This window comes from Sulfitobacter mediterraneus, assembly GCF_016801775.1.
Lineage (GTDB): Bacteria > Pseudomonadota > Alphaproteobacteria > Rhodobacterales > Rhodobacteraceae > Sulfitobacter > Sulfitobacter mediterraneus_A.
In genome coordinates this window covers 57,672-173,014 of the sequence record NZ_CP069004.1, presented here as the reverse complement: position 1 = coordinate 173,014, position 115,343 = coordinate 57,672, and the positions used below count along the sequence as shown (strand labels likewise).

General features: G+C 57.8%; 105 protein-coding genes (2 of these 105 cut by a window edge). 57 read left to right on the top strand and 48 right to left on the bottom strand.

The genetic code is table 11. The annotated features are described in order from the left end of the window. The 10 genes from JNX03_RS00740 to JNX03_RS00695 form a co-directional block, all read left to right on the top strand. Positions 1-907 carry the 3' portion of a lytic transglycosylase domain-containing protein gene (locus JNX03_RS00740; RefSeq protein WP_203212080.1) on the top strand. It extends 188 nt beyond the left edge of the window, so only the last 907 of its 1,095 coding nucleotides appear in the window; its start codon lies off the left edge, out of view; the stop codon is at positions 905-907. Then, positions 904-1,683: a type IV secretion system protein gene (locus JNX03_RS00735; RefSeq protein WP_203210591.1), complete on the top strand. Its 780-nt coding sequence runs from the start codon at positions 904-906 to the stop codon at positions 1,681-1,683. The genes JNX03_RS00740 and JNX03_RS00735 overlap by 4 nt, the downstream gene beginning before the upstream one ends. A 3-nt stretch (positions 1,684-1,686) precedes the next feature. Then, positions 1,687-2,337: a virB8 family protein gene (locus JNX03_RS00730; RefSeq protein WP_203210590.1), complete on the top strand. Its 651-nt coding sequence runs from the start codon at positions 1,687-1,689 to the stop codon at positions 2,335-2,337. 3 nt (positions 2,338-2,340) lie between these two features. After that, a complete protein-coding gene (locus tag JNX03_RS00725; protein WP_203210589.1) occupies positions 2,341-3,036 on the top strand; it encodes a TrbG/VirB9 family P-type conjugative transfer protein in 696 nt (231 codons plus the stop codon). Further along, complete coding sequence (locus JNX03_RS00720; protein WP_203210588.1) at positions 3,029-4,345, top strand: TrbI/VirB10 family protein; 1,317 nt, start codon at positions 3,029-3,031, stop codon at positions 4,343-4,345. The genes JNX03_RS00725 and JNX03_RS00720 overlap by 8 nt, the downstream gene beginning before the upstream one ends. A 2-nt stretch (positions 4,346-4,347) precedes the next feature. Continuing rightward, complete coding sequence (locus tag JNX03_RS00715) at positions 4,348-5,343, top strand: ATPase, T2SS/T4P/T4SS family (protein ID WP_203210587.1); 996 nt, start codon at positions 4,348-4,350, stop codon at positions 5,341-5,343. Continuing rightward, positions 5,336-5,512 carry a DUF4177 domain-containing protein gene (locus tag JNX03_RS00710; protein ID WP_165589936.1) on the top strand — a complete coding sequence of 59 codons (177 nt, stop codon included), beginning with the start codon at positions 5,336-5,338 and terminating at the stop codon, positions 5,510-5,512. The genes JNX03_RS00715 and JNX03_RS00710 overlap by 8 nt, the downstream gene beginning before the upstream one ends. A gap of 20 nt (positions 5,513-5,532) precedes the next feature. Continuing rightward, on the top strand, positions 5,533-6,531 hold the full coding sequence (locus JNX03_RS00705) for a type IV secretion system protein (RefSeq protein WP_050673801.1): 999 nt from the start codon (positions 5,533-5,535) through the stop codon (positions 6,529-6,531). A 436-nt stretch (positions 6,532-6,967) separates the two neighbouring features. Beyond that, positions 6,968-7,681, top strand: a complete 714-nt coding sequence (locus JNX03_RS00700) for a hypothetical protein (protein ID WP_131724103.1) — start codon at positions 6,968-6,970, stop codon at positions 7,679-7,681. A gap of 379 nt (positions 7,682-8,060) precedes the next feature. Continuing rightward, the gene (locus tag JNX03_RS00695; protein WP_131724102.1) at positions 8,061-9,215 is read left to right on the top strand and encodes a hypothetical protein; all 1,155 of its coding nucleotides are present in this window, start codon (positions 8,061-8,063) and stop codon (positions 9,213-9,215) included. A gap of 891 nt (positions 9,216-10,106) precedes the next feature. On the opposite strand, the gene JNX03_RS00690 is transcribed toward JNX03_RS00695, so the two are convergent. From JNX03_RS00690 to JNX03_RS00655, 8 genes are all read right to left on the bottom strand, one after another. Continuing rightward, on the bottom strand, positions 10,107-11,999 hold the full coding sequence (locus JNX03_RS00690; protein ID WP_050673798.1) for a type IV secretory system conjugative DNA transfer family protein: 1,893 nt from the start codon (positions 11,997-11,999) through the stop codon (positions 10,107-10,109). After that, positions 11,992-13,800, bottom strand: coding sequence for a relaxase/mobilization nuclease domain-containing protein (locus JNX03_RS00685; RefSeq protein ID WP_050673797.1), 1,809 nt, complete (start codon positions 13,798-13,800; stop codon positions 11,992-11,994). The genes JNX03_RS00690 and JNX03_RS00685 overlap by 8 nt, the downstream gene beginning before the upstream one ends. Further along, positions 13,787-14,377, bottom strand: a complete 591-nt coding sequence (locus JNX03_RS00680) for a hypothetical protein (RefSeq protein ID WP_050673796.1) — start codon at positions 14,375-14,377, stop codon at positions 13,787-13,789. Before JNX03_RS00680 ends, JNX03_RS00685 begins: the two co-directional genes overlap by 14 nt. Before the next feature lie 174 nt (positions 14,378-14,551). Then, positions 14,552-14,833, bottom strand: coding sequence for a hypothetical protein (locus JNX03_RS00675; RefSeq protein WP_203210585.1), 282 nt, complete (start codon positions 14,831-14,833; stop codon positions 14,552-14,554). After that, entirely contained in the window at positions 14,830-15,045 is a 216-nt protein-coding gene (locus tag JNX03_RS00670; protein WP_203210584.1) for a hypothetical protein, read from the bottom strand. Before JNX03_RS00670 ends, JNX03_RS00675 begins: the two co-directional genes overlap by 4 nt. Next, on the bottom strand, positions 15,042-15,245 hold the full coding sequence (locus tag JNX03_RS00665) for a hypothetical protein (protein ID WP_203210583.1): 204 nt from the start codon (positions 15,243-15,245) through the stop codon (positions 15,042-15,044). Before JNX03_RS00665 ends, JNX03_RS00670 begins: the two co-directional genes overlap by 4 nt. Beyond that, entirely contained in the window at positions 15,242-15,550 is a 309-nt protein-coding gene (locus tag JNX03_RS00660; RefSeq protein WP_203210582.1) for a hypothetical protein, read from the bottom strand. The genes JNX03_RS00665 and JNX03_RS00660 overlap by 4 nt, the downstream gene beginning before the upstream one ends. A gap of 623 nt (positions 15,551-16,173) precedes the next feature. Then, positions 16,174-17,052 carry an ArdC family protein gene (locus JNX03_RS00655; RefSeq protein ID WP_203210581.1) on the bottom strand — a complete coding sequence of 293 codons (879 nt, stop codon included), beginning with the start codon at positions 17,050-17,052 and terminating at the stop codon, positions 16,174-16,176. A 570-nt stretch (positions 17,053-17,622) separates the two neighbouring features. Here JNX03_RS00655 and JNX03_RS00650 point away from each other — a divergent pair. From JNX03_RS00650 to JNX03_RS00600, 11 genes are all read left to right on the top strand, one after another. Next, positions 17,623-18,495, top strand: a complete 873-nt coding sequence (locus JNX03_RS00650; RefSeq protein WP_231024104.1) for a WYL domain-containing protein — start codon at positions 17,623-17,625, stop codon at positions 18,493-18,495. Continuing rightward, positions 18,492-19,106 (top strand): DUF1819 family protein, encoded by a 615-nt coding sequence (locus JNX03_RS00645; RefSeq protein WP_203210580.1) that lies wholly within the window; start codon positions 18,492-18,494, stop codon positions 19,104-19,106. The genes JNX03_RS00650 and JNX03_RS00645 overlap by 4 nt, the downstream gene beginning before the upstream one ends. 1 nt (position 19,107) lies before the next feature. After that, positions 19,108-19,710: a DUF1788 domain-containing protein gene (locus JNX03_RS00640; protein ID WP_203210579.1), complete on the top strand. Its 603-nt coding sequence runs from the start codon at positions 19,108-19,110 to the stop codon at positions 19,708-19,710. 4 nt (positions 19,711-19,714) lie between these two features. After that, a complete protein-coding gene (gene brxC, locus JNX03_RS00635) occupies positions 19,715-23,233 on the top strand; it encodes a BREX system P-loop protein BrxC (protein ID WP_203210578.1) in 3,519 nt (1,172 codons plus the stop codon). Further along, complete coding sequence (gene pglX / locus JNX03_RS00630) at positions 23,233-26,670, top strand: BREX-1 system adenine-specific DNA-methyltransferase PglX (RefSeq protein ID WP_203210577.1); 3,438 nt, start codon at positions 23,233-23,235, stop codon at positions 26,668-26,670. Before brxC ends, pglX begins: the two co-directional genes overlap by 1 nt. Continuing rightward, positions 26,667-29,162, top strand: coding sequence for a BREX-1 system phosphatase PglZ type A (pglZ, locus tag JNX03_RS00625; RefSeq protein WP_203210576.1), 2,496 nt, complete (start codon positions 26,667-26,669; stop codon positions 29,160-29,162). Before pglX ends, pglZ begins: the two co-directional genes overlap by 4 nt. Positions 29,163-29,171: 9 nt before the next feature. After that, the gene (gene brxL / locus JNX03_RS00620; RefSeq protein ID WP_203210575.1) at positions 29,172-31,247 is read left to right on the top strand and encodes a BREX system Lon protease-like protein BrxL; all 2,076 of its coding nucleotides are present in this window, start codon (positions 29,172-29,174) and stop codon (positions 31,245-31,247) included. A 69-nt stretch (positions 31,248-31,316) separates the two neighbouring features. Then, positions 31,317-32,564, top strand: a complete 1,248-nt coding sequence (locus JNX03_RS00615) for a metallophosphoesterase family protein (RefSeq protein WP_203210574.1) — start codon at positions 31,317-31,319, stop codon at positions 32,562-32,564. Then, positions 32,561-36,001: an AAA family ATPase gene (locus JNX03_RS00610; protein WP_203210573.1), complete on the top strand. Its 3,441-nt coding sequence runs from the start codon at positions 32,561-32,563 to the stop codon at positions 35,999-36,001. Before JNX03_RS00615 ends, JNX03_RS00610 begins: the two co-directional genes overlap by 4 nt. A 41-nt stretch (positions 36,002-36,042) precedes the next feature. Next, on the top strand, positions 36,043-38,457 hold the full coding sequence (locus tag JNX03_RS00605) for an AAA family ATPase (RefSeq protein ID WP_203210572.1): 2,415 nt from the start codon (positions 36,043-36,045) through the stop codon (positions 38,455-38,457). A gap of 6 nt (positions 38,458-38,463) precedes the next feature. Then, positions 38,464-39,750, top strand: coding sequence for an McrC family protein (locus JNX03_RS00600; protein ID WP_203210571.1), 1,287 nt, complete (start codon positions 38,464-38,466; stop codon positions 39,748-39,750). A gap of 263 nt (positions 39,751-40,013) precedes the next feature. On the opposite strand, the gene JNX03_RS00595 is transcribed toward JNX03_RS00600, so the two are convergent. The 4 genes from JNX03_RS00595 to JNX03_RS00580 all read right to left on the bottom strand — a co-directional run bounded on the left by JNX03_RS00595 (position 40,014) and on the right by JNX03_RS00580 (position 42,575). Then, complete coding sequence (locus JNX03_RS00595; protein ID WP_035262952.1) at positions 40,014-40,211, bottom strand: hypothetical protein; 198 nt, start codon at positions 40,209-40,211, stop codon at positions 40,014-40,016. A 307-nt stretch (positions 40,212-40,518) separates the two neighbouring features. Beyond that, positions 40,519-41,739: a type II toxin-antitoxin system HipA family toxin gene (locus JNX03_RS00590; RefSeq protein ID WP_203210570.1), complete on the bottom strand. Its 1,221-nt coding sequence runs from the start codon at positions 41,737-41,739 to the stop codon at positions 40,519-40,521. Next, positions 41,732-42,034, bottom strand: a complete 303-nt coding sequence (locus tag JNX03_RS00585) for a helix-turn-helix domain-containing protein (RefSeq protein ID WP_058260762.1) — start codon at positions 42,032-42,034, stop codon at positions 41,732-41,734. The genes JNX03_RS00590 and JNX03_RS00585 overlap by 8 nt, the downstream gene beginning before the upstream one ends. A 268-nt stretch (positions 42,035-42,302) precedes the next feature. Further along, complete coding sequence (locus tag JNX03_RS00580; RefSeq protein WP_231024102.1) at positions 42,303-42,575, bottom strand: helix-turn-helix domain-containing protein; 273 nt, start codon at positions 42,573-42,575, stop codon at positions 42,303-42,305. Between the two features lie 228 nt (positions 42,576-42,803). Between JNX03_RS00580 and JNX03_RS00575 the strand changes: the two genes are divergently transcribed. Further along, positions 42,804-43,400, top strand: a complete 597-nt coding sequence (locus tag JNX03_RS00575) for a DUF6088 family protein (RefSeq protein WP_203210569.1) — start codon at positions 42,804-42,806, stop codon at positions 43,398-43,400. A gap of 54 nt (positions 43,401-43,454) precedes the next feature. Here JNX03_RS00575 and JNX03_RS00570 read toward each other — a convergent pair whose 3' ends face one another. The 4 genes from JNX03_RS00570 to JNX03_RS00555 are packed head-to-tail and all read right to left on the bottom strand — an operon-like array spanning position 43,455 to position 45,542. Next, positions 43,455-44,030, bottom strand: a complete 576-nt coding sequence (locus JNX03_RS00570) for a PIN domain-containing protein (protein ID WP_203210568.1) — start codon at positions 44,028-44,030, stop codon at positions 43,455-43,457. After that, entirely contained in the window at positions 44,027-44,491 is a 465-nt protein-coding gene (locus tag JNX03_RS00565) for a helix-turn-helix domain-containing protein (RefSeq protein WP_231024101.1), read from the bottom strand. Before JNX03_RS00565 ends, JNX03_RS00570 begins: the two co-directional genes overlap by 4 nt. Positions 44,492-44,505: 14 nt before the next feature. Beyond that, complete coding sequence (locus JNX03_RS00560; protein WP_203210567.1) at positions 44,506-44,682, bottom strand: hypothetical protein; 177 nt, start codon at positions 44,680-44,682, stop codon at positions 44,506-44,508. Further along, positions 44,679-45,542 (bottom strand): hypothetical protein, encoded by an 864-nt coding sequence (locus JNX03_RS00555; RefSeq protein ID WP_203210566.1) that lies wholly within the window; start codon positions 45,540-45,542, stop codon positions 44,679-44,681. Before JNX03_RS00555 ends, JNX03_RS00560 begins: the two co-directional genes overlap by 4 nt. Positions 45,543-45,992: 450 nt before the next feature. Between JNX03_RS00555 and JNX03_RS00550 the strand changes: the two genes are divergently transcribed. Continuing rightward, complete coding sequence (locus tag JNX03_RS00550; protein WP_231024100.1) at positions 45,993-46,574, top strand: hypothetical protein; 582 nt, start codon at positions 45,993-45,995, stop codon at positions 46,572-46,574. A gap of 3 nt (positions 46,575-46,577) precedes the next feature. Here the strand turns inward: JNX03_RS00550 and JNX03_RS00545 are convergent, their stop codons facing one another. The 5 genes from JNX03_RS00545 to hutI form a co-directional block, all read right to left on the bottom strand. Beyond that, a complete protein-coding gene (locus JNX03_RS00545; protein ID WP_203210565.1) occupies positions 46,578-47,615 on the bottom strand; it encodes an aromatic ring-hydroxylating dioxygenase subunit alpha in 1,038 nt (345 codons plus the stop codon). A 191-nt stretch (positions 47,616-47,806) separates the two neighbouring features. Beyond that, a complete protein-coding gene (gene hutU, locus JNX03_RS00540; protein ID WP_203210564.1) occupies positions 47,807-49,477 on the bottom strand; it encodes a urocanate hydratase in 1,671 nt (556 codons plus the stop codon). Beyond that, the gene (gene hutG / locus JNX03_RS00535; RefSeq protein ID WP_203210563.1) at positions 49,474-50,268 is read right to left on the bottom strand and encodes an N-formylglutamate deformylase; all 795 of its coding nucleotides are present in this window, start codon (positions 50,266-50,268) and stop codon (positions 49,474-49,476) included. The genes hutU and hutG overlap by 4 nt, the downstream gene beginning before the upstream one ends. Next, positions 50,265-51,770, bottom strand: a complete 1,506-nt coding sequence (hutH, locus tag JNX03_RS00530) for a histidine ammonia-lyase (protein WP_203210562.1) — start codon at positions 51,768-51,770, stop codon at positions 50,265-50,267. The genes hutG and hutH overlap by 4 nt, the downstream gene beginning before the upstream one ends. Then, the gene (gene hutI, locus JNX03_RS00525) at positions 51,767-52,954 is read right to left on the bottom strand and encodes an imidazolonepropionase (protein ID WP_203212075.1); all 1,188 of its coding nucleotides are present in this window, start codon (positions 52,952-52,954) and stop codon (positions 51,767-51,769) included. Before hutI ends, hutH begins: the two co-directional genes overlap by 4 nt. A gap of 91 nt (positions 52,955-53,045) precedes the next feature. Between hutI and JNX03_RS00520 the strand changes: the two genes are divergently transcribed. Continuing rightward, positions 53,046-54,395 carry a formimidoylglutamate deiminase gene (locus JNX03_RS00520; protein WP_203210561.1) on the top strand — a complete coding sequence of 450 codons (1,350 nt, stop codon included), beginning with the start codon at positions 53,046-53,048 and terminating at the stop codon, positions 54,393-54,395. After that, positions 54,392-55,036 carry a GntR family transcriptional regulator gene (locus tag JNX03_RS00515; protein WP_203210560.1) on the top strand — a complete coding sequence of 215 codons (645 nt, stop codon included), beginning with the start codon at positions 54,392-54,394 and terminating at the stop codon, positions 55,034-55,036. The genes JNX03_RS00520 and JNX03_RS00515 overlap by 4 nt, the downstream gene beginning before the upstream one ends. On the opposite strand, the gene ptsP is transcribed toward JNX03_RS00515, so the two are convergent. From ptsP to JNX03_RS00490, 5 genes are all read right to left on the bottom strand, one after another. Then, a complete protein-coding gene (gene ptsP / locus JNX03_RS00510; RefSeq protein ID WP_203210559.1) occupies positions 55,037-57,283 on the bottom strand; it encodes a phosphoenolpyruvate--protein phosphotransferase in 2,247 nt (748 codons plus the stop codon). 227 nt (positions 57,284-57,510) lie between these two features. Beyond that, positions 57,511-58,749 (bottom strand): aspartate kinase, encoded by a 1,239-nt coding sequence (locus JNX03_RS00505; protein WP_203210558.1) that lies wholly within the window; start codon positions 58,747-58,749, stop codon positions 57,511-57,513. Positions 58,750-58,940: 191 nt separating this feature from the next. Next, complete coding sequence (locus JNX03_RS00500; RefSeq protein WP_203210557.1) at positions 58,941-59,585, bottom strand: SDR family NAD(P)-dependent oxidoreductase; 645 nt, start codon at positions 59,583-59,585, stop codon at positions 58,941-58,943. Positions 59,586-59,604: 19 nt separating this feature from the next. After that, entirely contained in the window at positions 59,605-60,051 is a 447-nt protein-coding gene (locus JNX03_RS00495) for a DUF1178 family protein (protein ID WP_203210556.1), read from the bottom strand. A gap of 59 nt (positions 60,052-60,110) precedes the next feature. Next, entirely contained in the window at positions 60,111-60,581 is a 471-nt protein-coding gene (locus tag JNX03_RS00490; protein WP_203210555.1) for an NUDIX hydrolase, read from the bottom strand. 118 nt (positions 60,582-60,699) lie between these two features. On the opposite strand from JNX03_RS00490, the gene modA reads away from it, so the two are divergent. Genes modA through modC form a run of 3 tightly spaced genes read left to right on the top strand, consistent with a single transcriptional unit; the run spans position 60,700 to position 63,202 of the window. Next, entirely contained in the window at positions 60,700-61,431 is a 732-nt protein-coding gene (gene modA / locus JNX03_RS00485; protein WP_203210554.1) for a molybdate ABC transporter substrate-binding protein, read from the top strand. Then, positions 61,428-62,117 carry a molybdate ABC transporter permease subunit gene (modB, locus tag JNX03_RS00480; RefSeq protein WP_203210553.1) on the top strand — a complete coding sequence of 230 codons (690 nt, stop codon included), beginning with the start codon at positions 61,428-61,430 and terminating at the stop codon, positions 62,115-62,117. Before modA ends, modB begins: the two co-directional genes overlap by 4 nt. Next, positions 62,114-63,202 carry a molybdenum ABC transporter ATP-binding protein gene (gene modC / locus JNX03_RS00475; protein WP_203210552.1) on the top strand — a complete coding sequence of 363 codons (1,089 nt, stop codon included), beginning with the start codon at positions 62,114-62,116 and terminating at the stop codon, positions 63,200-63,202. Before modB ends, modC begins: the two co-directional genes overlap by 4 nt. A gap of 193 nt (positions 63,203-63,395) precedes the next feature. On the opposite strand, the gene JNX03_RS00470 is transcribed toward modC, so the two are convergent. After that, positions 63,396-64,163: an EcsC family protein gene (locus JNX03_RS00470; RefSeq protein WP_203210551.1), complete on the bottom strand. Its 768-nt coding sequence runs from the start codon at positions 64,161-64,163 to the stop codon at positions 63,396-63,398. 48 nt (positions 64,164-64,211) lie between these two features. Next, the gene (locus JNX03_RS00465) at positions 64,212-64,700 is read right to left on the bottom strand and encodes a GNAT family N-acetyltransferase (RefSeq protein ID WP_231024099.1); all 489 of its coding nucleotides are present in this window, start codon (positions 64,698-64,700) and stop codon (positions 64,212-64,214) included. 85 nt (positions 64,701-64,785) lie between these two features. Between JNX03_RS00465 and JNX03_RS00460 the strand changes: the two genes are divergently transcribed. Further along, a complete protein-coding gene (locus tag JNX03_RS00460; protein ID WP_203210549.1) occupies positions 64,786-65,391 on the top strand; it encodes a flavin reductase family protein in 606 nt (201 codons plus the stop codon). A 34-nt stretch (positions 65,392-65,425) separates the two neighbouring features. Here the strand turns inward: JNX03_RS00460 and JNX03_RS00455 are convergent, their stop codons facing one another. After that, on the bottom strand, positions 65,426-67,096 hold the full coding sequence (locus JNX03_RS00455; RefSeq protein WP_203210548.1) for a SulP family inorganic anion transporter: 1,671 nt from the start codon (positions 67,094-67,096) through the stop codon (positions 65,426-65,428). Positions 67,097-67,348: 252 nt separating this feature from the next. On the opposite strand from JNX03_RS00455, the gene JNX03_RS00450 reads away from it, so the two are divergent. The 3 genes from JNX03_RS00450 to JNX03_RS00440 are packed head-to-tail and all read left to right on the top strand — an operon-like array spanning position 67,349 to position 69,420. Beyond that, complete coding sequence (locus JNX03_RS00450) at positions 67,349-68,221, top strand: S-methyl-5'-thioadenosine phosphorylase (protein ID WP_203210547.1); 873 nt, start codon at positions 67,349-67,351, stop codon at positions 68,219-68,221. A 42-nt stretch (positions 68,222-68,263) separates the two neighbouring features. Continuing rightward, positions 68,264-68,893, top strand: coding sequence for a LysE family translocator (locus JNX03_RS00445; RefSeq protein WP_203210546.1), 630 nt, complete (start codon positions 68,264-68,266; stop codon positions 68,891-68,893). Next, positions 68,890-69,420 (top strand): adenine phosphoribosyltransferase, encoded by a 531-nt coding sequence (locus JNX03_RS00440; protein WP_203210545.1) that lies wholly within the window; start codon positions 68,890-68,892, stop codon positions 69,418-69,420. Before JNX03_RS00445 ends, JNX03_RS00440 begins: the two co-directional genes overlap by 4 nt. On the opposite strand, the gene JNX03_RS00435 is transcribed toward JNX03_RS00440, so the two are convergent. The 10 genes from JNX03_RS00435 to coxB all read right to left on the bottom strand — a co-directional run bounded on the left by JNX03_RS00435 (position 69,421) and on the right by coxB (position 78,514). Then, on the bottom strand, positions 69,421-70,848 hold the full coding sequence (locus JNX03_RS00435) for an FAD-binding oxidoreductase (protein ID WP_203210544.1): 1,428 nt from the start codon (positions 70,846-70,848) through the stop codon (positions 69,421-69,423). Between the two features lie 68 nt (positions 70,849-70,916). Next, entirely contained in the window at positions 70,917-71,501 is a 585-nt protein-coding gene (locus JNX03_RS00430) for a GNAT family N-acetyltransferase (protein ID WP_203210543.1), read from the bottom strand. Continuing rightward, positions 71,501-72,763, bottom strand: coding sequence for a M16 family metallopeptidase (locus tag JNX03_RS00425; protein WP_203210542.1), 1,263 nt, complete (start codon positions 72,761-72,763; stop codon positions 71,501-71,503). Before JNX03_RS00425 ends, JNX03_RS00430 begins: the two co-directional genes overlap by 1 nt. Then, positions 72,760-74,148, bottom strand: a complete 1,389-nt coding sequence (gene thrC, locus JNX03_RS00420) for a threonine synthase (protein WP_203210541.1) — start codon at positions 74,146-74,148, stop codon at positions 72,760-72,762. Before thrC ends, JNX03_RS00425 begins: the two co-directional genes overlap by 4 nt. Before the next feature lie 3 nt (positions 74,149-74,151). Beyond that, positions 74,152-74,829: an SURF1 family protein gene (locus JNX03_RS00415; RefSeq protein WP_203210540.1), complete on the bottom strand. Its 678-nt coding sequence runs from the start codon at positions 74,827-74,829 to the stop codon at positions 74,152-74,154. 102 nt (positions 74,830-74,931) lie between these two features. Further along, entirely contained in the window at positions 74,932-75,741 is an 810-nt protein-coding gene (locus JNX03_RS00410; RefSeq protein WP_203210539.1) for a cytochrome c oxidase subunit 3, read from the bottom strand. A gap of 25 nt (positions 75,742-75,766) precedes the next feature. Further along, positions 75,767-76,342 carry a cytochrome c oxidase assembly protein gene (locus tag JNX03_RS00405; protein WP_203210538.1) on the bottom strand — a complete coding sequence of 192 codons (576 nt, stop codon included), beginning with the start codon at positions 76,340-76,342 and terminating at the stop codon, positions 75,767-75,769. Beyond that, positions 76,342-76,521, bottom strand: a complete 180-nt coding sequence (locus tag JNX03_RS00400; protein WP_037910139.1) for a cytochrome c oxidase assembly protein — start codon at positions 76,519-76,521, stop codon at positions 76,342-76,344. The genes JNX03_RS00405 and JNX03_RS00400 overlap by 1 nt, the downstream gene beginning before the upstream one ends. Beyond that, entirely contained in the window at positions 76,521-77,456 is a 936-nt protein-coding gene (gene cyoE / locus JNX03_RS00395; protein ID WP_203210537.1) for a heme o synthase, read from the bottom strand. Before cyoE ends, JNX03_RS00400 begins: the two co-directional genes overlap by 1 nt. Before the next feature lie 134 nt (positions 77,457-77,590). Next, positions 77,591-78,514, bottom strand: a complete 924-nt coding sequence (gene coxB, locus JNX03_RS00390) for a cytochrome c oxidase subunit II (protein WP_203210536.1) — start codon at positions 78,512-78,514, stop codon at positions 77,591-77,593. Between the two features lie 179 nt (positions 78,515-78,693). Between coxB and tldD the strand changes: the two genes are divergently transcribed. The 6 genes from tldD to JNX03_RS00360 all read left to right on the top strand — a co-directional run bounded on the left by tldD (position 78,694) and on the right by JNX03_RS00360 (position 86,356). Beyond that, complete coding sequence (gene tldD, locus JNX03_RS00385; protein WP_203210535.1) at positions 78,694-80,115, top strand: metalloprotease TldD; 1,422 nt, start codon at positions 78,694-78,696, stop codon at positions 80,113-80,115. A 104-nt stretch (positions 80,116-80,219) separates the two neighbouring features. Continuing rightward, positions 80,220-81,404: a DNA-processing protein DprA gene (dprA, locus tag JNX03_RS00380; protein WP_203210534.1), complete on the top strand. Its 1,185-nt coding sequence runs from the start codon at positions 80,220-80,222 to the stop codon at positions 81,402-81,404. A gap of 228 nt (positions 81,405-81,632) precedes the next feature. Further along, complete coding sequence (topA, locus tag JNX03_RS00375) at positions 81,633-84,254, top strand: type I DNA topoisomerase (RefSeq protein ID WP_203210533.1); 2,622 nt, start codon at positions 81,633-81,635, stop codon at positions 84,252-84,254. 117 nt (positions 84,255-84,371) lie between these two features. Then, a complete protein-coding gene (locus tag JNX03_RS00370; RefSeq protein WP_203210532.1) occupies positions 84,372-84,935 on the top strand; it encodes a L,D-transpeptidase in 564 nt (187 codons plus the stop codon). Between the two features lie 98 nt (positions 84,936-85,033). Next, positions 85,034-85,729, top strand: coding sequence for a CoA transferase subunit A (locus JNX03_RS00365; protein WP_037910123.1), 696 nt, complete (start codon positions 85,034-85,036; stop codon positions 85,727-85,729). 3 nt (positions 85,730-85,732) lie between these two features. Beyond that, positions 85,733-86,356 (top strand): 3-oxoacid CoA-transferase subunit B, encoded by a 624-nt coding sequence (locus JNX03_RS00360; RefSeq protein ID WP_203210531.1) that lies wholly within the window; start codon positions 85,733-85,735, stop codon positions 86,354-86,356. A gap of 144 nt (positions 86,357-86,500) precedes the next feature. On the opposite strand, the gene JNX03_RS00355 is transcribed toward JNX03_RS00360, so the two are convergent. Beyond that, positions 86,501-87,304 carry a lytic transglycosylase domain-containing protein gene (locus JNX03_RS00355; RefSeq protein ID WP_203210530.1) on the bottom strand — a complete coding sequence of 268 codons (804 nt, stop codon included), beginning with the start codon at positions 87,302-87,304 and terminating at the stop codon, positions 86,501-86,503. A gap of 368 nt (positions 87,305-87,672) precedes the next feature. Here JNX03_RS00355 and JNX03_RS00350 point away from each other — a divergent pair, with 368 nt between their 5' ends. From JNX03_RS00350 to JNX03_RS00280, 15 genes are all read left to right on the top strand, one after another. Further along, on the top strand, positions 87,673-87,858 hold the full coding sequence (locus JNX03_RS00350) for a hypothetical protein (protein WP_203210529.1): 186 nt from the start codon (positions 87,673-87,675) through the stop codon (positions 87,856-87,858). 114 nt (positions 87,859-87,972) lie between these two features. Continuing rightward, positions 87,973-88,158: a hypothetical protein gene (locus JNX03_RS00345; protein WP_203210528.1), complete on the top strand. Its 186-nt coding sequence runs from the start codon at positions 87,973-87,975 to the stop codon at positions 88,156-88,158. A 195-nt stretch (positions 88,159-88,353) separates the two neighbouring features. Next, positions 88,354-89,211 carry a Flp pilus assembly protein CpaB gene (cpaB, locus tag JNX03_RS00340; protein ID WP_203210527.1) on the top strand — a complete coding sequence of 286 codons (858 nt, stop codon included), beginning with the start codon at positions 88,354-88,356 and terminating at the stop codon, positions 89,209-89,211. A 206-nt stretch (positions 89,212-89,417) separates the two neighbouring features. Beyond that, on the top strand, positions 89,418-90,854 hold the full coding sequence (locus JNX03_RS00335) for a type II and III secretion system protein family protein (RefSeq protein WP_203210526.1): 1,437 nt from the start codon (positions 89,418-89,420) through the stop codon (positions 90,852-90,854). After that, positions 90,841-91,536: an OmpA family protein gene (locus JNX03_RS00330; RefSeq protein ID WP_203210525.1), complete on the top strand. Its 696-nt coding sequence runs from the start codon at positions 90,841-90,843 to the stop codon at positions 91,534-91,536. The genes JNX03_RS00335 and JNX03_RS00330 overlap by 14 nt, the downstream gene beginning before the upstream one ends. A 280-nt stretch (positions 91,537-91,816) precedes the next feature. Next, the gene (locus JNX03_RS00325) at positions 91,817-93,055 is read left to right on the top strand and encodes an AAA family ATPase (RefSeq protein ID WP_203210524.1); all 1,239 of its coding nucleotides are present in this window, start codon (positions 91,817-91,819) and stop codon (positions 93,053-93,055) included. 22 nt (positions 93,056-93,077) lie between these two features. Next, on the top strand, positions 93,078-94,523 hold the full coding sequence (locus JNX03_RS00320; RefSeq protein WP_203210523.1) for a CpaF family protein: 1,446 nt from the start codon (positions 93,078-93,080) through the stop codon (positions 94,521-94,523). A gap of 11 nt (positions 94,524-94,534) precedes the next feature. Beyond that, a complete protein-coding gene (locus JNX03_RS00315) occupies positions 94,535-95,497 on the top strand; it encodes a type II secretion system F family protein (protein ID WP_203210522.1) in 963 nt (320 codons plus the stop codon). 11 nt (positions 95,498-95,508) lie between these two features. After that, complete coding sequence (locus JNX03_RS00310; protein ID WP_203210521.1) at positions 95,509-96,483, top strand: type II secretion system F family protein; 975 nt, start codon at positions 95,509-95,511, stop codon at positions 96,481-96,483. Then, positions 96,483-97,061 (top strand): tetratricopeptide repeat protein, encoded by a 579-nt coding sequence (locus JNX03_RS00305; protein WP_203210520.1) that lies wholly within the window; start codon positions 96,483-96,485, stop codon positions 97,059-97,061. The genes JNX03_RS00310 and JNX03_RS00305 overlap by 1 nt, the downstream gene beginning before the upstream one ends. Before the next feature lie 42 nt (positions 97,062-97,103). Then, positions 97,104-97,955 carry a tetratricopeptide repeat protein gene (locus JNX03_RS00300; protein ID WP_203210519.1) on the top strand — a complete coding sequence of 284 codons (852 nt, stop codon included), beginning with the start codon at positions 97,104-97,106 and terminating at the stop codon, positions 97,953-97,955. A 4-nt stretch (positions 97,956-97,959) separates the two neighbouring features. Then, positions 97,960-98,454, top strand: a complete 495-nt coding sequence (locus JNX03_RS00295; RefSeq protein WP_203210518.1) for a prepilin peptidase — start codon at positions 97,960-97,962, stop codon at positions 98,452-98,454. A 69-nt stretch (positions 98,455-98,523) separates the two neighbouring features. Beyond that, entirely contained in the window at positions 98,524-99,831 is a 1,308-nt protein-coding gene (locus JNX03_RS00290) for an ATPase (protein ID WP_203210517.1), read from the top strand. Beyond that, on the top strand, positions 99,828-100,613 hold the full coding sequence (locus JNX03_RS00285; protein WP_203210516.1) for an NAD(P)-dependent oxidoreductase: 786 nt from the start codon (positions 99,828-99,830) through the stop codon (positions 100,611-100,613). The genes JNX03_RS00290 and JNX03_RS00285 overlap by 4 nt, the downstream gene beginning before the upstream one ends. 61 nt (positions 100,614-100,674) lie before the next feature. Further along, positions 100,675-103,128, top strand: coding sequence for a ligase-associated DNA damage response DEXH box helicase (locus JNX03_RS00280; protein WP_203210515.1), 2,454 nt, complete (start codon positions 100,675-100,677; stop codon positions 103,126-103,128). Positions 103,129-103,145: 17 nt separating this feature from the next. Here JNX03_RS00280 and JNX03_RS00275 read toward each other — a convergent pair whose 3' ends face one another. Next, on the bottom strand, positions 103,146-104,081 hold the full coding sequence (locus tag JNX03_RS00275; RefSeq protein ID WP_203210514.1) for a LysR family transcriptional regulator: 936 nt from the start codon (positions 104,079-104,081) through the stop codon (positions 103,146-103,148). 131 nt (positions 104,082-104,212) lie between these two features. Here JNX03_RS00275 and JNX03_RS00270 point away from each other — a divergent pair, with 131 nt between their 5' ends. From JNX03_RS00270 to JNX03_RS00260, 3 genes are all read left to right on the top strand, one after another. Beyond that, a complete protein-coding gene (locus JNX03_RS00270; RefSeq protein ID WP_203210513.1) occupies positions 104,213-105,871 on the top strand; it encodes a BCCT family transporter in 1,659 nt (552 codons plus the stop codon). A 117-nt stretch (positions 105,872-105,988) separates the two neighbouring features. After that, on the top strand, positions 105,989-106,651 hold the full coding sequence (gene pdeM, locus JNX03_RS00265; RefSeq protein ID WP_203210512.1) for a ligase-associated DNA damage response endonuclease PdeM: 663 nt from the start codon (positions 105,989-105,991) through the stop codon (positions 106,649-106,651). A 7-nt stretch (positions 106,652-106,658) separates the two neighbouring features. Next, a complete protein-coding gene (locus tag JNX03_RS00260) occupies positions 106,659-107,078 on the top strand; it encodes a PaaI family thioesterase (protein WP_203210511.1) in 420 nt (139 codons plus the stop codon). An 18-nt stretch (positions 107,079-107,096) separates the two neighbouring features. Here the strand turns inward: JNX03_RS00260 and JNX03_RS00255 are convergent, their stop codons facing one another. Next, the gene (locus JNX03_RS00255; protein ID WP_203210510.1) at positions 107,097-107,849 is read right to left on the bottom strand and encodes a LytTR family DNA-binding domain-containing protein; all 753 of its coding nucleotides are present in this window, start codon (positions 107,847-107,849) and stop codon (positions 107,097-107,099) included. 92 nt (positions 107,850-107,941) lie between these two features. Here JNX03_RS00255 and JNX03_RS00250 point away from each other — a divergent pair, with 92 nt between their 5' ends. Then, complete coding sequence (locus tag JNX03_RS00250; RefSeq protein WP_231024098.1) at positions 107,942-108,340, top strand: DUF2306 domain-containing protein; 399 nt, start codon at positions 107,942-107,944, stop codon at positions 108,338-108,340. On the opposite strand, the gene folD is transcribed toward JNX03_RS00250, so the two are convergent. The 6 genes from folD to tilS all read right to left on the bottom strand — a co-directional run. Continuing rightward, positions 108,337-109,239 carry a bifunctional methylenetetrahydrofolate dehydrogenase/methenyltetrahydrofolate cyclohydrolase FolD gene (gene folD / locus JNX03_RS00245; protein WP_203210509.1) on the bottom strand — a complete coding sequence of 301 codons (903 nt, stop codon included), beginning with the start codon at positions 109,237-109,239 and terminating at the stop codon, positions 108,337-108,339. The two genes, JNX03_RS00250 and folD, sit on opposite strands and share 4 nt — an antisense overlap. 12 nt (positions 109,240-109,251) lie before the next feature. Then, on the bottom strand, positions 109,252-110,133 hold the full coding sequence (locus JNX03_RS00240; RefSeq protein ID WP_203210508.1) for a bifunctional 5,10-methylenetetrahydrofolate dehydrogenase/5,10-methenyltetrahydrofolate cyclohydrolase: 882 nt from the start codon (positions 110,131-110,133) through the stop codon (positions 109,252-109,254). Between the two features lie 83 nt (positions 110,134-110,216). Further along, on the bottom strand, positions 110,217-111,893 hold the full coding sequence (locus tag JNX03_RS00235) for a formate--tetrahydrofolate ligase (protein WP_203210507.1): 1,677 nt from the start codon (positions 111,891-111,893) through the stop codon (positions 110,217-110,219). 145 nt (positions 111,894-112,038) lie between these two features. Further along, the gene (locus JNX03_RS00230; RefSeq protein WP_203210506.1) at positions 112,039-112,620 is read right to left on the bottom strand and encodes an MOSC domain-containing protein; all 582 of its coding nucleotides are present in this window, start codon (positions 112,618-112,620) and stop codon (positions 112,039-112,041) included. Between the two features lie 170 nt (positions 112,621-112,790). Next, complete coding sequence (ftsH, locus tag JNX03_RS00225; RefSeq protein WP_275290511.1) at positions 112,791-114,716, bottom strand: ATP-dependent zinc metalloprotease FtsH; 1,926 nt, start codon at positions 114,714-114,716, stop codon at positions 112,791-112,793. A gap of 102 nt (positions 114,717-114,818) precedes the next feature. Further along, a protein-coding gene (gene tilS, locus JNX03_RS00220; protein ID WP_203210504.1) for a tRNA lysidine(34) synthetase TilS crosses the window boundary here: on the bottom strand, positions 114,819-115,343 show its 3' end. The gene runs 732 nt beyond the window's last position; 525 of the gene's 1,257 nt are visible here — the last part of the coding sequence; its start codon lies off the right edge, out of view; the stop codon is at positions 114,819-114,821.

Sequence of the window (115,343 nt, the reverse complement as noted above, 5' to 3'; positions counted from 1 at the left end):
CAGAGGGAATTCCGGCGCACAGGTCGCAAGCCTAGAAGCTGGTTCATCACCTGAAAGCGCCGCAGACACGCTCTATGGTTCGGTCGACCCGAACCCAGGCGCAGCCCAGATGTTCGGCGATGCCTCGGGATCGATTGAAGAGCTGATCATTCGTGCCGCGCAAGAAACGCATCGCATGTCTGGCGTGCGCGCAGCGGGTCTATCACCCAAGCAGTGGCGCTGTCTGTTGCAGGCGCTGATCTGGCAAGAAAGCCGTTTCACCATCGGCGCGCGCTCCCCTGTCGGCGCATTCGGCCTGACCCAGATCATGCCCGGCACCGCACAGGATCTCGGGATTTACCCGGCCTATTACGAAAACCCCTACATCCAGGTCACCGGCGGCGCACGCTATCTGGGGCAGATGCTGGCCATGTTTGATGGCAACATCATCCATGGGCTGGCCGCTTACAACGCCGGTCCCGGAAATGTGCAACGCTATGGCGGCGTGCCGCCATTTGCGGAAACCCAACACTACGTTCAGGTGATCCCAGAGCGCTACAATCTCTACCTTGCCCGCGTTGGCGGCGTCGACGCGCTTGGCACCATTGATCCAGTTTTGCTCGCCAACTCCACCATGAGCCTCACCTCTTTCGGCGCAGGGGTCTATGGCGATTACTCCTTAATCTCCGTGCAAGCGGCTGCGCTTCGGGTGCAGGACATCATCACCCGCATTGGCGAAACCGACGACATTCACGCGGCCATGTCGCTCAATACCTACGCTCGGGCCGAGCTCGCTCGCCTGATCGCGATCCGCACGCGCCTCAAGGCCACCCATACCCGTCCGCTCAGCGCCGAAGCGCTGGCCATGGCAGCCGCGCAGGCACGAGAACAAGACTTCATGCAATTCGATCTGGAGGCCCTCCGATGATCCGCTTTCTTTCTGCCGTAGCCACCTGCGCATTGTTGGTTGCGTCTCCTGCAACTGCTCAAGGCGTGCCGACGGTCGACACACGCAACATCGCGCAGGAAATTCGCCAGCTGCAGCAGATGCTGGAGGATTTCGGGATCCAGACCGACCAGCTCGACACGCTTCTCGAACAGCTCGATCTGGTGCAGCAGCAACTCGACACGCTCAACGAGACCTACGCGGCCCTGACCGGCGCGACGGATATCATTGAGATGGCCATGGGTGGTGATCTTGACGGCCTGCTCGATCAGGAATTCGGCGATCTCCTCGGCACCATCCGGCAAATCCAGAGTGGCGATTTCAGCGGCCTGATCGGCAATGCAGCCCCTCAAATGGAAGGCCGCATGACGCAAGCCCTCGAGGATGCCGGGTTTGATCAAGACAGCCTGTCCGACATGGCTAGCAGCGGCAATCCGGGGGCAGAGCGTATCGCCAGTCAGGCAAGCACCGGCGCGGTGATGTCGGCGGCGGCTGAAAACAGCTATGAAGAGGCCGCGCAATCCCTCGAACGGGTCGAGCAACTGGTCTCGCTTATTCCGGACATGGAAACGCTCAAGGAAGCCGTCGATCACAACACTCGCGTCACGGCCGAGCTGGCGATTGCCATGACGCGCATGTGGGAGCTCGAAGCTATTCAGACCGTCGGTGCGGGCCAATCCGGCGTGGTCGATGCCGCGACGCTGGCTGAAGAACGCCGCTACATGGACTTCACCCTGCCAGACCTGCGCGCGGACTGACCCATGAACAGTGAAGCAGAAATCATCGAAGAAGAGCTCGTGTACGGCGCACGACGACGCGAGCTCTTGTGGCAGAAATTGGGGCTGACAGGCATGGCGTTTGGCATGGCAGGTTGCCTCGCCGCTGCCCTCGTTGCCCTGTTCGACGTGGACCCGTCGCCCATGATCGTGCCCTTTGATAGCGAAACCGGCATGGCCCTCCCCAATGCCATGGTTGAAGCGGTCTCACTCACGGAACGCCCCGCTATCATCGAGGCACAGGTCTACCGCTACGTCATTGATCGAGAGACATACAATCAGCTCGACAATGACGTGCGTGTGCGGCGGGTCCTGGACCAGTCGAACGGCGCAGCCGCCGCAGGGTTGCGTGCATTATGGACCAGCGGCCATGAGGCCTATCCGCCCGACAGTTACGGCACAGATGCCCGGCTTGAAGTCGAGGTTCTGTCGATCACCCATATCAGCGCAAATCGTGCTCAGGTGCGCCTTCGCAAGCGGCTCAACTCGCCGCGCGGCTCTCAAAATGGGCTCTTCACTGCAACGCTGATGTTTGAATTTCAGCCGGAGAATAGCCGGTCGATCGACGATGTCTGGCAAAACCCTTTCGGCTTCACCGTCACCGAATACGCGATCCGCTCGGATCGTTTGGAGTAACCCATGCGCCGCCTGTTCCTTATCCTCGCCCTCATTGCTCCGCTTGCTGGCACCGTCTATGCCGAAACGCAGCCGCGCCAAGGCCCTTATGATGCCCGCGTCCGACTGGCCACCTATCAGGATGGGCAGGTCTACCGCATCCGCACCAGCCTGACTCACGTCACTAGCATCGAATTCGGCCAGGGTGAGACCATCCGCTCGATCATTGCGGGCGACACTGAAGGCTTCCTTTTGGACGGTGTGCCCGGCGGTCAGGCTTTTGCGATCAAGCCCGTCTCGCGCGGCGCTCATACAAACATCACCGTCTATACCAACCGACGCAGCTATTATTTCAACGTCACTGAGGCGAGCTCGCCAACCTTCTACGTCATTCGCTTCACCTATCCCGAGCCCGCTCCCCAGCAATCGCGTGTGGCAGCAAGCCAACCTGCAAACCACGCCTATGGCGTCAGCGCGCGGTCCGAAATCACTCCGCGCGAGATTTGGGACGACGGCACCTTCACTTATTTCCGCTTTGCCGCGAACGCGCCGCTGCCTGCGATTTTTCGCTGGTCAAACGGCAATGAACGCAGCGTGAATGCGCTCGCGCGGCCAGACGGCGTGATCCGTGTATCAGGTGTCAGCGATCGATGGGTTCTGAGGCTCGGCGAGGACGAAATCTGCGTCCAAGAGATGAGCGAGGCAAACCACAATGAGTGAAACTGCTGAGCTTAAGAAACGCCTCGAAGCGCTTGAAGGAAAACCACAAAACCGAAGGGCGCGGCCGTCCGCTGTCACTATTGCCCTGGGTATTGGGGCAATCGCCGCCCTTGGTGGTCTCTTGTTGGTGTTCTCTGGCGGCTCTGAACCCGACAGCCTAGAAACCGCCTCCCCGGATGAATTCCAAGCGGCGGGACCGGGCTTCGGTGCGCTCGAGCCCACGCCTGCGCCAATTGACACTTCTCCGCCGCCAGCGGTGTCAGAACCAGACAGCGAGACAGAAGAGCTCCGCGCGCAAATGGACGCTATGCGGTCCGAGCTTGAAGCACTGCGCAACGCGCCAGCACCTGAGGCCCCTGCCGTCGACACGGAGGCGCTGGATACTCTGGGCGCAGAGATCGATGCCCTGCGCAGCGAGGCAGCAGCAACGCAATCCGCCTTGCGCGAAGAGTTGGAAGAACGGGCCCGTCAAATTCAGCGACTGCAGAACGATCTGGAGCTTGCACGCCTGGAAACCCCAAGTACGCCTGCACCGACCGGTCCCACGGCAGAAGAACTGCGCCTTCAAGAGCTCGAGAGAAGACGGCAAGCCGAACTTGAGGAACTCCAAGCCCGCATCGCCAGTCCTATCATCGCCTTTGGCGGCACCGGAGGCGGCAACAATGAAACCGCCGCGCAACAGCGGCGGCTTGATGGTGACACAGACTTTGTCCGCAACGGCGCTGAACCCGCAGACGTGACGCAAGCCCAGTTGATCGTGAACCCGTCAAACACCGTCGTTCAGGGCACAATGATCCAGGCCGTGCTGGAAACCGCAATCGACAGCTCTCTCGCCGGTCAGGTCCGCGCGATGGTGGCTGAAGATGTCCACGCCTATGACGGCTCACGGGTTCTGATCCCGCGCGGCGCGCGTCTGATCGGGCGGTATCAATCCGGCCTCGACATCGCGCAGCAACGCGTGACCATCGCCTGGGACCGGATCATTCTGCCCAGCAACCAGACCGTCGATATCAGCGCCTTCGGTGGCGATGAATTGGGCCGCTCCGGCACAACCGGCTCTGTCGATAGCCGCTTTGGCACGCGGTTCGGGTCAGCTGCCCTTATATCGCTGATCGGAGCCTTGCCCGCCGTGGCCGCCCAAAACACCGAAGATGAGATCACCTCTGATGTGCTCGAGGGCATTGGCGAAGACCTTCAGGACAGCGCGCAAAGCGTGATTGGCGAATATCTCTCCGTCTCGCCCGTGATCTATGTCGATCAAGGTGCCCGCGTCACCGTGATGGTCCACCGCGATCTGGAGATTTTTTGACCATGACGGCCAGCTATCTGCAAAGCTCGATGGACAAGATCCCCGAGGCGCGTGACCCCAAGCTGATCGAGCTTTGCATCAACCCTGACGGCACGCTGTGGGCCGAGTTTCAGGGGGATCACTTTACGCGGCGCGTCAGTCGACAGCTCTCGCAGAACGAGATCAAGGACTTGGGTAATCAGATTGCGTCCGCCGCGAACACCACGCTCAGCCGGACCAAGCCTATCGTCTCGGTCAGCATCACCTATCGCGACCGCCCGATCCGCGCGCAAGTCATCCAGCCCCCCGCTGTCGATGGCGGTTACGCGATTTCGCTGCGGTTCTTTGCGGACCTGCCATTGGATCAGATCAAGCTGTCCTACCTGTTCGGAAAAGAGCGCAGCAATGAGAGCGCAAGGCGACAACGCAATGCCGAGCTGCGCGATGTCGTGGCCACCGGCGACATCGATGCGGCGCTCAAGTTCTGCGTCACGCACAAGCTCAACATGATCGTCTCCGGCGGGACCTCGACCGGCAAGACCGTCACGGCGCGCAAGATCCTCTCCTTTGTGCCCGCCGACGAGCGCATCATCACCATCGAAGAAGCCGCCGAACTACGTCCAACGCAGCCCAATGTCGTCACACTGATGTCTGACCGCGACGAAGCCACACGCAGCGCTGATGTCCTGCTGACCTCTACCCTGCGGATGCGGCCGGACCGTATCGTCTTGGGCGAAGTACGCGGCAAAGAGGCCATGACCTTCCTTGAGGCCATAAACACCGGCCATGGTGGCTCACTCACCACACTGCACGCTGAAACACCTCAGCTGGCGGTTCAGCGTCTCGCCATCGCCGCCCTGAAAACTGACGTGCCCATGACCTACCAGGACATGAACGACTACATCACACGCTCGATCGATGTGATCATTCAAGCCGGTCGCCATGAAGGTGCGCGCGGCATTACTGAATTCTACCTGCCGATTGATCCGGCCCATTCAAAGGAAACAGCCCATGTTTGAATACAAGATTGAACAGATCAACACCGCCAAAACCAAGCCACCTAAGATCGAAACGCAGCTGACCGCCCTTGGTCAGGATGGCTGGGAGCTGGTCTCGGTCGTGCCGGATTTCGACGGCGAGCATATCCTGAAAGCCTTCTTGAAACGTCGCACCGGCGCGAGCGCCTAAACCTAACTAAGGGGGATCCTATGGGCGTCGTCACCTGGATGGTAGAGACAACCGACAACTTTCTGGACGACGCGGCCCAAACCACATTTGGCAACGTCGCCAGTCAACTTGGCGGCGTCATCGCCGTAGCCTCGACGCTCGCCGTGATCGGCGTTTTTCTCAACACGGTGTTCCAGTATAAGTCCATGGATGGGCGCACCGCCTTCTGGTTCGCACTCAAGCTCATGCTGATCTCCCTCTTTGCGATGAACTGGGTCCAATTCAACGCTGTGGCCAGCGCCCTCATCAACGGTCTCGACCAGCTCGCGGGCGGCATGGTGGCAGGGCTTGGCGGGGGCGGTGCAGGTGCATCCTACTTTGCCGGGGCCTTTGACGACCTCATCGAAGAATTTGGCGATTATCTGAACGCGGCCGGTGACAACATGCATTGGATGGCCGGAGCCCTAATCGGCGCAATCGGCGCGTTCCTCTTGGGCGTCATTGGCGCGCTCTGCGGATTGGTATTGATCTTCGCCAAGATCATGCTGGCCTTCATGATCGGCATCGCTCCAATCATGATTGCGCTGTCGCTGTTTGATGTCAGCAAGGACTATTTCCACCGCTGGCTGTCCAGCACGGTATCCTACGCACTCTACCCCCTGGTAATCGCGGGCGTGTTTTCCACTGTCGTCGGAATGTCGCGCTCGCTCATGACCGAACTCGGAGATCCCTCCGGAGCCAGCAACATCGGCGCGCTGGTCCCCTTCTTCATGATGATGTTTCTCGCAGGCGGCATGATCATCGCCACCCCACTGATCGTCCGCTCAATCTCTGGCAACTTCATGATGGCCGGACCGCCGAGCATTCCCGGTCCCGGCGGGTTCGCAAAGGGCTTGATCGGCACCAAGGGCTCGCGGGCTCGTGCTCGGTTTGGAACGAGGTCGAATGCTGAGATCGCAGGAGCTGGAATACGGCAGGCAGGTGGAGCTACTGTTTCGATGGTTAGTCGGGTGGCGGAACGGGCGAAGCGGTTGGAGTAGAGGCCATGCGCTTTGCTGCAGTTGACCACTGAATTAGTTTCTGCAGTGCGGTCACCCCTAGCTAAAGTTCGCGTCAAACGCCAAAAAGAAAATGTAGACAGGACAAAAGCCTGTTCGCGCAGCTGCTGTATTAATCCATCGTAACCAATGCTGAAACTCCAGAGACGGTGCCCGTCGAAAGGCGATTTAAAGTTTTGCAATCACCTCTGACCCCAATCGTCCGATAGACCGCTAGGCACATGAAAGGAAAGTTTGCCTGTTGATAAATAATTCTGGACTTGGCGCTATTTTTGTTCCGCTTCAAGAGCGTTCGTGCTCGAACCGACCACAAATGAACCTTGAAAAGGCAGACGGAACCAACAGCGGCTCACATGAACTTGAACAACGCCTGGAAAACACCCAAGTCTATTAGGTAACCTTTTGTCGGAGCCGACTCATGCCCCTGCCTTTTCTCGCTATCGCAGTTCCAGTTTTCCACTCCTCAGGTGCATGGATCGCGTCTACAGCAGCTTCCGGCTATATCGCTGGCACGCTATCAAGCACGTGGATCGGTGCCTTCGTTCTAGGAAACAGCTCCCTACTCGGCAGTCTAGGGTTAGTATCGGCGGCAGGTATTTTCGGTGCAACTGGTGGCCTCGCGGCGCTCTCTTCTGGTGCTGCTCTCGGTGTGGGATCTGCATTGACAGCCGTCGGCCTGGGCGGTGTCGCCAGTACGCTCGGAATTGCCCCCACGGTAACCTTTTTGGGTCTGACGCCCATTGGATGGGCGATTGCTGGCACCGCTGCGACTGTCGCCGCCTCGCTTGGATTATATGTAACTCGCAAAACGATGCGTAGGATCAACGAAGAGCGTGCAAAGGGCGGCCTTGAACCGACAACTCTGACGGGGATCATTAGGGAAGTGCGACTTCTCGAAGCAAACTCCCTCGAAACGATCCTCGCGTGGCTCGATGCCGAGTTAGACAATGTTTCGCTTTCGGACGACCATAAGGATGTAACCGTGGATGGTCAGGTGTTCTCACTCCACCGCCTGAAGTATGTGGTTAACAAGGACGGATCCGAAGAACTAGTGTTTGTCACCCGAACAGGTCGAAAGAAAAGAGTACTGCAGGTAAAGCGCGCGCCCGTGCCAGAAGGTTTTCTCGCGTAAGCCATGCTATCCGCATAGATAAGTAGCGTGCTTAATTCTCTTCCGCGTCTATCGTTTCACCCCCAATCGGACTTGGCTTGAGTAATGGTGCGCTCTGTGCGGTCAGGAACCCAATCCTTCGGCACAATTACGAAGTCAGTGTTTGTTTGATCGCCATAGAAGAGCTGAGCGATGTAAATATGCCATTGGGATGATTTGCACCGATGCCCACAATTCCTGGCCGACACAAGCGCCAATCGTGTTGCCTATGCCCCGCGTCCACATATAATGCTTTATGTTTCCTAGACTTGCGAGCGAGCAAATGAACGCGACCAGCCCTCTTGAACCTCTCCAGCGTCGACGCTCTCGCATTAAAAGGCTGACCGAACAGCACCGATCCATGCAGGAGACACAAAGAGCTCTCCGGGGTTCTATCGAGAGCTACAAAGCGTTCGAACCGGAAGTCGAACTAGAAAAAATCAAGCGTCTCGAAAGTTCCTCAGTTGGCCTTTCACGAAAGATAGCGGACGAGGAAGTTAACAAGGCAAACCTTGAGAACCGCCTAAAGGTTAACCGAGCGGCCCAGACCAATCCGCTGGTGATCTGGAAGTTTTTTACAGCGGAACAGAAACGACTACGCTTAGAAGCCAATCGGCTTCGTAAAGAAATATCCGCAGCAAATGAGCACTTGATGAGAGACAATAATGCGCTATCCGAGGTGAGATCAGACTTAAGCTCGGCGCAAAAGCGTATTTCTGAACACGAGTGCTTCAGCCTCAATGAAGCAGAAACGCAACTTGCAGATATTCAACCAAAAATTCGACAGATTGCTAGCGACTTGGCTGCGGCAAAGTCCGAACTCGAAAGGATTGAGGAAAAGATCCGGCCCCATTCGCAGGAGCTTGATCGCCTAGAATCTGAGCTAGAAACTTTCAATTCTGACATCGCAAAGGCAGATCGTCTCGATCGAGACTTGACCGCTGCGGAGAATAGTTACGAGCGGGCAATGATTCACCAGAAATGCGAAGAGAAATTTGGCTCTGGTAGCCCGAGACATGTCATCAATGATCGAAGAGGAAAAATTCGGCGGCTTGAAAACAACATTCCAAAACTCGAGCGCCGTATTCGAGACGAGTTGAAAAGACTTGATCGAACAATTTCGCATCTTGTGATCGATGGGAACAATGCCTGCTATGAGGGCCAATCATTTATTGGTTTACGAGGGATTTCCGCGCTGCTTGAGGCCTTGGGCGATCGCTTCAAGGTAACTGTCGTGTTCGACGCATCAATTCGCGCCATGCTGAAGTCAGACAACCAAGGCATTGAAAAGGCACTCGGCCCCAATACCGCCACACACGTAACTCCAACCAAGACAGCAGCAGACGAATATCTGATGAAACTAGCCGGGAAAAATCAGAGCGTCTTCGTCCTCAGCAATGATCGTTTTGCGGAATATCACGACTATGACGTCGTAAAATCACACCGTGTCCTGAGATTCCTAATAGCTGACGGCAAGTTTATGGCAAATGAGCTCGATATTTCCGTAAGCTTGTAACAAAAAAAGAAATAGAGTTTGTAACGTGCCGATCTCTAGCACCCCAAGCATTAGTACCCACTCTGCTAACGATACGTTTTATTGATAAACTTACCACTGCCGTCGCATTTGTTGCACGTCACCGTACGCATACCGGTGCCGCTACAGCGATTGCAGGGGGCTTTCTTACCGGATGCATAGACACCGCTACCGGAACATCTTCGACATTGATTTTCCCCATAGCAGCCGGTTCCACCACAGGTCCAACACTCGCGCTCTGGGAACGTAAACATTCCCGTGCCGCTGCACGTTCTGCAAGTGATCCGCTTCTGTCCAGTGCCGTCGCATTTGAAGCAAATCCCATTTTCCAGGGTCGAGACATGATCGCGAAATACTCCAGGTGAAAAGTTTCGCTTTACTTCAGTACCGTCTCTCTTCCTTGCGTGTTCGGTGGCCCCGCTCCAAAAAAGGTTCTCGCGGACAGTTCCTTCCTCAATGACCCTACCGTGTTTGACGGTTTTTGTCCGCGTTTTGTTCCCGAAGAAGCCAGTGCCGTGTGTGTATGTCTTGGTCTTCCCGGAATCGTGATGCTTAACGACCTTTTTCTTTCTGCCGAGCCAGTCTGTTTTGTAGTGAACAGTGGTACCGACACCAAAAGCTGATTTGAACAGCGTTTCAAGGAATCCGCTTTGGCGACGTCGCCCCATATCTCCCCCTTCAGGCGCCACCATAACAGTTCACGCCCCTTTGAAAGACTACGTTACATCAAAGGGATAGTCTAGCTGCCAACAAATCATCACTCCCCAAGTAGCTCATTGAGCTTGGTATCCCGAACGGCGTGGCTGAGGAAATGTCAATTCGATTAAGTAACATTCTGGCTTTATTGCCGTTGCAATGATAGCTTTTCCTCGGTCATGTCCTAGCGGCCTTCTCCAAAAAACGCTCGACTCGTTCAGACCCAGCTCGGTAGTCGTTCAAACTAGGCTTATCGCTTGGCGGAACATCTTGCACTCGCGAGGCTACTCCGATGATCTCTTCACGCTGATTGCCACTACCTTCAGAGCCATCACCGGCCCCCCGCCTTGGCATCACAAGCGCCCCAATCTTCGCCTCCAGCGCTTTGATCTGCCCTTGCAGCCCACGCATTTGGTCTCCGGCGGATGGATACGGCAGATCGCCGCTCTGCTTGTCGAAGATCTGCTTAAAGAACCGATCCTCATAGTATTTGATCCGCTTGGCTCGCACAGGCATTTGCGCGTCGACCACCAGAACGATGTCATCAAGATCCATGCGCCGCGCTTCATCCTCGGGCAGCAACGCGGTCTCTTCGGTCCGTTCAGACATACTGCGACCGGCGAAGGGGTTGCGACCGACTGAGCGCGAGCGGGTCACAACGCGCTTGGTGGTTTTCCCTACCGCTTTGCTCAGCTCTTCGATGGTCTTCTCATCTGAGGGAGTCAGATAGAGCTTGATGCCCGCGTTGCCCTGCAAGGCACGCCGGGCATTTTCGCCGTAGATTTCATCTAGCGCCGGGATGGTCTGTGTGACGATCGCGAGGTTGGCCCGGTAAGACCGCAGGGTTTCGATGCTGTCGAGCACGATCGGCATTTTGCCCAGGCGGTTGAACTCATCGAGCATGATCATCACAGGCCAAGGCTCGTCCTTGCCGGGTTCATGGTCCTGCAGCGATGCCAGCAAGTCCGAGAAGAACAATCGGATCAGTGGAGCGAGGGGTTTCACCATCAGCGGCTCGACCACAAGATAGACCGAAAACGGCGTCTTTCGGATGTCGCGGAAATCTAAGTCTGAGGTCGCGGTTGCGCGGTCGATGGCGGGGTTCGACCATTGCTTGAGGCCCGAGGTCATGAGAAGCGACAGGTAAGACGTCAGCGTGTCGTTGTTGGTCGAGGCCATGCGCATGAAAATCAGCTTGGCGGCTGGATTGACCACTTCATCCGCGCGGCGGCGATATTCCTTCTGCTTGTCCCCGCCAGATGCGGTGATGCGGTAAATCTCGCCCAGGGTCGGTCTCTTGCGCTCGAACGCTAAAAGCCCTGCCGCCACGAATAGATCGATACCGCCGTCGAGGAGCCCTTGGACGCGGTCGTTATCTGCTTGCAGAAACAGGGAGGCCAAGAGTTGCAGCTCCATCTGCTGGCGGTCGACGTTTTCCAGCGCCGATATGCGCAGCAAAGGATTGTACCGGTGCGAGCGGCCATCCTTCCAATCAGTGGGCGCAAACCGGAACACCTTGTCGCCCTGCGCAGCCCGGTGGCGCGCTGTTGCCTCGAAATTTTCGCCCTTCACGTCCAGCACCACGGCACTGCCCTGATAGGTCAAAAGGTTCGGGATGACGAACCCCGTTGTCTTGCCACGCCCGGTCGGAGCCACGATCAAGGCATGGGGAAAAACCTTGGACATCACAAAAGGTTTGCGGCTCTTGGGCTTGCCCATTTTGCCGAGGACAAAGCCGTGGCCAGGCTTGCCTAAGAAACCGTTGCGCTTCATCTCGGACATGTGCTGCCAATGGGTTTCCCCAAATTTGGTTAGCGCGTCGTTCATCAAAACCGCGCTGAGCAAAACGCCCGCGCAAGTGCTGATCCCCAAGATCAAGTGAACGATCTGCATATCTTCGGGATGGGTTGTTCGAAGATCCCCATAGCTGCGCGCCAGCATCAGGAAGTCGATATCCGCCCCCCCCCCGAACCAGCGGAACGTCAGAAAGGCTGACGCCAGAACATACCCCAGCACCGCGCCGAGAAGAGCAAAGCTCATGACGCCCAGTGCGATCCGCGCCTTACCCATGCGTCACGCCCTTTTCGCCGTCGGCATCGACATGCCGCTCGCGTTGAACATCAATTTCTTCATTGGCGATTTCGTCGAGGACGTGCTCCATCGCCACGCTGTTCGCCAGAGCGGCATCGCTCTGCAGATAGGCCTTGGCCGCATAGAGCCGGTCCAGGCGGTCTTCGATATGTTCCTCCAGCGCGGTCTCATCGCCAATCGCCAAGTCCGGGGTGCCCTCTTCACCGACCAGTTCCTCCAACTCGGAGCGCAAGGTCTCGCGTTCCAAATCGCTGATGAAAGGGTCTGCGGTTGGGTCTTCCCTCAAACGGCTCAGGATATCAGAGGTGGTCGGCGGAAGCTGGTCGATAATGGCTTCCTGCCGGTCAGACTCCACCGATCCGCTGTCTTTGAGAACCTCAGCATCTGCCAACACACGGCCCAGATCACTGTGCACCTGGTCAAGGCGGTCGATCGCTTTCTCCAGCTCATCGGCGCGTGACAAATCAAAGCCGTCCTTCTCGGCAATCGCCTTCAAATCCTGTCCAAGCCATTGCCGTTCCAGCGCGGCATTGCCCGCGCCGATTTCGACGCGGCGCGTCACCTCTTGCGCGTCAATGCCGGTGCCTTTCAAAGCCTGCTCAAGACGTTCGGTAAGAGCTGTTTCCCGCAATGCGCTTTGGGCCTCGGCCCGTATATTTGTAGCGGAATAGGTCCCACTTTTTGACGCGTCTTCGAGCAAGGTGTGGGACTGCGTTCCCATTGGGCTCAGATGCGACAGTGAACGATAGATGTCGTTAAGCTCATGCTCGAGCGACGCACGCCGCTCAATCGGGGCTTCTGCTACAATGCGTTCAGCTTGGTTGATCTTGGCGTGAAAGGCATCCACGACCTCATCAAACGAGTGCTGTTCTTCGGCCATACCATATACCTTTCCATCTGCTTCAATCGGTTTGCCTTGCGCCAAAAGCGTCGCGGCTTTGTCCAAGGCTGCTGCAATATCATGCTGGTTCTCGCGCGAGGCCTCGGCGGCAAGGCCGCGATAAAGCTGCGCGTTCTGCGCAACCTCACGCAAAGCATGGTCAAGCTCTGTACCAATGCGCTCGCGCTCGACTAACTTCTGGCCAGTGGCTTCTGCGCGACGCTGTTCTACATCGCTAGGCCTCTTCGTCGTGATCCCACGCTCAAGCTTTCGCGTCGCCTCCAAGCGCAGCCCATAGCGGTCCGATACCTCCACCATCGCCTCGCGAAAACTGTCGTAGTTGAAGTGGTGCCCTTCCTTCAGAAAGAAGAACTCCCCGTCCTTGCTGCGACGGTTCAGAACGATGTGCGCGTGCGGGTGATCCCGATCCTCATGCACGGCTGCGATGTAGTCAAAGTGGCTGCCGCTGCCCTGAAAAAAACGCTCGCAGATCTCGCGCGTGATCTCGGCAACATCCTCGCCGCGCGTGCCAATCGGGAAGGCCATCAGCAGATGTGAGGTGTTCCCGAGCTTTGGATGAAACCCCTCATTCCACTGGGCTGAAAACCGGCGTGTGACCTGCTCGATCTCTTTGGCTGACAAAACGCTTTGGCCGTCATAGGTGCCACGGCTGTCAATGATGAAGCTCGACTTGGTGGTCAGGTATTCCAGCTGGTTGCGCAGCTGCGCTTTGTTGTGCGTGCCGCCGTCGCGAATGGCTTTGAAGATCGCAGGGGAATGGCCCATGGCGGCGCGGGCCATCTGCTTGGCACGGGCGCGGGGGACGCTGCCGCGAATGCGGCTCCAGTCGCGATCGAAAAAGGCCTCCTGCGCGGCGGCAACGGCGCTATTCCGGGCCATCGGCAAAGCCTCCCAGTACGCGGGCAACCTCGCCAGACAGCGCGCTTCGGCGGCGCTGCGCCATGTCCTGAACCTGGTCGGCGATATCGAAGATCAGCCCGGCCAAAGCGCGGACCTGAGCATGGGCGGAATTCCCATAAGGCGGCGTCTTACCCTGGCGCTTTGCCTCGTTCAGGCGCTGCGCAATTTGGTTGATGTTGTTGCCGGTGCGATTGAGAGAGGCCGACAATCCCTGCATCTGATTGGCCAGTTCATCATCAGGGACAAAGAGATCGTTCGAGGCATGGATCAGCCGACGCAGCCCTTCCGCCCGGCTGGCGATATCATGCCGCGTCAGCACCGCATCAAAGCCCGCAAGCTCCTTCGGTGTGAGCCGGACATTCACCAGCTCAGAGCGCACGCGCGCATCAAGTTTGCGGCTTTGATCGGCTTTCAACGTGTAGAAGATGCTGCGGGTCGTGACGCCGAATTCGCGGGCCAGATCCTCGATCGGCACCCCCTCGGCACGCTTGCGCACGATGGCAAAACGCTGGTTTTGCGTCAGTCGCTTGTGCCGTGGTACGCGCGGTCGGCCCATGTGAAGTAATCACCCCTATTTCTTGCCAGCATCATACAGGCAGCCCTGTTATGGCATTTCGCCATAATTGATTCAATATTATAATATTGCATCAACTGCCTGTATTCCGTTTGGAGCAGCCATAGGCTGCGACCGCCGGGCAGAGCCCGGCCACTGGCGCAAGGCATGGCACCACTAATCGTGGTTCCATGCCTCAGCATCACCAAGCAATTGCAGTGCTATTGCGCGGGCCGCGCCTTCGGCGCTGGTATAGGTTTGATGATCGGGCAGCTCGTGCAGATCAAAGGGTTGCTGAGGATCGTTCGGTGTCTCAACTCGGACATAGATCGCCCAGCCATCAATCTGTGCTGGAACATCACAATACTCCTGACCGCCGTCGGGCAGATTGCAAAACCCATGTAGGTGCACACTGGCGCGGCCCTCTCGGGCCGCTTGCCTGATATCAGAATATTTCATGCCAAAGCCTCCACGTTCTCCCCGATGAAAAATTCGTCAGGCTCGCCGTTCAGGCGGGTGCTATCCCGATTGGTCAAGCCGATAGCCGACCCGTTCCGCGTGAATGTGATGAGGTATTGCCCGAGGTCATCACGCGTCACCACATACCCGCTGTTGACCCAATGAACGCGGTTGCCCGCGTCCATTGCTGCTTTGATGTCTTCCAAGGTCATCGCAACGCCTCCTCAAGGATTGCGAGAGCCCCAAGACAATCGTCGATATAGGGCTGTTCCTCGCCGTCCAGATCATTCAGTTCCAGCCGGTTCAACACCGCGTAAAGCGTGGCGCGGGCCTCGCGGGCGGCGCTTCGCAAGCTGACGGTATCGTCCAGACGCGCCGTCGCAAAATCATCGCTGTGATAGTCAGGGATCATCGGATTTCTCCCGACTTGTGTTTCCAATGCGGGGCTATGTCCTTGAACGGCACCGTGAAGGGCGGCAGCGCATCAAAGCCGTTCGAGCTCTTGGCAACCTTCACCTTGGCGCAATCATCCTCGACGCTGAGGATCTCGACGCAGAACACGCCGCCCAAACCTGACGGAACAACGATCTCCTTCAGCTCGTGCCGATGCTTCCCGCAATAGACGCAAGTGCTATAGAGCCCGTCGATGACGTGACCGCCGGTCGTGCGATCACAGTCGCAGGTCCAGAATTTCGGGGGCTGATATTTGTGAGCCATTTGTGGCCTCCTTTTGGGTGCTGCGGTCGGGGCTTGGCTCCCCTTCCGCCGATGGGCTGCACACCGGCCAATCTGATCTGACCGAATACGCATGTATTCGGCGGAACAGAGTGGGTAGGGGCACAGCCCGACCCACGGCCCAGGAGCGGCCAGTCAATGGGTCAAAGCCCACAACTGGTGCGGCCCGCAGCGCGCCCCGCGCGAGGACACGGGTTGCAGGCTTTGACGACGCGCCTGCGCGGCGCTTGCCCATTGACGGGACGCGACTGGGATGTTGGGCGGACCAATCAAATTGAAAGAAGCCTGAAGGAGGTGAGCGGGCTGAAAGCCGGTCGATCCTCCGCACAGTCCGTTTCTCAGAGCGGCCCGTGCGCACCAGCACGGGCCACAATTTTGCATCTCGTTGAAAGTGCCTGCGCCCCGCCGCATGAGGCGGGGCGCAGGTGCTCAAAGCTCAACACCAGACTTCAAGTTGCCGTCCGGATCGAGCCACGAACGGGCCTCGGCGCAATCCAAGCAAATACAAGAGCAACTGCCTTTCACGATGACCGGCGCAAGAAAGATCACCGGATTTGACGCGCCGCATTTGCGGCACGTCATCGGGGGTAAGATTGCGGGGCCGCTCATGCTGCGGCCGCTTTCGATTGACCTGCGGCTGCTAGGACAAAATCGGCGGCTTTCTGCGCCTCGGACGCCGCACGAAAAATCGCCCGTTTGTCCTCTTTGAGCGCTTTCAACCAACCTTCGACATAGGCGGCGCTTTGGTCGAATTCCGGCGCCACGCCAATCTGGGCAACAAGGAAACAAGCGCCGATTTCCGCCACCAACTCCTCAAAGGCATAGGCTTCGCGGTTCGCAAATTTCTTGATCCGCTCCAGCCGCTTTTCGCTACCGGTCCAATGGATTGATTCATGGGCAAGGGTCGCAAAATACCCTTTCGCACTATGAAAGGTCGCTACGGGCGGCATATGGATGTGATCTTTGGCCGGGCTGTAATAGGCTCGCGGCTCATCGGTGGTCACGATCTCCGCACCCGTGCGAGCAAAAAACGACTCAAGCTCGGGATCGGCCTCAGTGCCAAGATCGCGCGGGGCCTCGGGCCGGATGTAGTAATCCTCCGGCAAACCTTCGATCTGATCCGCGTTGAAGACGCGGTAAGCGCGCGCATAGGGCAGTTCTTCCTCAATGCCCAATTCGTTCTCTCGGGTGAACGTCCCGTATTTGACCACGGTCGACGACGTTTCGCCTTTGCGGACTTGGCCGCCCAGCTCTTGCGCCTGCTTGTAGGTCATCCAGCGGCTGGACACATAGCCATTCTTGGCGGCCATGACCCAGAGCATCAGGATGTTGATCCCGCGATACTCGTCGCCGTTGTGCCGTGTTGGCAAGGCAATACCGGACGCGCTTCCGGTCCACGGCTTGCGCCACGGCGGCGTGCCTGCCTCGATCTCGGCAATAATGGTGTCGGTGACATGGGCATAAACATCAAACTTCGGTGCCATTTGTGGCCTCCTCGATCAAAGTGACGCGGGTGAGGCTTCGCGCCCCCTTCCGCCGATGGGCTGCGCCTCGGCCACCTGATCTGACCGAATACGCATGTATTCGGCGGAACAGAGTGGGAGAGGGCAAAGCCCGACCCACGGCCCTGAACGGGGCTGTCAATCGGCCACATTTGCGAAGAAAATGTCTGCGCCAAAATCAGACGCCAGTTTGCCCCGCGAGGAATGGCTCGCCCGCGAGACAGGGGAAATTGGTGGCTGATTTTGGGGATGGACTATGGTTGACCGCCACGGTCAGGGATGTTGGGCGGACCAAACAAAAGGAATGATGCCTGGACCGGGGTGAGCGGGCCAACGGCCCGTTGAGCCTCGGTCCAGTCTACTGGGAGATGTTGCCCGCGCGCTTAAGCGCGGGTTCCTCTGAAACCATGCGATACTTCCCAGGCCGCGCGCGATACAAGGCCAAAGCAATCCCTCAACCCGCTGACAGAATTACAAGATATCGCAGACAGTCCGCTGAGTATATGGTTCTTAAATGTAGACCCATCCTTTAGGTTGAACTAGACTTGAGCTATGACAAGCGAATCGAACAGTCTTTCACGATGGCAGCAGGATCGCCGTGCATTCATTGAGCACAGGGTCTTTTGGCGTGGACGTGTCGGCCTTGCGGATCTGATGGATGTTATGGGCCTCAGTCGGGCTCAAGCTTCGAAAGACCTCAATAGCTACATCAATGATCATCCCGAACACATCATCTACGATAAAACGGCCAAGACCTACGTTCTGGGCCCGAAGTTCGAAGAACACTACACTGCGCTTGATCCGTCAGAGTATCTTGATGATCTCCTGTCGATCTCACGGGGCGGTTCAGTCCCCGCTGCAGACTGGATTGTCTATCAGCCGGACATTCTGGCAACCACTGTGCCTGGGCGCGGACTAAGCGCGCTAACACTTCGCAACGTCTTATTAGCCTGTGAACAGGGCAAAGAGCTGCAAATAAGCTATCAGTCGATGTCGTCCCCCGATCCAGAAGATCGCGTTATCATTCCTCATGCCCTCGCCCATGACGGATTTCGTTGGCATGCGAGAGCGCTATGCTCAAAAGACCAGGTCTTCAAAGACTTTGTTCTCGGACGCATACTGAAAAGCGCATTGGGGGAACAATCAGATGTCGACGCCGGTACAGATGAAGACTGGCACCAAACAATAACGCTCAAAATCGCACCGCACCCTGGCCTGTCTGAAAACCAACGCAGGATTGTCGAGCTCGACTATGCAATGAATGACGGGGCGGCAGAACTTTCAGTGCGAAAGTGCTTGTTGTTCTACAATCTAAAGCGGCTTGGCCTTGACGTTGATCCTAGTATCCGCGCCCCACAGGATCAGCACATAGTTTTGATCAATGACGGAGAAGTCCGCGCTGCTCTCGAAAGGGGGCGGCGATGAGTGCTTTCGCGAGACAAGACTACAAGATGTCATTCAGCACCGGCGGGCTCTTCCTGAACGAAAGCCTGGAAGTCGCGCGCTTGCATGAAGACGGTGAAGCTTGGGAAGACACAATTCTCAGAGCCATGGAGGACGGCACAACCAGCCTACCGAAATCAGCATCGAACCGTCGATCGTTGCGCGAAATTTCTAACCGCCTGCTTACTCTTACAGATGAGGAACGCGCTTACCTTGTGGAAGAGGCGGACCGTTCCGAACAGCAGGCGATGTTGTGGATCGCCACATGCCGCGCATATCGGTTCATTCGTGAATTTGCGGTGGAAGTAGTGAGAGAGCGATACCTGTCTTACCAACTCGATCTACCGCTCGAAAGCTTTGACATTCTTTTTGAGGCAAAAGCTGAATGGGATGAAGGACTGGCCGGATTAAGTCGGTCGACCCGCCTGAAACTTCGTCAAATCATGTTTCGCATGATGCGTGAAGCCGGGATCATTTCAGAAGATGATCGCATTCAAACCGCGATTATTTCCACACGTTTGAAACACTTGATTGAAGAACACAACCCCGGCGAACTGGCCATTTTCCCCAGCGTTCCGGTCGAGGGAGCCTAAATTGAAACGAGAACTAAACCGGAAAGAGCGGGCCGAGCACCTCTACCGCGTGATCACCAGCGAACGTTTCCTGACCAAACAAGGCCTAGGGAATGAAGTGCCATTTTTCATCTACCCCTTTCCCGCCGAGGAAGGGCTCACCATGGTTGAGGATCGTGAAAACCTTGTGACCCGCATCGAAAACTCCGGCACTCGAGTGTTGGACCTGAACCTCTACGATCTCGCGCTCGACATACTTTCAGTACGCGGGATCTTAGAACAGGTTCTCGAAGTTGAGGCCGACAGTAGCAAGGGTGAGATCAAGGAACTTCTACAAGGCGTCTTGGACCCACAGGCTCACCTGATCCCGCGTATTGGCCAGGCGATCCAAGCGACCCCACATGACGTCATTTTCTTGTCAGGCGTCGGTGAGGTATACCCTTACATCCGTTCTCACAACGTGCTGAACAACCTCCAAAGCACTGCGAAAGAAGCACCAACCGTTCTCTTCTTCCCTGGAAGCTACACTCATGCTTTGGCGACTGGCGCGTCATTGGATCTCTTTGGTCAGCTTCATGACGACAAGTATTACCGCGCCTTCAACATTCTGAATTACGAGGTCTAAGCCCATGGCCCAGTTGCTAAAAGACATTTTTGAGAAACCCGTTGATCGCGCCATTGACGGCGTCATCAAGGCCGACGACGAGGCAAGCCTTCGTATCGAGCTCGACGAGTACGTCATCACAGGGGAGATCGGCCAACGGCTGGAGCAGTTCCTCGAAGCCTACAACAACTATGACACTTCAAATGGCGTCTGGATCTCTGGCTTCTTTGGCTCTGGTAAGTCGCACTTGCTGAAGATGCTGGCTCTACTGCTTGAAAATCGTGAAGTCGACGGCAAAACCGCTCACGAGATCTTTGCCGAAAAGCTCAAAGGCGAGCCAATGCTGGCAGGCGCACTCAACAAGGCCGTTTCCATCCCGTCGAAGTCGATCTTGTTCAATATCGACCAGAAGGCAGATGTGATCTCGAAAACGGATGTAGATGCGCTTCTGTCTGTCTTCCAAAAGGTCTTTGACGAAGCCTGCGGCTTCTATGGCAAACAGCCACATATCGCGCAATTCGAACGCGATTTGCAGGGGCGTGGGCAATTCGAGGCCTTCAAAGAAGCTTTTCGAAGCGCTGCCGGGAAAGACTGGGAACGCGGTCGAGAACAGGCGCTGCTGGAAGCCAAGAATATTGCGACAGCGTTTGCAGAAGCAACCGGTGGTGATCCTTCAGATGCAAAAGACATCTTGAGCCAATACCGGAAGGACACACGCGTCTCGATTGAGGACTTCGCTGGCACAGTCAAAGCTTGGATCGACGATCAGCCCAAGGGCTTCCGGCTCAACTTCTTCGTTGACGAAGTCGGCCAGTATATTGCGGACAATGTAAAGCTCATGACCAACCTGCAAACCATCGCAGAGAGCCTTAACACCAAATGCAAAGGGCAGGCTTGGATCATAGTAACTGCGCAGCAAGACATGGCGTCGGTTATCGGCGACATGACGCAACAGCAAGAGAATGACTTCTCCAAAATCCAGGCCCGCTTCAGCAACCGCATGCCGCTGAACTCGGCCGATGTCGCCGAAGTGATCCAGCGCCGCCTCCTCGCCAAGACGTCGGAAGGGCAAGTAACGCTTGGCAACCTTCATGACCGCGAAGAAAACAACCTCAAGACCCTGTTCGATTTTGCTGACGGCTCGATGAAGCTCAAAAACTACAGGGATCGCGACCACTTCATCTCAAGCTATCCTTTCCCCCCCTATCAGTATGACCTCTTTCAAATGGCGATCACGTCTTTGTCGGAGCACAACGCATTTGAAGGCAAACACAGCTCGGTCGGTGAGCGGTCGATGTTGGGCGTTTTCCAAGAGGTCTCGAAGAAGCTGAAAGACAAAGAAGTCGGAGGGTTGGCCACTTTCGATCTCATGTTCGAAGGGATCCGCACCGCACTAAAATCTTCGGTTCAACAGAGTATTCAGATTGCCGAAAAAAATCTGGACGATCCTTTTGCAGTTCGGGTTTTGAAATCCTTGTTCCTCGTCAAATACGTCAAAGGCTTCAAACCGTCGGTTCGAAACATCGGAATTCTGCTGCTGTCTGAGTTTGAGGCGGACCAGACGGGCCAACGCCGCAAGATCGAGGAAGCATTGAGCCGTCTGGAAAGGGAAACCTACATCCAGCGGAACGGTGAGGTCTATGAGTTCCTCACCAATGAGGAAAAGGATGTCGAAGCGGAAATCAAAGCCCTCGACATAGACCCTTCTGAGCTCTCGAAAGAACTCGAAACCCTCGCATTCGATACCATTCTGCGTCATCGCAAGATCAAGCATCTCGCAACGAATAGCGAATATGCCTTTACCCGGAAACTCGATGATCACGCGGTTGGTCGCGAGTACGAACTGGCAATCAATCTCGTTTCGCCCCTCAGCGACGAGGTTGAAAGCCCCGATGGCATTCGAATGAAAACCATGTCTCGGGAAGAGCTCGCGGTTACCATGAAACCAGATGCCAACTTTGTCCGCGACCTGATCCTGTTTAAGCAAACGGACAAGTTTATCCGTCAGTCCCGCAGCGGTTCTCCGCAGCCCGGCCGCGACCGTATCGTCGCAGAAAAAGGCGAACAAAACGGTCGCCGCGCAAAAGACCTTGAAATGCGGCTTCGCAAGTTGATGGGAAGCGCCCGACTTTTCGTCAGGGGTGACGAATTGGAGATCGGTGGAGAGGATGCTCAAGAGCGCATCAGCAAGGCGTTCCAGTCCCTGGTCGACAAAGTCTACACCAATCTCCCGATGCTGCGCGGCGTCAGCTATACCGAGGCCGATATCAACAAAGCGGTACAATCGGAAAGCGGGCTCTTCGGTTCTGACGGCACAGGTATCAACGAAGCCGAACAAGACGTCCTCAGCTTCATCAACGCGCAGGCACGCAATGGGGTGAAGGTCTCCGTCAAATATCTGGCTGATCGGTTCACATCCAAACCCTACGGCTGGCCAATTACCGCAGTCCTTTGCCTTGCGGGCAGCTTGGTCGCCAAAGGCAAAATCGAAGCGCGCGTCGACAGCGCCATCAAGGAAGGCTTGGACCTTGCCAAAGCGTTGAACAACAGTCACGCGCTTCCGAACATACTATTGACCCCTCAGACGGAATTCTCCGCTGCAGAAATTCGTCGAGCGAAGGAACTTTATCAGGAGCTCTTTGCGCACCCCTCATCGGGAACAGATGCGCGTGGTTTAGGTGCGGAATGGGCTACAAGCATTGATACGCTCGAAGCCGAGGTAGACGGTCTTATTCGCCAGTCACACCGCTACCCTTTCCTGACCGCGCTCGAGCCGTTCCATGAACTGCTGCGGGGCATGAAGGGCAAGCCAGCGAACTGGTATATTTCCGACGCGCCCAAGCGCGAGGATGACCTTCTGAACGCGAAGGAGGATATCCTGGACAAGGTGAAATCCTTCATGGGGGGTGCACAAAAAGGTATCTACGACGATGCCCGCGATATGCTCGCCAGCCAATCTGCCAACATCGATTATGTCGATCCTGATGCCGGGGCGAAGCTGCGCGCCGCATTGGAGGATCCGGGCTGCTTTAAGGGGGCATCCATCCAGAACCTCAAATCCGACCTGTTTGATCTGAAAAACAAGGTCGAACTCAAGGTGCTTGAGGAACGCAAAGCCGTCATCGCAGAGGTCGAAGACGTCTCTGCCAAAATCGCACAAATGCCGGACTTCCAGACACTTGATCCGGACAAACAGGCCCGCATCACCGCCCGCATTGAAAGCCACAAGGCAGGTCTCGACACGGTCACGCTGATCCCCGTGCTGCGCGACCGTGCCAATGGCGCGCGCACCAACCTGCTGTCGGACGTTGTCACCGAACTCGACCGCCTCGCGCGCCCGGCTCCTGCACCCGAGCCACAGCCCGGCATGTCGGACCGGCCAGCACCCGCACCGCAGCCCCCCACTACGGTCCTCGCCTCGCAGCTGAAGGTTACAGCCCCCAAAACGCTGCTGACTGATGAGGCCGACGTCGACCAGTACCTTGAAGAAATGAAAAAGACCCTGCTGGCCGAAATCCGCACGGGTAAGAAAGTTATTGTGTAATGGATACCAACGCGCTCAAAAAATTTGCCCAGTCCGCCCGCAACCTGCTGATCGATCAGGTCGCCTCTAAGCTTGACGTCGTGCTGGCTGATGGCAGCGCTGCACGGCGTGAGGCCCCCAAAGCCGTCAAAGACCTCGAAAACGCCATCGCGCGCGACAGCCGCCAGCAAGTCATCGAACAGGTCGCCTACATCTGGTTCAACCGCTTCACCGCCCTGCGCTTCATGGATGCCAACGGCTACACGCAGGTCCGCACTGTCTCCCCCGCTGACGGGGCCACGCGGCCGGAACTGCTGTCAGAGGCGATGGCGGGCAACATCCCCGACAATGCCCCTGCCACCATCCAATCCCTCCTCGACGGGCGCACGCCGTCGCATGATCCACAGGCCGAGGCTTACCGCCTCCTGCTCGTCCACACCTGCAACCAGTGGCACGGCCCCATGCCGTTCCTGTTCGAACAGATCGACGACTACACCGAGCTGCTGATGCCCGAGGATCTGCTGTCGCAGACGTCCATCCTTGCCGAACTGCGCAAGGTCATGACCGAGGACGCCTGTCAGGACGTCGAGATCATCGGCTGGCTCTACCAGTTCTACATCTCGGAAAAGAAGGATCAGGTCTTCGCGGGCCTCAAGAAGAACCAGAAGATCACGGCCGAGAACATCCCCGCCGCGACGCAGCTCTTCACCCCGCATTGGATCGTCCGCTATCTGGTGGAGAACTCGCTGGGGCGGCTCTGGTTGCTGAACAATCCGCAGAGCGGGCTGGCGGCCAAGATGGACTATTACATCGCGCCCGAAGAGCCAGAGACGGACTTCCTGAAGATCACCAAGCCCGAAGAGATCCGCATCTGCGATCCGGCGGCGGGCTCGGGGCACATGCTGACCTATGCCTTCGACCTGCTCCACGCCATCTACGAGGAAGAGGGCTATGACGCGACCGAGATCCCCGCGCTGATCCTGACGCATAACCTGACGGGGGTGGAGATCGACGACCGCGCGGGGGCACTGGCGGCCTTTGCGCTGGCGATGAAGGCGGCGGGCAAGTTGGGGCGGCGGCGGTTCCTGCGGATGGAGGCCAAGCCCGACATCTGCGTGTTGCAGAACGTGGCCTTTACCGATGCCGAGATGCAGGACGTGGCCGCCGTGGTGGGCAAGGATCTGTTCACCGATGAGCTGCGCGAGACGCTGGGACAGTTCGAGCAGGCCAAGAACTTCGGCTCGCTGATCGTGCCGAAGCTGCGCGATCCCGCGGAGACCCTGCGGGTGGTCGAGGCGCGGGATTTCGGCGGCGACCTGCTGCTTAAGGAAGTGCAGAAGCGCGTCATCGCCGTGCTGCGCATGGCCGAGGCGCTGTCTCCGAAGTATCATGTGGTGGTGGCCAACCCGCCGTATATGGGCGGGCGCGGAATGAATGCTGAGCTTTCCGACTTTGCCAAAATGCACTACGCGGATAGCAAACTCGATACGTTCGCGTGCTTTATTGAGCGTGCCAACTTCTTGGTAAAGTCAAAGGGTTATTCCGCGCTGGTAACCATGGAAAGTTGGATGTTTCTTTCGACATACGGAAACCTGAGGAATAAACTGCTTTCATTTGGCTCGATCAGATCTTTGGTTCACATGCCCTACCTTGGCAAAGGCGGTACAGCGATGGGCATAAGCTTCGGAACAAGTGCGTTTGTATATAAGGCGGCAAGCGATCCAGATTTCTCTGGGAGCTACTCTTGCACTCGTTACTATGAAATGGATGCAGCCTTTGTTCCCTATAGCTTTCCCACAGAAAATGAACGCCTTTCACAGGCATCGACGAAGAACTTTCTTAACATTCCCGGCTCTCCAATTGCCTATTGGGTGAGCGACAAGCTCGAATTTGCATACGGCAAGTTTCCGCAAATCTATGAAAACTCGGTTTCTGAAGGGCAAAACATTACCGCCAATAACGATCGCTACACCAAGAGCATATGGGAGGTTAATAAATCAAAGATCGGCTCCAAATGGAGACACTATGCAAAGGGCGGCGAATTCCGACGTTGGCATGGAAATTTGGACACGATTGTTGATTGGTCTCAGGAGGCTCGTAGTCATTATCGTAAGCACTCCTCAGCAAGGATCATCCCAGAGTATTTGCAGTTTCGGCCGGGGATCACATGGACGCTCGTAACTTCTGGCTCACGCAGTTTTCGAGTTTTGCCAGAGTACGCTACCTTCGACAAAGGTGGTTCGAGCATATTCTTTGAAGATGAAGGCCAGCTTCTACCAACACTGAGCTTCCTTAACTCAAGGGTGGCTAACTTCATTCTAAATATTCTGAATTCAACATTGAATTTGCAGGTTGACGATGTTCGCCGCCTACCTTTTTCAAGCGCCCAGTATCGCGAAATATCTGCATCAACTGAATGCCTTGCTGAACTCAGCAAATCCGACTGGGACGCCTACGAAACCTCCTGGGATTTCACCACGCTCCCGTTGCTCTCACCCGATAACCGCGGCGAGACGCTGGCGGACAGCTACGCCACACTCCGCACCCACTGGCAGTCCATGACGGACGAAATGAAGGCGCTTGAGGAAGAGAACAACCGCATTTTCATCGACGCCTATGGTCTGCAAGACGAGCTGCCCCCCGAAGTGCCGATCGAGGAGATCACCCTCACCTGCAACCCCGCCTATCGCTATGGCGTGAAAGGTTCCGAGAACGACCGCGAAACCCGCCTGTGCGCCGACACCATGGCCGAATTCCTAAGCTATGCCGTGGGCTGCATGTTCGGCCGCTACAGCCTCGACGCGCCGGGCCTGATCCTCGCCAACCAAGGCGAACGGTTGGAGGATTACCTCGCCCGCGTCCCCGAACCCAGCTTCATGCCGGATGAAGACAACGTCATCCCCGTGCTGGACGAGAACTGGTTCCCCGACGACATCACCGAACGCTTCCGCCTGTTCCTGCGTGTGAGTTTCGGCGAGGCGCACTTCCGCGAGAACCTGAAGTTCATCGAGGACTCTCTGGGCAAGGACATCCGCAAGTATTTCACCAAGGATTTCTACGCCGACCACGTGAAGCGCTACAAAAAGCGCCCGATCTACTGGATGGTCTCCTCCCCCAAGGGGACGTTCAACGCGCTGATCTACATGCACCGCTATCGGGGTGACACGGTGTCGGTGCTGCTGAACGACTACCTGCGCGAGTTCATCACCAAGCTGGAGGGCGAACGCGCCCGGCTGGAGAAGCTGGCCGATGATCCGACGGCGACGCAAGGGCAGAAGACCAAGGCGCTGAAGGATGTGGCATCGGTTGCCAAGCAGATCGACGAGTTGAACGAATGGGAACGCGACGTGATCTTCCCACTGGCGCAGCAGAAGATCGAGATCGACTTGGATGACGGGGTGAAGGCGAACTATCCGAAGTTCGGCACGGCCCTGAAGAAGATCGCGGGGCTGTCATGACGGACCGGATCAAGGCGGGCCTAGAGCGGCTGTTCATCGATCACCGGATCGTCTTCTGGTACGACGCCGCGCGCGACATGCGGGGCGAATATGACGCCGTGGATCTGCCCGATGTGGAAAAGGTCGAGATCGCGAATAACGAGTTCGGCCTGAAGTACCGCATGCTGAGGCAAGAGCCGAAACAGAAGTTTCTGGTGTTCCACGACGGCCCCGCGCCCGAGATGGCCAACAATTGGCTGCTGGACCTCTATTTCGCCTGCGGCGTTTTCAAAGCCGATCAAGCGGCGATCTGGCTGGCTGAGCTCGGCCTGCCGCTGCAGTTCGAGGACGTGGTGCGCGACCACATGGAGTTCTACCGCGCCAAGGGCCGCATCGAGGCGCTGAAGCAGATGATCACGCCGTCGGACACAAAGACCGATGTGCTGCGCCGCATGCTGGCCGTCTGCGCCGGGGCTGAAGGTGCCCTCGACACGGTGATCGAGGAGCTGCTGGCCGAGCTTGCAGACGAGCGTGATGACGCCATGCGCCTGATGGAACGGTCCGGTCTGATAGAGTTCTTCTGGAAGCAGGTTGAGAATGCCTATGGCTATGTCAGCGATGCGCCAGATTTCGAGGACTTCGCGATCACCCTGTTCCAGTCCTGCTATGCCCGCGCCTTGGGCGAAGATGGCAAACTGAACGGAGAGGCGTTACTTGTCTTCCGCCGCTGGAAGAACAACCGGCTGGGAGCGAAGGCGTTTGAAACGCTGAGCGGGAAGTACCAGGAAATCCTGCGGATCCCAGAAGACGTGCAAGAGCGAGACATCAAGGCCTTGTGCGCCATCGACCATTTTGAAGAGATCGACCGGCAGATCATTCGGTCTCTGGTGCGTGAGATGGCAAGCCAAACGGTTTCATCGGCCGAGGTGCTGAAGACCGTGCGAGAGCGGCGGCAAAGCCATTGGTATCCGACCTATGAGGATATTTATCAAGCCATCGGTTATGCCACAGAATTCCAGCAGGCGCTGGCTGAGGCGAACCTGACTATGACCTCCCCCGCTGAGGGGGTGAAGCGCTATGTTTCGCACTGGTACAAGATCGACCAACTCTACCGCAAATTCATCTATCATATGCAAAAGAGCGGTCAGTCCTCTCTGCTTAGCGCGTTGTTCGAAAGCGTAGAGAACCGCTACACGACCAACTTCCTATCTGCCGTCAATGACGCCTGGCAAGATCAGATCGCTGGACTGAGCGATTGGAAGATACCGGGATTTGCGCATCAGACCTATTTCTATATGGACCAGGCCGCCGAATTCCGCCGCCGCGATCAGAAGGTGGTGGTGATCATCTCTGACGCGTTGCGCTATGAGGTTGCAGAAGAAGCCCTGCGCGAAATCCGTAAACTGAACCGGTTCGACGCCGATCTAAAGCCGATGATTTCTGCTTTGCCCAGCTACACGCAGCTCGGCATGGCTGCGCTTTTACCGAACAAGGATCTGGAGCTGTCGGAGGACGGCAACGTGTCTTCGTTTGGCTTGCCTACTCAGGGAACCGCTAACCGCGAAAAGGTTCTGGGCATGGGGCGTGCCGGAGACCGTGTCAAAGCCATGAAGGCCGATGATTTCATGAGCTTGAAGTCGGACGACGGAAAAGAGATTTTCCGCGATCATGACATTCTCTACCTCTACCACAACAGGATCGACATCGTTGGCGACAAGCTCGCCACTGAGGAACGCGTGACAGAGGCTGCAGAAGTCGCTGTCGAGGATCTGACCAAACTGGTCCGCAAGCTTACGACGGCCAACTTTTCCAACATCCTTGTGACGGCGGATCATGGCTTCATCTATCAGCACCGGGCATTGGATGAGACTGACTTTTCGGTAGCGGCTCCCGCTGGTGCGGAAATTCTTGTTAAAAATCGTCGATTTATCATCGGGCGAGACCTGGATGCGACATCTGGAATGAAGAAGTTTTCATCCTCAAATCTGGGTCTATCAGGCAACTTGGACGTTCTGTTGCCCAATTCGATCAATCGTATGCGCGTCAAGGGAGCGGGAAGCCGGTTCGTACATGGCGGGGCCACGCTTCAAGAGGTCATTGTTCCCATACTCCGTGTCGGCAAACGACGCGAAGCCGATGTTGAAAAAGTTGAAGTGCAGATCATCGTCACTGGAAAAAGCTTGATCTCTTCCGGCCAAACGGCCGTCACTCTCTATCAAACTCAGCCAGTTTCAGAGAAGCAGCAACAGCGTAATGTTCTTGCTGGGATTTACGCTTCGGACGGCACGCTCATCTCAGATGAGCACCCGCTGACCTTTGACTACACCTCGCAAAATGCGCGGGAACGGGAGCTGCCCATAAAGTTCCTGCTTTCTCGCGATGCTGATCGGTTCAACAACCAGGACGTCTTCCTCAAGCTTCGCGAACGTATCGGCAAAACGAGCCACTTCGAAGATTACACAAGCCACCGTTTCCAACTGCGTCGTGGCATATCGACAGATTTCGACTTTTAAGGACCTATCATGAGCGCACTCGACGAAAAGATTAACGAACATTTCGCGGGCTACGTGGTCCGCAAGGACCTTGTGAAAGCGGTCAAAGGCAACGCAATCGTTCCAACCTATGTCCTCGAATACCTGCTTGGGCAGTACTGTGCAACTGACGATGAAGCATCGATCGAGAGCGGCATCGAAACCGTCAAAGAAATCCTCAGAAAGCACTACGTTCACAGAAGCGAAGCGGGACTGATCCAATCCACGATCAAGGAAAAGGGACGCTACAAGGTCATCGACCAGATCAGCGTCTCGCTGAACGAAAAAACAGACAGCTACGAAGCCACGTTCGACAACTTGGGCATCAAAAAGGTTGCGGTGGATAGCGGCACGGTCAAAGCGCATCCAAAGCTGCTTGTGACCGGCGTATGGTGTATTGCTGATGTCCAATATGAGTTTTCAGAGGACGCAAGAACATCTCCGTGGGTGCTCGAGACCATCAAACCCATCCAGATCGCGAAGGTCGACTACGAAGGGTACAAGGAGGCGCGCGCGCAATTTACCAAAGATGAGTGGATTGATCTCCTGATGCAGTCGATTGGCTTCAATCCTGAAGCCTTCGGACGTCGCAGCAAGCTTTTGCAGTTGATGCGCCTGATCCCCTTCGTGGAACGAAACTACAACATCATCGAACTTGGCCCAAAGGGAACTGGTAAATCGCACATATACTCAGAGTTTTCGCCACACGGGCAGTTGATCTCAGGCGGCGAAGTGACCATCCCGAAGTTGTTTGTAAACAACTCGAATGGGCGGATCGGACTGGTCGGCTACTGGGATGTCGTGGCCTTTGATGAATTTGCGGGACGCGAGAAAACCGCGAACAAAGCCTTGGTCGATATCATGAAAAACTACATGGCAAACAAGACCTTCTCGCGCGGGGTTAACCCCATGGGGGCAGAAGCGAGCTTCGCATTTGTAGGCAACACAGACCATAACGTCCCGTTCATGCTCAAGAACAGCGACTTGTTCGAAGCCCTGCCGCCCCAGTTCCATGACTCTGCATTCATTGACCGTCTCCACGCTTATCTGCCTGGCTGGGAGATCGACGTGATCCGAGGCGAGATGTTCACCACTGGCTACGGGTTCATTGTCGACTACCTCGCCGAGATCCTTCGCCATTTGCGCCAAGAAGACTTCTCCAACCGGCCGGACCTGCATTTCACAGTCAGCGAGAAGATTTCAACCCGTGATCGGGACGCCGTCTACAAAACCATGTCGGGCTTCCTGAAGGTGATTTTCCCTGCCGGAGATGAAACAGCCGATGACGTTGAAGAGCTCTTGCGGCTCGCACTTGAAAGTCGAAAGCGCGTAAAGGACCAACTGTTTCGGATCGATGCGACCTATCCAGATGTCGACTTCTTCTACACTGGCTCTGACGGGGAAAAGCGGCGTGTCCAAACCGTCGAAGAGCAAGAGTTCCCCCAATTCTACTATCTGAAACCTGCCTTAGACCCAAAGCAGCAGGACCAATCCACAGATGCTGTCGATGATGACGTCATCGAAGTCGAACATGAGGCGCGCGACACATCGGAGACCTCGGCGCCCGCCAAGCCGCGCGCCGAAGAGGGTCACCACGTATTCGCCGAAAACCGAAAAGGCATCAGCTACGATAAACTGTTTGGGCCCTATCTGGACGGTGCATCGCGGATCGTAGTGACAGACCCTTACATTCGCTATTTTTATCAGATCAAGAACATGATGGAATTCGTCGAGATGGTCATCCAGCGTAAGGCGTTGGAAGATCAAGTGGCCATCCATCTTGTCACCGGGCCTGATGACGGAAACGTCCAAAAGCAACGCGAATTGCTCGAGAGCATTACCGAGGCATGCATCGGTTCAGGTGTTGATTTCACTTGGGCATTTGATGGCTCCGGAACTGCTCATTCCAGAGATATCGTCACTGACACCGGCTGGAAAATCGTTCTCGATCGCGGTCTGGATATTTTCCAAGCGCCCATGCGGCGTGACGGGTTCAGCCTAGGCGACCGCCTGCAGCAGCACCGCATGCTTAAAAATTTTTATGTAACGTATGTTAGGGAAAAGTAGTTTCCAAACGAAGTATTCACAAGATTATACTTGTGTTGAATTTCTCTGACGTGATGTGTCTAAAATCAAATGTTTCGCTTTATTCATACCGCCGATCTCCACCTTGATGCGCCACTTCGTAGCCTGGCGCTGAAAGACGAGGACCTTGCTGATCTTGTTGGCAACGCGACAAGACGTGCGCTGGAGCGCATCGTGGACCTCTGCTTAGAGGAAAGCGTGGATGCTCTGCTGATCGCGGGCGACCTCTATGACGGTGATATGAGGAGTATGAAAACCGCGGCCTTTCTAGTGAGCGAAATGGAGCGCCTCCACCAAGCTGGAGTTTCAGTTTTCATGATCAGAGGCAATCACGATGCGGAAAGTGTACTAACCCGCGAGCTTGAGCTGCCGCCTAACGTTCACGTTTTCACAGGTCACGGTGGCATTGTTGAGCTCAGTGACCACGGCGTAGCGATCCATGGCGTCAGTTTTGCCAAACCACAGGCACCTGAAAGCCTTCTTCCAAAATACAAGGAACCAGTATCGGGCTTGTATAACATTGGAATGCTGCACACGAGTTTAGCTGGTGCGGCCGGGCACGACACCTACGCACCTTGCAGCATCAATGACTTGCAATCGCATGGTTTTGATTATTGGGCTCTCGGTCATGTCCATATCCGGCAAGTTCATTCTGAGGTTCCACACATTGTCATGCCGGGGATGCCGCAAGGCCGAGACATTGGAGAATCTGGTCCAAAATCCGTTACTCTGGTGAGCGTCAATGACGGCCATGTGTCTCTAGAAGAACGCTTTATATCAACGGTAGAATTCGCCCGCAGGGATATCTGTCTCGACGCTGTTGACGATTGGAGAGATGCTCTCGAGGTGATCGATGCGGAGTTGCGATCGACAGCTATGACACCCTCAGACCATTCGGTTTTGCGGCTTGAACTCATTGGCTCGTCGCCACTTGCATGGCGTCTGCGGCGAGACCACGATTTGCTGTTAGAACAAGTATCAAACCTCGCCCGCGCGCAGGGATCGGTTTGGATCGACAAAATCGTCAATCACCTTACTCCGCCGACCACGCCTGTGACCGGTGATGATCCACGGCGAGAACTCTCAAACTTGATGGACGCGCTGACAGACAACGCCACTTTCCTGATGCGCGCGGAGCAAAATGCTGAAGAGCTGATCGCCGACCTTCCCCCGGAGCTCCGGCAGGCTTTTGGCGATAGCGAAGCTGAGCAGACAGATGTTGTTCGTGAACTCCTCAAACAGGGTATCAAAGACATTACGGCCCGGATGATGGCGGGCGACGTCGAGGCCCCATCATGAGGCTGCGTCGGCTCGATTTAACCCGGTTCGGTCATTTTACCGACTTCTCGCTCGATTTTGGTCCGCGCGAAGAGGGCAAGTCAGACCTGCATATCATTTTTGGACCAAACGAAGCAGGCAAGACGACATCATTTGAGGGCTATCTCGACCTCCTCTTCGGCATCCCCGCGAGGAGCAAATACAACTTCCTGCATGACTACGAGAACATGCGGGTTGGCGCTGTGCTCGAGATCGAAGGAGCACCGACTGAACTCGTTCGGATCAAGCGCAACAAGAATGATCTGATCACGCCTTCAGGAGACTTAGCCAACCCCGCCGTACTTCTGCATGCGCTCGATGGCATCGATCGCGATCAATACCAGGCAATGTTCTCACTAGACGACGAGACTATTGAAGCTGGTGGCGACGATATACTAGCGAGCCAAGGGAACCTTGGCGAACTACTGTTTTCGGCTGCTGCCGGGCTTTCTGATCTCGGGTCAGTTCTTGAGACGGCCCGGGCCGAAGTGGACCTCTTCTACAAGAAGCGCGCCAGAAAGACAGAACTCGCTGACGCAAAACGCGCTCTTAAGGAACTGCATGATGAAATCCGAGAACTTGATGTGCCTGCGAGCAGCTTTCGAAGACTGAAAGATGAGCGTGATAGTGCGCAAAAGCTCATGGAAGCGGCCAAAACAACACGGGATGGGCTGCTAAATGAAAAGCAACGCGTAGAGGCGATGATCGAATGCATCCCTCTCATCCGTTCCCTCCGAGATTATGAAGATACGCTTGCCAATACGGCGGCCTACCCCAGCGTTCCAGTAACTTGGGTGGATGAAGCGCAGGATTTGAAGCTGAAGCAAGTCGAGGCCCAAACCGAACTTCGGCAAACAACTCTTCGGCTGGAAGCAGAGCAAGAAAAGCGAGATGGCCTTAAGATTGATGACACAATCACGAATGCGGCTGACGCGCTGACGATCCTCTTAGATGCGCCAAAATCCCGCGCCCAGACTGCGGAAGAGGATCTTCCAAAGCGAGTGGCCGAGAAAGCTGGTTTAGAAGAAGAGATTGCTGATCTTGCCACGGAACTAAAACTTGAAAGCGCAGACGAGGGCGTGCTTTCCGAAGTGCTTTTGTCCCAGCTTGAAGACATCGCCGGACAATATTCTGATGTTCAAGCAAGTCTTGCGACTGCGAACAAAGAGGTCACTACTGCCCAGCAGAACCTGGAAGACCTCACAAAAGAGGATGCGCCGACACTTGATGCCGCATTAATCGATGAAAACCTGGAACAACTGCTTGCGGACATCGAACCCGAGCGCCTGATTTCAGATCAGGAGACAGCGAATAGAGAGCTTTCTTCGGCAGAAACGACCCTGAACGCCGCATTAGCCAAACTTGTTCCGTGGCAGGGCAAATTGTCCGATCTTGGCTCGCTGAGTTTCTCGGAACGCGAGGCGAAGCGGGCAGCAGAGAGGTACGATGACCTTCTCGGCAAGCTCGACAAAGCAAAGGCCGCGCAGGAAGAAGCGGAGGTAGAGTACGATCAACGGTTTGCGAGACTGCAAACACTTGAAACAGGTGACGCTGCTACAGTCGACGATGATGCTAAACATGCGCGCGCTGAGCGAGACGATCTTTGGGCGGAGCACCGTAAAGATTTGAGCGAAAGTTCTGCGATCTCTTTTGAGAATGCCTTGTCGAAAGACGATTCTCTCCAAGAGGCTCGACTTGGTTTCGCAGAGAAATTGGCACGCCTCAAAGAGCTGGAGGTCGACGTAGCCGCAGCCAAGACCACCTTAGAAACCCGAACACGTCACTTGGAAGCTGCAGAAGCTGCACTGACGGAGGAGGCCGAGGCCACGGCATCCTTGTTAGACAAGCTTCACCTGCCAGATAGTGTCGATCCAAGAGACTTACCTGCTTGGCAGTCACATCTCTCAGTAGCTCAGCAATCCCTGTTAGACGTAAATGCCAAGAGAGCTGCTGCCGAAGGTGCCGGAGAGGCTGTTACTGTTGCAGAGGCCAAACTGAAGAGCGCGCTTGGCATTACAGATGATGCGCTGGGTCTTAAGGAACTTGGCAATCGAGCGCGTGCGAAAGTCATTCAGAATACAAAGGCGCAGACGCAAATCGAGGCCCACCAGCGTGCGCTCGAGAAAGCACAGAAGGACGTCCAAAACAGAGAAACGGACGTCACAGAGCTGTCCGAGGCGCTATCGGAAATAACGACGAGCTGGGATCGCGAAGTTGCGGAACTTCCCCCTGCCCTACAAGACCTGGAGCAGTTTCGCTGGAAGGTCTCGACCCTAAGAAGATTGGCTGCGAAAGACGGAGACAAGCGCCAGCTGGAGCGTCGTATCCAAGCCATGCAGGATGATCATCAGCACTTCGTTGAAGAGATCGAAAAACTTGCTGAAGCCGTAGGCGAACCCAAAGATGCAAAACCCCTCGTTCTAGCAGAGCGTCTGAAGCGTCGGCTCGATCAAGCAGAAACAACTCAAGAACGTTATGACGACCTCACTTCAAAGATCGAGGAGGCGCAAGAAACAGCACGAGAAGCTCAGGCGGCTCTGGACGCAATCACCAAACGTTTGGCGCAAATGGCTGAGCCATTTGCAGATGTTCATGCCGTTGAAAACCTGGATGACCTCTTAGCTGCGCTTAAGAGTGCCTTCGAAGCAGATCGCGCAAAAAAAGATGCAGCCGAGTTACGCGCACGGATTTTGGCGCGCTTAGATGTGGGGGATGTATCGGAGGCTCAAAGCCTGATTGCTGATCAGAGCGTATTGGACCTGGAAGCGCGCCGTGAAGGGATCGACAAAGACCTAGAGGATGCCGAGGCAGACTATGCTCAAAAGGTCGGGGATTTGCGCGCGGCAAAAGACGCGCTTGAAAAAGTGGGGGGAGACAACGCGCCAGCTCAACTCGAGGAGAAGCGTCAGACCGTGCTGATCGATCTTGAAGATCGGGCGAAAGCCGTGCTTCGCCTTCGGCTGGGAGTTCTTGCAGCCGAGCAAGCCCTCTCAAACTACCGAGACGATCACCGCAGCAAGATGCTTGCGGATACTGAAGCTGCGTTTCGCACTTTAACGGCAGGCGAATATTCCGAATTGCGAACACAGTCCGATGGCCAGCACGAAGTTCTTCTCGCTCTCCGAAAACGAGACGGTCGCTCCATTACAGTTGCCGAGATGTCAAAGGGCACACGGTTCCAGCTCTACCTTGCCCTGCGGCTTGCAGGGTATCGCCAGTACAGCGCAAGCGGCACCACGCTCCCATTCGTCGCTGATGACATCATGGAAACCTTCGACAACACACGAACAGCAGCAGCGCTTGGGCTCTTGAGAGAGATTTCGATGCAAGGACAGGCGCTTTATTTCACACACCATGAGCACGTCGTTGAGCTCGCGAAAGACGTGTGCGAAGACAGAGTGACGATCCATGAAATTTGATTTTTTAGCTTATTGATCAATCCATAAGAAGTGAAAAGCACATGGCACGATTTAACCCACACGAAGACAGCGCAGACGCCGTTTACGAGGCCGCGGAGTATTGGCGCGATAATTGCCTCTTAGCGAATGGCTCGGTCTTCGTCTCCGATAGCCACCTGTGGACTAAGGACCTTCTTGACGAACTCGACGAGCGCTTCGTTCAAAACCTTGATGCCGGTGAAGGAGACTTCTTCGAAAAACTTGAGGCTCAACTCTCCGGCGGCTCACCGCAGTGCAAGCAGCTCATGGCGGAGTTGCACTGGCTCATTCTTCTATTCGCATCTCGCATTTCAACGCCGAAAAAAAGGCAAGACATTCGCCGCATTTGGTCATGGTCGGGCGATACGCTGGATGAAGACCACGCACTTCTTCGCGATGAACCTCTCGGTGGATTAGGCCATACTGGCACGGCGTACAACACGCACAGATGGCGTGAGTTTGTTTTTTTGATCAATGCCTTGCGGGATTTCAAGTCAAAGCAATCCGAAGAGCAAAAGCAACTCGCCTCTTCGGCTTGGGACTTCGCGCTTTGGCTTACCTGGGTGCCAGATGGCGAAAACCGGCAATTCAGGCACATCCTGTGCAACCTCTTGTTCCCAGACAACTTCGAGCGCATCAGTACCGTTCGCGACAAACACGCGATCCTCGCTGCCTTTGAGGAAGTCCCACTGAAAGAAGTGCGCAAACGCGACCTGGTTGAGATCGATCAATCGCTAAAGGAACTGCGCCAGCGCCTTGAAACCGAACAGGGCCAGGCAATCGATTTCTATTTGGAAGGTATCGTAGATCGCTGGAAACCATCGCCTGACGATGTTGTTTCTGTTCCGAAGAAAAAAGCTGACATTGAAGAGAATGACCAAGGCGTAGAACCTTCGGCTTCAACATCCCTCAATACCATTCTCTACGGCCCACCAGGCACAGGTAAGACATATGAGACGGCAAAGCGTGCTGTGCTTATCTGCGACGGTCATGCTCCAGCAAAGCGCGAAGACATCATGGCACGATATGACGAACTTTACGGAGAGCGGCGTGTCGAGTTTGTCACCTTCCATCAGAGCTACAGCTACGAGGAATTCATCGAAGGTCTACGTCCGGAGACTGACAACGACGAGGGCGATCCTGGGGCAGTTCAGTCAGTGGGATTTCGATTGGTCGCTCGTCCTGGTGTGCTGAAGCGCATTGCGGAACGGGCAAAGCAAAGGCCTGCGAAAGCCAACTCACAAGCCGATTACTCCGACAGGCGGGTTTTCAAAGTGTCGCTAGGCCGAGCGTGGAGTCCAGAAGACGAAGAAATTCGAACCGAAGCTTACGAGAAGGGTTTGGTCTCTCTAGGCTACGGTGGAATGATCGACTGGTCCGATCCGAAATTCGGCACCTACGACGCTGTGTATAAACGTTGGCGACAGGAGCCGGGCGAGGACGAAACGACTGGCAAGAACCCCAATATCGAAATGCTTAACCAGCTTCGCAACAACATGCGACCGGGTGATATTGTGATCGCCAGTCAGGGTAACAAGAGGGTTCGTGCAGTAGGCGTAGTTACCGGGCCTTATAGCTTTGATCCAGAGGCACGACATCCGCACCGAAGAGGCGTTGAATGGCGCTGGCACGCTGATGACGAGAACGGCATAGAGGTCGAAGACATCTACGCTAGTAACCTCTCGCAACAGTCGATCTATCAGCTGTTCCACGATAAGATAAACTGGCCCAATTTGCTTGCCTATTTAGAGCCTGCCTCGAAGGATGCGCCCCATCCGCCTCACGTTCTAATCATAGATGAGATCAACAGAGCTAATATTTCAAAGGTTCTGGGCGAGCTCATCACTCTGCTTGAAGAAGACAAGCGTGCGGGTGCCCTAAATGAATTGACGGTAACTCTGCCTTACTCAGGGGACCGCTTTGCGCTCCCAGAAAATCTTCACATCGTCGGCACAATGAATACGGCAGACCGCTCAATTGCGCTTCTCGATACAGCACTTCGTAGGCGGTTTCGTTTCGAAGAAATTCCTCCTCGCCCCGAACTCCTGAGCGATATCGTCCTTGAGGGTATCGGTTTGGACAGTGTTCTCGAGGCGATCAACAAGCGACTTGAATGGTATCTCGGCGCAGATCACCTGATCGGTCATGCATACTTCACGAGCGTTGAAAACTTGGAGCAGCTGGATGAGGTCATCGCCAACAAGATCATTCCGCTTCTGAAGGAGTATTTCCACGAAGATCTTAGCCGCGTTCGGGCCATACTCGGTGGTGGAAATGCATTCCTGCGCAGAGAGCGGCTAACGGCCCCACCCGGTGTGGATGAAGCGTACGAAGACGAAAGGTACAGATACGTAGACAATTATCTTGAGCTCGGACAGTACGGTCGTGACGCATACGATGAATTGATCGGGTCCGTTCAGCAGAAGCAGTCGGGCTAACCCTAAATGGCCAAACTCGCTAATCACCAATCGGTTTTGATCGAGCGCGAGTGGGGTGTATTCCCAATCGGTGAGAATGGAATTCATCAGAACGAGGCTGAGGCATTCTTCAAAGCGGGTGAGCGGGCCGCCCGGGAGCTGCGATTGCCACAAGGGGCTGTGCTCAACCGTGTTGTTGGAGGTCTCAAAGCGGGCCAAGTCTGCGGTGTTCTGAGCTACAAAGGCCGATCTTTGGAAATACTTCCGAAGATTAACAGCACAGAGTCAGAGAGCCGATTAGCGCTTGTCCGAATGCTCTCTGTTGCAAATGATCTTCGGGTCTCAGATGGCGAATTGGCTCAACTTCAAACTCAGCGGCGAGACTTACTTGAACTTCTCATCGCGCTCTTTGCCCGCAGGCTGACAAAAGCGATAAAAGGTGGCATCCAGAGGCGCTATAAGGGTCAAGAGGACGACCTGCCTTTTGTTCGTGGGGCAATCAATATTGGGCAACAACTCACCAAGCGGCCCGTGGCCCCGACAAAGCTCTTCTGCGAGTTCGACGAGCTCTCCGAAAACACACCAATGAACCGCCTTTTAAAAGCCGCTACTCTGCGTTTGCGTGGCATCAGCTGGAGTTCGGCGACCCAAAGAAATCTGCAGATCATACTAGATGTATTTAGGGACGTTGGTCGTTCTCAAAACCCGCTGGCGGAACCAATTAAGAATGATCGTAGTGCTACGGCTTTCTCCAACTTGGTGCCATTGGCGCGACTGTTCTTAAGAGGCGATTGGCAGAACACTACGTCGGGAAACACGACTGGGACGGCCCTCTTGTTCCCAATGAACGATCTTTTTGAACGCTACGTCGCCCGTCGCGCTCAGCAGACACTCGGACGCGGCATCGTTCATAAGCAGCATTTTCAGCACCACGCTTTGAGCAATAAACTTTTCCGAATGATCCCCGATATTGTCATCGACTATACTGATGAGCCGGTGATCATTGATACGAAGTGGAAGCAACTCGATCCTACCGACACGCAAAGGCTCGGGGTCGCGCAGCCGGACATCTATCAGATGCTCGCCTATGGCCACAGCTATGCGACCGATGGAGCAATGCCGAGGCTCGTGCTCCTGTATCCTCACCATGCAGCTTTAGGGAAATCGGAAGGCGTTTTGCGTCAGTGGTCTGTAACCGGCTCTGAGATTCCTCTTACGATTGCGACCGTGGACATTACAAAGCGGCGCTCTCCAGAGCAGTGGCGAGATTTGTTTGAGCAGATTGCACCCGCACCATCTGTTGCGATTTCGTAGAGACCTTGTGTTTTCGCAAGTGTTTGCCGACACTGTGTTAAACACCGTGTTTCAGGTTATTGTGTCCAACACAGCGTTTGACACAAAACCCAAGGGCACCGGCGACGGGGTGCGAATACACCTTCACAGTCCAGCCGATAGCGAAGTGAATACCGCGGAATCAATCCGCCATGCCCACGAAATTTCACCTGAAAGCCGAACTACAGCTTAGCTCTATCGCCCCAAAAGAAAGCCAGGGCGGGAACCCCGCCCTGGCATTGAGGTCATTCGGTGACCGGATCTTCGTCGCGACGTGGGAAGGCGACCATTTCGACGTCGGGAAACATGCTGTGTTTGACGTTGATCGACGTGATGTTGCCACTGTCGTCGGTGTTCACGAAGAGCACGCCGCAGCGGTCCCAGAAGTTCTTGCCGTCTTTTTCGCCGGATTTGACGTTCAGTTTCAGAGTTTGAGTAGCCATCTTTTGATCCTCGCTTTGAGTGTTTCGATGAACATGACCAAAGCTGGCACCAAGGGGCTGTCAGCGAGAAACTTGTCTCGCGAGGAATGCGCTGGCGCAGGGGAATTTTCTTGTTGAAGCGGGGCTTGCACCGCGCCTGCTACGGCTGCCCGCTTATGTTCAGCAATCAGAAACACGGCGTTGAGGATCTGAGTTCGGCACTCCAAAATCGACTGCCACGTCGTAACGCATCAGAATGGCCAAGGACCTCAAAATCTCGCTGCAGCCAAACGACTTTCGGTCAATCCAATTCAACAGCGGCCCCAGTTCACGCGCGCGCCAGATCCGCTTCCTCGTGCTCGAAGGCTGTTGCCATCTCCCTGATCTCTCGCTCTGGAGCCCCCAAGGCACGGGCAACATCACGCCAAGCAATAGTCGCTTCGGCCACCTCGGCAATGATGCGATCTGCCTCGCCGCGTTCGAGAAGATAGGAGTCATGTTGCGCGCGGTGCAGGGCGATACTGGCATCCGGGTTGTCATCGTCGACATGGCTCTTTAGCACACGCGGTTGGTTCGGCACAGGATTGATGTCGTAGGCTGGTGAGAGATGCCATCCGCCACGCCCACGCAGAAATCCGTGATTGCGCATATGGTCATCGAGGTTCGTCACGAGAATGGAAAAGGCAACCCGCCGGTAGAGTTCCTCGCGGTCTTGGTCGGGCGTTACGCTTTCTGAAGTGATGATATCTGCCAGGTCCAAATAGCTGTAGCTTTCGCCATCCTTGCCGCCCAGCATCGCCATAGCTGAGATGAACGGGATCCTGCCGCCATCGTTCCGGTCAAACCGATGGGACAAGAAAACAGGCTTGTTGCCAGCCATCTCAAGCGTGTGATCCGAGACTGTAATTCCAGCGCGCCTTGCCAGCTCCAGCGCTATGGCCTCCCAGCGTTCCACGCAATAGGTGTCCGTCTCTTTCGGGAACTTGGCAACAGACAGGCGGCCGTGCTGGTCGAGGATGCTGGCCTTCGGGCGAGCACCCCCGAGGGAACTTCCCGGAGCAAACAGCATTTGAAGGTCCTCAGCAGTCTCTTCCCCGCGCAGAACGCGCTGAGACGCATGAAGCAAATCACCGAGGCTCACGAGCGCAGGTACGCCGATGCCTTCGCGCGCTTGAAAGTCATCATCAACCTTGAAGCGCAGCGCACCCAAACGGGTCTCGTCATTCACCCCAAGCAGATAGTCGGTTTCTTGCAGCACTCTCGGACGTCGCCCTTCGGCCTCTGCCATGCGCCCCTCATAGCGCCGCATCACCGTTCTGCCCCAGGTGTCAGGGGCAGAATCCCCAAGCGGTGCGAGCATGTCCTGCCCTGCCTCAGGCACGAATTGCCCTTTGACGAGAGGCATGTCCGGCGAAAGCCCAAAGGCGTTTTCGTCAGCAAGCCAATCGTCATGATAGTTGAAGGACACCCGCTCTCGGCCGCGCCCCGCTGTGCGGTGGAGCGTGCCGACCCGTTTCAGCCCCTTCCAATCGATCCAGACCTCAACCATTTTTCAGTCTCGCACGCTGCGGGAGGTCATCCAGGGCCATCTGCTCGCCAACTGGATCGTCGATATCCCCCCAACCTTTCAAAAGGCCGAGCGCCTGCAGTACGGCCACGTAAGTGCCGATTTTGACTGCAGGGTTCCCGCTTTCGATCTTGGCAATGGTCTGCCGCGTTGTGCCAGCACGCTGCGCGACAATCTCAGCGGTCAGTTTACGGCGCAGTCGTGCAACACGAATGTTTTCCCCAAGTGCCACGAGCTCCTTACGCGCCGCCCTGGGCATTTTGATCGGAACAGCCATAATGATATCTCCAGGCGACATAAAGCTTATATATGTTACACTGAGAGAACATTAATGTCAATTTTCACCGCTTAACTTGACGATCCAACGCCCCTGCTCGCATCACGATCTATGTTACCTCAGCATAACACTGAGCGCATTAAAGTCACCATTACGAAACATAGCCCGTTCATCCGATTGCACCTTCAGGCTCAGTATCCTGCGTCACACGCGCTGGGAACAAAAAAACGCGGCGACTTCACGGCTGTCACTCCCTCACTGAGGAACTTCAGTCGAATATGTTGTCAAAATCAGATGTGGAGCCCTTACTGCGTGTGCTGACCAAAAGCTCTAGGTCGAGGGCTGCCAACAGCGCCAAGATCGTGTCGAGCTTTGTGCCACCCCGCCCGGCCTCAACTTTCGATATCGTTTCCTGCCAAACGCCGCTGCGCGTGGCGAGATCGGCCTGCGTCAAGTTTTTCCCTCGACGAGCCTGACGGATCGCATGTCCAAGATCTCGGGGAATTCGAACGAAGTTCTGCAAGCCTGCCTCCAGCGCCACCTATGATGCCTAGATCATAAACTCTCTATATGGTCTAAGGATCATAAACGTAGCAGTCTAGCCCACGACAACTTACGCTGCAGCGTAATTTTCCTATTCTTGCGCTGTAGCGTAAATTTCACACCAGTTCTACTTTTTGCCCTATACCAGTTGCTCCTACCGAGGGGTTGTTCCATGGCCCGTTGACTTTCAGAAAAACACACCTCTATTTCTGACAAGGAGTCGAACATGATTACGTCAAACATAAAGCAACGCATCATCGGAAAAGATCGCGGCGCAATCTTTGCGCCGACCGATTTTCTCGACATCGGATCCCGCGCAAGCGTAGATCAGGCCTTGTCACGCCTTACTGATCAGGGTGTGATCCGGCGACTGACGCGGGGGCTGTATGACTACCCGAAGAAGAGCCCGCGCTTCGGGTTTCTGTCGCCTTCCGCCGATGACATCGCAAAGGCTGTTGCTCGAAAGGATGGGCAAATTTTGCAACCCTCTCCTTCGATGGCGGCCAATCAGTTGGGCCTTTCCACTCAGGTACCATCCAAGCCGACCTATATGACCGACGGCCCAACCCGCACTAAGAAAGTTGGACAGCAAGTCATCCAGTTCCGCAAAGCATCCCCCAAAACATTGGTCGGCGCAGGACACAAGACTGGGGTTGTCTTCCAGGCGTTGCGCTATATCGGCAAGGACCATGTGGACAGTCAAATCGTCGACCGGATTGCACGCGATCTGGACGACAATGATCGGAAGCTATTGGCTAAGCAAAGCAGACACGTCCCTGCATGGATGCATCCTATCGTGCGACAGATTGTAGAGCGTAGATAGATATCTACGTGTTCACTGGAGACCGTCTCCAGTGCGATCTACCGCCACATAAGGCTAAAGTAGCTCTACGTATTCGTGCAAAATTTCAGCGGTTTGAAATAGCTTTCGAGCCTTGATCCGCTGCAATAATGCTTCGGCGTCCATATCAGGATTTTTGAACCGCTCACGCATTTTCCGCAGGGCAACTACAGCTGCGAGTGGGTCAAGTTCGATTGCATCAGAAATAAACTCGTCGGCCGAGATTGCATCGATGTCAAAAGGGACGAGTGCTTCGCTTGGGAAATCCTTAAGGTTTTCCGTCACAATGACCTGAGCGGATGTTGTGATCGCCGCAGCAAGAACATGGCGGTCATCAGGATCAGGCAACTCTAGACCGGCTTCAAGACCAGCATACCCAGTAACGCATGCTTCGGGGAAAGCGCGCTCCATTGCGGAACGCTGCTTGTTAGTGTCGGCCCCGCCCTTCGTAATCTTGGCTATTGCACCGGCAGTCTCATCCATAATTCTATCGCTCCACCGAGGTCGGAAAAATCCGGCCTCGGCCAGCGACAAGATTATGTTTCTCCGCATCGCGCACGCCAGAACATTTGCGTCAATCAGTGCCGTGAAACGGTCGGCATAGTCACTCATAAAAGATCGTTCTCCATGTCCATCGCGGCAAGGTCAGACAGTGCGTCAGAGCGATCAGAGTCGCGTTTCTTTTTGTATTCAAACAGATCTGCTGCTTTCACACGGCGATGGCGACCTGTTTTGAAGAAGGCGATTTCCCCTTCTTCTAGAAGTTTCACGAGGTGTGGGCGCGACACATTCAATAAATCGGCCGCTTGCTGAGTGGTCAACTCTGCATCCACAGGGATCATCCGGAACCCTCTGCCGCTTGACACCAACCGCAACAACTCCATCAAGGATGCAGCGAGGGCTGGGGCCAACGTAACCGGTTCGATCTGTTTCTTACCAAGTGCCAGGCTCAGCTCAACTGCCTCATCACCGTTCACTTGCGAGGCAAGGATTCGGCGAAGACTGTCAGCATTTTCAATTTCAACCTGATCCGGCAAACGTTCTGCGAACGCTTCTTTTGCTTGCATCATCATGGGTTCTCTCCTTTTCACGCGACGGGATCTTGCGCCCCATTCGCAATAATCAAAATAAACGAAATAAACGTAAATGCAAGCAACGCTTCGTTCACAAATGAAGAACTTCCGAGGTTGGTTAACCCTCTTGCCAGCGGAAGAGCTTTACTTCCGAGCCAAGCCGCATCGCCTCCGATCACCGCATCGCTCACACCTGCAGCCCCGCAGCGCGCACCTGCTCGGGCGTCACCAGATTTGACGCGATCAAATCCTCGATCTGCCGGTTGGTGATGTGGCGGCACAGAGGATGGCGCTCGTGGATCCATTCGGCAAGGCTCGCACGGCCCTTGGCTTCGGCCTCTCGCGCCTTCTCTCGGTTGGCCCGCACCTGGGCAAGCCCCTTCTCCCACCTGCGCATCTTGAACCAATTGTCCGAGAAACAGACCTTGCTGCGCGTGTAACCCTCGCTTTCCTTCGCATATGCTATGACCGCCTGCATCAGATCATCGGGCTTCACTCCGGCCTTCACAGCTGCTGCGATCAGGCGCAGACTGGTCTGCCGGTCTCGGATCCTGTCCTCGGGATAGACTGCCAAGATCTTCTCAGCTTCAAAATCTTCAACCTCCTCCGTCGCCTCGCGCCTGCGCGTAGGTGGTTTATGGATGGTTTTAGGATGGTTTGGGGTCCACCGTGAACCCCGTACCCCGTTCACCGTGGACCCCGTACCGGGTTCAGGCTGGACGGGGTTCACAGTGACCCCCGTCTCAACATCGGGCTCTGCAGTGGGTTCGAGCGCGGCCACGCGCTCTAGAACAATCCGGTAAATGACGGTGTAGCCGTTCTTGCAGTGCCGCCGCCCTGTCTCCATCAGAATGCCTTCGCGCAGGAAGTCGATGATGGTCCGCTTGACCGTGCTCTCGCTGAGCTCTGTGTGACGCTGGATGGTCCCCTTCGAGCACCAGATGCCTGAGCCGTCATCGCTCGCCTTGTCGGCCAGGAACATGATTATCTGCTTGCGCGCGGCGCTGCCAAAGCGGCGCTCGGCGCATTCGTTTGCGATGCGCCAACTCATTGGACCACCTCACCGGTCAGAGGCCGCGAAAAAGCGGACTGAGCGTTTGCGGTGCGGCGCTGGCCTGTGCTAATGTGCTTCGAAAGCTGACAGGCTTTTTCTATTTGGCCCCGGTTCACAGTTGCCGCTGTGACGGGGCCTTTTTCGTTTTGAACCGGCGAATTTGGCTTTGAAACTTTCGCTTTTTGTTCACTTTTTGTCAGGGGGTGTTTTGCACCCTTAAGCCGTTGTTTTCGCTCGCGCTCTTTCTGGATTGCAAATCCGTGTACACCGGTTCGATTCCGGTACTCGCCTCCACCTTTCTCCCCCGACAAGACCGCTCCAGGCACAAAAGCCTAGCTGATGATCAACTGCACTCAGAACCAACCATAGCAGCCGTTTTCTTAGGATTATCTGCCAACTCCTGCTACTTTGTGATCATCCGACCATCCGAAAACGCGGAGAATTACGATGATGCGCCCAAATGCCTGTCCACCCAACCGACCTTCCTTCCGCGCACTGCTATTTGTTCTGCTGGCCACGATCCTTACAAACACCAGCGATGGCCGCGCGCAGACTGCCGGCCACGGCGCCCAGGGGCATGGACATGACATGGCCCGCATGCCGGGCCTGCGCGGGGCCAATGCCACAGCGCAGGAGAGTGCCGAATTGGCCGTCATGTTCCAGAACTTCCACCTGATTGACCGCACCGTTGAGATTTTGCCAGATGGTATCCGCACAGTGACCCATTCCAGTCAGCCCGAGGTCATGGATGTTCTGGTTTCGCATGTCGTCGGGATGATCGACAGGGTAGAACGCGGAGATGACCCGAAAATCATGATCCAAAGTCCAACTCTGGATATCTTCTTTGAGCACCCGGATCAGATGTCATCCAAGGTTGATGTCACGGCAGAGGGGGTCATCGTGGTGCAAACTTCGGAAAACCCCGAAATCGTAGCTGCGCTGCATCTTCACGCGGCCGAGGTTTCGGCGATGGCCGACAGGGGCATGCATGCGGTGCACGAAATGATGATGCAGAGGGCAGGCAACTAGCCTCTATGACTGCATCTTCGCATCTACCATAGCTTCCTGCGCAATCATCGCTTCCAATTGCCTGCGAAACCGCAGCTGCCCTCCATCGATGGGCAGGTCGATATGTGGGCTGGTCTTGTCGGCCATCCCCTTCTGAACCGCATCCAGAACGGCGCGGTCCTCTTCAAAGGCCTGGCGCACATCCTCGCTCATCATAGCACTCAACTCTGCATCATCGGGGCGAATATTGCGCAGCTGGAACCAGTAATAGCGGGTCTGCCCGGCCGTGGTTGGAGTCATGAAATTATAGCTGTCCATAATAAATGTATCCCGATCCAGCGGCCCTTCCGGCCCGCCCGTGCCCGCCGGCGTGAACACCGCGCGGATCAAGGCATGGCTGGGATAGCGGACCTCGTAATGCTGCAACCGGTCGCAATTGCCCTCAAAGCCGATGACCTTCTTGTAAAACGGCGCCGGCTCCACATCCATCATCCAGCGATGCACAATCACCCCATCTTCGGTCTTTTTTACCCGCAGCGGCGTGTCCCGCGTCGCAGCCTGACCAAAGCTGCCACCATGGACCCAGGCCACATGTGTCGGATCCAACAGATTGTCACACATCAATAAATAATTGCAGTTCAGCTCCATCGCCGCACCGCGGTTGATCCCCCAACTTGGATCACCCCAGTTTTCAATCTCGAAAATATCTTCTGGATCTGCCAGCACGGGATTGCCCATCCAAATCCAGACCAACCCATATTTCTCATGGGTCGGATAGGCATGCACCCGCGCCTCGGACGGGATGCGCCCCCCCGGCGCCCAAGTGCATTGCCCGACACAATCAAAGGTCAGCCCATGGTAGCCGCATTCAACAGTATCACCCTTTATCCGGCCCATCGACAAAGGCAGTTTGCGATGCGGGCAGGCATCATCAAGGGCCACAACCGCACCTTTTTGGGTCCGAAACACACAGATATGCCGCTCAAGCACCGTGATCCGCGCCAGATCACGGGTGATCTCATGATCCCACGCCGCCACATACCACGCGTTGTTCAAAAACATCTTTGATCCTCCCTTGGTGCGACCAATGACTTATGCGTCAAACTCCCCAATTGATGCGCCAACTGCAATCCCAAACCGCCCAATAGAAAAGGGGCTGCCGATCGATCCGGCGCCCCTCCCCCTTTTTGGCCCCAAATACCTCCGGGGAGTTTGAGGGGCTGGCCCCTCAATCCGCCCTCAGAGGCAGACGTTTACCCCAGAATACCGGGCAGGTTCAGCCCCTTCTCGCGGGCACAGTCCAGCGCAATATCATAGCCCGCATCGGCATGACGCATGACCCCGGTGGCCGGATCGTTCCACAGCACCCGTGCGATCCGCGCATCGGCCTCTTCGGTGCCATCGCAACAGATCACCATGCCCGAATGCTGGCTAAAGCCCATGCCAACGCCGCCCCCGTGGTGCAACGACACCCAGGTTGCGCCGGAAGCGGTGTTGAGCAGCGCGTTCAACAATGGCCAATCGCTGACCGCGTCGGAGCCGTCTTTCATGGCCTCGGTCTCACGGTTCGGGCTGGCCACGGATCCACTGTCCAGATGATCGCGGCCAATCACAATCGGTGCTTTCAACTCACCATTGCGCACCATCTCGTTGAACGCCAGGCCCAGCTTGTCTCGCAGTCCCAATCCCACCCAGCAAATCCGCGCCGGCAGACCCTGAAACGAGATGCGTTCCCGCGCCATATCCAGCCATTTGTGCAGATGCGGATCGTCGGGGATCAGCTCTTTGACCTTCTGATCGGTCTTGTAGATATCCTCGGGATCCCCCGACAGCGCCGCCCAGCGAAACGGGCCAACGCCGCGGCAGAACAGCGGGCGAATGTAGGCTGGCACAAATCCGGGGAAGGCAAAGGCGTTCTCCAGCCCCTCTTCCAAGGCGACCTGCCGGATGTTGTTGCCGTAATCCAGCGTCGGCACACCGGCGTTCCAGAAATCCACCATCGCGGCCACGTGCACCTTCATGCTGGCGCGGGCAGCCTTTTCGACGGCTTTGGGATCGCTCTCGCGTTTGGCGCGCCATTCGCCCATGGTCCAGCCCTGCGGCAGATAGCCATTAAGCGGGTCGTGGGCGCTGGTCTGGTCGGTCACGATGTCAGGGCGCACGCCGCGTTTGACCAGTTCGGGAAACACGTTGGCAGCATTGCCAAGCAGCCCCACGGATTTGGCCTCGCCCGCCTTGGTCCAACGGTCGATCATCTCAAGCGCTTCGTCCAGTGTCTCGGCCTTTTCGTCGAGATATCTCGTGCGCAGGCGGAAGTCGATGCTGTCGGGGTTGCACTCCACCGCGAGACAGCACGCGCCCGCCATAACTGCAGCCAAGGGCTGTGCGCCGCCCATGCCGCCCAGACCGCCGGTCAGGATCCATTTGCCGGTCAGATTGCCATCGTAATGCTGGCGGCCCGCCTCGACAAAAGTTTCGTAAGTTCCTTGCACAATCCCTTGAGTTCCAATGTAAATCCACGAACCTGCAGTCATCTGGCCGTACATCGCCAGCCCGCGTTTATCGAGTTCGTTGAAGTGATCCCAATTGGCCCAGTGCGGCACCAGATTGCTGTTTGCAATCAACACTCTGGGGGCGTTTTCGTGGGTTTTGAATACGCCCACAGGCTTGCCCGATTGCACAAGCAGCGTTTCATCGCCCTCCAGATCGGTCAGAGCGGCGACGATGCGGTCAAAATCTTCCCATGTGCGGGCGGCGCGTCCAATACCACCGTAAACCACCAATTCATGTGGGTTTTCAGCCACATCCGGGTGCAGGTTGTTCATGAGCATGCGCATCGGCGCCTCGGTCATCCAGCTTTTGGCTGTCAGCTCGGTGCCGGTGGCAGGAAAGATGTCTCGGGTGTTGTGACGGGGATTTGTCATCGTTGCTGCCTTTCATAAAGAAGCTCGGTCAAGTCATTGAGAATACGGTAAAGAACCGGTCTGAGCCGTTCTGCCTTGTCGGCACGCCACTGCCATGGCGGCGTCTCGTCCATATAGGTGGATTGGGCCAGCTCCATCTGGATTGCGTGAATGTTTTCCGCAGGTTGCCCATAGTGTCGCGTTGTCCAGCCACCCTTGAAACGGCCATTGAGGACACTGGTATAGTCCTGCGCGGCGCGGCAGCGGGTTTCCACAGCCCGCTCCACAAACATTCCGCAGCTTGTGGAAGAATTGGTGCCGATGTTCAGATCAGGCAGAGTATCGTCAAAAAGATAGGGGATAACCGACCGGATTGAGTGGCAATCGTACAGCAAAGCAATGCCATGTTTTGCCTTCACCCGCGCCAGTTCTGTGGATAAAGCCTCATGATAGGGCGCGTGATACTGCGCACGGCGGCGCGAAATCTCATCTGCATCCGGTTCTTGCCCTTCATGGTAAATTGGAAATCCTTCAAAATCCGTTAACGGGCACAGACCTGTTGTGTTTTGCCCCGGATAAAGGCTGGCGTCATCGGGACCGCGATTGGGGTCGATGACATAGCGGTGAACAGGTGTGCGCACCACTGTAACGTCCAGTCCCAAGCCTTTGTAAAGGCGATCAATATGCCAATCGGTATCGGCCAGCGCCTGACCACGTTCGTTGAGTTTGTCCCATATGTCGGGCGGCACCTCCGTGCCGGTGTGCGGCATGCCCAGGACAATCGGGCTGCCTCCTTGGGTGACCTCGATCATTGCGCCGCCTCCACCAATGCACCGCTGCGAACCAACGCTGTAGTGGTTTCAATGTCGGGCGCGAGATAGCGGTCCTTGCCAAGAGTCGGAACCTCCTGCCGCAAGCGGTCGATCACCCGCTGTAATCGCGCAGAGGTCGCAAGCGGCGCCCGCGCCTCGATCCCTTGGGCGGCGCACATTGCCTCGACCGCCTGGATCGCAGACAGGTTCCGGTTCATCCGCGCCAGACGGTAAGCGCCATGCGCGGCCATGCTCACGTGGTCCTCTTGGTTGGCGGATGTGGGCGTGCTGTCGGTCACGCAAGGGTTGGCCAGATGTTTGTTCTCGCTCATCAACGCGGCGGTGGTCACTTCGGCGATCATAAAGCCGGAGTTCAGCCCCGGATCAGGGGTCAGGAACGGCGGCAGATCATGGCTGAGCGTCGGGTCCACCATCAGCGCCACGCGGCGCTGACCAATCGCGCCAATCTCGGCGATGGCCAGCGCGATCATATCGGCAGCAAAGCCGACAGGTTCGGCGTGGAAGTTCCCACCTGACACGATGTGCCCTTCGCCCACCAGAACCAGCGGATTGTCGGTGACAGCGTTGGCCTCAACCTCAAGCGTATGCGCCGCCTGACGGATCACGTCCCATGCCGCGCCCAGAACCTGCGGCTGGCAGCGGATGCAATACGGGTCTTGTACGCGGGTGTCGTCCTCGCGGTGGCTTTCGCGAATTTCCGAGCCTTCCATCAAATCGCGCATGGCCTCGGCCACGTCGATCTGTCCGGCATGGCCACGCAGGCTGTGAATATCCGCAACCAAAGGCGCGGTGGAGCCCATGATCGCATCGGTGCTGAGCGCGGCAATCACCATCGCATTGCGCACCGCGTTTTGGGCCTCAAACAGCCCTGCAAGGGCGCAGGCGGTCGAAAACTGGGTGCCATTGATCAGGGCCAGCCCTTCCTTCGGACCAAGCACCACAGGGGTCAATCCCGCGCGGCTCAGGGCCTCGCTGCCGGACATTTCTTCGCCCTGATAGACCGCCCGGCCTTCGCCGATCATCGCCGCGGCCATATGCGCCAGCGGGGCCAGATCACCTGATGCGCCAACGGATCCTTGGGCTGGGATCACCGGCATGACATCGGCGTTCACCATTCCCTCGATCAGGGCGCAGACCTCCCAACGCACGCCAGAGGCGCCGCGCCCCAGCGACATCAGCTTGAGCGACATCATCAACCGGGTCAGCGGAAGGCTCAACGCCTCGCCCACGCCGCAGCAATGGGACAGGATCAGATTGCGTTGCAGGGTTTGGGTGTCTTCGGGCGCGATTTTACGGCTGGCCAGTTTCCCAAAGCCGGTGTTCACCCCGTAAACCGCTTCCTGCCCTGCCGCCGCCTTGGCCACCAGAGCCGCAGCCGCTTCAACGCCGGGCTGGCACGCCGGATCGAGCGCGATTTGCCCGCCATCCCGCCAGATCGCTTCCAAAGTCTTGAGCTCTACAGCCCCCGGTGTCAGGATCATAGCTGTCCTCCAAAAATGCGTGAATGCAGCGGGTTAAACCCGATGCGGTAGGCCAGTTCGGCCGGATGTTCGATGTTCCAAACGCAAAGATCCGCCCGTTGTCCGGTGGCGATCTCTCCGCGATCTGTCATGCCCAGCGCCTTGGCGCCGTTCAGGGTTACACCGCGCAGCGCTTCTTCAGGTGTCAGGCGGAACAGGGTGCAGCCCATATTCATCGTCAGCAGCAAAGAGGTGAGCGGCGAGGAGCCGGGATTGCAATCTGTGGCCAAGGCCATCTTCGTGCCCTCGGCGCGAAAGGCCGCGATTGGCGGTGCTTGAGTTTCATGTACTGTATAAAACGCGCCGGGCAACAAGACCGCAACCGTGCCTGCGCCGGCCAGCGCTTTGGCGTCGGCGGCATTGGCATATTCCACGTGATCCGCCGAGATCGCCCCATAATCAGCGGCCAGCTTGGTGCCACCAATATGCGAAAGCTGTTCGGCGTGTAGTTTGATTGGCAGTCCCAATTCCTGCGCGACGTCAAAGAGCCGCGCGATCTGTGCGGTGTCAAAGGCAATGCCTTCACAGAACCCGTCCACCGCATCCACCAGACCTTCGGCATGGGCGGCGCGAAGGGCGGGAATACAGACCTCATCGATATAAGTGTCTGCGCGGCCTGCATAATCTTTAGGAACCGCATGTGCGCCGAGAAAACTGGTCACGACATGCACCGGGCGCAAGTCGGCCAATGCCCTGGCTGCCCGCAGCATCCTCAGCTCTGTCTCCAAGTCCAGCCCATATCCGGATTTTATCTCGACGGTGCAAACCCCTTCGGCGATCATCGCATCAAGGCGCGGCAGGGCGCTGGCGATCAGACTGTCCAGATCCGCATCACGGGTCGCCCCAACGGTCGAGACGATCCCGCCCCCTGCCCGCGCGACCTCTTCATAGCTGGCCCCTTGCAGGCGCATCTCAAACTCGCGGGCGCGGTTGCCGCCATGCACCAGATGGGTGTGGCAATCCACCAGTCCCGGTGTGATCAGACGCCCGCCCATGTCATGCCGCTCCGCCCGGGAAAATTCTGCGGGCAATTCCGCTTCCGGCCCTGCCCAGGCGATCAAGTCACCGTTCAGGACCACACAGCCAGCGTCGATCAGGCCATAATTGGCCCCGACCATTGTCGCCAATCGCGCATTACAGAGCATTTGATGCATGAATTTCCCTTTATCTCGCGGCTGATTTGGAATTATGTATAGACATATTCAGATCGCACCCTGAGTCGTCAAGAGGCAAGACATGACAAAAATACACGCCAAAACCGCGCTGCTGCCCCATGGTTGGGCCAGTGACGTCACCCTGACCCTCAAGGACGGCCGTATCGCCGCCATCGGCGATGGCCCTGCAGACATGCAGGTTGATATCCTATTGCCCGCGCCCACGAACCTGCACAGCCATGCGTTTCAGCGGGCGATGGGCGGGCTGACAGAACGGCGCGGGGCAGAACCCACGGACAGTTTCTGGACATGGCGGCAATTGATGTTCCGGTTTCTGGATCAACTGACGCCAGAGGATATTCAGGCCATCACCGCACAGGTTCAGATGGAGATGCTGGAGGCCGGATATGCCGCCAGCGTTGAGTTTCATTACCTGCATCATCAACCGGGCGGTCATGCCTATGATAACCGCGCCGAACTGGCCACACGGATCGTTGCGGCGGCAGAACAGACCGGCGTTGGCCTGACGCTATTGCCGGTGCTCTATGCCCAGGGCGGCGTGGACGGTCGCGCCCTTGGCCCCGGTCAAATCCGCTTTGGCAATGATCTGGATGGCTACCAAACTCTTTGGGACGGGGCGCAAGCCGCTGTGAAAAGCCTGCCGGCGGATGCGAACATCGGCGTGGCTCCGCATTCCCTGCGGGCCGTGACGCCAGAGCAGATCACCGCGCTGCAATCATTTGACGGTCCGATCCATATGCATTTGGCAGAACAGGTCGCGGAAGTCGAAGAGATCGAGGCCGCATATGGCGCCCGCCCTGTTGAATGGACACTGGCCAATGTCGAGGTAGATCCACGGTGGTGCATGATCCATTGCACCCAGATGACCGAGGCAGAGACACGCGGGTTGGCCGCCACGGGCGCGGTTGCGGGGCTGTGCCCCCTGACCGAAAGCTCGCTTGGAGATGGTATTTTCAACGGGGTCACATGGGCGGATGCAAAAGGGGTCTGGGGGATCGGATCAGACAGCAATATCCTGATTTCATTGGCACAAGAACTGCGGACGCTGGAATATTCACAACGTCTCAGCACCCTGAACCGGGCCGTGATGGCGACCGAAGATCGCTCAACCGGGCGGGTGTTGTTTGACGGCGTCTGCCAGGGCGGCGCGCAGGCCGCTGGACGGAACGCGGGCGCAATCGAAGTGGGAGCTTGGGCCGATTTGATGGCGCTGGGCGGCAGTGCGACCGATCTGATTGGCCGGGAGGGGGACAACGTACTGGATACATGGATCTTTGCGGGGACCGACACCCGCGTCAGCGACGTTTGGGCCGCGGGCCGGCATATGGTACAAGATGGCATGCACATCGCCCGCACAGAGATCACCAACGCCTACCGCGAGACCCTTTACCGGCTCAAGGACGTGATGTGAAACGTGGCTGGCTGGATATCCAGGCCGAGGCACTGCGGCGCATCCAAAGCCGTGAATGGCCGCCCGGCGGATTGATCCCGAATGAGGCTGAACTGGCCCGCGAATTGGGCTGCGCCCGTGCCACGGTCAACCGCGCCCTGCGGGCATTGGCCGAGGATGGCTGGCTGGAACGACGCCGCCGCGCAGGCACCCGTGTGGCCCTGTCGCCGCAACGGCGGGCGCAGATGTCTGTGCCGGTGCTCCGCCAGGAGGTCGAAGGGATGGGCAAGGTCTATTCCCACCGGATCATCAGCCGCAAGATCGAAGCCGACCTGCTGCATCTTGAGGGGCTGCATTTTGCCGACAAGGCGCCTTTTGCCGCCGAACAACGGCAGGTCAACCTGTCCGAAGTGCCGCAGATCGCCGATGTCGATCTGGATCGGATCAGCGCCAATGAATGGCTGGTTCAAAACGCACCGTTTGACCGGGGCACCTTGGAATATGCCGCCGAACCGGCCAGCGCCTTTGATGTCAAACACCTCAAATGCCCCCGCGGCGCCCCCCTGATGGTGCTGCGCCGCGAAACCTTTAGCGAAACGGCGATGGTGACGGCTGTGCGCATGGCTTATGCCCCCGGGCATGCCGTGCGATTGGTGATCTGATCAGCCCTGATGCTGGGCGCGCACATATTCCATCACGGCGGCGCGCACTGACATCTCGCCGCTGTCGCGGGCCTCATAGATGACCTGGCGCACCTCTTCCAGATTGCACCGCCGCAACAGACTTTTGACCGGCCCAATAGAGGCGGGGCGCATAGACAGGCTGCGAAATCCGATGGCCGCAAAACACAGCGCCTCCACCGGCCGGCCCGCATCCTCGCCGCAGAACGAAAGATCCGTATTGGTTTGCCTGCACCTTTCGACGATACCTTCGAGAAACGTCAGAAAGCTGACGTTCAACGTGTCATAGCGCCGCCGCACCCGTTCGTTCTCACGGTCTGCCGCAAAAAAGAACTGCTTGAGATCATTGCCGCCGATCGACAGAAATTCAACCTCCTCAAAGAACTTCTGCGGGGCAAAGGCAAGGCTGGGTGTCTCCAACATTGCGCCCACTTCGACTGTTTCAGGCAGGACGTGGCCCAAACGCTCTTCTCTTGCCAAGGTTTTGTCGACCTCGGCGCGGGCCGCGCGAAATTCTTCGAACTGGGCAACAAAGGGGAACATGACCGTCAAGGGCCGCCCCGCTGCCGCACGAATAAGCGCCTGAAGCTGCATCCGCATGATACCCGGTTTGTCGAGACCCACGCGGATCGCACGCCAGCCCAACGCCGGGTTCGGCTCGTCGTTGGGTTTCATGTAAGGCAGTACCTTGTCGGACCCGATATCAAGTGTCCGGAACACCACGCGCTTGCCATGTGCCGCATCCAGAACCCGCGCATACAGCGCCGAAAGCTCGGACCGTTTGGGCATCTGGTTGCGCACCAGAAATTGCAGTTCGGTCCGGAACAGGCCAACCCCTTCTGCACCAGAGCCATCGAGCGAGGGCAAATCGGCCATCAATCCGGCGTTCATATGCAACGCCACAACTGACCCGCATTTGGTCTGCGCCGGTAAATCACGGATCGAGCCATAGCGTTCCTGCGCCTCTGCCTGCATGGCGATCTTGTCGCGGAAGGCCGTGGCAACGGTGTCATCAGGGCGCAGATGCACGATGCCCTGTTCGCCGTCCACCATGATGTGATCGCCGTTGAGCGCGTCTTCGGTTACGCGGCCTGCCCGCACCACCAACGGGATTGCAAGCGCCCGCGCAATAATCGCTGCGTGCGATCCGACGGAGCCGTTATCAAGCACTATCCCGCGCAGCTTGCGCCCGTAGTCCAGCAGTTCGGCCGGCCCAATATTGCGGGCAACCAGGATCGGGTCATCGGGCATCTCGGCGCCGGTATCGGCCCCCTGCCCGGTCAAAATGCGCAGCAGACGGTTGCTCAGATCGTCCAGATCGCTCAGCCGTTCGCGCAGGTAGGCATCCGTAGATTGTCCCATCCGCGCACGCGCCAGCGATTGTTCCTTTTCCACCGCCGCCTCTGCCGACAGGCCGCTGGCAATGTCCTCGAGCATTCGCCGCATCCAGCCTTTGGAATTGGCGAACATCCGGTAGGCCTCAAGCACCTGCTGCTGGTCCTTGTCGCCCACCGCCATGGTCATCATCTGATCGACGCTGATGCGCAGCTGTTCAACCGCTTCGGTCAGACGTTCCTCTTCGCGCTGAGGATCATCGGCAATCGGGTTGGACACCACGACCCGCGGCTCATGCAGCCAGACATGGCCCTCGGCCACACCTTCCTGTCCGACAATCCCGCGCATCATGACCGGCTGGCTGTGGCGGGCGGACATTGCCGCGCCTTCACCGACAAACGCGCCCAGCTCCGTCATTTCGGCCAGAACCATCGCCACAACTTCAAGCGCGTAGATCTCATCGGCAGAGAATTCGCGGGCGGATTTCGACTGCACCACCAAAACACCCAGAGTTTCGCCCAAACGTTGCACCGGCACACCCAGAAAGCTGGAATAGATCTCTTCGCCGGTTTCCGGCATAAACCTAAAGCCCGGCGCTTGCGGCGCATCCGGCGTGTTGATCACATGGCGTTTCTTGGCCACCCTCCCGACAAGCCCCTCGCCCAGACGCATCCGCGTTTGGTGAACCGCATCCGCGTTCAGACCTTCTGTCGCACAAAGCTCGAGCGTCTCCTCATCGCGGAAGAGATAGATCGAACAGACCTCACAGCCCATAGAATTGGCAATCAGATGCGTGATCTTGTTGAGCCGCGCCTGTGCGGCGTCATCGCTTGCCAATGCATCACGCAAACGGCCCAGCAATTTGCGGCTCTCTGTTTCAAAACGCTCTGCCATACTGGCGCGTCCCCCGGTTTGACCGTTTCCAGCTTAGACCACAGGCCGCACCAAAGCGAAATGGCTGAATTCCCTGACGTCAGGCCATTTTGCCACAGTTGCCTGCATTATGGGCATTCAAGCCCGGTGCCAGGAAGGATCGTTCCGCGACTGCTACACCTTGGCCAGGCCACGACCGGCCCGGCCCAGACGTGCATCTGCCGGGCCCTGAAAGCGATGGTTTAAGATCAGGCCGCCTTGTCCAGTTCAAAGGCGTCATGCAGCGCCTGAACCGCCAATTCCATATACTTGCGATCAATCAGAACCGAGATCTTGATCTCGGAGGTGGTGATCACCTTGATGTTGATGCCCTCTGCGGACAGCACCTGAAACATCTTGGCGGCCACGCCGGTGTGGCTGCGCATCCCGATGCCAACGACGGAGACCTTGGCCACATCAACATCCGCGATCAGCTCGTGATAGTTGATGATTCCGCCGTCCTTGGCATCCTGCATTGCCTTTTCGGCGCGTTTGACCTGATCCACAGGGCAGGACCACGTCATATCCGTGCGCCCCTCTTCAGAAATGTTCTGGACAATCATGTCAACGTTGACGCCCGCATCGCTGAGCGCGGTAAAGATCGTGGCGGCAATGCCCGGACGGTCCGCAACCGACACCAGCGTCATCTTGGCTTCATCACGGCTGAACGCCACACCTGCAACAACATTGCTTTCCATGATTTCCTCCTCATCACAAACGAGCGTTCCGGCATCGTCCGATTGTTCTTCAAAACTTGAGAGCACGCGCAGTTTGACCTTGTAGCGCATGGCCAGTTCGACGGACCGCGTCTGCAAAACCTTGGCGCCCAGAGACGCCAGCTCCAACATCTCTTCGAATGCGATCTTGTCGAGTTTGCGGGCCTTGGCACTGACCCGCGGATCAGTGGTGTATACACCGTCCACATCCGTGTAGATATCGCACCGCTCCGCCTCAAAGGCCGCGGCAAAGGCCACCGCTGTTGTGTCCGATCCACCCCGGCCCAAGGTGGTGATCCGGCCCTCCGGGCTGACCCCCTGGAAACCGGCCACAACCGCCACCTTCATACCTTCGGCAAATTTGGCGCGAATGTTGGCGGGTGGAATATCTTCGATCCGCGCGGCCGAATGCGCTGACGTGGTTTGCACCGGCACTTGCCAACCCTGCCAGGATCGCGCGGGCACGTCCATTTCTTGCAAGGTCAGGGCCATCAACCCGGCCGTGACATTCTCGCCGCTGGACACCACCGCGTCATATTCACGGGCATCATACATCGGCGAGGTTTCCCCAACCCAGCCCACCAGTTCATTGGTTTTTCCGGACATGGCCGAGACAATGACAATCACGTCATATCCCTTGGCAACCTCAACGCCCACACGTTTCGCCGCGCGGCGGATCCGGTCCAGCGTGGCCACCGACGTGCCACCAAATTTCATCACAAGAACAGGCATCAGACCTCCCGCCGTTCAACACGCACGCGGTCTAGCCCCATGTCCGCCCATGCGCAAGGAGGCATGCTGTCCCTTTTTGCTCCCTTTTTGGCAATAAATACTCTGGGGGTTTGGGGGCAATGCCCCCATTCACGCAATTGGGCTGGCCCAATTGCCAGCATCGCATGGCGGGCCTGCCCGCCGCCGCCTCTTCAAAAGGGATGCGTGCGGCCATCCCATGTCTCGAAACACCCCGTTGTCTCTAGGCTCAGCGCGTCAAACCGCGCCGCCAGACCGTTCACCGCCTCATCCGTGGTGATATCTGCGGCTTCCCCGCCCATATCGGTCTGTACCCAACCGGGATGGTAAATCCCAACGGCAATGCCTTCGGGCTTCAGATCCTTTGCAAGGTTCAACCCCAGATTCAGCGCCGCCGCCTTGGAGGACCGGTAAATGTAACTGCCACCCGGCGCACGGTTGTCCGAGGCCATCTGAGAGGAAATGATTGCGATCTTACCGGCCTCGGCCCGGCGCAGATGTGGCATAAGCGCCTGAATACTCAGAAAAACGCCCGTCACATTGGTGGCAAAGCTTTGCGCCCAAAGATCCGCGCCATAGCCGCTGTCCAGATCATGACCCTTGTCCAGATAGACCCCGGCATTGCACACCAACAGATCCACAGCCCGATCGCCCAGCGCCTGAGCCATTGCGCGGTGGCTTGCGGGTTGGTTCACGTCCAACTGCAATTGCGCGGCGGCGGACCGGCCCGTGCCAAACACCTCTTGCCCTGTGGCTTGATAATGCGCCGCCAGCCCCGCGCCAATGCCGCGGCTGGCACCTGTAATCACTACGGTCATAAGGTATTCCTTCTGAAGATCAGGTGAGTTTTTGCTTGGGCCGGAACGGCAGCGGCATCAAAGGCACGCCATCCTCGATCAACTCTTTGGCCTGATCCAGCCGCGCCTCGCCATAGATTGCCCGCTCCGGCGCGTCGCCCAGATGCATGGCGCGGGCCTCCGAAGCGAAATTCTCGCCCACATAATCGGAGTTTTCCTCGACCTTGCGGCGCAACTCCTGCAGCGCCTTTTCAACTTCGGAGGGCGGATTGTGCAGCGCCGGAACACTGGCAGCTTCCGCGCCCGGCTGCTCTGGCTTGGCCTTGGTTGCCACACGCGGTGCCATGATCGCCTTGCTCACCTCGGGCGATCCGCAGATTGAACAACTCAAATGCCCGGCCTTGGACAGGGCATCAAAGGCAGACGCCGATTGGAACCAGCTTTCAAACTGGTGGCCGGCCTCGCATTTGAGCGCATAATGAATCATTCTGCTATGACGTCCTTTTAAATCTTACCCTTCACAGATGGGGCGCAATCCAGCGTTGGTCAAGCTTTTGCCATGCCGCGACGGGGATCAAAATCCAGTATCATCCGGGCCAGCTCCGGTTCCGACACCAGCCGCGCCGCCTTTTTGCGCGACACCCAGCGGCGGCGGCGTTGGCCGCGTTCGGGAAACTTCTTGGCCAAGGACTTGACCGCCACGGGATAAAGCAGCGCAAGACAAGGCAAATCATCCGGCTCCCCGACGTCCTTGGCGTAGGAATAGACGCCCAGACAACTGCCGACCGACCGTCCATAGACGCCCGCCTCTTCCCAGGCCTCCTGCTTGGCCGAGGCCGCAGGGGTTTTGCCCTCCATGGGCCAGCCCTTGGGCACGATCCACCGCTTGGACCTGCGTGATGTGACCAACAGCACCTGCACCTTGCCCCGTTTGATCCGGTAGCAAAGCGCGGCAAATTGGCTGCGCACATCACCTTTGCGCGCCCCATGCAGCGAAATGGGAAGTTGTTTGATCATAAATGTCCCATACTCAGCGCCTGCCCGTTTTGGCCGAAATATAAAAGCTCTTGCCTGCAATGACCAGCGATCAGCAATGCGCTTGTGCCGTCTTTGTGCATCGCGGATAGTGCGGCTGATGAAACGCGTCCTTGCCCTTTTGATCTGGCTTTTGGTCCTGCCGATTTTGGCCGCTGCGCAAATGCCGCCGGTGACGGTCTTTGCGGCTGCCAGCCTGCGCGGCGCCTTGGATGAGATTGCTGGACAATACGGCGGGCAGGTCACAGTGTCCTATGCCGGATCAGGCACCCTTGCACGGCAAGTGGCCGCAGGTGCCCCGGCTGATCTGGTGGTTCTGGCCAACCCTGCATGGATGGATTGGCTGGCAGATCAAGAGATATCCTTTGCCGCACCGATCCGGTCGATTGCAAGCAACCGTCTTGTCGTGATCAGCCACCAGGCGGGAAATCCCTTGGATGATATCAGTGCCTTACCCGAAAGACTTGCTGCGGGCCGGCTGGCCATGGGCCACCGCGATGCGGTGCCCGCTGGCGCCTATGCGCGGCAATGGCTGCAATCGATAGATCTGTGGAACATGCTGGAGCCGCAGCTGGCCGAGACCGACAACGTGCGGGCCGCTCTCGCCCTTGTCGCACGCGGCGCCGCGCCCTTTGGCATCGTTTATGCCACCGATGCGATGGCCGAGACGCGTGTGCATAAGGTCTATGACGTGCCCGCAAGCCACCATGATCCAATCCTCTATCCTGCCGCCGCGCTCAGCACAGGTGGGCAGGCATTTCTTGCGTTTCTGGCCAGTCCAACAGCCCGTGGCATTTTCACGGCACATGGCTTTGACGAGGTGCCCGAATGACCGCCGACAGCGCCGCCTGGGAGGCCCTGCGCCTGTCGCTTTGGGTGGCTTGCTGGGCCACGGCGCTGGCTGTCCCGCTGGCGCTTTGGGTGGCTTGGATTCTGGCGCGGAAATCCTTTTGGGGGAAATCCCTGCTGAATGCCGCCGTGCATCTGCCTCTGGTTCTGCCGCCCGTGGTCACGGGATACCTGCTGCTGATCAGTTTCAGCCCCAATGCGCCGCTGGGCCGGATGCTCAGCGCGATGGGTCTGCAGCTGGCGTTTCACTGGACCGGCGCGGTTCTGGCCGCCATCGTGATGGGCTTTCCCCTGATGGTGCGGGCCATGCGGCTGGCCATCGAGGCGGTCGATCCCAAGCTGGAAGAAGCCGCCGAGACCCTTGGCGCGAGCCGTATTTCGGTCTTTGCCCGCGTAACGTTGCCCCTGATCGGGCCAGGCATTCTGGCCGGGGCTGTCATGGGATTTGCCAAGGCCATGGGCGAATTTGGCGCGACGATCACCTTTGTCGCCAATATTCCCGGCCAGACCCAAACCCTGCCCGGCGCGATCTGGGCGGCGTTGCAGATCCCCGGCGGTGAGGGGCAAGCAGTCATGATGGTCATGATGGCCAGCATTGTTGCTGTGGCCGCCGTGCTTCTGTCCGAGGTTCTGGCGCGGCGGGTCTCGGCACGGATTGCGGCCAAATGACATTGCAAGTGGACATTCAGCACCGCCTTGGTGGGCTGTCCCTTGATGTGGGGTTTGAGGCGACGGGCGGGATCACCGCAATTTTCGGCCGTTCCGGCACCGGCAAAACCACCGTGATCAACGCCGTTGCGGGACTGCTGCGCCCCGATGTAGGGCGGGTCAGCCTTGGCGCGCATGTGTTTGTGGATACAGCTTCGCGCCGGTTCGTGCCGCCCGCCAAACGTAGACTGGGCTATGTGTTTCAGGACGCGCGGCTGTTTCCGCATCTCACAGTGCAAGACAACCTGACCTTTGGCGCACGCTATGCTCCGGCAGATGCGCCCGGTGCCAGTCTTGACGATGTGGTGGCCCTTCTGGGCCTTGCGCCGCTTATGGTGCGGCGGCCCGGCACCCTTTCGGGCGGGGAAAAGCAGCGGGTCGCCATTGGCCGCGCCCTGCTCAGCCACCCGCGGATGCTTCTGATGGATGAACCGCTGGCCAGTCTCGACGCACCGCGCAAGCAAGAAATCCTGCCCTATCTGGAACGGCTGCGCGACGGACCACTGAACCTGCCGATCCTTTATGTCAGCCACGCGGTGGATGAGGTGGCGCGACTGGCGGATCAGCTGGTGCTGTTACAAGACGGCATGGTTCAGGCGCAGGGACCGCTCTATGATGTGATGGCGGACCCAGCCGCCGTGCCGCTGCTTGGCGTGCGCGAGGCCGGCGCGGTGCTCGAGGCGGAGGTTATCGCCCATGCGGACGACGGATTATCGACGCTGCGCATCAGTGCCGGAACACTTGAATTGCCGGGCGTGCAAGCCGATGTGGGCGCTCGCGTCCGCCTGCGGGTTCTGGCGCAGGACGTAATCTTGTCCCTTTCGCGCCCTGAGGGCCTTTCTTCGGTGAATGTTTTGCCGGTTCGGGTCGAAACCGTACATCCCGGCGGTGGGCCCGGCGCGGCGATTGGACTGCGGGCCGGCAAAGACCGGGTGCTGGCGCGGGTCACAGCGCGGGCGGTTGCCGAACTGCAGCTTGCGCCGGGGCTCGACTGCTACGCCATTCTCAAAGCCACCACCGTGGCACCGGGAAGCATCGGGCGCTGACGCAGCCTATCTTCCAAACACCTCAGGCCAAACCGCTTGAGCCACCTTCACCGCCAAGGGGCCCAGCCCCCACCGCCGCTGCGCGGCGATTCCCAGGGAGTTTTTTCCGGCCAAAGGAAGAGAAGGGCACACTTCTTCATTTGGCCCTTAAACCTCTGGGGTCCGGGGCAAAGCCCCGGGTGTCTGCGTCAAACTATACCTTTGCAGGGGTTTTTCCCATCCTTTGGGCCAACGACGCGATCAGTTCGTCGTGCGGCACATCGCCGTCGATCGCCAGCTTGCGCAGGCCAAAGTGCACATGGGCCATATCTTCGTAGTAGCTGGTATAAGCGTAATTTGTCGCCGCCCCCGCCACAGCGCCCAGCACCGGCACTGCTTGCGCCGCGAGTTTCTGTCCCATGACCACGGCCAGCTTCGGCGCGATCCTGGCAATCACGGCCTGCATCGCACGGCCCGTCAATGCCATCCGCGCCGACAGAAAGCCCAGATCCGCGCCGTCATCTCCCGACAGGGGGCCAGCGGCAGCAAAGACATGGACGCAGTCAAATTGGACGTTCTCCGCCTCTGGATCGAACCCGTGTTCCACAGCAACCCCCTGGATCACCCGCAGCAGCAGGGTGGTTGTCACTGGCAATTCGGCCAGCGCCGTGGGCAGACCGCCCGCTCCGCCTGCCGCGCCCATGGCGGCGGTCACGGTCTGGTTGAGCCAACTTTTCTGATCCGGCACAACCGACCGGCTGCTGTGAGCCGCCTTCATCGCGTGGTTCAGCGCCTTGATGGTGGCCGCTTCGAGGTTGCTGCGCACGCCTGCGGGCAACCGGTCGAGCAGGTTTTCCGCGCTGCCGCCAATAAGGTTCAGGACATTGATCCCCAATCCGCCCGCCTGCTTGTAACGCAGTGCGATTTCATCAAGCCTTGCGTCAACGTCGATCGGGGCGGGCAGATTGCTGGAAATGTCCATATTGGTCCTTCTCTTTGCCCTATGATGTGGGGCGGAACCGGCCGGATTTCAATCGTTCCAGCGCCGCACATGTCCTTTGACCCCATGCCAGGCGTCTTTTGACAGGGCGCGGCCCAGCACCCGTTCGGGGTTGGTGGGTGGCGGCATGATCACATCCTCCAGCCGGTCAAAGCCAAAGCGGTTGTAATAGGGCGCATCCCCCACCAGCATCACCCGGTGCCAGCCAAAGGGCTTGGCCGCATTCAGGCTTTCCTCGATCAGCGCGCGGCCCAGTCCCTCGCCCTGGCGGGTTGGGTGCACCGCCACTGGCCCCAGCAGCAGCGCGTCATGCGCACCAATATGCACCGGCCAATAACGGATTGCCCCTGCCAGAATGCCATCTGCGTCCCGCGCCACATGGCTGAGGCCCGCCACCGAAGGCACCCCGTCGCGCAGGCGGTATGACGAAAGCGCCTTGCGCCCCGGCGCAAAGCAGGTGTCATAAAGCGCCTCGACCTCCCAATAATCATCGGGGGTTTCTGGGATGAGCTGGTACAAGGTGCGGTTCCTGCCCCGAATTGCGGTGGCCATGCCCCTAACATGACGTTAGCCATAGGTGCAATTGACCAAGGAGAGCGCCACAATGTTCTATCGTCCGGAAAACGGCCACGGCCTGCCGCATAACCCGTTCAACGCCATTGTCACCCCCCGCCCCATCGGCTGGATTTCCAGCCGTGACGCGGACGGGCGCGACAATCTTGCACCCTATTCGTTTTTCAACGGCGTGGCCTATGTGCCGCCGCAGGTGATGTTTGCCTCGACCGGAGTGAAAGACGATGTGGATGGCACCAAGGATTCGGTTGCCAATATCCGTGAAACCGGCGTCTTTTGTGTGAACATCGTGGAATATGCCGCGCGAGAGGCCATGAACCTCAGCTCTGCCACCCTGCCCCATGACGCCGATGAGTTTGCCCATGCACAGGTTGAAAAGGCCGCGTGTGATGTGATTGATTGCGCCCGCGTGGCCAATGCCCCGGCGAGCCTTGAATGCCGCATGACCCAGATTGTCAGAATCGAGGGCGACGCCAACTTTGTGGTGTTTGGCGAGGTTGTTGGCGTGCATCTGCGCGATGATTGTGTGGTCGATGGCCGCTTTGACGTGACCCGGTACGAGCCGCTGTCGCGGCTGGGCTATCGCGATTATACCCGCGTGCGCGAAGTGTTTGAGATTATCCGCCCCGACGACTGATCACGGGGCGGATGAAAATCTGCCAAAACGCCATTCAGTGACCGCCCAGTACCCCTGTGCGCACGGAATAGTCGACCGCCAGTTCGTAATCAGGATCATCGTCACTGTCGATCATCAGGTGGCCCGCTTTGGTCAGCAGTTTGTGGCAATCGCGGCTGAGGTGGCGCAGGGCTACATGTTTGCCCGCGGCCTCGTATTTCCCCGCAATCGCCTCGATCGCCTGCAGGGCGGATTGGTCCACAACGCGGCTGTCGGCAAAATCAATGATCACGCGGTCCGGATCGCCGGGCACGTCGAACAGCTCCGCAAAACCATCGGAGGAACCAAAGAACAACGGTCCGTGGATTTCATAGACCTTGGCGCCTTCTTCGGAATGGGATTCGCGCGTCGTCGCGTGGATGCGTCGGGCGTTGTTCCAGGCATAGGCCAGCGCCGAGACGATCACACCAACCACGACCGCAACCGCCAGATCTTTATAGACCGTCACGCCCGTCACCAGCAGGATCACAAAGGCGTCTGTCAGCGGCACCTTGCGAAGGATCGTAAGGGAATTCCACGCAAAGGTGCCGATCACCACCATGAACATCACACCGACCAGCGCGGCCAGCGGGATCTGTTCAATCAGCGGAGAGCCGACAAGGATGAAGAGCAGCAAAAACACCGCCGCTGCGATCCCGGCCACGCGGGTGCGGCCGCCGGATTTGACGTTGATCATCGACTGACCAATCATCGCGCAACCGCCCATACCCGCGAAAAAGCCGGTTACGGTGTTGGCGACGCCCTGGGCAATACATTCTTGGCTCGCACCGCCGCGGGTGCCGGTCATGTCACTGACCAGATTAAGGGTCAGCAGCGATTCAATCAGGCCGATCGCCGCGAGGATCACCGCGTAGGGCGCAATGATATAAAGGGTTTCGAGGGTGAAGGGCGCCAGGGCAGTGCCATAAAGGCCAATGCCTTCACCAAAGGGGATGTGCAGCATCGGCAACCCTCCTTCGATAGAGGCCAGATCGCCCACGCGCGGCACGTCCATTCCGGTAAAGATCACCACGGCTGCAACAATGCCAATGCCAGCCAGCGGTGCGGGGATAAACTTGGTGATGCGCGGCATGACCCAGATGATCGCCATCGTGGCCCCCACAAGCGCCAGCATCAGATAAAGCGGCGTGCCCGAGAGCCATTCACCGCCGCCCATGCCATGCCCGGTGTCCACCATGGTGCCGGGCACCTTGAACTGGTTCATCTGGGCGAGGAAAATCACAATCGCCAACCCGTTCACGAAGCCAAGCATCACCGGATGCGGGACCAGACGGATAAACTTGCCCCATTGCATCACGCCGGCGAAGATCTGGATCAATCCCATCAACACCACAGTGGCAAAGAGATATTCAACCCCGTGCTGCGCAACCAGCGCCACCATCACAACCGCCAAGGCACCTGTCGCGCCGGAGATCATGCCGGGGCGACCGCCGATCAATGCGGTGATCAGGCCGACCAGAAACGCCGCATAAAGCCCGACCAGCGGGTGCACACCGGCAACAAAGGCAAAGGCCACCGCTTCGGGCACCAGCGCCAGCGCGACCGTCAAACCCGACAGCAGTTCGATACGCAACCGGCCAATGGAAAACCCGTCTTCGGGCATCCAGCGCAGGTCGGTGACTTCCAGATTTTTCGTAAAACTATGCAGAAGTGAGGCGCGCGCCATGGGGCATCCTTTGTCGAGAGGGATCGGAGGGAGCCTTGTTGCGTCGCAAGGCGTTGGCCGCTGCCTAGACCAGAACCACCCAAATGAAAACCCTTTCGGCCTTGCAGGGTTGCCGCCAATGCCGTTGCACCGCCCGGCACTGCCATATGCTCACCCATCTGTCATCCTCATCGCCCCTTTCCGGGGTTGAAATCAGTCCGGTGCTCTGCCTTCCTGCACATTGCAGAGGCAAAGACGCGAGAAGGGGCCGCAATGACACAGACGAAGATTGCCGTGATCGGCGGATCAGGCATTTACGAGATTGACGGCCTTCAGAACGCCGATTGGGTGCAGGTGGAAACCCCCTGGGGCGATCCGTCCGACCAGCTTCTGACCGGCAGTCTGGACGGTGTCGAGATGGTGTTTCTGCCCCGCCATGGGCGCGGCCATGTGCATGCGCCCAGTGATGTGCCTTATCGTGCCAACATCGACGCGCTCAAGCGGCTTGGCTGCACCGATGTGATCTCTGTCTCGGCTTGCGGCTCCTTCCGCGAGGAAATGGCACCGGGCGATTTTGTCATTGTAGATCAATTCATTGACCGCACCTTTGCGCGGCCCAAATCGTTCTTTGGCTCCGGCTGTGTGGCCCATGTCAGCGTGGCGCATCCAACCTGCCCGCGCCTTGGGGACGCTTGCGAGACCGCGGCCAGAGACGCCGGCATCAATGTGCATCGCGGCGGCACTTATCTGGCCATGGAAGGCCCGCAGTTTTCGACACTGGCGGAATCCAAGATGTACCGCGAAAGCTGGGGCGCGGACGTGATCGGGATGACCAATATGCCCGAGGCCAAACTCGCCCGAGAGGCAGAGCTTTGTTATGCCTCCGTTGCAATGATCACCGATTATGACAGCTGGCACCCTGACCATGGCGAGGTGGATGTGACTGCGATCATTGCCACGCTGATGGGCAACGCCGACAAAGGCCGCGCCTTGGTGGCCCGTTTGCCGCAACTGCTGGGCGCTGACCGGGCGCCCTGCCCGCATGGGTGTGATCGGGCTTTGGAATTCGCGATTCTGACACAGCCAGAGGCACGCGACCCCGAAGTGATGGCCAAGCTGGACGCAGTGGCAGGCCGCGTAATTTGATGATGCAACGGCCCCTGTGGGCTGAGGACAGGAAAACACATAATGACATTCGAAATCTGGCTGACCTTCGTGGCAGCATCCTTTGCCCTGCTGTTGATCCCCGGCCCGACGGTCCTGTTGGTGCTGAGCTATGCACTCAGCAAAGGTCGCTCCGTTGCGGTGGCCTCGGCGGCTGGGGTGGCCTTGGGTGATCTCGTCGCGATGAGCGCCTCGCTGGCGGGATTGGGCGCGCTGGTTCTGGCCTCTGCCACTCTGTTCACGGCGCTGAAATGGGTGGGCGCGGCCTATCTGGTCTGGCTGGGGTTCAAATTGATCCGCTCCGCACCAAGTGAGGGGCTCTCAGTACCCACAGCAGACAACATCACAGCAAGCCGGGTGTTTGGCCACACCGCAGCGGTGACGGCGCTGAACCCCAAGTCCATCGCCTTTTTCATCGCCTTTGTGCCGCAGTTCCTGTCCCCTGCCGCGCCTTTGTTGCCGCAGTTTGCAATCCTCATTGCGACCTTCGTGACACTGGCGGCGCTCAACGCTTTGGCGTATGCGCTTTTGGCAGACCGGTTGCGCCAGATCATTGCGCGACCATCCATCATTACCTGGATCACACGGGCGGGCGGTGCCGCGTTGATCACCATGGGTGTATTGACCGCCACATTGCGCCGGAGCATGCCATGAAGAACGTACAGGATTATATCCGCACCATCGTCGATTTCCCACACGAGGGGATCATGTTCCGCGATGTGACCACTTTGTTTGCCGATCCGCGCGGCTTTCGCATGGCGATTGACCAGATGCTGCACCCCTATGCGGGCATCAACATCGACAAGGTTGTTGGGCTAGAGGCACGCGGCTTTATCCTTGGCGGCGCGATCGCACATCAGCTGAGCGTTGGGTTTGTCCCGATCCGCAAGAAAGGCAAGCTGCCCGGCACCACCATCAGCCAAGACTACAAGCTGGAGTATGGCGAGGCAATTGTAGAGGTCCACGATGACGCCATCAAAGAGGGCGAAAAGGTTCTGGTGGTGGATGATCTGCTGGCCACCGGCGGCACCGCCGAGGCGGGGATCAAGCTGATCCACCGTCTGGGCGGCGAAATTGTCTCATGCGCCTTTATCATTGATCTGCCCGAGCTGGGCGGCCGCAAAAAGCTTGAGAATATGGGCATGGATGTGCATGCCCTCTGCGCATTTGACGGTCTCTGATCAGGTTTGACGCAGCACCGCGCCGGGGTTCATGATCCCGTTTGGGTCCAGCGCCGCCTTGATGGCATGCATCGCCGACAGTTTGGCCGGATCGCCATAACGTTCCAGATCGCCGACCTTGAGCCGCCCGATGCCGTGTTCGGCGCTGACCGATCCGCCCATCTGATCCACAAGATCATGGATCAGGCATTTCATCTCTTCGCGCTGGTTCTGGTGATCGGCGCGAGATTTGCCCGGCATGGGAAAAACGTTGAAATGCAGATTTCCATCGCCCACATGGCCAAAGCAATTGATCCGAAACGCGCCAATTTCGGCGATTTTGGCGGTGCCTTGGGCGATGAAGTCAGCGATCGCGCTGAGCGGGACAGAGATATCGTGGCTGGAGACAGAGCCGATCCTGCGATTCGCCTCCGGGATCATTTCGCGGATGCGCCAGAAATCATCTGATTGTTGCTGATTCTGTGCAATCACACCGTCCGATACCAGCCCCGCCTCATAGGCACTGACAAAAAGTGCCTCAAGTGCATCGGCGGGGATCAACCCGCCGCTGAGGCCGACATCGATCAGCACGGTCCATTCCGGCACCTCATCAAAGGGCAGGCGCACATCAAGGTCGGCTTCGGCCAGAAAGTGCATGCCCTGCCCGTGGATCAGTTCAAAGGCGCTGACCATCTCGCCCAAGTGGTCGCGTGCCAGTGACAGCAGTTTCAGCGCGGATGCGGGGCTTGGCACGACCAACATCGCGCTGCCGGTTTGTGCAGGCTTTGGAAAGAGTTTCAGCGCCGCGCCCGTGATCACCCCCAATGTCCCCTCGGCCCCGATCAACAGGTGCCGCAGGTCATAGCCGGTGTTGTTTTTGCGCAGACGGGTCAGACCGTTCCAGATCTGCCCGTCCGGCAGAACGGCCTCTAGCCCCAGACATAGATCGCGGGCATTGCCATAGCGCAGCACGCCGGTGCCGCCCGCATTGGTCGCCAGATTGCCGCCGATCCGCGCCGACCCTTCGGAGGCCAACGACAGCGGGAACACACGGTCCTGCGCATCTGCCGCGATCTGAATATCGGCCAAAATCGCGCCGCCATCAGCGACCAGGACGTTTTCGTCGGCATGAACCGCGCGGATCTGATTCAACCGTTCCATGGACAGGATCAATGGCACTGCGCCGTCCTGTGCCACCTGCCCGCCCACCAGACCTGTGCCTCCGCCATAGGGCACCACGCCGACGCGGGCTGCATTGGCATGGCGGATCAGGGTCGCAACCTCCTGTGTGCTGCGCGGCAGGGCCACGGCGGTGGGCTGACCGGCGTAAATGCCGCGCGGCTCTTCGAGGTATCGGGCATCTGCCGGACGCAGGGTGCCTGCGGGCAAGGCTGCCTCAAGCGAGGACAGAAAAGAAGCATCGGCGGGGTTGAGCGGTTTTGATGTCATGCCCCATCAATCGGCATTGGCGAATGAGGATGCAAGAGGGTATTGCACCGCGCCGGCGGGATGCAGGCCTATCCCACCTCGGTGCGCCCGCGCCGGTCGCCGCGCAGGCACGCATAAAGCACATGGGTCCGCCAGCGTCCGGCAATCTGAAGATAGCTTTGCGCGACACCCTCATATTTGAAGCCCGACTTTTCCAACAGCCCGCGCGAGGGTTTGTTTTCCGGCAGACAGGCCGCCTCGATCCGGCTGAGGTCCAGTCGGGTGAAGGCCTGATGCACCACCGCTTCAATCGCCTCACGCATATAGCCTTGGCGTGCAAAAGGGGCGCCTGTCCAATAGCCCAGCGTGCCTGCCTGTGCAGGGCCACGGCGGATATTGTCGAGGGTGATGGCACCGATCAGGGTTTGATCCTCGCGCCGGATCAGGAACAGCGGCATCGCCGTGCCAGAGCTGATTGATCTTGAGGCCCAATAGACCCGATTGGAAAAAGCCTTCCGGGTCAGGTGATCATCAGCCCAGGCCGGTTCCCATTGTTTGAGGTAGCTTTCGCTTTTGACACGCAGCGCTGTCCATGGCCGGAAATCTGCATGCACGGGGGTGCGCAGCGTCAAACGCTCTGTTTCGATCTTCAGCTTGCGTTTGATCAGCAACATCAGGCCGCGCGGCGCTCCTCTAGCTGCTGCAAAGTTGGCGCGTCATCAACCGGACCGTAAAGCGCAAGCGCGGCGGGTGCCTGCGCCGCGATCCGCTCTGCCATGTCGCGCACATCGCCGGTGGTCACGGCATCGATCTTTTCGATGGTTTCCTCAAGCGGCGGAATGCGGTCCCAGATCTGGATCAGCCGCGCCAGACGTTCGGCGCGGTTCGACGGGCTTTCCAGCCCCATCAGCAATCCTGCCTTCATCTGCGCACGGGCGCGGGCCACCTCGGCGGGAGACATATCCGCAGCGGCGCGTTTCATCTCGTCAATGGTGATGCCTGCCAGTTCCGGCAGTTGTTCGGCAGAGGTGCCTGCATAGACCGTCATCATGCCGGTATCGGCATAGGCCCCGGCTTGGGCAAAGATACTATAGCATAGGCCGCGGTTCTCTCGAATCTCCTGGAACAAACGCGATGACATGCCGCCCCCCAGCGCAGAGGCATAGATCTGCGCCACATAGATATCGTCAGCGCGGTAGCCGGGTGATTCAAATCCTAGAGCAAAATGTGCCTGTTCCAGCGGTTTGAGCTGGCGGGTCTCGCCCCCTTTGAACTGCGCTGGCGCCGTCTGGAACAGCGGCTTGGCCGGCATATCGCCAAACAACGTCTCGGCCAGTTTGACAATCTCGTCGTGGTCCACCGCACCAGCGGCGGCAAGGATCATCTGTTCGGGGCCATAGTGATCGTCAATGAAGGATCGCAAATCTGCCTGCCCAAAGGCCGACACCCGTTCCGCCGGGCCAAGGATCGTGCGGCCAAGCGGCTGATCTGGATAGGCCTCTTCTTGCAGCCAGTCAAAGATCACGTCATCGGGGGTGTCCAGCGCCTGACCGATCTCTTGCAGGATCACCCCGCGCTCCACCTCGATCTCCTTGGGGTCGAGTACAGGATTGCGCAGGATATCGGCAATCACATCCAGCCCCAGCGCCACATCGTTTTCCAGCACCCGCACGTAATAGGCCGTCACTTCGCGCGAGGTGTAGGCGTTGATATAACCGCCCACATCCTCAATCGCCTCGGCGATCTGCAAAGACGTGCGCCGTTCGGTGCCCTTGAACGCCATATGCTCAAGGAAATGGGCGATGCCGTTCTGATTTGGCGTCTCATGGCGCCCGCCTGCCGACACCCAGATCCCGATTGAGGCCGATGCAAGCCCGGGCATATTTTCGGTGACAATGCGAAATCCGTTTGGCAGGCGGTGCTGGTTCAGGCTCACGCGTTGAGTTTCCCTTTAATGAGCGTCTTCAACGCGTCAAGATCATTGTCCACACGGGTCAGGCGTTCGTCGCGGTCAAACAGATCCGCCATGCGCGGCGGCAGGCCCGGACGCACGCCTGTTGCGGCCTCAACCGCATCGGGGAACTTGGCCGGATGCGCGGTGGCCAGTGTGATCATCGGGATTGCCGGATCGCGCTGTTCATTGGCCACTTTCACACCAATGGCGGAATGCGGGCACAGCAGCTCAGCCGAGGTTTTCAGCGTGTCTGCGATGGTGGCTGATGTTTCCTCTTCGGAGGCGCGGCCGGAGCGGTAGATCTCTTGCAAGGCCTGCAATGCGCCTTGTGACACATCAAAACCGCCCTGCCCCAGTTCATCCATCAATTGTTTGATCGCAGCGCCGTCGCGGCCATAGGCATCAAAAAGCGCCCGTTCAAAGTTGGACGAGACCTGAATATCCATCGACGGGCTGATGGAGGCATGTACGCCGCCCTTGTGATAGCCTTGGCCCTTGAGGCACCGGTCCAGAATATCGTTCTGGTTGGTGGCAACGACCAGATCTTCGATGGGCAGGCCCATCTGGCGGGCAATATAGCCGGCAAAGATGTCGCCAAAGTTGCCGGTTGGCACGGTAAAGCTGACTTTGCGGTCCGGCGCGCCCAGGGACACGGCGGAGGAGAAGTAATAAACCACCTGCGCCAGTACCCGGCCCCAGTTGATCGAATTGACACCGGCCAGTTTCACGCTGTCGCGGAAGTCAAAGTCGTTGAACATATCCTTCAGGCGGGCCTGACAATCGTCAAAGTCACCATCCACCGCCAGGGCATGCACGTTGGATTCCGTTGGCGTGGTCATCTGGCGGCGCTGCACTTCGGAAACGCGGCCATGTGGATAAAGGATAAACACATCGACATTGTCGAGGCCGCGGAAGGCCTCGATCGCGGCAGAGCCTGTGTCGCCCGAGGTCGCGCCAACAATCGTCACACGCTCGCCCTTGCGGCCCAAGGCCTTTTGGAACATCTGGCCAATCAGCTGCATCGCAAAATCTTTGAACGCCAAAGTCGGACCGTGAAACAGCTCAAGCAGGAAATGATTTGGCGCAAGCTGCACCATCGGCGCACGGGCGACATGGCCAAAACTGCCATAGGCCTTGGCGATTAGCTCGCGGAATTCGTCGTCGGTAAAGGTGTCACCGATGAAGGGGCGCATCACGGTAAAGGCGACCTCTTCATAGGACTGCCCTGCCATCGCGGCGATCTGATCTTTGGTCAGCGTCGGTATGGATTCGGGAACATATAGTCCGCCATCGCGGGCCAGTCCGGTCAGCATGGCTTCTTCGAAGCTCAGAACAGGGGCCGTGCCACGGGTGGAAATATAGCGCATGGGTCAGCTTTCGAGTTTGGCGCCGCGACGACGGCGCATAAATAGAATGGACATGGCCAACCAGATGGCAGCCAGCGAAAACCATGTAATGGCGTAATTCAGGTGATCGTTGGGAATCCGGCTGGTGTCTACGGGCAATGGCGTCACGACGCTGTCTGGCACCGACAGATCCCGGGCCACCACAAGGATCGGTTCCGCTGCCAAGGCCGCTGCCAGATCATCCACATCACGGGCAAACCAGATATTCAGGTCAAAATCCGCCTCGGGGGTGAAACGATCGGTCTCCTGCGGCCAGTGCAGGTTTCCGGTGACAGTGACCAATCCTTCGGGCGTCGGCACGGACTTGTCGTCCACCGAGACAAAGCCGCGGTCCACGAGGATGCGGTCATTGACGGTTTCCAGTGCCGTGATCAGACGGTACCCCGCCCCCACTTCCTTTTGGGAAACCAAAACACGCAGGGTGTCCCCTTCAAATGTGCCTGTGACCGTGACCGGCAAAAAGGCATCGGTCTGCGGATCAGGCTGTGCAGGCAAGGTTACGGGATCGGCAAGGATGCGGGCGTTGATATCCGCAATCAGCGCCTCTTTCCACGCGAGGCGCTGCAACTGCCAAACGCCCAGCGACAGCAGGATCGCGGCGCCGCCAAGTCCAACAATAATAAGAAAAAGCACGCGGCTCATGGGCGACATTCTCTGCGTCAAAGACAAGGCGCGCGAAGTCCCCTTCGCGCGCCTTGGGTTTTCGGGGATCGAGGCCGCAGATGCAACCCCGTCTGCACGTTCTTACGCAGGAACGCCCCAGATGTAGACGGCGAAGAACAGGAACAGCCAGACCACATCAACAAAGTGCCAGTACCATGCGGCCGCCTCAAACCCGACGTGTTGTTCGGGGGTGAAGTCGCCGCGCATCGCCCGGATCAAGCAGACCAGCAGGAAGATCGTGCCGATCACAACGTGAAACCCGTGAAAGCCTGTGGCCATGAAGAACGCGGAAAAGAACGCGTCGCCGCCGAACACCCAGTCGTGGTGCAGGATCAGTTCGGCATATTCGTAAGCCTGAAGCGCGGTGAACGCGACGCCCAGAATGACCGAGATTGCCAGACCGTTGATCAGGTCTTTGCGGTTGTTTTCATGCACAATCGCGTGGTGCGCCCAAGTCACGGCACAACCAGAAAGCAGCAGGATCAACGTGTTGATCAGCGGCAGGTGGAAGGCGTTGACCGGATCAAACACCGGCGGCACATATTCGGACCCGACATATTCGTTCATCGGGTACATGGCCTGTTTGAAGAAGGTCCAGAACCACGCCACAAAGAACATCACTTCGGACATGATGAACAGGATAAAGCCATAGCGCAGGCCAAGGCGGACCACGCCGGTGTGATCGCCCACATGGCTTTCGATGACGACTTCACGCCACCAGCCGAACATCACGTAAAGCACGGCGACGAAGCCACCGAGGAACAGAAACGGTGTGACATCGTGCATCCAAAGCACAGCGCCAAAAAGCATCACAAATCCAGCAAGAGCGCCCAGAAGGGGCCAGCTTGACGGGCTTAGGATGTGGTAATCGTGGTTCTTAGCATGTGCCATATCGCGGGCGTCCCTCAGCTTTTCTTTAGTTCAGGTCTGTTGTGCTGTCCTGGTCCAAGGCGGCATAGCCTTCGGGCAGGTCAATTTCATAGAATGTATAAGACAGTGTGATGGTATGTACAAACTTCCCATCGCGGTCTTCAACGATTTCTGGGTCCACAAAGAAGCTGACCGGCATCTGCACCCGCTCACCGGGGGCCAAAACCTGTTCTTCAAAGCAGAAACAGTCGATTTTCTCAAAAAACGCGCCCGCGGTGTAGGGGGTCACGTTGTAGCTCGCTTGCCCTGCGATGGGCTGCGAGGTTGGGTTGTAGGCCTCATAGAAGGCCAGACCGGTCTCGCCGATGCGAATCTCCATCTCGCGCACGACCGGCGTGAATTCCCAGCCCATGCCGCTGTTGAGCGAGGCATCAAAGCGGACCTTGACGGTTTGATCGAGAACCTCGTCCGATGCCGTTTCCACCTGCCCCGGCACGCCGCCAAAGCCGGTGACTCGGCAAAACCAATCGTAGAATGGCACCGATGCCCAGGCCAACGCGCCCATCACCACAACCAGCGACACTGTTTGTGCAACGGTTTTTTGTGGTCCGGTCATTGCCATCAATTGCTCTCCTGAGATTGGGTTGCGGGTGCGCCCATCGCCTTGGTGAAATCTGTTTGGGTGATTTTGACGAAAGTCAGAACCATCACCAATATGACAAAAGCGCCCAGCATCAGGCCCACACCCACATTGCGCCCGCGGCGGCGGTTGTGGATTTCATGTTCGGTCCGCATGTTCATCACCAGCCCCCAAGGCCCCATGGCCGCAGCGTCGCTTCGACCAGTATCGCACCAAAGTGCAGGAAGAGGTAAAACAGCGACAGGCGGAAGAATTTGCGTTCCACCTTGTAGTTGTCGGCCTCGGATGCGTCTTCGTCGCGCTGCCAGATCCGGTAGGCGCCCAGCAGGAACAGCGCGTTCAGCACCAGCGAAAAGCTCAGGTAGATCCAGCCGCCGATCGCGGTGAAGCCGGTGCCGACAGCCAGAACCGCCAGAACAACTGTATAGGCCAGAATGTGACGGCGTGTCGCCGGACGGCCGTGGGTCACCGTAAGCATTGGCACATCGGCATCGTCATAGTCAGAGCGCATGAACAGCGCCAAGGCCCAGAAATGCGGCGGCGTCCACATGAAGATGAGCGCGAACATCAGCCATGCCTCGATGGAAAAGCTGCCCGTGGCGATGATCCAGCCGATCACCGGCGGGAAAGCCCCCGCCGCGCCACCGATCACGATGTTCTGCGGCGTGCGGCGCTTGAGCCACATGGTGTAGAAGACTGCGTAGAACAGGATTGTAAACAGCAGCATTCCTGCCGCCAGAAGATTGGCCGCCAGCCCCAGCATCATCACCGACATGCCCGACAGGGCCACGCCCAGCGCCAAAGCCTCGCCCGGTTGCACCTTGCCGGCCGGGATCGGGCGGCTTTGGGTGCGGCGCATGATCCGGTCAATGTCAGCGTCCCACCACATGTTCAGCGCGCCAGAGGCGCCTGCCCCGATGGCAACAAACAAGATCGCGGCAAAGCCGACAACGGGATGAACAGACACAGGTGCCGCCAGCATGCCCACCAATGCGGTGAACACGACAAGTTGCATGACGCGGGGTTTGAAGAGGGCAAAGTAATCGCCCAGCTGTGCCTCGTGTTCCGCTGCAGGAGTGTTGGTGATGTCAGTCATCCCATGCCTTTGCCGAAAAGAGATCCCTGCGGGGGATCTGCCAGATTGCTGATGATCGTAAGGGTGGACCGCAGCCCACCCTTTTCAAGTCTCAGTACCAACAGGGTGCGGTTTCGCCGCACCCTGGTTTCGATTCAGTTGGACGCAACAGTCAGCGGCTGAGGGATACCTGCGTATTCCTCTTTCGCGCGGCCCAGCCACTCCTGATAGGCGGCTTCGGAGACAACCTTGACCGTGATCGGCATATAGGCGTGCGCCTGACCGCAGAGTTCTGAACACTGACCAAAATAGACGCCTTCTTTCTCGGCGTTGAACCACAGTTCAGCCAAACGCCCCGGAACGCCGTCCTGCTTTACGCCAAAGGCCGGAATGGTCCATGCGTGGATCACGTCGGATGCCGTCACCTGCATCACGATGGTCTTGCCGACAGGCACCACAACAGCAGTGTCCGTGGCCAGCAGCCATTCATCGCGTGAATACCCTGCCGCTTCAAGTTTGGCGATCATGACATCATCCAGACGGTTGGCGATGGCGCCCGCGGCCTCTTCTTCGGAGGTCAGAGTCGCCGGCGCACCGATCATGTAGCTGTCAAAGCCAAAGCCATCATCGACGTATTCGTAAGACCAGTACCACTGGTTGCCGATGGCCTTGATGGTCACGTCGGCCTCAGGGATTTCCTGCTGCCGGAACAAGATCGGCAAGGAATATGCGCCGATCAGCACCAGAATCAGTATAGGCCCGATGGTCCATGCCACTTCAACCGGGGTGTGGTGGGTGAACGACGCAGGCTCCGGATTGCGCTTTTTGTTGTAGCGGATGATCACCCAAAGGATCAGCGCGGTCACAAAGACAGTGATCAAGGTGATGATCACCAGAATCAGATAGTCCAGATCGTGAATGTCACGGGCCAGACGGGTCACGGCGGGCTGGAACCCCATTTCACCATCAACCGGTGTACCGATCACTTCCAGACCGTCGATGCGCAGATTGTCCTGTGCCAATGCTGGAAGGGCGGAGAAGCTGGCCAGAAGCGCGCTTGCAGAGAGAAGTTTTTTCATAAGTCGTCCTGATCTTGTGACCATTTGTTCTACGGGTTCAACCAAGCGGAGCCCGTTTGACAGCCGCCCGTTGTAATCTTGATGCTTACAATCATATTCTAAGCTCAAGATAAAGCCATTCGATTGCGTCAAACAGACGCTAAATTCGTTTTTGTGGCTGGAATACAGGATATATCTCCATGAGCAGCAGTGCCTTTCTTCCTTTTGAAGCTGATTTAGACCGCGATACCGCCCTTTCCATCCTGCGCAGTGCCGTCGCTGGCGCAGATGACGGGGAACTGTTTCTGGAACGTCGGCGGTCGGAGGCATTGGTGTTTGATGACGGGCGGCTCAAGACCGCGAGCTATGATGCGTCCGAGGGATTCGGCCTGCGCGCGGTGCGCGGAGAGGTGGCCGGATACGCCCATTCCACCGAAATCAGCGAAGCGGCCCTGCGCCGCGCCAGCGAAACTGCGCGGCTTGCGGTTGGTGAGGGCGGCGGCACCTGGGCGGATGCGCCCGAGGGGACCAACAAGAAGCTGTATACAGATGATGATCCGATTGCCGGGGCGGCTTTTCCTGTCAAGGTTGAGACTTTGCGCGAAATTGATGCCTTTGCCCGCGATCTCGATGCAAGGGTGGTGCAAGTCAGCGCAACAATTGCCGCCAGCATTCAGGAGATCGAGATTTTGCGCCCCGAAGGCACATCGGTCCGGGATATTCGCCCGATGACGCGGGTCAATGTATCGGTGATTGTCGAACAAGACGGCCGCCGCGAAAGCGGCAGCGCGGGCGGCGGCGGGCGCGTTGGCCTTGACGGTTTGCTCGATCCTGCCGACTGGCAGGCCAAAACCCGCGAGGCCTTGCGCATTGCTGTGGTCAACCTTGATGCAGTGCCTGCCCCCGCGGGTGTGATGGATGTCGTACTTGGCCCCGGCTGGCCGGGTATCTTGCTGCACGAGGCAATCGGCCACGGCCTCGAGGGGGATTTTAACCGCAAAGGGTCTAGCGCCTTTGCCGGGTTGATGGGGCAACGGATTGCGGCAAAAGGGGTCACGGTTCTGGATGATGGCACGATCCCGGACCGGCGCGGATCGATCTCTGTCGATGATGAGGGCACGCCGTCGGCCAAGAATATTCTGATCGAGGATGGCAAGCTGGTCGGCTATATGCAGGACCGGCAGAACGCGCGTTTGATGGGCGTTCAGTCTACCGGGAACGGGCGGCGGCAATCCTATGCCCATATCCCGATGCCGCGCATGACCAACACCTATATGTTGGGCGGAGACACTGCGCCGGGCGATATCGTATCGGATCTCAAGGATGGCATCTATGCCGTTGGCTTTGGCGGCGGTCAGGTGGATATCACCAATGGCAAGTTCGTGTTTTCCTGCACCGAAGCGTACCGCGTGGAAAATGGCAAAGTGGGCGCGCCCGTGAAAGGCGCGACGCTGATCGGGGACGGTGCAACCGCGCTGCAACAGATCCGCGCCATCGGCAATGATCCCGCGCTTGATCCGGGTATGGGCAACTGCGGCAAGCAGGGCCAATGGGTGCCGGTGGGCGTGGGCCAGCCAACCTTGATGATCGGTGGCCTGACCGTTGGCGGGTCTGCGGCATAGCTTAAATTCAAGGGGCCGGTTTAGCGCTAATCGGCCCTACTTGATTCATCCGTTGTTAACCGTGCGAACCTATACCTGATTCTGCAACGGACGGAGACAACGGGATGACTGACAAGGACCTACATCCTTCTTCCACTCACCCCCCACTCCCACCCACCCCGGAAGACGAACAGTTTGCCCGACTTCGTCTGTTGCGCTCGCGCCGGGTCGGCATTTCGACGTATAAACGTCTGCTGGCTGAACACGGCACGGCGCAGAACGCGTTGGCCGCGCTGCCTGAGGTGGCGCGTGCCGCGGGCGTTTCAGGATACGAGATCTGCCCCGAAGACGTGGTGCGCGCCGAATTGCGGGCGGGCCGCGCGGCTGGGGCACGGTTGCTGATCCTGGGGTCTTCTCCCTACCCTGCGGCACTGGCGGAACTGGACGATGCGCCGCCTTTCCTCTGGATGATCGGTCAAACGGATGTTCTCAGCCGCCCTATGATCTCGCTGGTCGGGGCGCGCAATGCCTCCTCGCTGGGCACGCGCATGGCCAAGGCGCTGGCAAAGGATCTGGCGAAGGCAGGATTTGTCGTTGTCTCAGGTCTGGCGCGGGGCATTGATGCTGCTGCGCACCACGCCGCGCTGGAAACCGGCACGATTGCCGTTCAGGCCGGCGGTATTGATGTAATGTATCCGGCAGAAAACACCGAATTGGCCGGATTGATCCCGCAAAACGGCCTGCGCCTGTCCGAACAACCCATGGGCCTGCAACCGAAGGCGCGGCATTTTCCCGCCCGCAACCGGATCATCTCTGGCCTATCGCGGGCCACTGTTGTGGTCGAGGCGGCGGGAAAGTCCGGCAGCCTGATCACCGCCCGCGATGCACTGGATCAGGGCCGTGAAGTGCTGGCGGTGCCGGGCCATCCCTTTGACGCACGTGCATCGGGTTGCAACATGTTGATCCGCGATGGTGCGGTGTTGGTCCGCTCTGCCGCCGATGTGCTTGAGGCCTTGGCGCCGACACTGGCCGCCGCGCCGGAGCTGCCATTGCCCGCATCTGACGCAGCTCCCGCCCAAAGCAAAACAGCCCCGACCCCACAACCCGGCAAGGCCAAACGCAGCTTGCGCGAAACCGCATCCCTGCATCTGCAAATCCTGTCGCGGCTTGGCCCCTCCCCCGTGGCCGAAGATCAATTGATCCGGGATCTGAAGGCGCCCGCAGGCCAGGTCGGCCCCGCGTTGGTCGATCTTGAGATGGATGGACAGATCACCAGACGCCCCGGCGGATTGGTAGCCAAAGCGGTGTGAAGGACCAGAACGAAGCGGCGCCGCGACCGGGTCAATTCCTCCACCATAGCGAGAACTCTTAACGCCGCTAGAAGGCGTTCCTGAGCGGCGCCATTATGCCAAAGCCGCCTTGCACACCTGCAAGAAAATCGTGAGCGCTGGCGCAACACTGCATTGACAATCCCCCCTCCCATCCCACATGAGACAGCGCAACCGCCCACCCAAAATTGATGTAAGGTGCCTTATTTTATGCCCGTAGTTGTTGTCGAATCTCCTGCCAAGGCCAAAACGATCAACAAATATCTGGGCGATAATTACACCGTTCTGGCCTCCTACGGGCACGTCCGCGATCTTCCGCCAAAGGATGGCTCTGTCGACACCGACGCCGACTTCGAGATGAAGTGGGAAGTGGCCAGCGACAGCAAGAAACACGTCAAAGCGATTGCCGACGCCCTCAAAGATGACAACGCATTGATCCTCGCGACTGACCCCGACCGCGAGGGCGAGGCGATCAGCTGGCATTTGCAAGAGGCGCTCACAAAACGCAAATCCATCAAGAAAGACACGCCTGTCAGCCGCGTGGTGTTCAACCAGATCACCAAAAAGGCCGTGACCGAGGCAATGCAGAACCCCCGCCAGGTCGATATGCCCTTGGTGGAGGCTTATCTGGCCCGCCGGGCGCTGGACTATCTGGTGGGCTTCAACCTGTCGCCCGTCTTGTGGCGCAAACTGCCCGGTGCAAAATCGGCAGGACGCGTGCAATCGGTAACACTGCGCCTGATCGTGGAACGCGAGATGGAGATCGAGGCCTTCCGCGCCCGCGAATACTGGAGCGTCAAAGCCTTGCTGGCCACCCCGCGCGGTCAGGAGTTTGAAGCACGCCTGACCACATTGGCGGGCAAAAAGCTGGACAAGTTTGATCTTGGCGATGCGACCCAGGCCGAAATGGCGGTACAGGCGATCACCAGCCGCGATCTGTCAGTCGTATCGGTTGAAGCCAAACCAGCCAGCCGCAACCCCTCTGCCCCCTTCATGACCTCCACCCTGCAGCAGGAGGCAAGCCGCAAGTTCGGCATGGGCGCGCGCCAGACAATGAGCACGGCGCAGCGTCTGTATGAAGCGGGCCATATTACCTATATGCGGACCGACGGTATCGACATGGCACCCGAGGCGGTGACAATGGCCCGTGATGCGATCAAAGATCGCTATGGTGCGGATTATGTGCCGGGCGAGCCGCGCATTTACAAGAACAAGGCCAAGAACGCCCAAGAGGCACACGAATGTATCCGCCCGACGGATATGACCAAAGACGCCGGATCGCTCAACCTCGAAGCGGACCAACGCAAGCTCTATGATCTGATCTGGAAACGCACCCTGGCGTGCCAGATGGCCTCGGCCCGGATGGAACGCACCACGGTTGAGATCGGCAGCAAGGATGAACAGGTCGGCCTGCGGGCCAATGGGCAGGTGGTTCTGTTTGACGGGTTCCTGCGGGTCTATGAAGAGGGCCGCGATGATGTGGTCGATGAGGATGACAAGCGCCTGCCGCAGATCTCCGAAGGCGACAAGATGGACAAACGCGCCGTCACGCCCGAACAGCATTTCACCCAACCGCCCCCTCGTTACACCGAGGCGACACTGGTCAAACGTATGGAGGAGCTCGGCATTGGGCGCCCGTCCACATACGCCAGCATCGTTACCACGATTCAGGATCGCGAATATGTCCGCAAGGACGGCAATCGTCTGATCCCCGAGGATAAGGGCCGGTTGGTGACGGCCTTCCTTGAGAATTATTTCCGGCGCTACATCGGTTATGATTTCACCGCCGATCTGGAAAACCAGCTCGATCAGGTCAGCGCAGCCGACGCCGACTATAAAGAAGTGCTGCACCGGTTCTGGCGCGATTTCTCGGCTGCGATTGCCGAAACATCCGAGCTGCGCATCACCGAGGTGCTGGAAAAGATCAACGAGGTTCTTGAGCCGCATCTCTTCCCGCCCACCGAAGATGGCAGCGATCCGCGCCTGTGCCCGCATTGCGGCGCAGGCCGGCTCAGCATGCGCACGGCCCGGTCGGGCGGCGCGTTCATCGGGTGCTCGAACTATCCCGAATGCCGATACACACGTCCCTTTGGCCCGCCAGACCCAGAGGCAGAAAAATCGGCGATCCCGCCTGATGGCAAGCTGCTTGGCACCGACAATGGCGACGAGATCCGCGTGTTCAAAGGCCGCTTTGGCCCCTATGTGCAGCGCGGTCCGGTGACCGAAGAAAACAAAAAACCGCCACGGCAATCGGTGCCAAAAGACTGGCCCGCCGAAGAGTTGGAATTGGACCGCGCCTTGATGCTGCTGTCGCTGCCGCGCCAGATTGGCCCGCACCCCGAAGACGGGATCATGGTCTGGTCCAACATCGGGCGCTATGGCCCTTATCTGAAACATGCCGAAAGCACATCGGATCGCGGCGGCACCAATGCCAACCTGGAAAGCCTTGATGAGGTCTTTACCGTTGGCATGAACCGCGCGGTGCAATTGCTGGCAGAGAAAGTCGCCAGCCGCGGTGGCCGCGGCAAGGCAGCAAAACCGATCCGCGAGATGGGCGAGCACCCTGATCTGGGCGGTGACGTCAATGTCATGGAAGGCAAATACGGGCCTTACGTGAAGTGGGAAAAGGTCAACGCGACGATCCCCAAAGAGATCGAACCGGCAGATCTGACCATGGAACGCGCGGTGGAGTTGATCGAAGAGAAACTCGCCAAATCCCCGGCCAAACGCAAAGCGGCAACCAAAAAGAAAGCTCCGGCCAAGAAAACCGCAGCGAAAAAGCCAGCCGCCAAGAAAAAAGCGCCCGCGAAGAAGCCCGCAACAAAGGACTGACCGCTGCGGTTTGCCGTCACTTCTACGACCACAGATCGCAGATCATGAATATGTGATTTGCCTTTCCACGGCTGTTTTCCGATCACCGGGGAAACAGACCCCAAGAGAGGCAAAGACATGTCAGGCAAAATTCTTACCCGCCGCGGAATGATCGCGGCCAGCGGCGCGGCACTGTTCACGCCTGCCCTGTTGCGGGCAGAGCCCAGCGCCCTGCCCCCGGTGCGCCGCAACGCCACCAGTTTCACGATGCAGCAATGGCAGGACCACTTCGACACTCTTGGCAAGGCGGCGATTGTCGCCGATACGACCTCCCGCGCCCTGCATTTCTGGAGCGGCGATGGCGAGACCTACATTGTCTATCCTACCTCGGTGCCGCGCAGTGATGAGCTGACCAAGCGCGGATATACCAAGATTGTGCGCAAGCGTGTCGGCCCCGACTGGACCCCGACCCCGTCAATGATGGAGCGCAATCCTGAACTGAAATACATGCCGCCCGGCCCGGACAATCCGCTGGGCACCCATGCGATGTATCTCAGCTGGCCCGCCTATTTGATCCACGGCACCCATGACACCCGCAAGATCGGGCGACAGTCTTCGGACGGCTGTATCGGGCTTTATAATCACATGATCGAGGCGCTATACCAGATTGCGCCCGTCGGCACACAGGTGCGGATCATCTGACCGGCACGCCTTTTCCGGCTGAATAATTTGACTTCGCCGCGCTGCGGCGTCAAAAGGTATGCCAGAGTATTCTGGACAGCCAAAGGGGAGTGTTTGCCATGAAGAAAGTCTACGGCTCAGCGGCCGAAGCATTGGAGGGTGTGCTGTCGGACGGCATGCTGATCGCCTCGGGCGGTTTCGGGCTTTGCGGCATTCCCGAGCTTTTGTTGCAGGCCATCAAAGAGGCCGGCACCAAGAACCTTACCTTTGCGTCCAACAACGCGGGCGTGGATGATTTTGGCATCGGCATCCTGTTGCAGACCAAGCAGGTCAAAAAGATGATCAGCTCTTACGTGGGTGAAAACGCGGAATTCATGCGCCAGTACCTCAGCGGTGAGTTGGAGCTTGAATTCAACCCGCAGGGCACCTTGGCCGAACGGATGCGCGCCGGTGGCTGCGGCATTCCGGGGTTCTACACCAAGACAGGTGTTGGCACCGTGATCGCCGAGGGTAAGGATCACAAAGACTTCAACGGTGAGACCTACATCATGGAAGAAGGTATCTTTGCCGATCTGTCCATCGTCAAAGCGTGGAAAGCGGATGCGACAGGCAACCTTGTGTTCCGCAAGACCGCGCGCAATTTCAACCCGCCCGCCGCCATGTGCGGCAAGGTTTGTATCGCCGAGGTCGAAGAGATCGTGCCAACAGGGTCGCTTGACCCCGATACGATCCATCTGCCGGGCATCTACGTGCATCGCATCGTGCAGGGCGAACACGAAAAGCGGATTGAACAACGTACAGTGCGGAAGGGTTAAACCATGTGGGATCGTGATCAAATGGCGGCACGCGCCGCACAAGAGCTGCAAGATGGCTGGTATGTGAACCTTGGCATCGGCATTCCGACATTGGTGTCCAACTATATCCCCGAAGGGATCGAAGTGACGCTGCAATCGGAGAACGGAATGCTGGGCATGGGCCCTTTCCCGACCGAAGATGAGATCGACGCAGATCTGATCAACGCGGGCAAGCAAACCATCACCGAACTGCCCCAGACCGCCTATTTCGACAGCGCACAGTCTTTTGGCATGATCCGCGGTGGAAAGATCGCCATGGCGATTCTCGGCGCAATGGAAGTGGCCGAGAACGGCGATCTGGCAAACTGGATGATTCCCGGCAAGCTGGTCAAAGGCATGGGCGGCGCGATGGATCTGGTTGCCGGTGTGGGCCGTGTGGTGGTTGTGATGGATCACACCAACAAGCACGGCGACAGCAAGGTGCTGAAAGAATGCACCCTGCCGCTGACCGGTCAAAAGGTCGTAGACCGGATCATCACCAATCTGGGTGTGCTGGATGTGGTTGAAGGCGGGTTGCGTATTGTTGAAACCGCCGATGGCGTCACCGAAGACGAGTTGCGCGCCGCCACACAGGCGACAATCGTCTAAGCGTGTTATTCATTCCTGGAATGCGAAAGCACCGCCTGCCTCGGGCGGTGCTTTTTTTGTGGGGCTCGGCCGCGGCCCCTCTTCATTTGGCAAGAAAAACTCAAGAGCATCCGCAGATGCAAACGCGCCCTGTCGTTGATGCGTTTACTTCATCGCCGCGAACACACAGCCATCGCTGATCAGCTCCGGCGGGCTTTTGCATAGGCCCCGCGCCACCTGAAAGGCAGCCAGCACTTTGGGTACATAGTCACGGGTCTCGGCAAAGAGCGGCACGCCGGCATGTTTGCGCACTGATCCTTCACCGGCATTATATCCGGCCAGAACCAATATCGGGTCGTGTTCAAACTCTCCCATCAGCCAATCGAGGTATTTCACACCACCTTGAATGTTCTGATCGGCATCAAAGCTGTTAGAGACCCCGAACCGCGCGGCTGTATCCGGCATGAGCTGCATCAGGCCCTCGGCCCCCGCCCCGCTGATCGCGTCTGCCTTGCCCGCGGATTCGACAGTGATCACCGCCAAAACCAATGCCGGAGACACCTGTGTCCCGATCGTGGCCCGCAGGATGTCGATTCCGTTGATCCTGGCAATGTCTTGCATCTGCTGCAACCGTGGCGCGGGCACCTTGCCCCCGGCCAATGTATCCAACGCGGGCTGCAAACGTCCGGGGCCGGATCTGGCCGCATCAGGCGATATCTTGTCCCAGAACCAGTCATAGCGGCCCGGTGCCTTGGCCGCGATGGCGCCAGATGGGGTTGCCACGGCCTCGGGTGTGACGACCGCAGCGGGCGTATCTTCGATCTGAACGGTGATGCGCCCGGTTTTACCAGCCTTGGGGGCTTTGATCCGTTTGGATTCGAACTGGGGGAAGGGTTTCGGCCCGTCTGCATAGGCCACGGGGGCTGCCAGACTCGCCAAAAGGAGCGAATATCCAAAAAATCGGTACATGCCTGCCTGCTTTTTTGTGCTTATGGGCTCGATTGGGCGGAAATATCCCATGAAATGCCCTTTCAAACCAGCCAATCGTGGCGAAGAACGTGGCGATTTTGCCCCATTTGCCGCTGCTTTGCGGCTCCCAAACTCAACTTTCAAATTTTTTGGGTTAATTTACCCATCAGAAACAGTCGGTTAAAGAATTTCCTCAAATTTCTTAACCAGTAAATGAAAAAGTCACATTTGCCGCCAAATTCATGCCCCATTCACCCGGCTATATAGCGTCATACCAAGTCGGACAGGCAGCCAACTGAGAGAAACGGCGCCACAGACGGACGGCAGGGTTACAACTTTAAACCAGATGATCCTTGGAGGGACATACCATGATGAACTTTATCAAAAACTTCCGCAAAGACGAAAACGGTGCTGTGACTGTTGACTGGGTTGTGCTGACCGCCGCCGTTGTTGGCCTGGCCGTTGCCGCCTACACATCCATCTCCACCGGTGCAACCACACTGACCGGTAACACATCTACATACCTGGACGGTCGTAACCCTAACACTCCTTAAGTTGGACACGACGACCTAGACAGATCAAGGGGGTCGCGTTCTGCATGACAGGACGCGGCCCCATTTTTTGAATAAGCAGGCAGAAGCCGCTCCCAGCGATCCACAGGTGAAGCTATGGTTAATGCGATCAAGAAATTTTTCAAATCTGATGACGGTGCCGTCACAGTTGACTGGGTGGTACTCACTGCCGCGGTTGTTGCCCTTGCGGGAGCTGCGATGCTTTCCATTCAGGGCAGTTCGGACAACCTGGGCGAAGGCACCGGAGACTACATGTCCAGCAGAGACGCTGGCAACTTCTGACAAAAGACCTATCAGGGCTGCTTTGGCGGCCCTTTTGAACATTCAGATCGGGCGCATGACCCCTGATCAAGCAAAGCAATAGTCCTTTTCGCACCTTGGACAGACCAAAGTATCGCCACATTCATGCGCTAAAGATCAGAGCAGAGACGATTGCACCGGGATCAACCTGGCTGCGACAAACATGAGGTGAATGAAATGCGGATGGTATTTGGACTGGTCCTTTTGGTGGGCATCGCGCTTGCCGGTGGGGCTGTATATCTCGCCAAGGATCGGATCGCGCAATATCAAGTAGCGAACGCGCGCGCTCAGGAAGCCTTGGCCAAAGTTGTTCCGACAGTCACAGTCTATGTGGCCCAGGATGCCCTGAAATATGGTCAACGACTGACCAAAGAGGATGTGCGCGCCGTTGATTGGCCTGAAAATGCCATCCCGGAAGGCGCGTTTGTCGAAGAAACCGTTTTGTTCCCTGAAAATACAGACGAATTGCGCGTGGTTCTGCGTGCCATCGAAAAAGACGAAGCGATCATGGCTGTGAAAGTCACCGAACCGGGTGAAGACACCGGTCTGACCTCCCGTCTTGAGCGCGGCAAACGCGCCTTTACGATCAAGGTAGACGTTTCCAGCGGTGTTTCCGGTTTCTTGCGCCCCGGCGATCGCGTGGATGTTTACTGGACCGGTCGCGCCGATTTTGGTCGCAACGACTCCAAAGGCGAGATCACCAAACTGATCGAAGCAGGCGTGAAGCTGATTGCGGTTGACCAAAGCGCCGGTGGCGAAGTGAACGAGGCAACCATTGCCCGCACTGTGACGGTCGCCATCAGCCCACAACAGGTGGCGGCCTTGGCCCAGGCTCAATCAACCGGCAAGCTGAGCCTGTCGCTTGTGGGTGCCGAAGACGACACAATCGCCGAGGCGATCAATGTCGATCAGCGATCCTTGCTGGGTTTTGAAGCGCAGGAAGCTGCGGTCGAAGTGGAAAAGGAAAAGGTTTGCACCATCCGCACACGCCGCGGCGCAGAGGTGGTCGAACTGCCAATCCCCTGCACAAACTGAACCAAATCCGCAAGTTTACCCCATATCCTGAACAGCGCCGCATCCCTGTGCGGCGTTGTTTGCATTTGAACTATGTTGCCAATTGCCCACATGGGGCAACGCTATCCAGTCAATGATTCTTGCAATGAAACATAATCTGACGCACAGTAACGCCAACGACGGGCGAAAAGACCCATCATTGAGGCGTGATCAAAAAGGCAGGTCACATGAAAATCGATAGATTTCTAAAAGCAGCCCTCGTTGGGCTGACGATTGGCGCAATGCCATTGGCTTTGTCCGCGCCCTCTCCGGCGATGGCGGATACTTTGCGTGTTGTCAAAAAGGGCGTGAACACCAAGCTCAACGTTCCCATGAACCGCGCGGTGGTTGTCGAAAGTGACATCCCCTTTGCGGAGCTGAGCATCGCCAACCCGAACATTGCGGATATCTCTTCGCTGTCTGACCGTACAATTTACGTTTTGGGCAAATCGCCCGGTCTGACAACGTTGACCCTGCTTGATGCAAGCGGGCAGTTGATTACCAACGTTGATGTCCGCGTCGCGGCAGAGGTGTCGGAGTTCAAAGAACGTCTGCGGCAGATCCTTCCGGGTGAAAAGATCGAAGTGCGCACCGCCAATGACGGGATTGTCCTGTCAGGCGTGGTCTCTTCGACCCAGCGTTTGCAACGTGCCCTTGATCTTGCGGAACGCTATGCGCCGGAACGTGTCTCAAATCTCATGAGCGTGGGCGGCATTCAGCAGGTCATGCTGAAAGTGCGCTTTGCCGAGATGCAGCGCAACGTGTCCAAATCGCTGGGCGCATCCTTGTCATTGAACGGGGCGATTGGTGGCACGGGCCTCAATGGCGGCACCGGAACAACCAATACTTCCAGCAGCGTCGCCACCTCATTGGGCGGCAATATCCCCAACCTCAATCAGAACGCTGGTGCTGTGCTGTTCGGGTTTAATGCCGGTTCCACACAGGTTGGCATTCTGCTTGAGGCGCTTGAGCAAAAGGGCGTTGTTCGCTTTTTGGCCGAGCCAAACCTTGTTGCGCTCTCCGGTCAGGAGGCAAAATTCCTTGCTGGCGGCGAATATCCTGTCCCGGTAGCCCAGTCTGAGAACCGGATTTCCGTTGAATTCAAACCCTTCGGTGTAGAATTGTCCTTCATCCCGCGCGTGGTCGACAAAGACCTCGTGAACCTTGAGCTTAAGGCTGCGGTTTCGGCAATTGACCCAACAACCAGCTTGCAATTGGGCAACGGCATCGAGATCGCCGCATTTACCCGGCGCGAGACCTCCAGCACTGTTGAGCTGCGCGATGGTGAAAGCTTTGCTATCGCCGGTCTGCTGAAAGATGATTTCACGGACAATGCAACGCAATTGCCGTGGCTGGGTGATGTTCCGGTTCTGGGCGCCCTCTTCCGATCTGCGGACTACCAGCGGAATCAAACGGAACTGGTGATTATTGTTACCGCTCATCTGGTCACGCCGACACGCGGCGAAGCTTTGGCCCTGCCGACAGACCGGATCAGACCGCCAACCGAGAAAGACCTGTTCCTTTATGGCCGTACTGCTGATGGCACCCGCGCACCCAAGAAAGGTGCCGCAGGCGAAGTTGCCAAGCAGGATTTTGGCGGCTCATACGGCTATGTATTGGATTGAACCGATGAAAAGCGTGATGACCAAACGACTCAAGATAACAGGTCTGGCCGTAAGTGCCGCGGCCTTGCTGGGCTGTGCGCCTAGCTCCGATCCGGTTTACACGCAGTTCTACCGTGAGGCAGGTGCCCTTGCCGACACGGGTTCTTTTGGTGACGCGAACCTCAACAACCGCTTGGTGATGACGGGTGAACGGCAATACACCATCGATTTGGCCAACCGTTTTGCCGCCGAAGTCGATTCAACGGTGAATTTTGCATTCAATTCATCGAAACTGGACGCTCAGGCACAGGCCATCCTGCGCCAGCAGGCCAGCTGGATCCGGCAGTTCCCTGAGATCCGCTTCCGTGTCTATGGACATACCGATGCGGTCGGGTCCAACCGCTATAACCGTAGCCTGGGCCTGCGCCGTGCCAATGCGGCCGTGGCTTATTTGACATCGCAAGGCATCAGCCGCCGCAGACTCGAAGCGGTTGCCTCCTTTGGCGAGACACAACCATTGATCGTCACACAGGGCCGCGAACGCAAGAACCGGCGCACCGTGACCGAGGTCAGCGGCTTTGTGAAACGGCACCCAACCGTGCTGGATGGAAAGTATGCACAGATCATTTACCGCGATTACATCGCCAGCGCCGTGCCTCCGACTGAATTGACCGGAACCGCGCTTGGGAATGTCGCAGAATAGCGATAAAAATCAGATAGTTGGATTGATTTCACCAAGAAAAGCCGGCGCTTTCGCCGGCTTTTTGCTTTTGATCAATCACCACTTTGACGGGTGATCGTTTCAACATACCCAACAATGGAGGTTTTTTGGCCCCAATCTCGCCCAACTTGGCTGCGATACCACTGTGTGAGAACAAATGTGTCTGCGCAAAATGCCAGACATGGGTCAGTGCAAAGACAGGCAAGCCTAATTGGCGCAGCTTAACCCTTTGCCCAGCCCTTGCGAGTAAAGGAATATGGCTATGAGCAGCAGTATGCCGCAACCCGAAACAGCAGCAATCGTCGCCTGCACCGTCAGCCGCGACGTGCAGAACTTCGATCTGTTGATCGAGGATATGGAAGATGCGCTTGGTGAAAGCTGGGGGGATCTCGGATTTGCCGAGGCCCTTGCCTTCTTTAGCCAACCGGAGGCCGAAGCGATGGAGTTCATCGCGTTGGCCTTGGACGAATCAGATGAGGAGAACCTCGTTCTGATGACAGAGATTATTACGCAAGCAAAAGCGCGGGACATCAAGGTGATCCTGATCGCTGAGGATGTGACCCCTGCCGCCTTGCATTCGCTTTTGCGTCAAGGCGCGGATGAGTTTGTCCCCTACCCGCTTCCCGAAGGGGAGTTGATCCAGGCCATATCACGGGTTCGCGCAGGTGAAACCGTCGAGGCAGAGCCCGAACCCGCTGCACCGCAACTTAAGGCCGGCACAAAAAAGGACGGCGCTTTGTTGGTTGTCCACGGTTTGGCCGGCGGCACCGGATCTACCACGATGGCGGTGAACCTCGCGTGGGAGCTGGCCAACGTCGACAAGAAAAATCCACCATCGGTCTGTCTGCTGGATCTCGATCTACAGTATGGCTCGGTTGCGACATTCCTGGATCTGCCGCGCCGTGAGGCCGTTTACGAGATGCTGTCCGATACCGAGAACATGGACGAGGAAATCTTTGGCCAATCCCTGGTTACATTCGAGGATCGGCTTCAAGTTCTGACAGCCCCGGCTGAGATGCTGCCGCTGGATCTGATCACTTCCGAAGACGTAGGACGCATTCTGGACATGGCCCGCAACCAGTTTGACTATGTTGTGGTCGATATGCCTTCGACGCTGGTGCAATGGTCGGAAACTGTGCTGTCCAACGCCCATGTGTACTTTACGATGATCGAACTGGATATGCGCTGCGCACAGAACGCACTGCGCTTTAAACGGGCCCTTCAATCCGAAGAGCTGCCCGTGGAAAAGTTGCGCTATGTTCTGAACCGCGCGCCCAAGTTTACGGATTTGAACGCCAAGAGCCGGGTCAAACGGATGGCAGAATCGCTGGATATTTCCATTGATTTGCAAATGCCTGATGGCGGCAAGCCGGTGACCCAAGCCAATGACCACGGTTTGCCACTGGCCAATTCCGCACCCAAAAGCCCGCTGCGCCGCGAAATCGCAAAGCTGGCGAATTCCATTCATGACCTCAAGGGCGATCAGGCCCAAGCCGCCTGAACCCTGACCGAAAGGCACTCCGATGTTTTCGAAGTATAAAAAACCATCCGCGGCCTCCGCACCGGAAAAGGCAAAGGCTCCGGCCACCGTCACACCGATCAAGGACGCCGCAAAGGCGCCAGCTCCAATCGCGACAGTGACGCGCAAAGCGGCCCAGCCCGCCGCTGCGGCCCCTGTTGATCGGGACGTTAAGCGCAAGCAACGGATGAGTGACATCAAGCTGGAGCTGCACCGGTCATTGCTGGACAACCTCAATCTCGCCGCTCTTGAACACGCGACCGAGCAAGAGCTTCGCCAGGAAATCAACGCGATTTCCTCCGAGATTCTCGCTGAGAAAAGCATCGTTCTGAACCGCGAAGACCGAATGACGCTCAATTCGGAGCTCTTTGATGAAGTCACGGGCCTTGGCCCGCTTGAGACCCTGCTCAAGGATGAAACGGTCAACGATATTCTGGTGAACGGCCCGCAACAGATCTTTGTAGAACGCGCCGGCAAACTGGAACTGACCGACATTACATTCAAAGACGAACGTCACCTGCTGCGGATTATCGACAAGATCGTTTCCGCCGTGGGCCGCCGTGTGGACGAGAGCAACCCATATGTGGATGCCCGTTTGAAAGACGGATCGCGTTTCAACGCAATGGTGCCACCGGTTGCTGTTGATGGCAGCCTTGTTTCCATTCGTAAGTTCAAAAAGGACAAGCTGGGCATTGATGACCTGGTGAACTTTGGTGCCTTTACCGAAGAGATGGCCGCTTATTTGCAGGCTGCTGTTGCCACGCGCCTCAATGTGATCGTCTCTGGCGGTACAGGTTCCGGTAAGACAACAACCCTGAACGCCTTGTCATCCTTTATCGACAACGCCGAACGTATCCTGACGATTGAGGATACCGCGGAACTTCAGCTTCAGCAGACCCACGTTGGCCGGATGGAAAGCCGCCCGCCGAACGTTGAGGGCAAAGGTGAAGTATCCCCGCGCGATTGTCTGAAAAACGCCCTGCGTATGCGTCCGGACCGGATCATCGTGGGCGAGACCCGCGGCGAAGAGGTTATCGACATGTTGCAGGCCATGAACACCGGCCACGACGGTTCCATGACCACGATCCACGCCAACTCTGCCCGTGATGGCGTGTCCCGTTTGGAAAATATGATCGCGATGGCCGGTATCGAAATGCCGCTCAAAGCGGTGCGGAGCCAAATTTCCTCGGCTGTGAACCTGATCGTGCAGGCCTCGCGCCTGCAAGATGGCTCGCGCCGCATGACCTCCATCACCGAAATTACCGGGATGGAAGGGGACGTGATCTCAATGCAGGAAATCTTCCGCTATCAGCGGGTTGGCCTGACACCGGACAACAAGATTATCGGCCATTTCACGGCCACCGGCGTGCGCAGCCACTTTGCTGAACGCTTCCGCATGTGGGGTTATGATCTGCCGTCTTCCATCTACGAACCTGTCGCAGCTCAGTAAGGATTGATGTCATGAGTGCCGAACCAATTATCTATGGCCTGATCTTCATCGGCGTGCTGGTGCTGGTCGAAGGCATTTATCTGGTGGCTTTTGGTAAATCCATCAGTCTCAACAGCCGCGTGAACCGCCGGCTTGAGATGCTGGAGAAAGGCTCGCGCCGTGAAGAGGTGCTGGATCAGCTGCGCAAGGAAATGCAGCAGCACATGGATAGCAAGACCATTCCGCTGTATTCATTGTTGTCGGAAAAGGCGCAAAAGGCCGCGATTGCCTTTACCCCCAAGCAGCTGATCATGCTGATGGGCGGCGTTGCCGTGCTCGCATTTCTCGGCCTGACGGTCGGCACCGAAACAGAACCGCCTGTGCGTGCACTGATCTCTGTCGGCATTGGCATCGGTGCAATCTACTTCTGGGTGTCGTCCAAGGCTGGCAAACGCATGGGGATGATCGAGGAACAGCTGCCTGACGCCATCGAACTTATGGTGCGATCCTTGCGGGTGGGCCATCCGTTCTCCAACGCAATCTCCATCGTATCCAAAGAAATCCAAGATCCCTTGGCCTCTGAATTTGGCGTGATCGCAGACGAAAGTGCCTATGGCCGTGACGTGGGCGAGGCGCTCAAAGACATGGCAGAACGTCTGGACATGCAGGATTTGCGGTTCCTTGCCGTCGCCGTGACCATCCAGCAGCAGTCGGGTGGTAACCTCGCCGAGATCCTGGCCGGTCTGGCCAAAGTGATCCGCGCCCGTTTCCGTCTGTTCCGCCGGGTCAAGGCGATCACGGCGGAGGCCAAATGGTCTGGCAAATTCCTGTCTGCCTTCCCGATTGTGGCACTGATCGTCATCAACGTAAGCGACCCGCATTATTATGACGATGTGAAGGACCACGCGTTGTTTATTCCCGCATGTTTTCTCGTTGGCATTTTCCTTTCGGTCAATCTGTTCGTGATGCGCGTGCTGACCGACATTAAAGTTTAAGGACCCTTGAGATGGAATTTCTTCAAGAATTAGATGCGCAACTGGGCGGACTTGGCCTTGTGATTGGCGCCGGTGTGATCGGGTTCCTGATGATCGTGACCATGGTGGTCATGATCTTGCGGCAACCCGAAGATCCACTGAACAAGCTCAAGCGGACCTCGGCAAGCCCCTCAGGACAGGACAAGGCCAAACGCCTGCGTCAGTCCGAGGGCAATGAGCAATTGCAGAAGTTTGCCAAGTTTCTTGAGCCTGAAGATGTGGCCGAACTGAGCGCCAAACAATTGATGCTGCGTCAGGCTGGCTACCAGTCGCGTGATGCGGTGCGGATGTTCTATTTTGCACAGATGGCGCTTGGTCTCATCGGCCTGCTTGGCGGCGTGGTTTACACAAACTTTCTGGGTGGCGGCGAAGGGCTGAGCACGCAAAAGACCATGATGTGGACCATCGGCCCCGGTGCGATCGGGTATTATCTGCCGAAATACTGGGTCACCCGCCGGGTCGAGGCCCGCAAAGAGGAAATCACCCGTGGTTTTCCAGATGCGCTTGATATGATGCTTGTCTGTGTTGAGGCCGGTCAATCGCTGGATCAATGTATCGTTCGTGTGGCCAAGGAATTGCGGGCATCCTATCAGGCCTTGTCCGAAGAGTTTGAAGTGGTGGCCTATGAGATGAAGGCCGGTAAAGACAAGATCACCGTGCTGAACGACATGGGCGAACGCTGCGGTGTGCAGGACGTGTCGTCTTTCGTAACGGTTCTGGTTCAATCTGCCGCTTTCGGTACGTCCATTGCAGACGCCCTGCGGGTTTATGCTGGCGAGATGCGAGATAAACGGGTGATGCGCGCCGAAGAGGCCGCAAACAAGTTGCCAACAAAGATGACCCTTGCCACAATGATGCTGACGGTGCCGCCGTTGCTGATCATTCTGGTTGGTCCTTCGGTCCATGGCATCACTGAATTGGGCAAGATCAGCGGACCTGGGCAATAATGACAAAAGCATTTCGGCGCGGATCGCTCCACGCCCTGCTTCTTACAGCTTCATTCGGATTGGCCGCCTGTTCAACGGGCGGCTTTTCTGCGCAGGGCGACAGCCCCTTTGCCCCCGGCGTGGACAAACGCGCCGATGCTGTGGACGGGATCGAAGTTGGCCACCGCTTGATTGCCGCCGGACAATACGAACTGGCGATCAAATCATTCAACCGCGCCGCATTGGAACAGGGGGTTGATAGTGAAATCCTTTCTGGTCTGGGCACGGCGAACCTTGGATTGGGGCGTTTGGGACAGGCCGAAACCCTGCTGCGACGGGCGGTCAAACGCTCCGATGCATTGCCTGAGGCATGGAACAATCTCGGCGTTGTGTTGATGGAACGGGGCAAAACCACCGAGGCGGAACAGATCTTTCGCAAGGCCTATGCGCTCGACAATGGCGAAAGTGACGCAATCCGTGACAATCTGCGCTTAGCACTCGCAAAATCCGAAAATTCTGGTATATCTGAGCTTGACGACAATAATTATAAGTTGGTGCGTCGGGGCGGAGGGGACTACTTGATCCGTTCTTCGCTGTGATGACGCCAAACGTCTGAATTGAGCAGTAAAAGGACGCACAAAATGCGCCACCCTATCGTTTTGGCCGCCTGCCTTGCAGGCGTTACCGCTGTTGCAGGCTGCGGTGAAAAAGACGCGAACGCCACCGTTGAACGGGCCTTTAAGGACGTGAACGTTGTCGATGAAAGCAACCTTTCCGATGTGATGCTGACAGTTGCGGACCCGAATGAGGCCGTGAATTACTTTGCCCGCTCCATCAAAGAAGACCCCACCCGCATTGACCACCAGCGCGGGCTTGCCTCATCCTTGGTCCGGGCCAAGCGCATCACCGAAGGTGTGATCGCATGGGAGAAAGTCACCAAGATGGAAGGGGCCACATCTGAAGACGGCGTGAACCTGGCCGATGCCTTGATCCGCGCCGGCAACTGGACCAAAGCGGAAAAGGTGCTGGACGACGTGCCGCCCACCCATGAAACCTTCAAGCGGTACCGGCTTGAGGCCTTGGTGGCAGACAGCCAGAAAGAATGGAAAAAAGCCGACAGCTTCTATGAAATTGCTGTGGGCCTGACCACCACCCCTGCGTCCGTCATGAACAACTGGGGCTATTCCAAGCTGACCCGCGGCGAATATGCCAAGGCTGAGCGCCTGTTCTCGGATGCAATCCGTCAGGACGACACGCTGTTCACCGCCAAGAACAACCTCGTGATTGCCCGTGCGGCGCAGCGCGATTACACCCTGCCCGTTATTCCGATGGACCAGACAGAACGTGCGCAACTGCTGCATACGATGGCTCTTTCGGCGATCAAACGCGGCGACGTCGAAATTGGCAAGAACCTGCTGCGCGAAGCGATTGACACACATCCACAGCACTTCGAAGCGGCTGTGCGGTCCTTGCGTGCCCTAGAAAACGGCTAAGCGGATGGCCATCGTCGCCGCACATGCCTGGTGGTTCTTACCGTTTGTTCTGCCGATCTGCCTTTATGTGGCATTTACGGATATGGCCGAAATGCGCATCACCAACCCATCCGTGCTGCTTTTGGCGCTGGTTTTTGTGGTGCTCGGTTTTTTCCTGATGCCCTTTGACGCCTACCTCTGGCGGCTCGCGGCATTGGGTATCGTTCTGGTGGTTGGCATGGTGCTGAACGCCGCAGGTGCCTTGGGGGCGGGCGACGCAAAATTTGCAGCCGCCGCAGCACCTTACGTAGCCTTGGGTGATCTCGGTATGTTGACGATGATCTTTATGACCACCCTTCTGGCGGCGGCAGTGACCCATCGCAGCGCCAAGTACACACCTTTACGCCGGCTGGCCCCCCATTGGGAAAGCTGGACCCAGAACAAGAAATTCCCCATGGGCCTCGCGCTTGGCCCGGCTTTGACCATCTATCTCATTCTCGGGGCCATCTACGGTGCCTGATAAACGCCATATTCAGGTCTTAACCTGCATGGTGAGAAAGACCGGTCTGATCACGCAAGGAACCATGTCATGAACATGCAAGCCACCAATGTTATGGCCCCTCCTCCGCCCAAGCGGATTGAGGAAATGCTGCTGCCCACCACGATGATGCGGGATATCCTGCTGAAGACGATGTTCCGCAAGAGCATCGATATGGTCAGTGAACTGGCAAAAGCGGTTTGCCTACCGATACCGGTGACGCAAGAACTGATCGACATGGGGCGCGATCAGCGCCTGATCGAGGCAACCGGCACATTGAATGCCAACAATGGCAATGAGATGGGTTATCAGCTGACCGATGCGGGCAAGGCGCGTGCGCTGGATGCATTGGCCCAATCCGAATATTTCGGCCCGATGCCGGTGCCGCTAGATGTTTATCGTGAACAGGTCAAACGCCAATCGGTGCGCAATCTGCAGATCACCCGCGAACAATTGACCGGAGCGATGGGGCATCTTGTCCTGCCCGACAGCTTGCTTGACCACCTTGGGCCTGCGGTCTCGGCCGGGCGCTCAATCTTGATGTATGGCCCTCCGGGCAACGGTAAATCCTCCATTTCCAACGGGATACGGGATGCATTGGGCGACAAGGTTTATGTGCCCTATGCCATCGAATATGCAGGTCAGGTGATCACGGTCTATGACCCAATCGTGCATTCCCAAGCCGAAGCGGACGTGCAAGATCCGACCTCGCTGCGCCGGGTGACACGGTTTGACACGCGCTATGTCTGCTGTGAACGGCCCACGGTGATCACGGGTGGTGAACTTTCGCTCGATATGCTGGATCTGGTCTATAACCCCACCGCGCGGACCTATCAGGCGCCGCTGCAACTCAAATCGACCGGCGGGATCTTTATTGTGGATGACCTTGGCCGCCAGAAAGAGCCACCGCAAAGCATCGTCAACCGCTGGATTGTTCCGCTGGAAGAAAGCAAGGACATTCTGGCGCTGCAATCGGGCGAAAAGTTCGAGGTGCCCTTTGACACGCTGGTGATCTTCTCCACCAACTTCCACCCGAATGAGATCTTTGACCAAGCGGCCCTGCGCCGGATCTTTTTCAAGATCAAGATTGACGGACCGAACCAGCAGAACTTTCTCAAGATTTTTGCCATGGTCGCCAAGAAGCGCGGCATGCCGCTGGATGAGGCGACGCTGGTGCATTTGCTGAAGGTCAAATACCCGACCATCGACAATCTTTATGCCAACTATCAGCCGATTTTCCTGATCGACCAGATGATTTCGATCTGCGAATTTGAGGGCATCCCCTACCAGATGTCCCCCGACCTGATTGATCGCGCATGGGCCAATATGTTCGTCAAGGACGAGCATATCGTCAAATGATCACGGTTGCGGGTTGCGGGCGCATGGGCGGGCCAATGCTCGCTGCGCTGCGCGTTGCTGGGTTTGATGCCAACGGGTTTGATGTGCGCCCGGTGGATCAGGCAGGCGTGACAGATGATCTGGCAAGCCTTTACGATGAAACGGAAATTCTGATCACAGTTGTGCGTGACATCACGGAAACCGATGCTGTTCTATTTGACGATCAGTGCTTTGCCTCCGCCCCGTGCCTCAAGACGATCATCATCAGCTCCACATTGTCACCGCGCTATGTGCGGGCCTTGCGGGACAGGGTGCCCCCTCACATCACGTTGATTGACGCACCCATGTCCGGCGCACAGATCGCCGCGCAGGAGGCGCGTCTCAGCTTTATGTTGGGCGGGGCGAAAGCCGATCTGGATGCCGCGCAACCGCTGTTTGATGCGATGGGTGCGCATTTCCACAGGATGGGGAATTTTGGCAGCGGGATGCAGGCCAAAGTGCTGAACAATCTGTTGGCCGCTTCCAACACCGCGATGACCCGTCTGGTCTTGGATTGGGCGGATGCTGCGGGCCTCGACGAACGCAAGCTTTTGAATCTCATTCACACATCATCAGGGCAAAACTGGTTTGCCTCCGGCTTTGACAGTATCGAATTTGCCCGCGACGGCCTGGCGGCGGACAACACCATCGGCATTCTGGTCAAGGACGTGCAAAGTGCGCTCGACGCCGCGCCGGAAGGGGCCGATCTGTCATTGCCACAAATGGTGCAAACCCAGATCGGGCAACTGACGCCGCGCAAGTGAAAATCACAGCCTTGCGCCGATCTCGCTGGTCCACCATGCCAGCGGTGCTATCTTAACCGGCATGAACGCCCTGCCCCCCAAATTTGACCAATGGTTCGCCAGCAAGGGCTGGTCGATCCACCCGCATCAACAACAGATGCTGGACCGCGCCGATGCACCCGCGCTGTTGTTGATTGCACCCACCGGGGGCGGGAAAACTCTCTCTGGCTTTCTGCCAACCTTGGTTGATTTGGCGGAGGGAGATCATCAGGGAATGCATACGCTTTACATCTCGCCGCTCAAGGCGCTGGCAGCGGATATCAAACGCAATCTGACCACACCGGTCACGGAAATGGGCCTGCCGATCACCATTGATGAGCGCACCGGCGACACCACCGCGACCCGCCGCAAACGGCAAAGGGCCGACCCGCCGCATATCTTTTTGACCACACCGGAAAGCCTTGCCCTCCTGGTCAGTTATGAAGATGCGCCGCGCATGTTCAAAGGGTTGAAGCGGGTTGTGATTGACGAAATTCACGCGCTGGCCGAAAGCAAACGGGGCGACCAGATGATGCTGGCCCTGGCGCGGTTGCAGACGATCTGCCCTGATCTAAAACGGGTGGGTCTGTCAGCCACCGTCGAAGATCCACAAGCCATTGCGCATTTCATGGCCCGCCATCCGGATCCCTGCGAGATTTTGCAGGCGGACCCCGGACCGGCACCCGATATCCGGATGCTCCGCACCGATGAAGCGCCGCCATGGTCGGGCGGCGGCGCGGCCTATGCCATCCCCGCTGTGCTGGAGGAAATCAAGAAACACCAAACCACCTTGATCTTTCACAACACCCGTGCGCAGGCGGAAATTTTCTTTCATAATTTGTGGCTTGCCAACGATGAGAGCTTGCCGATCGGCATCCACCACGGATCGCTGGATCGCGAACAACGCGCCCGTGTCGAGGCGGCGATGGTGCGCGGGGATTTGCGGGCGATTGTCTGCACCGGCAGTCTGGATTTGGGGATCGACTGGGGCGATGTAGATCTGGTGATACAGATCGGTGCGCCCAAGAACGTCAAACGTCTGGTGCAGCGGATCGGCCGCGCCAACCACCGATATAATGCGCCATCCAAGGCTCTGCTGGTGCCCGCAAACCGCTTTGAGGTGGTGGAATGTGTGGCGGCGTTGGATGCGGTGCTGGCCGGTGATCTGGACGGTGATCCGCGCGGCCCCGGCCCACGGGATGTTCTGTGCCAACACATCCTGATTGCGGCCTGCGCCGGCCCCTTTAACGCCGATGATCTTTTTGCCGAAATGACCAGCGCGGGAGCCTATGCCGCCCTGCCCCGCGCAGAATTTGACGCCTGTCTCGAATTTTGCGCCACAGGCGGTTACGCCTTGCAGGCCTATGACCGTTGGCAAAGGCTGTTGCAGCGGCCCGATGGCCAATGGCAATTGCGCGATCCCCGCGCCGCACAGCGCATCCGCATGAACATCGGCACCATTCAGGACACCGATACGCTCAAGGTTCGGATGCGGCGCAATCGCGGTGGCAAACCGCTGGGCGAGGTCGAGGAAGGCTTTGCCGCGACCCTGACGCCGGGCGATACCTTTTTGATTGGCGGACAGATCGTCAAATACGAGGGCCTGCGCGAGATGACCGTCGAGGTCAGCCGTGACGCCGCCAAAAAGCCGAAGATCGCTACCTTCATGGGCACCAAATTTGCCACCTCCACCCAGCTTTCTGCGCGGGTCCAGCATATGTTCACGCAAGACAGCTGGCCAGAACTGCCGCGCCACACGGCGGAGTGGTTGACCCTACAACGGGAGGTCAGCCAGTTGCCGCAGCCGGGGCGTTTGCTCATCGAAAGCTTCCCCCACGATGGGCGCGAACAGACTGTGATTTACGGCTTTGCCGGGCGCAACGGGATGCAGACGTTGGGATTGCTCCTCACCAAACGGATGGAGGAACTGGGACTGCATCCGATGGGCTTTGTTGCCACGGATTATGCCACGCTGATTTGGGGGCTGGATGCGGTGGATGACCCTGCGCCGCTGTTCGATCTGGGCGCGTTGCAGGACGGGCTTGAGACCTGGCTGGCCGGTAACGCGGTGATGAAACGCACCTTTCGTGCCTCCGCGACCATTGCCGGATTGATCGAACGCAACACACCCTCGGCCCGAAAATCGGGGCGGCAGGCAACCTTTTCGTCAGATATCCTGTATGACACTTTGCTGCGCTATGACCCTGATCATCTGATGATGCAGATCACCCGTGAAGAAGCGCTGCGCGGCTTGGTCGATTTTGGCCGTATTGAAGAGATGATCGCCCGGGTGGATGGCCGGATTGACCACAAACGGTTGTCCCGCGTGACCCCGCTGTCCGCGCCGCTGTTTCTGGAAATGGGCCGTGTGCCGGTCAAAGGCGCGGCCGAGGAGCGCCTGCTGGCCGAAGAGGCGACCCGTTTGATGGAAACCTCGGGCCTTGCGCAGATCACACCGCCGCCCTCGGACAAGCCGCGCTGGCGGGCGGGTTTTTGACCTGTACCATAGCCCGATCATTTTGCCCCGCTTTCGCTGACGATCCAGTCTTGAACCCGTGTCGTAATGGACCCCTTGCGCGGCGCGGGGTGATTGATCTTGACGAAATAGCCCCGTCCTGAGGTCACGACATGCGGCAACACTTCGACCAACTCTCCGTTGGCGATATGATCGTCGATCAGGCTGTGCCAGCCCAGTGCGATCCCCTGCCCCGACACCGCCGCGCGGATGATCATTTCATAGGTGTTGAACGTCGCACCCTTTTGCAAGACCCCGCTGCGCCCGCCTGCGTGGGACAGCCATTCAGGCCAATCAAACCAGGGGGCAGCGGTGTTTCCCGCGCCCAGATGCAACAGTTTGGATTGATAGTCCCATAGGTCATTCGCATCGGACAGAGGTCCTATCGTTTCCAAAAATCGAGGGCTTGCGATGGCGGACACAGCTTCGGGGAACAGCAAATGCGCCTCGGGGCCTACATCGGGTTTGGCCGCCATAAAGATTGAGATATCCGGCTGCACATCGCTTTCCTGCAACGGGTCTTGCGAGGCCAGAACCCGCAGATCAATCTCGCCCAGATGTTCACGCAACATCGGCAGGCGCGGCAGCAACCAGAAAGAGGCAAAGGCATAGTCCACAGCGATCAATACGCGGTTGGGCGCCGTGCGGCGGCGGCTCTGGTCGAACTGATGTGCAACCGTGTCGAGCGGCTCTGCCGCCATCTGAAACAGGGCCGCGCCACTGCCTGTCAGTTCGATCCCGGTCGAGCGGCGAAAGAACAATTCGGTTTGCAAAGTCTCTTCGAGATTCTTGATGCGCTTGCTCAAACTGGGTTGAGAGACGCCCAGCTCCTTGGCCGCGCGGGTGATGCTGCCATTGCGGCAAACCACGACAAATGCACAAAGGTCGGCCACGCTCCACAGCAGGTGGCGATAGCTATTGGTTATGGGAGCCATTCAATTCTCTCACTTCAACGGCAAAAAACCATACTCTACACATTTCTCTCATAGGAAAAAGCTTTGCCGTTCATATCTGCGTAGGTCGCAGGTGGTGCGCAGGCAGAGCGGCACAGGGGGGAATAACCAAGATGCAACCACCATTAACCGATCTGCCGATCAAGACGGCGGACAAGGGATTTTATTCAGGCTTCAACGTCGATGTCACCGTGACGTCAAAACTGGTCGTTGGCGCGCTGGTCATTTGGGCCGTCGCCTTTCCCGAACAGGCCGGTTCGGTCCTGTCCGGGTTCAACAGTTTTATTCTGGCCAACTTTGGTCTTTGGTACATCTATGTGATGGCCTCGTTTGTTCTGGTTTGCATCGCGCTGGCCCTCTGGCCCGCCGCCGGACGGCTCAAGCTGGGTCTGCCGGACGATGTGCCGGAATTTTCAAATTTTTCGTGGTTCTCGATGATGTTTGGCGCGGGCATCGGGGTCGGCATGTTGACCTGGGCCGTGGCCGAACCGATTTACCATTTCCGCAACAATCCTGAGGTTATTCAGGGCGCGGTTGAGGGCGGCACGGCAGAGAATTTCATCAATGCCTACCAATGGTCCTACCTGCACTGGGGCTTTTCGGCATGGGCCTCCTATGCCATCGCTGGCCTGTCATTGGCCTATTTCGCCTATCGCCGCGGTTTGCCGCTCACCATCCGGTCCTCGCTGACACCGCTGTTTGGCAGGGCGCTGTCTGGTCCGCTGGGCACTGTGATCGACATTGTGGCGGTGATTGCAACAATCCTTGGGGTTGCGCAGACGCTGGGCTTCGGTGTCGAACAGTTTGTTGCCGGGATGAGCCGGATCGGCATTGGCGAGTGGCTGATGAACGACGAAGGCACGGCGTCCTCGCTGGGCATCATCGTGGCCATTGTGATCATCATGGGCGCATCAACCCTGTCGGCGCTGTCCGGCGTGGGTAAGGGCATCAAATGGCTGTCCAATATCAACATGGGTCTGTCGATCTTCTTGCTTGGGTTCCTGATGCTGTTTGGCTCCACCTGGTTTGGCGTTCAGGCGTTGTTCGTGGGCATGTGGGAATACATCATTAACCTGCCGTCGATGATGTTTACCGTCTATTCCGGCGATGGCACAGGCGGCGTTGCGGACAAGCTTGAAGGCTGGCAGGGCGCATGGTCCGTGTTCTATTGGGCATGGTGGGTGGCTTTTGCACCCTTTGTTGGCTTGTTCCTTGCACGGATCTCGCGGGGGCGCACCATTCGTGAGTTTGTTCTGGGCGCGTTGATTGTGCCTGCGATCATGTGTTTTGTCTGGTTCTCCTTTGCGGGCGGCACAGCCATCGACATGGAGTTGAACGGCGCAGCCGATGGCGCGATCTTTGGGGCCAGCGATGGCGACAAGATCTTTGCCATGACCGGCCTGATGCTGGGAGAGGTTCTGGGTTGGGGCATGGCGGTGATCATCGTTATCTTGCTGATGACCTATCTTGTGACCTCGGCAGACTCGGCGGTTTTGATCGTGAACACCATCAATGCCGCAGGCGACGAAGGGCCAAAGGCGCGTCCGCATATCCTGTTCTGGGGTGCGGCACTGGCGGCTGTGGTTGCGGCGCTGTTGCTGGTGGGCGGCTTGACCGCGATCCAGACGGCGATGGTGATCGGGGCATTGCCGTTCTCTTTAGTTATGGTGTTGATGTGGATCGCATTGATCAAGGCGATCTACAATGATGGCCGCCGCGAGGCGGTAGGCGTGACCACCACCTTTGATCCGGAAACATCCGAAAGTCATTAAAACAAGATCGAGCAGTTGCGCGGCCCGCCGACCTTTGGTCCGGCGGGCCGTTGCGTTATGAGGGGGCCGCCCGCCGCGGCGCTTGCCAAACCTGCAGAATTCCAACATGAAAATAGGATGAACGGATTTGATTTCACTTTGGCCGGCGCGCAATTGATGGCGCTTGGGTCCGGCGCGCTTTGGTGGGCCGAGCAAAGCCTGCTTTGTGTCAGTGATCTGCATTTGGGCAAATCCGAACGGATTGCGCGGCGTGGCGGTGCGGCCCTGCCCCCCTATGACACCCGTGATACGCTGACCCGGCTGGCGGCAGATCTGACGTTGACCAACGCCCGTAGCGTGGTCTGTCTGGGGGACAGTTTCGATGATCTGGGTGCGGCCCTTGCCCTGCCCGAGGAAGAGCGGCTTTGGATCACGCGTCTACAAGCGGGACGGCGCTGGGTCTGGATTGAGGGCAACCATGATCCCGGACCGGTGAACCTGGGTGGCAGCCATCTGTTTGAACTGCCCATCGCGCCTCTGACCTTTCGCCACATTGCCCTGCCTGGGGCCAGCGGTGAGGTTTCGGGGCATTACCATCCCAAGGCCAGCGTCAGCCTGCGCGGGCGCAGCATCTCGCGGCCTGCGTTCCTTTTTGACAGTGACCGGCTGATCCTGCCCGCCTATGGCACCTATACCGGCGGGTTGCGCAGCCGCGCCGAACCTTTGGCAGAACTCATGCGCCCGGAGGCAAAGGCTATCCTGACAGGCAAAACCCCCACTGCAATCCCGATGCCGCGATAGGACGATCATGACCCCAGAGGAAATTGCCCGCATACACAGCAGCTTTGGCGCGCAAAGCATGATGGCGACCCTTGGTGCGGCGCTTGGGGATGTGGCGCGAGGCAGTGTCACGATCACCGCGCCAATCCTGCCCGGCGCGATGCAGCAACAGGGATTTGGCCACGCAGGGCTGACCTTTTCAATCGGCGATTCTGCCGCTGGCTATGCGGCCCTGACCACCCTTCCGCTCGACAGCGAAGTGGTCACGGCCGAGATCAAGATCAACCTGCTGGCGCCCGCCATTGGGGATCGGCTGATCGCCGTGGGCAAAGTGGTGAAACCCGGCAAGCGCCTATGCGTGGTTACTTCGGAAGTGTTTGCCGAAACGGGCGGCACCCGCAAATTGATCGCGATTTTGCAAGGCACCATGGTGCCGGTTGCGGGCTAGGGTCTAGGGGCAGACCTCCTAAAGCAATCCCGCCGCCTTGGCCGCTGGGCGGTTGCTGCGGCTGACGGGCACTTCGCTGCCGTCGGACATCACCAGAATATCCCGCCCGTTGCTGCGCCGGTGACCGGTGACCGCATCCAGCGCAATCCAATGGGACCGGTGCACCACAAGCCCATGTGCCTTTTCCAGCTCTGCCGCCGCATCGCTGAACCGCATTAGGATCAGGCTATCGCCTTTGGTGGTCACCACGTTGAGATAGTGATCCTGCGCCTCAATCCGGACCAGCGGGCCGCGCTGTGCATATGGAATGCGCTTTAGAAACCGTGCTGTGCTCTCCGGTGGATCTTCAAGATGCGCAGCGGCGGGATGGACCTGCTGAATCAGCCAGATGAACCCAATCACCAACAGGACAACAATGATAATCAGCCCCAGAAGGTATAAGAAAAAGCCCCAGGCCGGATCAATGCCGAACACCCAGAGGTTCAGCATCACGACGAACCCGCTGAGCCCAAGCCCGTATACCAGCCAGAGCGCAGCGCGCCGCCATTGATCACCCGCATGGGCCAGATCCGGCAAGAAACTGCCCCAGACCGAAGCCCCGACCACCACAAACCAATAGGCAAATCGCCCCGCCAGCGACAGGTGGTCGATTGTACCAAATGGCCCGGAGAGGGCGCAGACCACTGTCACCAAGATCCAGACTGCCGTGCCCAGTACCAACCCGCGCCGTTCACGAAGCGCCAGATGCAAAAGGCTCGGTTTGCTTGTCATTCGCGTGTCCCTCATGTCAGCCGCGCAAAGGGGATCGCAATCCCTGAGCGGTTTCTGTCACATCCGTCCCCAGATGTTCAATGGAGCCCGACATGACCCTTGCACCGCTGCTGCGTGCAGACCCAATCATTCAAATACACGCCATTGCCGCAATGCTGGCCTTGGGGATCGCCGTTATGATGTTTGCCCTGCCCCGCGGCACGCCACTGCACAAGCGGATGGGGCGCGTTTGGGTGGCCTCCATGGCGGTGACCGCGATAAGCAGTTTCGGGATCTGGGGGTTTCGCCTGATTGGCCCGTTCAGCCCCATTCACCTGCTGTCGGCCTATGTGCTTTATGGCCTCATCGGTGCGGTCCGGGCGGCGCGGCAGGGCCGGATCGCCGAACATCAGGCGATCATGAAAAGCATCGTTTTCTGGGGGCTGATCGTGGCCGGGGCGTTTACCTTTATCCCCGGCCGGATCATGTTTTCCGTGGTGAGCGGCGGTTAGGCCGTCAACCCTTCAGGCTCTTCCAGACCATTTGCGCGGCAGCAGGCCGTCACTGTATTTGCCAGAAGGCAAGCGATGGTCATCGGACCAACACCGCCGGGAACAGGCGTGATCGCGCCAGCACGTGCGGCGCAGCTTTCGAAATGAACGTCGCCGACCAGCTTGGTCTTGCCTTCGCCCTTTTCCGGCGCATCCAGACGGTTGATGCCAACGTCGATCACGGTTGCGCCTTCCTTGATCCAGTCACCCGGCACCATTTCTGGGCGGCCCACGGCGGCCACAACGATATCGGCACGGCGCACCACGTCGGCCAAATCCTTGGTGCGGCTATGCGCGATGGTCACGGTGCAGCTGTCGTTCAGCAAAAGCTGCGCCATGGGTTTGCCCACGATGTTGGAACGCCCGATGACAACCGCATCCATGCCAGAGATCGACCCATGATGATCGCGCAGCATCATCAAACAGCCCAGCGGCGTGCAAGGCACCATGGATTTTTGACCCGTGCCCAAAAGGCCCACGTTGGAGATGTGAAAGCCGTCCACGTCCTTGGCAGGCGAGATGGAGTTGATCACCAGATCTTCGTCCAGATGGCCGGGCAGCGGCAGCTGTACCAGAATGCCGTGGATTTCAGGATCGTTGTTCAGATCATCAATCAGCTTGAGCAGATCCGCTTCGGAGGTGCCGGCGTCCAGCTTGTGTTCGACCGATTTCATACCAACCTCGACGGTCTGTTTGCCCTTCGAGCGGACGTAGACCTGGCTGGCCGGGTCTTCGCCGACCAGCACAACGGCCAGACCGGGCGTGATGCCGTGATCGGCTTTCAGGCGCTGCACATGGCCCGCGACTTTCTCGCGCACGGTGGCTGCAAAGGCTTTTCCGTCAATGATCTGAGCTGTCATCAGGCTCTCCCTTTAAAAATCTGTCCGGGCATAGGCGTCCCGGTAGTGGTTCATTTGCATTTCTGTGGCATGGACCGCGTTGGACATCAGCGTCGCAACCGTCACGGGGCCAACCCCGCCCGGTACCGGTGTGATCCAGCCCGCGACATCCTTGCAGCTTTCGTAATCGGCGTCGCCAACGGTCTTTCCATCGACCCGGTTGATGCCAATGTCAATCACAACGCATCCGGGCTTGAGCATCTCGCCCGTCACCAACCCCGGCTTGCCCACCGCAACAAATACCGCATCGGCGGCGCGGCTGTGCATCGCAACTGATCGGGTCATGTGGTGGCAAACCGTGACTGTGGCGCCAAGCCCCATCAGCAGGAATGCAATGGGCTTGCCGACAATTTCGGAGTGACCGATCACCGCGACGTTGAGACCTTCGATATCCAGCGGCAGGGTTTTGAGAATTTCGACTGCGGCCACGGCCGTACAGGGGCCAAGCGCCAGATCGTTGTAGACAATATTGCCGATGGACGCGGGGTGCATACCTTCGACGTCTTTGAGCGGATGCACCAGCTTTTGCAGGGTCTTGACCGGGATGTGATCCGGCAAGGGGCGCTGGATGATGATCCCGTTTACGCGCGGGTCAGCGTTCAAACCTTGGATGATACCGGTCAGCTGTTCCAGCGAGGTATCGGCGTCATAATTGCGCGCCTCGAAATCCACGCCGGCGCTGTGGGCCGACTTTTGCTGGTTGCGTACATAAAGTTCGGCGGCGGCGACATCGCCCACAGACAGGGACACCAGTTTGGGCTGCCAGCCCTTATCGGCCAGCTCTCCAGCACGCGCTGCAACGCCCTTGCGCATCGTTGCTGCAATGGCTTTGCCGTCGATGATCGTTGCACTCATGTAAATTGGTCCTTTGCTGGCGCGAAAATACGGCCAAGCAGGGTGGAATGGATAAGGGGGGCAATTTGCCCCCCTTGTGTTGTTTAGAACAGGCCTTCGACTTCGCCTGCATCGTTCAGACCGATGCTTTCGGCGGAGGGCACCCGGGGCAGGCCCGGCATGGTCATGATCTCACCGCAGATGGCGACGACAAAGCCGGCACCCGCGCTCAGACGCACTTCACGCACAGGAATGTCGAACCCTGTTGGCGCACCGCGCTCGTTCGGATCCGTGGTAAAGCTGTACTGCGTCTTGGCCATACAAACCGGCAGGTTGCCATAACCCTGATCTTCCCATTCCTTCAGCTGGTTGAGGATCTTCTGGTCCATCTGGGCGCTGTCGGCACGGTAGATCTTGGTCGCAATCGTGTTGATTTTGTCCGCCAAGCCCATGTCATCAGGATAGATCGGAGCAAAGTTGCTTTCGTTGGCTTCGATGGTTTCGACAACTTTGGTCGCCAGATCGGCGGACCCTTCGGAGCCCAGTTCCCAGTGACGGGACAGAACCGCTTCGGACCCTTGGGAGGCCACGTAATCCTTTACCGCCTGCACTTCGGCGTCGGTGTCGGTGACAAAGTGGTTGATCGCAACAACCACAGGCACACCAAAGGATTTCATGTTCTCGATGTGACGGCCCAGGTTGGCACAGCCGTTCTTGACCGCGTCAACGTTTTCGCTGCCCAAGTCGGCCTTGGCCACGCCGCCGTTCATTTTCATCGCGCGCACGGTGGCGACGACAACAACGGCAGATGGCGCCAGGCCCGCTTTGCGGCATTTGATGTTCAGGAACTTTTCTGCACCCAGATCGGCCCCAAAGCCCGCCTCGGTCACAACATAATCGGCCAGTTTCAGCGCGGTGGTTGTCGCGATGACAGAGTTACAGCCGTGTGCGATGTTGGCGAACGGGCCGCCGTGGACAAACGCTGGGTTGTTCTCAAGGGTTTGTACGATGTTCGGCTGCATTGCATCTTTCAGCAAAACAGTCATCGCGCCGTGCGCCTTGATATCGCGCGCAAAGACGGGGGATTTGTCGCGGCGATAGGCCACGATCATGTCGCCCAGACGTTTCTGCAGATCTTCGAGGTTTTTCGCCAGGCAAAGGATCGCCATAACCTCGGACGCTACAGTGATGTCAAAGCCCGCCTCACGGGGGAAGCCGTTGGCAACACCGCCCAAGGACGTGGTGATCTGGCGCAGGGCGCGGTCGTTCATGTCCACTACGCGGCGCCACACAACGCGGCGGGTGTCGATTTCAAGGTCGTTGCCCCAGTAGATGTGGTTGTCGATCATCGCCGACAGCAGGGAGTGCGCGGATGTGATCGCGTGGAAGTCGCCTGTGAAGTGCAGGTTCATTTCTTCCATTGGAACGATCTGCGCGTAGCCGCCGCCTGCGGCGCCACCCTTCATGCCGAAGTTTGGTCCAAGCGATGCTTCGCGGATACAAACGGCGGCTTTTTTGCCGATGCGGTTCAGGCCATCGCCCAGACCGACGGTCGTTGTGGTTTTTCCTTCGCCCGCTGGTGTCGGGTTGATCGCGGTGACAAGGATCAGCTTGCCATCTTTGCGGTCTTGTACAGAGTTGATGAACTGCTGGCTGACTTTGGCTTTGTCGTGGCCATAGGGCAGCAGATCGTCAGAGGAGATGCCCAGCTTCGCGCCGATTTCCTGAATCGGGCGTTTGGACGCTTCTCGTGCAATTTGAATGTCGGTCTTGAAAGCCATTAGGAATCCCCTTTTGCCAAACTGGCGTTTTCTTTGCCCTGTCTTACAGGGATGCGGGCGGTGTCGGAGGTCGCATTTCCGACATATCCGCCTCTCGTTGCGGCGATGAGCCGATCAGGCGTTTCTTTTTGGAAACGCCCCGCGCTTATTTATGGGCCCATGCCCGCTGTCCGGGGATGTGCAAACGCAAAACGTCCCCAATCGATAACTGCCCTTCCCGTTCGATCCAGGCGCAGACGCCCCGGCGGCCCCGTGCGGCGGGCAAGAATCCTTTGCCGTGACCGGGGTGATCGTTCTCAATCTCGCGGGCGGGATAGTTGCAGGGGCCGTTTTGCATATCCACCACGATGGTCGCGCCATTCTCGGCTTGCAGGCGGGAGTTGGGCGGCAGGTGGGTGAAATCATCAATCCCCTCAACCACGAGCGAGGCGCCAAGATGGATCGGGTTGATCGCCTCAAGACCAATTTCCTTGGCGATGATATCCAGCTCTTCCGCGGACAGAATGGAAAGCTGCCGCACATTGCGGATCTCGGTGCCTTTGGGGTGCTGCGACGTGACACGCACACAGGAGGCACGGGTCAGCCCTTCGTGGTAGTCCCCTGCAATGCCGGCATAGCTGGCAAAAGCGGTGTCAATCGGTTGTGACCGGATATTCGGCCGATCCTTAGGCACTGTGCCCATCCAGGTGATGCGGGCGTAATGATCAGTTGGTATTAATTCTGGCATGGTGTTCCTCGAAATTTTCAAACCGGCCCCGTGGACGGCGGCGAACTGCCGCAGGGTCAATTCATGCGGCGCACCTTGCTGAAACCCTCGCCAAAAGAAAAGACCCCACCGAAGCAGGGTCTATAATTTCTTGTTTCAGAATGATCGGGCCTCGTGATGGCCTGGCCAAATCAGACCGAGGGTTCTGGCTCCATCCCGCCGGAGGGCGGTGATTTCTTGCCTTTGCCCTTGGCTTTTGGAATGGCCGTCACGCTGGGTGCGTTGCCTTCGTCCGAATTGTCGTCATCGGGATCTTCGGCGGGCGGCTGTCCAGCCATCACGCGCTTGATCTCTTCGCCGGTCAGGGTTTCGTATTCCAGCAGGCCTTGCGCAAGACGCTCGAATTCTTCGCTGTTTTCGCTGATCAGCTTGTAAGCCAGTTCATAGCCCTCATCGATGATCCGCTTCACTTCGCTTTCGATCAGTTCCTTCGTCGCCGCCGAGACAGAGAACCCGCCCGCGCCTCCGTTGGCCTGATATCCAGCCGCAGCTTCCTGGTAGTCGATGTTGCCGACCTTGTCGGACATGCCGTAACGCATGACCATTGCACGGGCCAGCTGGCTGGCTTGCATGATGTCGCCCACAGGGCCGGACGATACAGAGTCAGCGCCGTATTTGAAGATTTCAGCCGCCTTGCCCGCCATGGTCATGGCAATGCGTTCCTCGGCTTCATCCTTGAACATCTGCAGCTTGTCCATTTCTGGCAGGCTCATCACCATGCCCAAAGCGCCACCGCGCGGAATGATCGTGGCCTTGTACACCGGATCACATTTCGGCAGCTTGATGCCGACGATGGCATGGCCTGCCTCGTGATATGCGGTTTTTTCCTTTTGATCCTGCGTCAGCACCATCGACCGGCGTTCCGCACCCATCATGATTTTGTCTTTCGCGGATTCAAAATCCATCATTGCAACAAACCGGCGCCCCAGTCGCGCGGCGGTCAGTGCCGCCTCGTTCACAAGGTTGGCCAGATCGGCACCGGAAAAGCCGGGCGTGCCACGGGCGATGATGCGCAGATCCACATCAGGGCCAAGCGGTGTTTTGCGGGCGTGCACGCCAAGGATCTTTTCGCGGCCTTTGATGTCTGGATTGCCCACCGTCACCTGACGGTCAAACCGGCCCGGACGCAGCAATGCAGGGTCCAGAACATCCTTACGGTTGGTCGCGGCGATGATGATGACACCTTCGTTCGCTTCAAAACCGTCCATCTCGACCAAAAGCTGGTTCAAGGTCTGTTCGCGTTCGTCATTGCCGCCGCCATAACCGGCACCACGATGGCGACCCACGGCGTCAATTTCGTCGATGAACACAATACAAGGCGCGTTCTTTTTCGCCTGTTCAAACATATCGCGCACACGCGACGCGCCAACGCCGACGAACATCTCGACGAAATCGGACCCCGAGATGGTGAAGAATGGCACACCCGCCTCACCCGCAATGGCGCGGGCCAGCAAAGTCTTACCAGTACCGGGAGGGCCTTCAAGCAAAGCGCCCTTGGGGATCTTGCCACCGAGGCGCGAGAATTTCTGCGGGTTGCGCAGGAATTCCACAATCTCTTCAAGCTCTTCCTTGGCTTCATCAATGCCAGCGACATCGTCAAACGTGACGCGCCCATGCTTTTCGGTCAGCATCTTGGCCTTGGATTTGCCAAAGCCCATGGCCCCGCCTTTTCCACCGCCCTGCATCCGGTTCATGAAATAAATCCACACACCAATCAGCAGCACAATCGGCAAGAGCGACATCAAGAAGGTCTGGAAGCCTGATTGTTCCTGAGGCGTGGCTTTGACCGGCACCTCGTTGTCAATCAAAAGCGTTGTGATTTCAGCATCTTCCGGTTTAATCGCGACGTATTCTGCACCGTCCGCCTTGCGGAAGCGGACCTGCTCGCCATCCAGCGTCACCTGACGCACCTCACCGTTTTGAACGGATTTTACAAACTCTGAATAAGTGATCTCATTGCTTTGCAAATTTCCGCTGGATCCGCTGAACAGATTGAACAGCGCCAAAACCAGCAAAAGCAAAACAACCCAGAAGGCGAGATTACGCACGTTGCCCAAGGACATTCTCCCAATTTCTTCGGGTTGCGCGGATGCGCGAACCCCCAGGTCACACCGAAATGGCGCGGACACCATACTAAGATAGAGATGATGCGCTCATGTTCAATGCGATAATAATGCGCCGTAGAAGGACTCTGCGCCGCCGTCGACCTCCGCATGCCAGTTTTGGCCGTAGCCAGCAAGAGGGGCCGCGACAAGTTCATTGCCGCGCCAGACCGCAGGCGTTGACAACAGGACCGGGTGCGGGCGGCCCGTTTCGCGCCAATTGGGGCATTGGGCCAGCCCGTGATCGCCCAGCACCCCGATATGCAACCCGTCGATATTTTGTGCGGCACCGTCATTTGCCAGCGTCCAACGACCGTCCCAAAGATCTTGAACCGGGGTGGTGATCGCACTGGCGGGCTTGTATTCTCTGAAGATCCAGATCTCGCCGCCCACACGGCGCAACTGGCATCCATCCGCCGTTCCCGCCTGCCCTTTGCGCATTGCGCTCATCAACGCGCTGACCGCGCCGCGCCGCGCCGGGTAATCCTCTCCGCTGATCCAGTTGAGCGCTTGAACAATCAGGCGGCGCTGGATCTCATCAGGTTGCACCCGCAGCTGCCGTTCCTCTATGACCACCGCCCC

What these genes read in the sequence shown, in the direction of transcription:
- JNX03_RS00735 (WP_203210591.1), top strand. Translation starts at nt 904, where the DNA reads ATGATCCGCTTTCTTTCTGCCGTAGCCACCTGCGCATTGTTGGTTGCG.
- JNX03_RS00730 (WP_203210590.1), top strand. Translation starts at nt 1,687, where the DNA reads ATGAACAGTGAAGCAGAAATCATCGAAGAAGAGCTCGTGTACGGCGCA.
- JNX03_RS00725 (WP_203210589.1), top strand. Translation starts at nt 2,341, where the DNA reads ATGCGCCGCCTGTTCCTTATCCTCGCCCTCATTGCTCCGCTTGCTGGC.
- JNX03_RS00720 (WP_203210588.1), top strand. Translation starts at nt 3,029, where the DNA reads ATGAGTGAAACTGCTGAGCTTAAGAAACGCCTCGAAGCGCTTGAAGGA.
- JNX03_RS00715 (WP_203210587.1), top strand. Translation starts at nt 4,348, where the DNA reads ATGACGGCCAGCTATCTGCAAAGCTCGATGGACAAGATCCCCGAGGCG.
- JNX03_RS00710 (WP_165589936.1), top strand. Translation starts at nt 5,336, where the DNA reads ATGTTTGAATACAAGATTGAACAGATCAACACCGCCAAAACCAAGCCA.
- JNX03_RS00705 (WP_050673801.1), top strand. Translation starts at nt 5,533, where the DNA reads ATGGGCGTCGTCACCTGGATGGTAGAGACAACCGACAACTTTCTGGAC.
- JNX03_RS00700 (WP_131724103.1), top strand. Translation starts at nt 6,968, where the DNA reads ATGCCCCTGCCTTTTCTCGCTATCGCAGTTCCAGTTTTCCACTCCTCA.
- JNX03_RS00695 (WP_131724102.1), top strand. Translation starts at nt 8,061, where the DNA reads ATGCAGGAGACACAAAGAGCTCTCCGGGGTTCTATCGAGAGCTACAAA.
- JNX03_RS00690 (WP_050673798.1), bottom strand. Translation starts at nt 11,999, where the DNA reads ATGGGTAAGGCGCGGATCGCACTGGGCGTCATGAGCTTTGCTCTTCTC.
- JNX03_RS00685 (WP_050673797.1), bottom strand. Translation starts at nt 13,800, where the DNA reads ATGGCCCGGAATAGCGCCGTTGCCGCCGCGCAGGAGGCCTTTTTCGAT.
- JNX03_RS00680 (WP_050673796.1), bottom strand. Translation starts at nt 14,377, where the DNA reads ATGGGCCGACCGCGCGTACCACGGCACAAGCGACTGACGCAAAACCAG.
- JNX03_RS00675 (WP_203210585.1), bottom strand. Translation starts at nt 14,833, where the DNA reads ATGAAATATTCTGATATCAGGCAAGCGGCCCGAGAGGGCCGCGCCAGT.
- JNX03_RS00670 (WP_203210584.1), bottom strand. Translation starts at nt 15,045, where the DNA reads ATGACCTTGGAAGACATCAAAGCAGCAATGGACGCGGGCAACCGCGTT.
- JNX03_RS00665 (WP_203210583.1), bottom strand. Translation starts at nt 15,245, where the DNA reads ATGATCCCTGACTATCACAGCGATGATTTTGCGACGGCGCGTCTGGAC.
- JNX03_RS00660 (WP_203210582.1), bottom strand. Translation starts at nt 15,550, where the DNA reads ATGGCTCACAAATATCAGCCCCCGAAATTCTGGACCTGCGACTGTGAT.
- JNX03_RS00655 (WP_203210581.1), bottom strand. Translation starts at nt 17,052, where the DNA reads ATGGCACCGAAGTTTGATGTTTATGCCCATGTCACCGACACCATTATT.
- JNX03_RS00650 (WP_231024104.1), top strand. Translation starts at nt 17,623, where the DNA reads ATGACAAGCGAATCGAACAGTCTTTCACGATGGCAGCAGGATCGCCGT.
- JNX03_RS00645 (WP_203210580.1), top strand. Translation starts at nt 18,492, where the DNA reads ATGAGTGCTTTCGCGAGACAAGACTACAAGATGTCATTCAGCACCGGC.
- brxC (WP_203210578.1), top strand. Translation starts at nt 19,715, where the DNA reads ATGGCCCAGTTGCTAAAAGACATTTTTGAGAAACCCGTTGATCGCGCC.
- pglX (WP_203210577.1), top strand. Translation starts at nt 23,233, where the DNA reads ATGGATACCAACGCGCTCAAAAAATTTGCCCAGTCCGCCCGCAACCTG.
- pglZ (WP_203210576.1), top strand. Translation starts at nt 26,667, where the DNA reads ATGACGGACCGGATCAAGGCGGGCCTAGAGCGGCTGTTCATCGATCAC.
- brxL (WP_203210575.1), top strand. Translation starts at nt 29,172, where the DNA reads ATGAGCGCACTCGACGAAAAGATTAACGAACATTTCGCGGGCTACGTG.
- JNX03_RS00615 (WP_203210574.1), top strand. Translation starts at nt 31,317, where the DNA reads ATGTTTCGCTTTATTCATACCGCCGATCTCCACCTTGATGCGCCACTT.
- JNX03_RS00610 (WP_203210573.1), top strand. Translation starts at nt 32,561, where the DNA reads ATGAGGCTGCGTCGGCTCGATTTAACCCGGTTCGGTCATTTTACCGAC.
- JNX03_RS00605 (WP_203210572.1), top strand. Translation starts at nt 36,043, where the DNA reads ATGGCACGATTTAACCCACACGAAGACAGCGCAGACGCCGTTTACGAG.
- JNX03_RS00600 (WP_203210571.1), top strand. Translation starts at nt 38,464, where the DNA reads ATGGCCAAACTCGCTAATCACCAATCGGTTTTGATCGAGCGCGAGTGG.
- JNX03_RS00595 (WP_035262952.1), bottom strand. Translation starts at nt 40,211, where the DNA reads ATGGCTACTCAAACTCTGAAACTGAACGTCAAATCCGGCGAAAAAGAC.
- JNX03_RS00590 (WP_203210570.1), bottom strand. Translation starts at nt 41,739, where the DNA reads ATGGTTGAGGTCTGGATCGATTGGAAGGGGCTGAAACGGGTCGGCACG.
- JNX03_RS00585 (WP_058260762.1), bottom strand. Translation starts at nt 42,034, where the DNA reads ATGGCTGTTCCGATCAAAATGCCCAGGGCGGCGCGTAAGGAGCTCGTG.
- JNX03_RS00575 (WP_203210569.1), top strand. Translation starts at nt 42,804, where the DNA reads ATGATTACGTCAAACATAAAGCAACGCATCATCGGAAAAGATCGCGGC.
- JNX03_RS00570 (WP_203210568.1), bottom strand. Translation starts at nt 44,030, where the DNA reads ATGAGTGACTATGCCGACCGTTTCACGGCACTGATTGACGCAAATGTT.
- JNX03_RS00565 (WP_231024101.1), bottom strand. Translation starts at nt 44,491, where the DNA reads ATGATGATGCAAGCAAAAGAAGCGTTCGCAGAACGTTTGCCGGATCAG.
- JNX03_RS00555 (WP_203210566.1), bottom strand. Translation starts at nt 45,542, where the DNA reads ATGAGTTGGCGCATCGCAAACGAATGCGCCGAGCGCCGCTTTGGCAGC.
- JNX03_RS00550 (WP_231024100.1), top strand. Translation starts at nt 45,993, where the DNA reads ATGATGCGCCCAAATGCCTGTCCACCCAACCGACCTTCCTTCCGCGCA.
- JNX03_RS00545 (WP_203210565.1), bottom strand. Translation starts at nt 47,615, where the DNA reads ATGTTTTTGAACAACGCGTGGTATGTGGCGGCGTGGGATCATGAGATC.
- hutU (WP_203210564.1), bottom strand. Translation starts at nt 49,477, where the DNA reads ATGACAAATCCCCGTCACAACACCCGAGACATCTTTCCTGCCACCGGC.
- hutG (WP_203210563.1), bottom strand. Translation starts at nt 50,268, where the DNA reads ATGATCGAGGTCACCCAAGGAGGCAGCCCGATTGTCCTGGGCATGCCG.
- hutH (WP_203210562.1), bottom strand. Translation starts at nt 51,770, where the DNA reads ATGATCCTGACACCGGGGGCTGTAGAGCTCAAGACTTTGGAAGCGATC.
- hutI (WP_203212075.1), bottom strand. Translation starts at nt 52,954, where the DNA reads ATGCTCTGTAATGCGCGATTGGCGACAATGGTCGGGGCCAATTATGGC.
- JNX03_RS00520 (WP_203210561.1), top strand. Translation starts at nt 53,046, where the DNA reads ATGACAAAAATACACGCCAAAACCGCGCTGCTGCCCCATGGTTGGGCC.
- ptsP (WP_203210559.1), bottom strand. Translation starts at nt 57,283, where the DNA reads ATGGCAGAGCGTTTTGAAACAGAGAGCCGCAAATTGCTGGGCCGTTTG.
- JNX03_RS00505 (WP_203210558.1), bottom strand. Translation starts at nt 58,749, where the DNA reads ATGCCTGTTCTTGTGATGAAATTTGGTGGCACGTCGGTGGCCACGCTG.
- JNX03_RS00500 (WP_203210557.1), bottom strand. Translation starts at nt 59,585, where the DNA reads ATGACCGTAGTGATTACAGGTGCCAGCCGCGGCATTGGCGCGGGGCTG.
- JNX03_RS00495 (WP_203210556.1), bottom strand. Translation starts at nt 60,051, where the DNA reads ATGATTCATTATGCGCTCAAATGCGAGGCCGGCCACCAGTTTGAAAGC.
- JNX03_RS00490 (WP_203210555.1), bottom strand. Translation starts at nt 60,581, where the DNA reads ATGATCAAACAACTTCCCATTTCGCTGCATGGGGCGCGCAAAGGTGAT.
- modA (WP_203210554.1), top strand. Translation starts at nt 60,700, where the DNA reads ATGAAACGCGTCCTTGCCCTTTTGATCTGGCTTTTGGTCCTGCCGATT.
- modB (WP_203210553.1), top strand. Translation starts at nt 61,428, where the DNA reads ATGACCGCCGACAGCGCCGCCTGGGAGGCCCTGCGCCTGTCGCTTTGG.
- modC (WP_203210552.1), top strand. Translation starts at nt 62,114, where the DNA reads ATGACATTGCAAGTGGACATTCAGCACCGCCTTGGTGGGCTGTCCCTT.
- JNX03_RS00470 (WP_203210551.1), bottom strand. Translation starts at nt 64,163, where the DNA reads ATGGACATTTCCAGCAATCTGCCCGCCCCGATCGACGTTGACGCAAGG.
- JNX03_RS00460 (WP_203210549.1), top strand. Translation starts at nt 64,786, where the DNA reads ATGTTCTATCGTCCGGAAAACGGCCACGGCCTGCCGCATAACCCGTTC.
- JNX03_RS00455 (WP_203210548.1), bottom strand. Translation starts at nt 67,096, where the DNA reads ATGGCGCGCGCCTCACTTCTGCATAGTTTTACGAAAAATCTGGAAGTC.
- JNX03_RS00450 (WP_203210547.1), top strand. Translation starts at nt 67,349, where the DNA reads ATGACACAGACGAAGATTGCCGTGATCGGCGGATCAGGCATTTACGAG.
- JNX03_RS00445 (WP_203210546.1), top strand. Translation starts at nt 68,264, where the DNA reads ATGACATTCGAAATCTGGCTGACCTTCGTGGCAGCATCCTTTGCCCTG.
- JNX03_RS00440 (WP_203210545.1), top strand. Translation starts at nt 68,890, where the DNA reads ATGAAGAACGTACAGGATTATATCCGCACCATCGTCGATTTCCCACAC.
- JNX03_RS00435 (WP_203210544.1), bottom strand. Translation starts at nt 70,848, where the DNA reads ATGACATCAAAACCGCTCAACCCCGCCGATGCTTCTTTTCTGTCCTCG.
- JNX03_RS00430 (WP_203210543.1), bottom strand. Translation starts at nt 71,501, where the DNA reads ATGTTGCTGATCAAACGCAAGCTGAAGATCGAAACAGAGCGTTTGACG.
- thrC (WP_203210541.1), bottom strand. Translation starts at nt 74,148, where the DNA reads ATGCGCTATATTTCCACCCGTGGCACGGCCCCTGTTCTGAGCTTCGAA.
- JNX03_RS00415 (WP_203210540.1), bottom strand. Translation starts at nt 74,829, where the DNA reads ATGAGCCGCGTGCTTTTTCTTATTATTGTTGGACTTGGCGGCGCCGCG.
- JNX03_RS00410 (WP_203210539.1), bottom strand. Translation starts at nt 75,741, where the DNA reads ATGGCACATGCTAAGAACCACGATTACCACATCCTAAGCCCGTCAAGC.
- JNX03_RS00405 (WP_203210538.1), bottom strand. Translation starts at nt 76,342, where the DNA reads ATGGCAATGACCGGACCACAAAAAACCGTTGCACAAACAGTGTCGCTG.
- JNX03_RS00400 (WP_037910139.1), bottom strand. Translation starts at nt 76,521, where the DNA reads ATGAACATGCGGACCGAACATGAAATCCACAACCGCCGCCGCGGGCGC.
- cyoE (WP_203210537.1), bottom strand. Translation starts at nt 77,456, where the DNA reads ATGACTGACATCACCAACACTCCTGCAGCGGAACACGAGGCACAGCTG.
- coxB (WP_203210536.1), bottom strand. Translation starts at nt 78,514, where the DNA reads ATGAAAAAACTTCTCTCTGCAAGCGCGCTTCTGGCCAGCTTCTCCGCC.
- tldD (WP_203210535.1), top strand. Translation starts at nt 78,694, where the DNA reads ATGAGCAGCAGTGCCTTTCTTCCTTTTGAAGCTGATTTAGACCGCGAT.
- dprA (WP_203210534.1), top strand. Translation starts at nt 80,220, where the DNA reads ATGACTGACAAGGACCTACATCCTTCTTCCACTCACCCCCCACTCCCA.
- topA (WP_203210533.1), top strand. Translation starts at nt 81,633, where the DNA reads ATGCCCGTAGTTGTTGTCGAATCTCCTGCCAAGGCCAAAACGATCAAC.
- JNX03_RS00370 (WP_203210532.1), top strand. Translation starts at nt 84,372, where the DNA reads ATGTCAGGCAAAATTCTTACCCGCCGCGGAATGATCGCGGCCAGCGGC.
- JNX03_RS00365 (WP_037910123.1), top strand. Translation starts at nt 85,034, where the DNA reads ATGAAGAAAGTCTACGGCTCAGCGGCCGAAGCATTGGAGGGTGTGCTG.
- JNX03_RS00360 (WP_203210531.1), top strand. Translation starts at nt 85,733, where the DNA reads ATGTGGGATCGTGATCAAATGGCGGCACGCGCCGCACAAGAGCTGCAA.
- JNX03_RS00355 (WP_203210530.1), bottom strand. Translation starts at nt 87,304, where the DNA reads ATGTACCGATTTTTTGGATATTCGCTCCTTTTGGCGAGTCTGGCAGCC.
- JNX03_RS00350 (WP_203210529.1), top strand. Translation starts at nt 87,673, where the DNA reads ATGATGAACTTTATCAAAAACTTCCGCAAAGACGAAAACGGTGCTGTG.
- JNX03_RS00345 (WP_203210528.1), top strand. Translation starts at nt 87,973, where the DNA reads ATGGTTAATGCGATCAAGAAATTTTTCAAATCTGATGACGGTGCCGTC.
- cpaB (WP_203210527.1), top strand. Translation starts at nt 88,354, where the DNA reads ATGCGGATGGTATTTGGACTGGTCCTTTTGGTGGGCATCGCGCTTGCC.
- JNX03_RS00335 (WP_203210526.1), top strand. Translation starts at nt 89,418, where the DNA reads ATGAAAATCGATAGATTTCTAAAAGCAGCCCTCGTTGGGCTGACGATT.
- JNX03_RS00330 (WP_203210525.1), top strand. Translation starts at nt 90,841, where the DNA reads ATGTATTGGATTGAACCGATGAAAAGCGTGATGACCAAACGACTCAAG.
- JNX03_RS00325 (WP_203210524.1), top strand. Translation starts at nt 91,817, where the DNA reads ATGAGCAGCAGTATGCCGCAACCCGAAACAGCAGCAATCGTCGCCTGC.
- JNX03_RS00320 (WP_203210523.1), top strand. Translation starts at nt 93,078, where the DNA reads ATGTTTTCGAAGTATAAAAAACCATCCGCGGCCTCCGCACCGGAAAAG.
- JNX03_RS00315 (WP_203210522.1), top strand. Translation starts at nt 94,535, where the DNA reads ATGAGTGCCGAACCAATTATCTATGGCCTGATCTTCATCGGCGTGCTG.
- JNX03_RS00310 (WP_203210521.1), top strand. Translation starts at nt 95,509, where the DNA reads ATGGAATTTCTTCAAGAATTAGATGCGCAACTGGGCGGACTTGGCCTT.
- JNX03_RS00305 (WP_203210520.1), top strand. Translation starts at nt 96,483, where the DNA reads ATGACAAAAGCATTTCGGCGCGGATCGCTCCACGCCCTGCTTCTTACA.
- JNX03_RS00300 (WP_203210519.1), top strand. Translation starts at nt 97,104, where the DNA reads ATGCGCCACCCTATCGTTTTGGCCGCCTGCCTTGCAGGCGTTACCGCT.
- JNX03_RS00295 (WP_203210518.1), top strand. Translation starts at nt 97,960, where the DNA reads ATGGCCATCGTCGCCGCACATGCCTGGTGGTTCTTACCGTTTGTTCTG.
- JNX03_RS00290 (WP_203210517.1), top strand. Translation starts at nt 98,524, where the DNA reads ATGAACATGCAAGCCACCAATGTTATGGCCCCTCCTCCGCCCAAGCGG.
- JNX03_RS00285 (WP_203210516.1), top strand. Translation starts at nt 99,828, where the DNA reads ATGATCACGGTTGCGGGTTGCGGGCGCATGGGCGGGCCAATGCTCGCT.
- JNX03_RS00280 (WP_203210515.1), top strand. Translation starts at nt 100,675, where the DNA reads ATGAACGCCCTGCCCCCCAAATTTGACCAATGGTTCGCCAGCAAGGGC.
- JNX03_RS00275 (WP_203210514.1), bottom strand. Translation starts at nt 104,081, where the DNA reads ATGGCTCCCATAACCAATAGCTATCGCCACCTGCTGTGGAGCGTGGCC.
- JNX03_RS00270 (WP_203210513.1), top strand. Translation starts at nt 104,213, where the DNA reads ATGCAACCACCATTAACCGATCTGCCGATCAAGACGGCGGACAAGGGA.
- pdeM (WP_203210512.1), top strand. Translation starts at nt 105,989, where the DNA reads ATGAACGGATTTGATTTCACTTTGGCCGGCGCGCAATTGATGGCGCTT.
- JNX03_RS00260 (WP_203210511.1), top strand. Translation starts at nt 106,659, where the DNA reads ATGACCCCAGAGGAAATTGCCCGCATACACAGCAGCTTTGGCGCGCAA.
- JNX03_RS00255 (WP_203210510.1), bottom strand. Translation starts at nt 107,849, where the DNA reads ATGACAAGCAAACCGAGCCTTTTGCATCTGGCGCTTCGTGAACGGCGC.
- JNX03_RS00250 (WP_231024098.1), top strand. Translation starts at nt 107,942, where the DNA reads ATGACCCTTGCACCGCTGCTGCGTGCAGACCCAATCATTCAAATACAC.
- folD (WP_203210509.1), bottom strand. Translation starts at nt 109,239, where the DNA reads ATGACAGCTCAGATCATTGACGGAAAAGCCTTTGCAGCCACCGTGCGC.
- JNX03_RS00240 (WP_203210508.1), bottom strand. Translation starts at nt 110,133, where the DNA reads ATGAGTGCAACGATCATCGACGGCAAAGCCATTGCAGCAACGATGCGC.
- JNX03_RS00235 (WP_203210507.1), bottom strand. Translation starts at nt 111,893, where the DNA reads ATGGCTTTCAAGACCGACATTCAAATTGCACGAGAAGCGTCCAAACGC.
- JNX03_RS00230 (WP_203210506.1), bottom strand. Translation starts at nt 112,620, where the DNA reads ATGCCAGAATTAATACCAACTGATCATTACGCCCGCATCACCTGGATG.